Origin of the sequence: Domibacillus sp. A3M-37 (assembly GCF_024213455.1) — a bacterium.
GTDB classification, from domain to species: domain Bacteria; phylum Bacillota; class Bacilli; order Bacillales; family Domibacillaceae; genus Domibacillus; species Domibacillus tundrae.
In genome coordinates this window covers 56,045-168,846 of record NZ_JANAVL010000001.1, presented here as the reverse complement: position 1 = coordinate 168,846, position 112,802 = coordinate 56,045, and the positions used below count along the sequence as shown (strand labels likewise).

Sequence of the window (112,802 nt, the reverse complement as noted above, 5' to 3'; positions counted from 1 at the left end):
GCTCGATTGTGTGCACCTGATTGGCGTATCCGCTGGCGGGACAAGTGCGATCAAGCTGGCTTCGTTATTTCCGGAGAGAATCAAAACACTGACGCTGCAAAGTGCAGTGGTCGGCAGGTGGCTGACAGCAGAACATACAGAATATAAAACTGCGCAGGTAATATTCCGTCCGCCTTTTGAATGGCTAACATGGACTATACTGAAGGTTTTTGGCAATGCCAGTCCGCGCTTATCATTTAAGCCGATGTTTTCCTCTTTAAGCACGCTGTCCTATGACGAGGCAAAGCATTTAATTTGGGAAGAAGATATTGAAGCGATCCGAAAAATGAACAACCGCCAGCGGTCCGGCAAGGGTTTTTTAATGGACCTGGACAATTCAGCCGCTGTAACAGAATCAGATTTGAAGCGCATAAAGTGTCTAACACTGATTCAAGCAAGCATTAACGACCGTTCTGTTTCAAACGCACATGCTTATTTTGCCAACCTTCATATTCCTTCCACTACACTGAAATTTTATAATACATGGGGACACCTAATCTGGCTTGGCGAAGGGTCCACACAAGTTGGCGACGATGTTATCGCTTTTTTACAGGCATATAATGAAAGAGGCAGCTTATGTTGAACGTGAGGGTGAATCTCTTTATTGCTGATCACGAGGTACCGGATTTGCGTGAGAAAATCGGCTGGGACCGCCGCGATCAGGACTACCCTCTTTTATTTGAGCGATGCCATTTTTGGGCGGGGGCCCGGCATGATGATGGCAGGCTTATTGCGTTCGGGTATGTATGCGGCATGGGGCTGCAGCACGGCTACATGGAGGATATTTTGGTTCATCCTGATTTCCAAGGGCAGGGAATGGGCCAAATGCTGGTGAAACGGCTGCTGGAGGAAGCAAGGCAGGCCGGGCTGGAAATCGTCACTCTGACATTTGAAAAAGAAAAAGCAGGCTTTTATGAAAAATGCGGGTTTAAGCTGAGCGGTGGGGGCGTGTGGCAAAAAGAAAAAAGCGAGGGATAAGTATGCAGAAGAATCGGCGGACTGATCAGGACATGATGGATCTTATTTTAAAAACGGCCGAGCTAGATGAACGGATTCGCCTGGTGGGCATGAATGGCTCCCGTGTGAACCGGAACGCGCTCAAAGACGAATTTCAGGATTATGACATTGTATATGCAGTGACGGATCTGGCTTCATTTTTGGCAGAACCGGAATGGATTGATGTGTTTGGGGAACGGATCATCATGCAGACACCGGAAAATATGTCGCTGTTTCCACCACAGCTGGGCGGACGTTTTTCCTATTTAATGCTTTTTACGGAAGGCAGCCGGATTGACTTGACGCTTATACCGCTGTCTGACATTAAGCAATATGCCGAAGAAGATTCATTGACTGCTATTTTGCTGGATAAGGATCAGCGTTTCTCCCACGTAAAGCCGCCTTCAGATCGCGATTACTGGATTCAAAAGCCACCGTCCGCTTTTTTTCAGGACTGCTGCAACGAGTTTTGGTGGATCACGACCTATGTGGCAAAGGGGCTGGCGCGCGGAGAACTATTGTATGCGCAGGAGCACTTAAACCAGAACGCCCGGCCGATGCTTTTGCAAATGCTTCAATGGCGCGCTGGAATCGACACTCAATTTTCGGTCAGTGCCGGTAAAAGCAGCAAGTATTTTAAAAAATATCTTTCGGAACAAGAATGGAATGCGCTGTTAGCCACCTTTGCGTCTGGGGAAAAGGAAGACATATGGCGGGCGCTGTTTGAGATGAGCGATTTGTTCCGGCAGACCGCCATTCGGGTGAGGGACCATTTTCGATTTACGTATCCGCACGAAGACGATCGGCGAGTCACACAGTATTTGCACGATATAAAAGCAAGATCGATTTTTTAATAACGAAAGAATGTATGTTTTGCTTCGCCGTTGTATCGGATTGATTGTTCATCTGGCGCTATTCGGATGAGATAAAGGAGAATGAAGAAATGCGTTTTGGAAAATGGCTTGTTTTGGTGATGTATTTACTCGTTTTAACAAAATTTATTTTGTTTAAACAATACCCATCGCTAAATCTTTGGCAGGTAACAGATAAAAGCCAGCTGGCGCTGCGGTGGGAGTCAGCTAATCTCATTCCATTTCAATCGATCCGCTTGTTTTTAGCGCCATCAAACTTAACGCCATCGATACGGCTTCAAAATTTGGCCGGAAATGTTCTGCTGTTTGTTCCACTCGGACTGTTGCTGCCTTTCTGGTTTCACCGCTGCCGCCGATTTTTTTCTGTGACAGGAGCAGCGGCCGGGCTAAGCCTTTTCTACGAAGTGGTTCAGCTTTTATTCGGCTTCGGCAGCTTTGATGTGGATGATCTGCTCCTTAATACAATAGGCGGCATGATCGGGTACGGGCTGTTTTTTCTTTTTAAAAAAAGAAGGAGGGACCAAACGTGAAAAAAAGGAGAGCGGTTTTGTTTTTGCTTGTTTTTCTGGTAGCATGCCAGTCACCAGAGAGCCAGCTGACCGAAAAAGCACAAATACAGAAGCGACCGCAATCGGAAAACGGCGTGATGGTCACGGCGGAGCAGGAGGTATATAAGACGAAGGCGGACAAAATCATGGTGCTTATTCACAATGACAGCGATGAAGAATTCTCAACAGGGGTCCACCTCTTTTTAGAAAAAAAGGTGTATGATATGTGGCATGAGTTTCCGTATGAACATGACGTGTTTACAGCAGAAGCAATGATTATTATGCCCGGTGAAACATCCGAATTGAGCGTCTCGGTGGACGAGCTGAAATACGACCTGACGCCGGGGGAATACCGGGGAACCATCAATGGCTTAGCCGCACCGTTTCGAGTAGAGGATTGATAAATATTTAGCAGAGAATAGCATCAGGAGGGGTTCGTTTGATTATTCTTGTGATCATCATTTTATTTGTCTTTTTATTTGATTTCGCAAAAATCAGGCAGCAAAATCAAACGATTATTGACCAAAATGAAAAAGTCATTTCTTTATTAGAAGACATCAAAAACAAATAGGACGATCCCGCGGTTCTTTTTTTATTTTTAAAATTCAGGCCTGCTTGAGCCGGTATAATAAAATTTGGGACGGTTTCCTATACGCTAAGGCCGATAAATATTTTTACCGGCTCTAGCACAGGAAATACCGGCCTAAAATAAAAAATACCGCCCCAAGTCAAAGGGATCAGATCCATTCAGGCAGCTAAAAGATTTGATTATCGTTTCTCGATATGCGCGTGATAGAACGCTTTGAACATAGAAAAATGATCCGCAAACCCGACATGAAGGGCAGCGAGCCGATGATTAAGTGCTGAGCGCGAAATCGCATGGTGTTGGAGAAGTTCAATTTGCTCTTCAAGCGTTTGGCGTGAACGTTTCCTCGTCCAGCAATTCAATAATCATCTCGCGTGTATCCCGGACCACTTGATTAAACGGGTACATCCAGCCCAGCCACCACCGCAAGCAGAAAAATCCACCTTTTTCTGCGTTTCATTACGAGCAATCCCAGTTATACCAGGCATTTTCAAATTTTTTCGATTTTAAATCTTCGGGTGAAATAAAGAAGTTGCCGATGCCAGCGTCGCCCCACATAATTTCCCAATCCTGTCCGCTGCCAAAGCATGAATCAAGCTGAAACAATAGAATATCATTTTGTTTGCCCTCCTTTATATATTCACGCGGGTCTGTTTGGGTAAAACTCGGATAGCCGCCAAGCTGCGTGCCGAAACCCAATAACTCTTCATATTTCTCATCGTACGGGTCGAAGTCGTCAAACTCATATTTTCCTGTGCCAAACGTCTGCTCAAATTCAACTGAGTCGGTCAGGAGAATTTGTTTGGTGAGAGAGGGAATCATCGCCACTTCTGTATCTACAATCGGATACTGCTCTTCGTCCGCAAACGGCTCATGCATTGCCAGCTGTTCCTCCCGTGTGTAGCTTTCCACATTAAACGATTCAAAGTAAAGCACCCGATACCCGTCTTTATTATCGTAATCATCAAAATCCGCACCAATTAAGTCATCGTAGTAATCCACATAAAACGCCAATAAACCGTGGGAAGGATACGGATGGAGAGCGGGCATTTCTGCAAAGTTAATTTGCGCGAGCAGTGATAATGGCCTGCCGTCCGGATTAACTGGAAACGCCATGTTTTTCGGAATGTAACCAACGCCGCCTGCTTTTGATGTCATCAGCGGCAGCTCGCCGTCTGGTTGGAGTGAAAATTCAATAATCTCCCTTTGTGTATTTAAAAATGCTTCCTCCCATTGTTTAGGAAGAAGTTCCTTTACTTTTCGCTCAAACTTGTCCATAGCTGCACCTCGATTGATGGTTTATTTCTCAATTAAAAGCATAACAAAAAAAGAGAAAAAACCCAATTATTTCATTGTTTGCTTATTGTTTTGAATAATTTGTTATAAGATCCGACCTTTAAAAAAAGCCGTTTATGAAGCGGGAAATCGGGCTGAAGGCTACCTTTATTTCCTTGTATAAAAAATGGTTGTTTATTCAAAAATAGTATATGATGGACCCATATCAAGGATGGAGAGGAGCTGCCATATGCCGTATTTATTCATCGCGATGATCATTGGAGCGATTTTGTTCTTGATCATCAGAGCGGCGAGAAAAAAATCATTGCCGCAAAACCGCTATACCCCGCATGATGACATTGAGCTCGGCCGTCCGTTTGATTCAAAGCGGGATCATCCGGAATCAGATACAAAACACCACATTCAGTACGAAGAAAAGCGGGATGACTAGCCGGCGAAGGATAGTCAGCCGGCTAAAGCCGAAAACGATCTATGGAAAAGCAGCGATGGCCTGTTTGGTTTATTACCTGGTGCTCGCCCTGCTTTTCTTTCTGAATCCGCTGCTTTTTATGAACCCGTTGATCCTGCCGATAACCGGCGGGGTCGCTTTTTTGGCGATTGTTGCAGGCATCATGGGCAGCTGGAGGGAAGTGGATGACGCCAAAACAGTGCCAATCATCGTGCTTTTCTTTAGTATACCGGTTTTATGCACCACTATTTACCTGCAGGTTTATTGGACGTTTGGCGGTTGAAAACCTGGCAGAAAAGGAGCGTTTTCATGAAGAAATGGCTAATTCTTTTTTCTGCTTTGTTTCTGCTGGCAGGCTGTCAGCTGAGCCCGCCCTCTTTATCAGTGAAAGCAGATGGGAAAGCGTTGGACGTGTATCAGGGAAGCTACTGCTGGCGGGCGTTGGGGAAGGGCGAATGTGCGGACACAGGCGGACCGGTTCATGTAATAGGGGAGGACAAGCCCAAGACGGTGGAAGCAGGAAGTGAAGCGGTTCTTTCTTTTTGGGGAGATCCAGAGACTCTCAATATGTCGCTCGAAGGCAGCAGAGAAACAGTAGCACTGACTTTGGAAAATGGTAAAGCAACCGTAGACCTCCCCGATGAACCGGGCGTTTATCTTTACAGTGTATCAGGACAATGGGAGCAGGGTAGCGCCGGTTATTTTTTTCAAGTGAAGGTAGAATAATGGAGGAGTTAGATGAAAAAATGGGCAATGATGCTGGCGGGGGGAATTATGCTTGCCGGCTGTTCGGAGAAAACGGAGAAACCAGCTTCGCAGAACACGCAGTCAGATGAGTGGGTGGTGTACGGAGATGAATTGTTCAGTGCTGAGGAGCAAAAGCGATTGGGTGCGCATATGGATCTGTTAGGTGGAGATGCGGTTCGAATAAGCGGGCCTGCTGCCGTAACGGCTTCGTACGAACTTTGGCAAAACGGCAAAATCGTCGAGCCCGGTGGTACACTGTCCCCAACGGAGAAAGCGGAAAATATATCGTTCTCAATTCGGCCGAGTGCGAAAGCAAATGATAAAGATACTCTTACCATTTCCTATAACGACGGAAATGCAGTATTTGCGACAGAAATAAGCGCGCTGCCAGTAGAGTCGTTAGCGCATGGCGCGATCGATTTAACAGGAATAGACGGCATGGCGATTGCACCCGGTGAGAAAAAAGCGGTCTGGGGTTATGCCGCAGTAAAAGTGGAAGACGTTTCTCCGGGAAGTGAAAAAGAGCTCAAGCAATCACCCTGGGGGCTGATTGTCTACATCGAAGCAGCCCAATAGAGTCACTTTATGGAAAGGAAGCACTCATTATGAAAAAAATTCGCCGTACTTTATTTCTCTTTACAGCCGGAATTATTGGACTCATAGGTTATGACCAGCTTTATATGAAAAGCCAGAAGCTGCCGGTGGAAATGACGGTTTCGAATAGCCTGGCGCAGGCGGACCAGGACCGGATTTCCGTCAGTCCAAAGGACGCCACGGTAAAACGAGTGTGGTATGAAAGACAGCTTGCTCATGAAGTAACCGTTCATCATACTGAAACCAAATCATTAGGTGAGTTAGTCGTTTACGTGGGGATGGATCGTGAAACAGTGCTTGGACAAAAAAATAACGAATGAGGTTCCTTGAAAGAAGTCCGTTATTGGGCTTCTTTTTTTGTTAGAAAATATGACAATATATTTAAGGGTTTAATGAAGTTTGTGTAAGAAAGTCAATCAATATTGTTATTTTTTCTAAATAGATTCATGTAATTTAGTGATGTTGAACATTGTTTGTCCGAATTAGGCAGATTATGATGTCAATATAAATGACATAAGAAAGGGCAGACACTATCGATTAATTTCTGAATTTTTTGATTTCAAGAAGGAGTGAGGAGATTGAGTGAAAAGCTACGTCAGGCGGTGAGCGGAGAGGCTTTTATAACAGATGAAGCCGTGATTGCCAGGCTGTCGAAAGATTATTACTGGTACTCACCTGTTTTGGAAAAAGAGCTGGCTGGTAAAAGAGCTGATTATGTGATTGTACCGGAGACAGAGGAAGAACTGAGGCGGGCGCTGCAGGCAGCAGCCAGTGAAAAAATCCCGGTAACCATCCGTGGCGGCGGGACGGGCAACTATGGACAGGCTGTACCGATGACCGGTGGACTTGTTGTCGACTTGAGCAGGCTCACTGAAATTCTCGAAATTGGTGATGGATTTGTCCGCGTGCAGGCAGGGGCGCGGTTAAGAGACATCGAAAAAGCGATTCATGAAACCGGTCAGGAGCTGAAGATTTATCCGTCTACATTTGTTAAAGCAACGGTCGGCGGCTTTGTGTCCGGCGGATCGGGTGGAGTCGGTTCGGTAACGTGGGGTAATTTATGGGATGGGAACGTGATCAGCGCCAAAATTATGACAATAGAAGCGTCCATCCGTGAGCTGACGGTGTCCGGAGACGAGCTTCAGCATTACATTCACAGCTACGGCACAATCGGCATTATGACTGAAGTGACGATTCCGATTACGCCGAAATCCCGCTGGGTGCAGCAAATATATGCTTTCACCGATTTTTCAGAAGCCCTTCACTTTTCCCGGGCTGTGGCAGAAGAAGAAAAATGGAAAAAACGGCTCGTTTCTGTGATGGAAGCTCCGATTTCTGATTTTTTTAAACCGTTGAAAAAACACATTGGAGCCTCAGACCGCGCACTGGTTCTGCTGGAAATCGATGAAAGCAATCAAGCTTTACTTGAACAAGAAGCGGACCGCTTTCACGGAAAAGCCATTTACACGATTTCTGCCGATCAGTACCGGAAAGGAATCGGCCTGTCTGACTTCACCTGGAACCATACAACGCTCTGGGCGCTGAAAGCAGATAAGCAATGGACTTATTTACAAAACTTTTTTTCAATCGACAATCTTTACAAGCAGGTGAAAGAAATTAAGAGCCGTTTCGGTGCCGACGTGCTGCTTCACTTTGAGTGGCTACGTGATAAAGGCCGCCTCGTGCCGGCTGCGCTGCCGCTTGTGAAGTTTGAGTCAAAGAAACAACTGGATGAAGTCATCCACTTTTTTAACGAAATTGGCGCTTCCACAAGTGATCCGCACACGTATTTGCTTGGTGCGGGGGGCTGGGATATGCAGATGGACGCCATTGCGCAAAAAAAGAAAGAAAATGACCCGTTTGGTTTGCTGAATCAGGCAAAGATTCCGAACAAAGAACATATTCAAGGTCTTAACGTATAACGAAAATTTCTATACATACGAGAGAAAGAGGAGGATGAACAAATGGAGAAGAGATCATTTTTGAAGTGGAAAGCAGCACGATCAGCGGTGGCGGTTCTGTCACTTGCCGCCCTTACCGCGTGCAGCGGGACAGCATCTGACAATTCATCCAGTGAAGAAGAAGCGGTAGCAGAAAGCACTGAGCTATTCGAAATGAAGCAAATTACCAGCTGGTTTCCGCAGGTGGAAAACGCGGGGCAGTATTACGCACAAATGGAAGGTTTTTATGAGGATGAAGGCATTGATATGACGACGGAACCGGGCGGGCCGCAGGTATCTTCTATTTCGATTGTCTCATCTGGCCAGGCGCAGTTTGGCATGGCGCAGGCGGACCAGGTGCTGTATGCGATTGATGAAGGTATCCCGCTCGTCACAGTTTTTGCCAACTTCCAAACAACACCGCAGGGAATTATGTTTCATAAAGACCAGCCGATCAAAACGTTCGATGATTTAGGAAAAGACTATGAAATTTATTCAGCACCAGGTGCTGGCTACTGGAAATACTTAGTTAATGAATATGATATTGATGAATCTCAGGCACGCAGCTACACCGGAGATAATACGATCTTTATGTCAAACAAAAAGGCAGCATCGCAAATGTACGTTACGTCTGAGCCGTATTATTTGGCACAGGAAGGCGTCGAAACCGGTCATCTCTTAATCGCCGATTCTGGCTATTCACCTTATGGGGACGTATTGTTTACGACAAAAGAGTTTATGGAAGAAAATCCAGAAATGGTGCAGGCGTTTGTGAACGCGACGAAAAAAGGCTGGGAAGCGTACCACGAGGATCCAGCGAAAGTATACGACTACATTAAGGAATTAGATCCGGAAAAAACAGTAGAGCAGATGGAATACGCAACCGGTGAAATGGAAGAACTTGTCTTTGGCGGCGATGCAAAAGAAAGTGGCGTCGGCACGATGACAGAAGAACGCTGGCAGACACTCATTGACCAAGTATACGACCTTGGTTTAATTGAAAACAAAATGGAAACATCGGATGTGTACACGACAGAATTTTTGGAAAAGGCGGAATAAGAAGGAGCGATGCAGATGAATCAGCAAAACGAGAAGGCGTGGCAGGAATTTTTCCTGCCGCGCCTTACCACTACAGACATTCAAAACCTTGATAAAAAAAAGGGAGTCGTCGTGCTGCCGGTCGGCGCTGTAGAACAGCATGGCCCGCATTTGCCGGTATACACGGACACGCTGATTGCAGAAGGCATGCTCAACCGTATATTTGAGCATATCGAACCGGAAGACAATGTGTGGCTGCTGCCCCCTATCCCATATGGAAAAAGCAACGAGCATTTTGGAAAGCCAGGTGTGATGACCCTGTCTGCGCATACGCTCGGTCAGGTCGTTCTCGATATCGGCAAAAGCGTCAAGGCAAGCGGATTCCGCCGCCTCGTCCTTTTCAACACACACGGAGGAAATCTCGATTTGTTAAATATGATGGCCCGCGAAATCCGGATCGAAACGGGCTTAATGGTGTTCCGTATGAATGTGATGGACTTTAAAGGGGAGCTTGAAGATTTGTATTCAAAGGAAGAGCTGCAATACGGCATTCATGGCGGCGATGTGGAGACGTCGATGATTCTCGCCCTTGAAGAAAGCTGGGTGCAGATGGACAAGGCGCCAGTAGAATACTACGCCTATAATCAGCCGGTGGATATAAAAGGCGGTCCCTATGCGGCGTGGCTCATCGATGATTTGTCCGCGTCCGGCATTTCCGGTGAAGCTGCCCTCGCGACAAAAGAAAAAGGAATCCAGACGATCGATCGGCTCAGCCGAAAAATGGCCGGTACGCTTCAGGAGATCAGCTCATTTGAAATGGACTCCTTCCACTCAAAGCCGGTGCCATCAACCACATAAAGGAGGTGCAGGAATGACCCGTGTACTTGAACTGCAGCAGGCATTCGGAGAAGACGTGATCCGGCTGGACGAAGCGTATGTGAAAAAAAGATCGCGTGACTATTACTGGTATTCTCCTATTTTGAAAAAACAGCTGGACGGCTATGCGGGAGACTGTGTGGCGATTCCGCGTGATGAAGAGGAGCTGGCGGCTATTCTTTCGTTTGCGGTCCGCTACCGGATTCCAGTGGTGCCAAAAAGAGGCGGAACCGGCAACTACGGACAGATTATTCCGTTACACGGTGGAATTGTGCTGGATACGACGAAGCTGAATACGGTCAAACGAATCGACGATGGCGCCGGCACATTCGGAGCGGGTATCCCTCTTGGTAAATTGGCGCGTATGTTAAAGGAAAGTGGTAAGGAGCTGCGTTTTTTTCCATCTACGTATATGAAATCAACGCTTGCCGGGTTTATTGCCGGAGGAACGGACGGGGTCGGCTCGATTAAGTACGGCACGCTCTGGGACGAAGGCAATGTGCTTAAGCTGACGATCATGACCATGGAAGAAAAGCCGAGGCGGCTCACTGTCCGCGTCAGCAATCCGCATACGTTCCTGCTTGAAGAAGGCGGGAAGGATGACTGGATTGCTCATATTTGTCAGGCGAAGCGGGAAAATGATCCGTACAGCCTGCTGAATCCAGGCAAGACGAAACGGATGGAGGTGGCGGAGCATGTATGATCTGCTGCTTCGAAATGTACGGCCTGCGTTTTCTGAAAAGATGTATGATATTGCAGTTCAAAACGGACGAATTGCGAAAATCGGCCAGCTGTCCTTTTCTGCAAACCGCGTAATGGAGGGAGGAGGCAAAGCGGTGCTGCCGCCCTACGTCGAGTCGCATATTCATCTCGATACGGCGCTTACAAGCGGGTTGCCGCGATTGAATGAGTCGGGAGAGCTGTTTGAAGGCATTGAGCTCTGGAATGACTACCGGACGCATTACTTAACAAAAGAAGATGTCACGAAACGGGCGCATGCCGTCATTGACGAAATGGTAAAGCATGGTGTCCTGTACATGCGCGGCATGGTCGACGTATCAGATCCTCAGCTGACCGCATTGCATGCACTGCTTGATGTAAAGAGGGCTGTTGCGCCTTTTCTGACGCTTCAGCTGATCGCTTTTCCGCAAAAGGGGATCACGGCAGATAGAGGCGAGCTGCTGCGCCAAGCGATCAAACGCGGTGCAGACGGCATCAGCGCAGTACCGCACCTGGAGCCGACACGTGAAAAAGGAATTGAATCGCTGTATGTATGCTTTGAGCTGGCCAAAGAATACGATAAAGACATCCACATTTTTTGTGATGAAATCGATGACGGCACTTCTCGTTTTGTAGAGATAGTGGCGTCGCTTGCAGCTGAATATGGAATGGGGAACCGTGTCACTGTCAGCCATTTGAACGCGATGGCGTATTATCCGGAAGCATACGTGCGCAAGCTGATCGGTTTGATCGAGGCGTCAGGCATCAACGTAGTGACGTGCCCGCTGATCAGCACAGCTGTTCAAGGGCGGCTCGATGCATGGCCAAAGGGGCGCGGCATCACGCGGGTGAAGGATTTGCATGAAGCGGGAGTAAATGTGGCAGTGGCCCATGATGATTTTTTAAGCCCGTTTTATCCGCTTGGAACCGGCTCGCTTTTATCAGCCGGCCACATGCTGCTTCATCAGGCTCATATGACCGGTGCGCGAGATTTTGATTCGGTGTATGGAATGATGACAGCGAATGGTGCGCGGGTGATGAACATCGAGGGGTATGGCATTCAGGAGGGCCATCGTGCTGACTTTATTCTGGTTTCGGCCGAAAGTGCCCACGACCTGCTTCGGCGCCAGCCCGTCACAGAGCTGGTCGTTTCAAATGGACAAATCGTTTGTGAAACGGTGCCGGCGCAGACAACGTATTTGATTGGACAGACTTGTACATAAGGGGTGAACAGGATGGAGATGACGCTTTTAAATGCCCGTATTCCGATTTGGAATGCGAACTTGTATTACGACATGGCTATACAGGACGGAAAAATTGTGTCGATTGACAGTCACGAACAATTGCAAAGCGGGGGTGAGCCATTTTCGTTTGCAGCGACAGATGAAGAAAGGAAGGGAACGGTCGTAGATGTAGAAGGTGCGATCCTGCTGCCGTCCTTTTCTGACATTCATATGCACCTGGATAAGTCACATTCTCTTCCTTTTGCCCAAAACATCAGCGGGACGCTTCAGGAAGCAATTGAAAGCTATGGCCAGGCTTCCCAGTTCGTCACTGATGAAAATATGAAAGAGAGAATGAGAAAAACGGTGCTGTCAGCGCTTGCGCATGGCACTCGGTCGGTCCGCACACATATTGATTTTCACACCCGTCTGGATGAAGACGTGATGTTTCGAGGAGTTCGAATGGCGCTGGAATTGCGGAAAGAGTTCCAATCGGTTGTGGATATTCAAGTGTTCCCGATGCTGCCGTATTATCCGTACGACGAACAGGATCGCACCCGCATTGAACAGCTCCTCACGATGAACATCGACGGAATTGGCGGTGCTCCGCATATTAGCCCTGATCCTCATGAAGGGGTGCGCGAGCTTTTCCGCTACGCTGTAAAGCACAACCTGCCGCTCGATATTCACACAGACGAAAGTGATGACCCGCAGACAAACACGATTTTAACGATTGTGGACGAAACCATTAAGCACGGCTACGAAGGACGCGTCAACGTCGGTCATTTGTGCTCGCTTGCCGCAATGAATCAGAAGCAGGCTGATGATGTAATCGAGAAAATGAAGCAGGCATCGTTAACAGCTGTCACATTGCCGGCCGCTAATTTGTACTTACAGGGCCGTGGTGATAAAGGGACGGTCCGGCGCGGCGTCACGCGTGTAAAGGAGCTGCGGACAGCGGGTATTCCGGTTGCCACCGCCTCTGATAACGTCTGCGACCCGTTTCATCCATTTGGCCGCGGTGATTTGCTGCAGATTGCTCAAATTACCGGCTACGCGGCACATATGGGTGGAAAGGAAGACGTCATTGACCTGCTTCGAATGATCACAGACGAGCCGGCTGCCATTATCGGGCAAACGAATAAAGGCATTCAAATCGGTCAGGAAGCAAGCTTTGTGCTCATTCAAGCCTATTCAGTAGAAGAGCTTTTCGCCCAGCTGCCGCAAACACGCGCGGTTTATGGAAATGGGCAGTGGCTGTCGAAAATGCGTACGGCTGTATCGTTTAGCCAGACCGCATCGGAGAGCCCGGTGTAAAGAAAGGGGGAATGATTTTTGACGACGATTGCGATTGTCTATTACAGTGCCTATGGACACATTACCGAGCTGAGTGAAGCGGTCGCTGAAGGCATCGGTGCCGTAGACGGAGCCGTGTACAGACGGCTGCGCATTCCTGAATTTTCTGATCCGGCTATTCGGGTTGCGCTTCAAAGACAGAATCAGGCTTCTTCTAAACTGGGCAAACGTTTTGGATTGACAAAGCGGGTGGAAGATTATGAAAAGGTGCAGCAGGAGCAGGCGATGATTCCGGTTGCAACGATGGACGATTTACGTGAGGCGGACGGAATCATCTGGGGATTCCCGACGTATTTAGGGACGATGCCCGGTCAGGTGAAATCGTTTCTGGATCAGGCAGGACAGTTTTGTACGACTGAAAAAGGGCTGTTCTCTTTCATGAAATAAAAACAGCTGAATCCATGAGAGGGGATTCAGCCGGTTGTTTGTCCATAATGCGCACATCTAAAGCCGTCAGAATGTTTTTTCTGCTTGTACAAAAAAACCTCTTCGCCATTCTTCCATTTCAGCCGGCGTCATCGGCTTCCCATAATAATAGCCTTGAATGGCGATGGGGTGATCGGTGGAAATGAGAAATTCAACCTGCTCGGCCGTTTCCACTCCTTCAATGACAATATGCAGATTCAACGACTGGCCGAGTGTGATAATCGCCAGCAGAATGGCCGAGTCTTTTTCAGAATAGGGCACCTGATCGACGAATGACTTATCAATTTTCAGTGTGTTGATCGGTATTTGACGCAAAAAAGATAGAGAAGAGATACCTGTTCCGAAGTCGTCCAGCGCAACGGAAAAGCTCTGCTGCCGGAATAAGTTAATCGCCTGGATGGCGCTTTCTGCCGACTGAACGACGCTTGTTTCGGTCACTTCAAGCTCAAGCTGCTCCGGGTGAATCGAATAGCGTTCGATCACTTTTTTCAGTACATTGTTTAATTTAGAAGACGTAATGTATTCACCGGGAATGTTCACGGCGACCTTTTGATCAGGCAGACCGGACTGTGTCCATTGCTGCAGCTGCCGGGCAGCGCGGTCAATCACCCAGTCGGTCACCTCATCAATTCGGTGGTTTTGCTCCAGAATCGGAATAAACACACCGGGTGACAGCATGCCAAGAGTGGGATGCTTCCAGCGGATGAGTGCTTCAAACCCGTCAAGCTGTCCAGAAGCAGCCAGTATCTTTGGCTGATAGACAAGAAACAGCTCGTCCTCTGCCATCGCGCGACCAAGACTTTGCACCACTTTTTGATCAAAGGAAAAGGTGTGAATGTTCGGATCGTATACAACCACTTCGTTGTCATATCGGGCGAGCGGATGTTCAAGAACAGCCAGTGCATTTGAGTACAGCTGGTGCTGTGTATCAGGTCCTTTTATAGAGGAAACTGCACATACAGAGGTCAGGTAAATCCATTTATCCTCCAGATAAAAAGGTCCTCTCCATTTTTCTGCGATATTTTCCATGATCCGAAGAAAAATTTTCTGATCGACTTCTTCCGCGAGAAAAGCAAACCGGTTTCCTTCAATCCGATACAGCACCATAAAGCTGGCGCGGGCTTTCTGCAGCTCAAGAGCAATCTGTTGAATCAGCATGTCTCCGAAGGTATAGCCGTACCCATTATTAATTTTTTCAAAGCCATGAAAATGCCAGATGGCTAACAGACGGTGGTCTGATTTTTTCATCAATGTCTTTTCAAACTGACGGCGGTTAGGCAGTCGGGTCAGGCCGTCAAAGTAGCTGATTCTGTAGTCAATGTACCGGTCCATCAGGCTGGAGAAAAGAAGCGAGATGAGCAGGAAAAACATTCCGGCTGTGACCGAACCAATCAGCATATTCATATCGGAATGGGCTGCATGTACCGAGATTATGGCAGTGGGAGAAGCAAAAAAGGAAACGGCCGCCATACCAGTGTAATGCATGCTAGAAACCGCCAGTCCCATTAAAAGGGCGGTCAGGATTTTCATAAGCCGTTTTTTCATCAGCTGTTTTAAGCTGGAGAAAATATAAAGGGCCACGAATGAAACAACAATGGCAATGATAACAGATAAAATGAACAAACCAGCGTGATAGGTATAGATAGCATCCATCTCCATCGCTTCCATTCCCATATAATGCATCGCTGCAATGCCAATCCCCATTGCGACTCCTGCCAGAGCGAAGGTCATCAAAGACTGGTTTTGCTTGTTGGCTAAATGAAAAGCGAGAAAAGAAGCCACAATGGCCGGCAAAATAGAAAGAAAGGTCCAGAGGTGGTTATAGCTCATCGAGACAGGCAGCGAAAAAGCATTCATACCGATGAAATGCATCGACCAAATGCCGAATCCCATTGCGAGCGACGCAAGGACGAGCCAGACGGACTGGTGGAAAAAGCCGTTTTTCTGCACACGCTCATTCATTGAAAGAGCTGTATATGAAGCGAGAGAAGCCATTGAGATCGACAAAACGACGATCGGCCACGAATAGTCTCCTGATAATTCACTGTAAGTTTGCGGGATAGAGGGCGAAAACATGTACATTCCTCGTTTCTACAAATATCATAGTGTTTATATCGGCGACTTTAACCCTATTCTTAACAAATGATGAGAGAAAAGGGCGAAAAATGTCGAATGTCTTTACTGACCTATATGCTTGATCTTCACGTTACTGAAAACGGATGTGCCGCCTTCGGAAAACAAGGTTATGCCTTGATCTTCAAGTTCAGGGAACACCAGGTTGGAATGAACCACTTTTCCGTCTCCTATAAACACCTCAACACTTGTTTTGTCCACAAGAATGGTTATATGAACTTTTTTATTGCTGCTGTCAAATGGAGCACGGCTTTCCAGTAAATGACCGGTTTGGTCTGGCTGACCGGTAAAGGACCGGTTCACATAAGAATAGCCTGCCTCTGATAGAATACCGACGTCGACGTGGCGTTCCTGATCAGCAGATTCACGGAGACGGAAGCCGATATTTGTTGCTTCTGACCACGTAATATCTGCTTCGAGCTGATACGAATCACCCGTTGTTTTTAATGTTTCTGCTCCGTTTACTTCGATCTCCTCATAGGTATCGGTGGAATGAACTAATTTATCCAGTGCAGCTACAGGCTGTGCGGCCAAATAATACTGGCCGCGGCTATCGTGCTTCAGCTGAATCTCGCGGACGACCGAATCCATCCCGTTGAAATTCTCTTCCATTGTCGGCGTTTCATGGGCGTAGTCCCAGTTGTTCATCCAGGCAAGCGCGTACCGTTTTTGCTGCTTGTCCTGTTCGGCTCCATCTTCAAATGTCACACCACCGTACCAGTCAAAGCCGTAGTCCAGCCATTCTGGTTCGCTTTGGTCCGGGAAAAATTCTTTTCCATCAAAATCTCCGCTCCAATAAGCATAGGTGTTGGACTTGCCAGCTGCTTTTCCGTTAGCACTCACGCCGAGCATCCATTTGACCGTTCTGTCATCTGCGCGCATGAAAAACAAATCTGGGCATTCGACGAGACCGATGTTTTCAGTTGAAAAGCCGCTCGTATACTGCCAGTCTTTTAAATTGTGGGATTCGTAAAAGCCAATTTTCGTGCCTTCCGCCATAGCCATAACCCACTTATCATGCTGATCATCCCAGATGATTTTCGGATCGCGGAAATCCTTTGTGCCTGGATTCGGGAGGACAGGCTCTTCGCTGTAGGAGGTGAACGTTTTGCCTTCGTCGGTGCTGTACCAGAGAAATTGCTCCTGCTGGCCGCCATTCTTGGAAGGTTGTGTCACAACGGCTATAAAAGCGTTATGACCAAAGCCGGCTGTATTGTTTTCATCAACGACAACAGACCCGGACCATGGATCGCCGTTTTCATTCGTATATTTCGGAATGGCAACGCCTTGATCTTGCCAATTCACTAAATCCGTTGACGTAGCATGGCGCCATTCGGTTCCGTTTCCGTCCGGGTAATCGCCGTTATAAAGATAGTAATAATGATAGACCCCTTTAAAATAAATGGGCTTTTGCGGATCGTTTTTCCAATGGTCTGGTGATGTGAAGTGGTAGGCTGCCCGGTAAGAAGCGTCCTCTTTCTCTTTTGTTAGGGGACGATCCACCCAGGAGACAACGGTGTAAATAAACAGTCCGATGACACCTGCTGCAAAAAGGAGAAGGACATGCCGTTTATGTTTTTTTTTCATCATTTTTCACCGCCTGTATAGAAAAAGAAAATGCCATGTGACTGGCATTTTCCTTTCAATCGTTTATTTGTTTGTAATCTGACCCTGTTCTAAAATGCTGTTTTCCACAACAGATGTTTTAGGACCTTTAATATTCAGCTCAAAGCTTGGGGCAAACGTTGACTTACGGTCTTCAAAGAAGCCTCTGTTTGTCATGTAGCTTGTGACGACAAAGTTATCTGTGTTTTCCTGTGGAATCACATAATGCGCGTATGTCCACGTAATGTCACGAGGATTCAAATCCTGGTGCAGAACGATACCCGTTTTGTTCAACGGCTTGTATGGACCGTCAACGGAATTGGACACGTAGCCGAGCATGTAAATATCTTCGTCATCAATACCGTCAATGGTCATTTTTGAACCGCGAGTGCTCGTGAATAAATAAAATTTACCGTCTTTTTCAAAGATATTCGGGCGTTCAATTTCATCGGTCACGGTATTTGAAACGATCAGCGGCTTCATTTCCTTTTTCATGGTGAAATCGTCATTGATTTCAATGATGCCGATTGCGCCGTTTGCTTTCTCAGCTAAGTCCTTCTTAGGGCTTTGAAGCAGCTTTTGTTTTTCTTCCTGGAAGAATTTTTCGCTGTTTCCATAGTAGGCTTTGTTGTAAAGGGATTCTTCACCCTGGTACCCGTATTCTGTCCCTGTATTTGCTTCAAACACAAGGTACTTGTGGCCGTTGTCTTCTACATAATGCGGGTCACGGAACGTATGGTTATCAGCGAAATCTCCGCTGCCAAACGCCTTGTCAACCGTTTGATACGTCTTGCTGTCCCCGCCTTCATAAATCGACTTGTAATCCTCCACGCCGTCAATGTTCAGCGTATTCTTGTCAGCTTCAGATAAGTTAACCTGCGCTGTTGTCAATGTTTGTTTGCCGTAGTGGCCAGATTCTGGTGTGAAAGGCTCACGGTTTGTATAAAACAAGCGAACTTCGCCATCATCGGTGAACGTGGCAGAACCGGACCATTCCTCCGCTTGATATTTCAAGTACGGATCGTTTGGCTGGAATTTGTTACTGTCTTCAAACACGCGTCCAGCGTTTTTCCAGGCATCCAATGAATTATCGGCGACTTTTTTGTAGAACATGTAAATGAATGTGTCGCTTCCATTTTTAGGATCACCGGCTAATCCGAATACGATGTGGTAGCCGTTGTATTCAGCAACCGTTCCATCCGTGTTTTGCAGTGGCCATGTGTCCCAAACGTCCATCACGATCGTGTTGCCATTCTCGTCTGTTTTTGTCGCTGCCGGAATATTCCGGATGGTGGATTCGTCAAACGCAGGGACAGTGAATTTCGGATCACCGTGCTGGCTGATCATATTCTTCATATCTGAGCGGGTGATTTGCGACAAATCATACGTTTCTTTGTAATCCCGGGCATCTTTTGGAGCGGCAAATGCCTGAGGCGCAATCCCTCCTAATAAAATACTGGCGCCGAGAGTGACGACAGTTGCTTTTGCTGTTAGCTTTTGAACGTTCATTCATCTTCCTCCTGTGCTGTTTTTTAGTGTTCGATATGTAGTACAAGTATTCGATATGTAGTACAAGTAAAAGTATACGGGGGGATTTCTGTTCTGGATATGGCATGAATTGATTGAGATTTCGTCTTATATTGATAAGCAGAGGGAAAAAGGAAGCATAAAAAAAGCCCCGCTAAATGCGGAGCGGAGATGGGAAGATACCGTTTTTTCTGCTGTTTTTCACGTTTCGTTTCTTTGTTCCTGAGATGCCCGTTCCCACGATTGTTGAAATGCCTCGAGCAATTGGTCGCGGGTCAACTGATTACCGATGTACAACTGCATCGCTGTCCCGAATTCTTCCTTGATGCCTGGGGGAAAATGAAACCAGTTTGCGTGCAAGGCGGTGCCTGTTTGATAAGCTTGAATGGTTTCATCCGCAAGCGCTCCTAGGTGATCCGATTCAACATTCTTGAAGGCGGGGATAAATTGAAAGCGATCCGTCATGTATCGCTGTCCTTCTTTCGATGAAACCATCCAGTTTAAAAACTTCTTTGCTTCTTTCTTTTTTGCAGGCGGTGCCTGCTTATTAACGACCCAATAATTCGGTACGCTGACGACCAGTTCACTTTGAAGATGATCATTAAGAGGAATTGGAAGAAAGCCGATGTTCATATTCGGTGATTGCTGATCGATCATGGGCTGGACCCAATTTCCCTGCTGAATCATGGCGGCCTGGCCGGTAGCAAACAATTCCACTTCCATATTGTAATCCGTCGTGAGCGGGTTTTCATTTCCGTATTGAAGTGTCATGTCCAGCAAGTCGATCACATCATTAAATAATGGGTTATGACTGATCGTGTCCGTCTCGTTGTTTAATCGTTGGATAAACGCGTCGGGGTCTTTCTGCTGGGCAAACGCGACATTCATCAAGTGATCGCCGAGCTTCCATTCTTCATAATAGCCGGTCGCAAACGGGGTAATATCCGCCGACTGCAATTTCTCTGCCGCCGCCAGAAGCTCCGTTCGAGTATCAGGGAGGGTCTCAATGCCGGCTTGAGCGAACAGCGCCTTGTTGTAAATAAATCCATAGCCTTCGAGGTTGATCGGCATCCCGTGAAGCTGACCGTTGAACGTCATCGGCTCGAGTGCTTCATCATATGCCTGGTCTACCCAGGGCTGATCGGACAGGTCTTCTAAATAGTTTTCCCATCGCCTGGCAGTTTCATAGCCGCTGTTTGTGAAAATGTCAGGGCCATTGCCAGCGGCTATGTGTGCCTTTAAATCAGCGAGGTCGTCCACTGCTCCACCAACGGTGTGAATGTCAATCGTCACCTGAGGGTTTTCCTCTTCATAAGCGGCCACCATTTCTTCAAAAGACTCAGCAATTTCGATTTTCGGATTTCGAATGGTTAGGTGGATCGGCTGTTCGTCGGGCTCGGTTTGACTGGTTTCCGGCGTTGATTCTGGCTGACAGGCAGATAAGAGAAAAGCGGCCAGTCCGATTGAAAAGATGTGGATGATGTTCGTATTCATTCGTTCACCTCTATCGTGTTTAACGTAAAACAGAAAGTTCATGATCTGCCTACTGGCTGTTCCGGTATTCGAACGGCGTCATGCCCACTACTTTTTTAAATAGCTTGGAGAAGTATTTTTCATCCTGATAGCCGAGCAGCAAGGAGATCGAGTAAATGCTTTTGTCGGTTTCCTTTAACCATTGCTTGGACTGATTGATTCGCCGGTTTGTCACATATTTGGATAATGGCATGCCTGTTTCTTGCTTGAATTTCCTTGAAATATGCTCGCGGCTGAAGAAAAAGCGTCTGGACAGCTTTTCCAGACTCAATTCTTCCATATAATATTGATCGACGTAAGCGACAAGATCTTCCATGCGTCGGGCGGTTTCCAGCTCATCCAGGCGGTGAATGGATCTGAAGTTTTGCTGCTCCATTTCTTGCTGCAAAGACTGAAATGCAGCTGGCAAGTGTTCAAGAGAAGGAAGCGGCTGGCTGACGAGGCGGACAGGCAAATCCACATGATGACTAATCCATTTCTCCACATCCAGCCAGTGACCCTGTATCGTGATCACGAGACAAAGCGTCGCATCCCGCTGAAGCTCAAATGCATGTCCAAGCTTTCGCTCCACCAGTTCATCCGCTAGGGCCTGGATGTAAGGAGCAGGCTGATGCATTTGATAGAAAGACAATAGCGTAACATCGTATACTTCCGTTGCCGGTAAGGCCGATTGAAGGTGCGGTAAATCCGTCATATCACCTGAGCAGACCGCCCAAACCAGCTGGCTCAGCTGCAGCTTTTTCGCCTCTTCATATAATCCAGTTTCTTCATATGATCGTTTTTCCTCTTCGCTTTTCCACTCATCGATGGCTCGTTCAAGCGTTTGATTGAACGCATCAGGCTCTATCGGCTTCAGCAAGTAATCAAAGCTGTTGAATTGAATGGCCTTGCGCATAAACGTGTAATCATCAAATCCGGTAATTAAAATGACCTTGCCTGTATACGAAATCGAATTCAGCCACTCCAAAAGCTCAATGCCGCTCATTTTTGGCATTTTAATGTCTGTAAAAATGATCTCCGGCTTTTCGGTTTCAATGATGTCCTTTGCTTCATCGCCATTTTTTGCTTCGAGTAATTGAATGACGCCGTTCGCTTCCCACTGTCCTACATGGCGGATGACATCGCGTACGTTAAATTCATCATCAGCAATTAACACTTTCATTCTGTTTCCTCCTTGTGCGCTAGCATCGTTTCATCATTCGAAAACGGAGGGGCATCTGGAATGATGATCGAAACTGAAAACCCTTTTCCTTCCCTTGAATGAACGGAAAAAACAGCCGCAGATCCGTAGTGCAATGCCAGACGGTCATGAATATTTTTCAAGCCGATTTGGCTGGAGCCATTGCTTGGTGAATCCGAAATATGGTGTCGCAGCGTTTGGAGCTCGGCGTCTCCAAGGCCCGGACCGTCATTTTCAACGGAAAGGTGAAGGCGTTCTTCATGAATGCTTCCGGTAATGATTAACTGGGCTTCGTAGAATCCTTCTTCATACGTATGCTTGAAAAAGTTTTCAACGAGCGGCTGAAGAATCATGCTTGGAATCTGTGCATCCAAAACGGGCTCACTCATATGAATCGTATGCTTTACCTTGTGCCCGAAACGCTCCATTTGAAGGTTGAGGTAGGCATTAATATAGTTTATTTCCTGTCGAACCGTCACCCATTGGTTCGCCTGCATAGAATAGCGCATCATGCTCGATAAGGACGTCAGCAGCCGGTAAACAGCCGGCGCGTTGGCTCTTAAGGCTACAGCGCCGATTGATTGCAGCGCATTAAATAAGAAATGGGGATTGACCTGGGATTTTAATGCTCTGAATGCATTTTTTCTGTTTTCAATTTCCAGCTTGTATTCACGGTCAATGTGATGGTGAATGCGATTCATCATCGCCTGCATATGGCTTTCCAGGTGACCGATTTCATCATCGCGGCTGCTGGCAAAAGGGATGTCCGTCTGGCCGCCTTCTATCGAGCGCACCTTCCGGCTGAGCAGCTGGATCGGACGAGTGATCCGGTAGGAAATAAGTGTCACCATGACCAGCCCAAGCAAGCCGACAACGAGACCAACCAATATATTGATAAAAGCGGTTTTACGGGCGTCACTGAATAACACATGGCTTGGGATGATTTTCACAACGGTCCATTGATCGAGTGCGCCCGTCAGTTTTTTCGATAACACAATTTCCTCCTCCGAATCTGCATATGAGGATGTGATCCGCTGTTTGAGCTGAGCGTGAATCTGGCTGCCGATAATGGAGGCATCCGTTGCATACATAATCCGGTCATTGGCATCAATCAAAAAAGCAGAAGCGCCCTCCTCCTGAGACAGGCTGTGCATCATTTTCGCGTAAGCATCCAAATCAATATCCATTGTCATGATGCCAAGAAACTCGTTGGACAGAACATCCACGATTTTATGGTGAAACGTCATGACCATCGCGTGGTCGGACTCGGGCAGGATGGCGGCTTGATTGTAATTGACAATTTCGTGAGGCGGCTCAATCACGTACTGTTCGCTCGATTCATAAAGCTGCTTGATCGGTCCCAGCGAGAGCAGGCCGGGCTGCGGCTTGCGTGTGCTGATCATCGCATTGTACACCGTAAAGGCCTCTTGGCCCTGTTCGATATAAAAGCGAAGCTGTCGAATTTCATTTCTTGTTAAATAAAACGTTTCAATGCTTTTTTCCATCGCCATCGAGTCGAAATAAATAGAATCCTCGAACCCGTTCTCAAACATTCGGAATAAATCGGGATTGCGGTATAAGATGTATGGAAGGTTCACGAGATCCTCTGAATACTGCTCCAGCTCATCAGCTGTTCCTTCAAGCTGCTCCCGGCTGTTCTCCAGTTCATTCCGCTCGATGCTAGTTTTGGTGTAGCCGTATATTAAAAAAACAAAAAGAAAATAAGGCAAAATAATAAACAAAAACAATAACATTAACAAGCGGCTTTGAATGCTTTTCATAAAACGAGCCCCTTTGTTTTTAAATATGCTAAAACTATATCAAATAAGCAGGCAGCGTCAATCATGCATAAGTAGCTGAATTAATCGAATAGACAAGGACCCAGAAACGAAAAAGAAGTGAGTCCTTTTTTAGAAATATGCTTTTCTCCGCATTTGAAGCAAGTGCCATTAGACCTTGAGAGCCTACTGCTTTTTCCAATGTCTAGCGAACTATTTACGCAACTGGATGTAAATGCTAAAATCAGCTGAACACATTTTAGAATAGGAGATTCAAACTTGAACAAATACTCTTTTTTTACAGCCGCAACTGCCGCAACTGTCACCGTCGCAAGCTTTTCAGCTCCAGCAAGCGCAGCGTATGAGCATCCGTTTACAGATGTAGGGGACCGGTACGGGGAAGCGGTTGAATTTTTATATATGATTGAAGCCATTAATGGTGTTTCTTCCACAAAATTTGGCACGCAGCAGACGTTAACGCGCGGTGACGCAGCCGTGATTCTGGCGAATATGCTTGGAATGGACACGGAAAGCGCACCCGATGCCGGCTTTACAGATTTAAACAGCCGGGTAAAACCATCTGTTAATGCCTTGGCCGAATATGGCATCGTTTCAGGCGTAACGGCTACTGAATTTAAGCCGGGTCAGCCGCTTAGCCGCGGCGCGATGGCGAAATTTCTCGTGACCGCGTTTGAACTGGAAGAATATGCAGAGGAAACACCGTTTACTGATGTAGGCGGCGTATTTGCACCATATATCGAAGCCCTTTATGGAACAGGCATTACTAATGGTAAAACCGCTACATCATACGGTACAAACCAAAATATTACACGCGGCGAGTTCGCGAACCTGCTGTATGGCACTGTGTTATTTGATATGGAAAACTCGTATTATCCGGTTGCAGTAAAAGCTACTGTTATATCTGCTACATCCACTCAAATTGTGCTGGAAGAAGCGGCACCGGAAGATTATACAGCGAGAGACATCGCAGATATGTTTTTCTTCTCAGTCGACTATAGCGATGGCACGCAATCTGATTTTGATCCAACTTCTTTTACGCTGTCCAAGGACCGCACGACACTCACGATCCGTCATGAAGATTTAACAGGCAAAAAAGGTACAATGCAAATTGACGACTGGGAAACGGTTGTAGAAGCGCCATTTGACTTTACACCAGTTACGACAACATCAAGCGCAAATGTCGATGGTTCTTTTGAACAGCCGGAAGACCTTCCAGCGACAGAAGCAGCGCAATAAGTTTATGAAAGTGCCTCGAGTCATCGAGGCACTTTTTTTATTTTTTCTCAACAAATAGTATAATATACATTATTTACATTGGACGCGAAAAGGAGCTTTGATGATGGACTTTTACGAATCAAAACGAAATTTGCGCTTTTTGGCTGTGTTGTGCGTGGTTCTGATTTTCTTTTTCGGAGGGCTTGCGTATTTGGCTTTTACAGAAGAGAGCTTCTTCATGGCGATGTTTTTCTTTCTGTTTATGCTGCTCATGATTTGGGTGACCAGGCAAAGTGTGAAGAAAGCAATGGGGAACGGTCTATACGTAACGACAACGAGCTTGGATCTCATTCTATACGTGATGCCGGATGAAAAAGTAGACATTCGCTGGGAAGATATTCTTGATTACTTATTTTATGAAATAAAAGGAAATCAGTTTCTTGGGCTCCAGCTGTCAAATGAAGAAGCGTATACAGCGGTGATGTCGCCAAAAATGAAACGGCTGGCCAGTCTGAATGCCAAAATGGGTTACCCGATGTTTAACATTAACTTTCGGCATATTACTGAAAAAAAGCAGCTGATCGAAGAACTAGACCGGCGCAATCCGAATGTCATCATTCATTTTGAAGAGGAGTCGACCTAATGGACATTCGATTGCTTCGTCCGTCTGAAACACCGCCGTATGAGTTGCTGCTGCTCGCCGATCCATCGCGCCACATCGTGGACGATTACCTGAAACGGGGCGAATGCTTTTTAATAGAAGAAAACGATTTGACAATTGGCGTATATGTGCTGTTACCGACCCGGCCGGAAACAGCAGAACTGGTCAATATCGCAGTGATCGAATCCCGTCAAGGAAAAGGATTAGGGAAAAAGCTCATTTCTCATGCCATTGAACAGGCACGGGCCAGCGCTTTTAAAATTTTAGAAGTCGGCACCGGAAACTCCAGTCTCCCGCAGCTCGCTCTTTATCAAAAATGTGGATTTCGGATGACCGGTGTCGACAGCGGCTTTTTTATCCGGCATTACGAAGAAGAAATTTGGGAAAATGGCATTCAGTGCCGGGATATGGTCAGGCTACAGATGGACTTATCATGACACGGTTTTATTATCTTTCTTCGAAGCAGCCTTTAGACACTGGATTCTTTGGCCAAACTCCTGCCAAATCCCGAAAAGCAAATGATGTGTTTTTAACGTTAGAAAAGGTTATAGTTAATTGGTCAATAAAGCAGGGGGAAAAAGAATGAAAAGAAAAAAAGCGACGTCTTTAAAACGAACTGTAATTGGGCTCATTTTTGTGCTCATGATCGGTTTATTTATTGCCGCAAGCTCGTTTATGTACGTAAATATAAAGAAGGCGATTGATGAGACGGTTCGGGAGTCGACGATTTTGCACGCTGAGCGGATTGCGGACAGCATCGATCCGGATGTATACGCAGCTTTTTTGGAAAATCCCGAAAAAAACGATACATATGAACAGCTGCGGGTTCAGTTAAATGAGTACCGCGAAAAAATCGGCGCGATGTACGTGTACACATTGCAGGCTGATGACAACGAATCGCTCGCCATTATTATTGATGGCATGGCATCAACAGAAGATACGGTTGATATCGGAGAGCCGACTACTGCTACAACGTATAAGGACGTTGAGTCGGTTTTAAACGGAACTACCGCGGCAACGGACATTGTCAGTGATCCGGATTACGGCGATTACATGTCCGCCTTTGCGCCGATCAAAGATCAAAACGGCACAATTATTGGTGTACTTGGCGTAGATATGGAAGCAAATTTAGTTAAATCCATCGCGAAAAACGTGTTAAATGAGACCATCCCAGTGTTCGTGATCGGGCTTTTAGCGGTGCTGGCGGCAGTGTTGGCCATCCTGTATGTGTTTTTAACAAAACGGCTGAATCCACTGGCGAAGCTAAACGAAGCGTCGGCGCTCATAACAGAAGGGAAAATTGGCCAGGCGAAGCAGAAAATGAATTCGCTTCGTGTTACCTCAAATGACGAAATTGGGGTGTTAAGCGGGTCAATTGGGAATATGGTTGATACATTAGAAAGTATGCTGCAGGATATTCAAGCCCATTCAGCTGACGTCAAACAGCAAAGTGATGCGCTCAATCAAACGTCCCTTGATATGAAGGAATCCAGCAGCCAAATTGCCGTCACAATGGAAGAAATGGCAACCGCTGTTGAGCAGCAGGCGCAAGCGACCGGGAGCATTTCAGATGAAATGAACCGTTTTTCAACGTTGATTTCCGCTACCGTCCAACAAGGAGACGCGATTTCAGGTTCGTCCAATGTAATGATGAATCGGACGAATAAAGGGGAAGCCCTCATGTCTTCGTCAATTGGTCAAATGGATGAAACATACACGATGGTGCAGCAGTCCGTTCAAAAAGTAAAAGAACTTGAAACGAAAACGAATGAAGTGCACACGCTCGTTTCGTTTATAAGCGGTGTAGCGAACCAAACCAATTTATTGGCACTGAATGCAGCAATCGAAGCGGCACGCGCGGGAGAAGCGGGCAAAGGATTCGCGGTTGTAGCGGATGAAGTCCGCAAGCTTTCCGATCAAGTGTCGAAGTCCGTCCAGGATATTCAGCGTATCGTCCAAAGTGTCAATCACACGACCAATGAAGTGGCTAATTTCCTTGAACAGGGATTGAAGCAAGTGTCAGAAGGTAAAAATAATTTGAGTCAAACAGGTGAAGCATTTCAAGCTATCACCGGTGAAATCCATTCGATGGACAGCTTGATCAAACAAATGCAGGAGCGGCTTCAAGATGTATTAGCCAGACAGGGACAAATGACAAACGATTTATCAGATGTCGCGTCCATTTCCGAGGAAAGCGCGGCCGGCATTGAAGAAGTGACAGCAACGGCAGAGCAAATGACCCATCTGGCGTATACAACGCAGGACCAAGTCGAAAAATTGCATGACATGTCTGCGGAACTTGATCAATTAAACCGGCGATTTACATTTTAAAAAAATGATTTTGTACGCAGTCTTTCCATCGGAAAAATGTACGTAACGGTCGAATAATGTTAAGTGATAGTCGAATTAATTTTATTTCGACCATCACGTTGAGGAATTCAGCCGTTAAGGCTCTTTTTCCGACCATCAAGAAAGAAAAACCCGCTTCCTGTTAGAAAGGAAGCGGGTTTTTTTATTACTTTGTTGCCGCAAAGCGTTCTTGTTCTACTTTCAGCAAGTTATTCACTGCGCTGAACAATGCTTTAATGGAGGAGTTCATAATATCCGGATCGATGCCGCAGCCCCAGTACACGGTGCCGTTGTCGGATGTGATGCTGACGTACGAGACGGCATTGGCTTGTGAACCGATCGACTGGGCATGTTCTTTGTACGTTAAATCTTTATACGAGATGCTAAGCTCCGTTTGAAGCGCATTGTTGATGGCATCCAGGCGGCCATTTCCGGCGCCGTGCCATTTATTCGTGTCACCGTTTATTTTCACTTGAATCGTTGTTGTCGCTGTGTCTTTTCCTTCAAACGTGTAGTCCAACAGCTCAGCCGGCGAGTCGACGTTGACAAACTCTTTCATAAAAATGTCGTGAATTTCGTTTGTCATTAATTCTTTCTGATTGCGGTCCGAGACGTCTTTTACTTTGTAGCCAAGCGTTTCGCGCATTTTCGGCGGAAGCTCGAATCCGTATGCCTGTTCAAGCAAGTAACCGATGCCGCCTTTGCCAGACTGGCTGTTAATGCGGATGACTTCGCCTTCATATTCGCGGCCGATATCTTCCGGGTCCACTGGCAAATACGGAACGGTCCAATGCTTGCGCTCCTCTTGTTCACGCCACTTCATGCCTTTGGCAATCGCATCCTGATGCGAGCCAGAGAAGGCAGTGAAGACAAGCTTTCCTGCATATGGCTGGCGGTCCGGCACCGTCATGCGTGTCACGCGCTCGTACACTTCCTGAATCGCCGGCAGGTTATCCAAGTTCAGCTTCGGATCGACGCCGTGCGTGTACATATTTAATGCCAAAGTGACAATATCAACGTTTCCTGTCCGTTCGCCATTTCCAAACAATGTGCCTTCGACGCGATCCGCGCCGGCTAAGATGCCAAGCTCCGCATCCGCAACGCCTGTGCCGCGGTCATTATGCGGATGAAGCGACAAAATGACGTTTTCACGGTACTTCATGTTTTCGCTCATGAATTCGATCTGGCTTGCATACACGTGCGGCATAGACATCGATACCGTCGCCGGCAAGTTAATAATCACTTTGTTGTCCGCAGTCGGCTGCCACACGTCAAGGACACTGTTGCACACGTCAAGCGCAAATTCAATTTCCGTACCGGTAAAGCTTTCCGGCGAGTATTGGAATTTAAAGTTGCCTTCCACTTCCGCTGCGTATTTATTCAACAATTTTGCGCCGCTGACGGCAATTTCTTTAATTTCTTCTTTCGAGCGTCTGAATACTTGCTCGCGCTGTGCCAAAGACGTGGAGTTGTACAAATGAACGACCGCGTTTTTCGCACCGCGAAGCGATTCGAATGTTTTCTCAATAATGTGCTCGCGTGACTGTGTCAGCACTTGAATCGTCACATCGTCCGGAATCAAATCCTGCTCAATCAACGTGCGAAGAAATGTGTACTCCGTATCGGATGCTGCTGGGAAGCCAACTTCAATTTCTTTAAAACCCACATCGACAAGCACCTGGAAATACTCCAATTTTTCCTGAAGATTCATCGGGATAATGAGCGCCTGATTGCCATCGCGCAAATCAACGCTGCACCATGTCGGCGCTTCGGTAATGGACTCCTTTTGTGTCCATTTCAAGCTCGTTGCCGGCGGCATAAAATAATTACGCGTATATTTACTAACATTTTTCATTACAATCATCCTTTCGTTTTTAAATAAAAATAAAAAACGCCCGTCATCTCTATAAAGAGACGACAGGCGTTAACCTTCCGTGGTACCACTCTTGTTGGCTTATGTGTGCACATAAACCCGCTTGAAAGCTGATTACGGGGCGTCCGTCAAAGCTTACTAATCTTTCAGCTTTGCCGCTCATGGGCGAGTTGGGGAAGCGATTGACTGCCTTTCACCAGCCGGCAGCTCTCTTCGAACAATCACGATTCCTTAATGCTCCCAGTCGAAGCGTTTAAACGTTTAATTTTTACCATCGTATTACCGATTTGCCAGTTTGTCAATGTGAATTGAAGAAATTATGCAAAAATTGCTGAAATATGTACAGACAAAGGGCGTTATTTTGTTCCTTTTAAACATATCCAGTGTTAACGTTGCAGCATCCACACACCGATCCAACTGAGGGCCAATACCCAAATGAATAAAACAACCGCTCCCGCCACCCAGTTTTTCGGCTTCCCATTCTTAATGAGCTCTTCTGCTTTTACTTCACAATCCGCAATAACCGGTTCCGGAATCATTTTTAACGCAAGAAAAATCCCGAGCGGCACTAAAATAAGATCGTCTAAATAGCCAAGGATCGGAATGAAATCCGGAATAAGGTCAATCGGGCTGAACGCATACGCAACGACACAAGCGGTAAACACTTTTGCGTACCACGGCACCCGCTCATCCTGATAGGCAAAATATAAAACAAACAAACGGCGTTTCAACTGCTTCGCCCAATTTTTTAAACGATTCATCGCAAATCTCCTTTTTCAGATACATACAGTATATAGGAAACAGTGAATCAAATAGTATGAACAACTTGGATAAATGAATCATTTCTTAGAAAGGCTTGCTAATTTCTTTCACACCCACTAAAATGGAAAAAACAGAAAATTCAATACGACGATGAAGAAGAGTATGCAGCCGGACCATTGCAGAGAGCGGATGGGTGGTGAAAATCCGTGCGGGACGGCTGCGGAATGGGCTTTGGAGCACCCCGCTGAACGATTAGTAGGCGGTGGCGGAGAGTCTGACCGGTAAAACAGACAAAGGATCGGTGCTATGTTCACCCGTCCGGATAAGCGCGTTCTATGAGGGAACGAACGAAGGTGGCACCACGGGTCTCCCGTCCTTTTTTTAGGATGGGGGACTCTTTTATTTTATTTAAAAAGGGGATAGATGACATGCAAAAAGCGGGATTAGATTTAGAAAGAATCGTTTTTATCGGACGGACATTCGAGGAGTATAGGACGATGTTTTCTCTGTCGGTCGATGAATTAAAAGGGAAAAAGGTATTGGATTGTCCGGCAGGTGCCTGCTCTTTTACAGCGGTTGGTAGGGAAAAGGGACTGGATGTGACGGCTTGTGATATTGCGTATTACCATCCTGGTGAAGCGCTCGCCGAGAAGGGAAAAAAAGATCTAGAACATGCGATGGTAGGTGTTGAAAAAGCAAAAGCACAATATGTATTTGAGTATTTTCATGATGTGGCAGATCTCGCCCAGCACCGGACCCGTGCCTTGACGAACTGTGCGAAGGACATGAAAAAGAATCCGGATCGCTACGTCCCGGTCACCTTGCCGAAGCTGCCCTTTGAGGATGGCCAATTTGATGTGATCCTCTCCGCGCATTTTTTGTTCACATACGGCGGCCGGCTCGACAAACAATTCCATCTCGATACGATCAAAGAACTGCTGCGCGCTGCAAAAGAAGAAATTCGGATTTTTCCGTTGGTTGATTTGTCCGGAAACCGTTATGAGCATTTGGATGAAATTATTGAGAACCTGAAAGAACAAGGTCACCAGGTGGAAGAAATTCGTGTGCCGTACGAATTTCAGCGGAATGCGAATACGATGATGAAGATTCTTAAATAGGCCAGGTAAGGAGAAAAAATGTGGATATCATTGAACAGGTTCGTTCACAAAATCGTCTTTCACCTGGTCCTGTCAAATCTACGCCGTTAACCGGCGGTACGTCAAGCTTGGTGTTTCTGCTTGAAGACAGCACCGGTGCGAAATATGTGCTGAAACAAAATGAGCCGCATGTGATCGAAGCGGAAGCGGATTTTTTTCTGTTACGTGGATGCAGCTCTTTTGCCAAATCTTCTTTACAAAGAACCGTTCAAAATGAACGGCTTTTAAACGGGAACGTATTGATTGGGCTGTATCTTCGCCTGGCGTCCTGCGTGAAACACCATCCGGCTGATTGGACTGAATATGAAAAAGCATGGGTATATTGGAAAGACGTGATCAATCAAAAAAAGTAAAGATCGATAAAGGAGCAATGCGCATGTATTTTGTTGATGACCATCATGCCGTCAATTACAAGTTAACGCAGCTTCAGTGGGAATTCGCCAGCTATGATCCAGAGTATGCCGCGGCCTGCTATATTTTGGCCGTGCCGATGGTTTTCGAAAAAATCGTGCACGACCTTGACACACACGAAAGCCCGGTGGACTGGATCATCAACTGGGAAGAAGGTGATTCGGCATACGACCTGTGCAGCTCGGCGATTCAGCTCGGGCGGCTCGCGCTTCACTTATGGAACGGCTCGGAGTCATTTCATTTACTGCAATGTCTCGAAAGCATGCAGGGGCATCATTACGATGTCGTCAAAACCGCCATGGATGTGCGGATGGGGAGGCTGAGATAAAGATGAGCATTGAAGCAAAACTGAAAAACATGCCGGAGATGGAAACAGACCGTCTTTTATTGAGAAAAATCACACTCGATGATGTAGATGATTTGTTTGAGTTTTCTTCAGATCCGGACGTTTCTGGTTACATGAGATGGGAAACAAATGAGGCAAAAGAGGAGACGATGGCATTTGTCCGGGCAGTGATTCAAGGATATGGAAATGGAACGTCTGGAGACTGGGCCATCGTTCATAAAAAACACAAAAAAGTGATAGGCACATGCGCGTTTGTCAGCTGGTCCAATGAGCATCAAAAAGCGGAAATCGGGTTTATGCTGCACCAAGGTTATTGGGGACAAGGGTTTGCATTAGAAGCAGTCACTACGTTTATTACATACGGATTTGAGGTGCTGAAGCTAAACCGCATTGAAGGTCACTGTGATCCGGAGAATATCGGATCTGAGAAGGTGATGCGAAAAGCCGGCATGACGTTCGAAGGTGTTTTGAGAAAAAATGAGCGGATCAAAGGGGAGTTCAGTGATACAAAAATATTTTCGATTTTAAGGGAGGAATATAGGGGGAATTATTCAAGCTAAACGAAGGAGGACTAATACAAACGTGTTTTTTTGCTTCAGTTGATGGGTGTGGAAACGATCATTAACCTGGGAAAAAGTAAATCGTTTGGCAAAGGATTATTTAAAAATTCTTTTTTAAAAAATGGAAATGAAATGTTTATCATTAATTCCTTCAGGGTATTAGAATGAAGTAACAGTTGAATGCAGGTTTTGGGCAGGATGGCAAAGGTGGCTGTCAGTGTATTTGGCGTAGGTGGGGTCGATACGGGAAATTGGATACTCTTTATGATGGAAATTTTGTCGAGTTTTCTTTCATTCTTTCAGTAAGTTGCCCTTTGGATAAACTGAACTAAGAGGAGGAAAAAGAAAATGGCTTCGTTACAAGAACTTCATACTAGTGCAGCAGACATTCAGGCGATGAATATCCTCACAAAAATGGCAGCGGAAGATGACGCAGTCTACATTTTGGCCCGTGAACGTGACGTAACGAAAGCAGCAGCCGACAAATCCGATGATGAAAAACTAAGAGATCAATATATGTTGTTCAGCAGTTTATTTTAAGAGAGAATACAGGCTGATGTATCAGAAGAAAAAAAGGGATGTCCGAATTTATATCGGACGTCTTTTTTTTGATTTTCGAACCGTTAAGCCGATTTACAAATCTGGTAAAATTGAAAATGAAAAAATCTTATGAAGGAGGAGAACGATAAACATTAGTTGAACAAGTGGTTATGCAGATCGATCAAGTTCATTTTGAAGATGCATCAGTGATGACCGGTTTTGCGTGGCGGTCCGGCTTTAACTTTATTTTGGAGGCTTAACATGACATTAACCATTGGATTTATCGGCTTTGGAAAAAGCACAACTCGTTATCATTTGCCCTATCTGTTGATCCAGGAGAACATCGTCATAAAAACGATCTTTAACCGGAAATGAAAGCCTGACTTGGAAGAGGAGAAAAGCTGGTAAGGGACCGTGAGCTGTTAACGAACATGGAAATTTTGGAGCGGGGTTTTGAAGAATCGGGTCCACAGGCAATGGAACTGAAATGATGTGAACGGGCAATTGAGAGGGGTCCATAAGATGATACTAGAAGCGGTCATGCTGCAGGTAAAATCGGGAATGGAAGCGGAATAAGAGGAGGTGTTTCGGAAAGCGTCGCCGATCATTGCCTCGATAAATGGCTATGTATTACATGAATTGCAGCGCTGCATAGAAGTGCAGGGGAAATATTTGCTGCTCGTGAAATGGGAACGGCTGGAGGATCATACGATTGGGTTTAGGCAGTCGCTGGAATACCTGGAATGGAAGCAGCTGCTTTACCGGTTTTACGATCCATTTCCCGCCGTCGAGCATTTTCAGAAAGTAGGGGTAAGTTTATGAATAAACAATTCCCAATTGGTCCATTTGAATGGACAGATGCGGTGACGGAACGGGTCGCAGCTGAATGGATAAAAGAAATTGAGGAACTGCCCGCATTGCTGCGCCGGACGGTTGAATCGTTGACCAATGAACAGCTTGATACGCCATATCGGAACGGTGGGTGGACGGTGCGTCAACTCGTGCATCACGTGGCGGACAGCCATATGAATGCCTATATCCGCTTTAAGCTGGCACTGACGGAAGAACTGCCCGTTATCAAGCCGTATGACGAAGCCGCCTGGGCGGAACTTCCAGATAGCAGCATGCCGGTCGATGTTTCTCTTGTATTGCTGGAATCGTTGCACAAGCGGTGGACACGCCTTTTGTCTGAATTACAAACAGGCGACTTGGAAAAAACATTCATTCATCCGGACTCAGGAGAAGTGACGGTAGGTGAAAACATTGGAATGTACGCCTGGCACGGCCGCCATCATCTCGCACACATTACGTCATTATGTGATCGAAATGGATGGAAGTAGCCCGGATTTATCAGTCTGAAGCAGCTTATATGGCTGTAGTAAAGCGGAATGAGGTAAAAGAAACGTGCATTCAAAGTAAAACCTGAATGCACGTTTCTTTTATCCCTTTACATCAATTGAGTTTCCGAGCGTCGGATGCGGAGCCTGCAGCATTTGCACCATTTGATTGGCGTTTTGCTGGGCCATGTCCATCGTTTTTTTCGTCAGCGCCAAACCGATATTTTGGCCGAGAGAAGCCTGGCTCATTCCCATTGATAAAGCAGCAATATCCAAAAAAGTCACCTCCTTATTCTCTTATCGGTTCGTTCAATTGAAAGTATAGAAGGTTGGAAGAATAATGTGTTTTCACTCAATTAATCCAGATATTTTTCAATAAACGCCTGTTCTTCTTCAGCGGTCATTATGCCTGTTGCCTCGCCAATTTCGGCTTTTCTTTTTTTGTCTTTATGAGAAAGAAATGAAAAGATATTATCGATATTTGTCGAATGAAAAAATTAGGTTTTTTCTTTTTTCTGTAGCAATATAGAATTATGTTACTTGATGTGTCATTAACAAAGTGAGTTTAGAATAGACTTTGCGCTCTTATGGTGCAACTTATCTATACATCGGAAAGGATATAACTGATAAAAGGGAGCAAACAGAATCTCTTCTGCGAAAATCAGAAAAACTGGCAGTGGTCGGTCATCTGGCTGCTGGAATCGCTTATGAAATCAGAAATCCCCTCACGTCCATCAAAGGATTTATTCAGCTTATTCATGCTGAGACGGATCAGCATAAAGAATTTAAAGAAAAAGGAACAGGACTCGGGCTAATGACCTGCTTAAAGATCATTGAAAATCATAAAGGAGATTTTAAAATTTCGAGTAAAGTAGGCAAAGGCACAACGATCGAGGTTTTGCTGCCTGCCACCACACCATCCAGAAGAAAAAGAGAAAAGCAAATACCCTGGAGTCTAAAATAAGAAGGAGCATTAGACAGTTTTATATAAATTGCATACTTGTATAGGAAAAAGCAAAGTTCATCCAATACTAATAAAAGAGGAAAAAGTGGGTAAAGTATCTGCAGAAATAACTTTAGATATAGACATGCATGAGAGGAGCAGATCATATGGGAAAAATTGAAGTGGGCGACATTTTTACGTTGGTTGATGAAAATGACCAGGAGCAGGAAATTGAAGTATTAGGCACGTTAAGTATTGATGGAACAGACTATGCTGCTGTCGCTTTTACAGAAGAAATCGAGGAAGAATCGGACGTAGAGGTGAATGTCTTCTTTTTAAAAGGTGACAATAATGAGCAATTATCGGTTATTGATGATGATGAAGAGTTCGACAAAGTATCCGCAGCGTTTCAGGATGCCGAAGAAGAGTAAGGGTATGTGTAGAGCCTTTATTTTGTGCAGAGGCTTCAGAGTGTAGATAAAGTCAGAAAGCAGGCTGAAGCCTCTATTTTGTGTAGAGGCTTTTATCTTTTTGACGTGGAAACGATGAAGGGATTGCGAGTCATGCGTGATTTAGTGAAAAAAAGAAAAAGCCAAGTGCGGTACTGTGAAAAATTAAGCAATGGCCAATCCGTGCACGTGTATTTTTGGCGCGAAAAAGAGTTTGTCTCCGGTCAGATGGTATATGTCTGGAATGTAGCTGCAATTATCACCGACTCCAGGAAGAAAGCGAATAACTGGAAAAATCACAACCGGCGAGGCATAAAGGAAAAAGCCACGGGAAAAGCCGGGCTTGAAGGACTAAAGAAAGCACTTGATATCATTCTTGAATTCAAATATCGCTTAAAACCAAATGAATATTTATTTGTTGTTTTTGATGATGAAAAAAGAAAAAAGGCGTATCGATGGCTGGAGCGGTACGGATTTATGGAGTTTCACAAAAATGGAAAACTGATAGCGTACGGCACATTTAACCCATTGCTCGGACAGTGGACACAAAAAGAATAAAATGAAGTGTTTGTCACGAAGCTGAACCGTCTATTATTGCAGGCGGTTTTTTCTTATTTTATTTTTACTTGAATAGTTATAAAGATGCGAGAAGAATGTCCATGCCGTCCTAAGGAAATGCGATTCGTGAGGGGGAAATGAATTGTTGACGCTAATTAAAAATGGTGAAGTATATGCGCCGGCATACAGAGGAAAAAAAGATATACTGCTCGCAGGGGGAAAGATCGTTGAGATGAAAGATGAAATTGATCTTTCAGGAACGTCATTATCCGTACATGAAATCGATGCGGAAGAAAAGCTGATTGTGCCCGGATTTATTGATGCCCATGTTCATTTAATTGGCGGTGGCGGAGAAGGGGGCTTTAAAACCCGGACGCCTGAAATTTCTTTAACGGATGCAACGCTTTCGGGGATTACAACGCTTGTCGGTGTACTGGGCACAGACGGGACAACGAGAAGAATGGAAAGCCTTCTGGCAAAAGCACATGCGCTTGAAGAAGAAGGAGTGACGTGCTTTGTTCATACGGGTTCCTACCAAATACCGGTGAAAACATTGACTGGCTCCATCGAAAGCGACCTGATCTTCATCGATAAAATTATCGGGGTTGGAGAAATCGCCATTTCTGATCATCGTTCTTCTCAGCCGACCTTTAATGAGCTCGTGAAAATAGCGGCAGCTGCACGAAATGGCGGGATGCTGTCAGGAAAAGCCGGGGTGCTGGAAATTCATGTCGGTGACAGTGCAGACAAACTCCGGCTGCTGGAAGAACTGGCGGCCAACACAGATATTCCGATTCGTCATTTTCATCCAACACACATAAACCGAAACAGGGAATTATTTGATGCTGGTATTCAGTACGCATTAAAAGGGGGGTATGTGGACTTCACGACAAGCAGCGCTGACCAGTCTCGGAAGAAGGAGAAGGAAAAAGTAAAGTGCAGTAAAGCGCTTCGTCTCATGCTTGAGAAGAGAGTTTCCATTTCGGCCATTACCTTTTCTTCAGATGGACAGGGAAGCTTGCCGATCTTTCATTCAGACAGGGAGTATGCGGGTCTTCAGGTTGGGAAAGTAAAATCCTTGTATGACGAAGTGAAGGATGCCGTGAAAAACGAGGGGATTCCATTGGAAACAGCATTGCGGGTCATTACCTCTAACCCCGCGGAAATATTGAAATTGCATACGAAAGGAACGATTGAGAAAGAAAAAGATGCAGATTTAGTCCTGCTCGAGAAAGATAGTCTGACGATTCATAGCGTATTGGCGAAAGGACGCCTAATGGTTGAAAATAAACAGCCAATTGTCAAAGGAGCATTTGAATAAACGAACTAAATTCAACAAAAAAGAGCAGACGTTCATATCTGCTCTTTCATCATTATTGCAAAGAAAATACGACCATGATGCGGGATGTTCATTTTCTTAAATACCCTGTATGCCTGCTGCAAGCGCGATGTTATTGGCTGCGGAACTCATCTTCGAAATAAAAGGTTGCTGAGTGTTCTTTTACCGTATAAGAGTACGCCTTCATGGTCTTGACATACTGCCATTTATTTATGGTTACTAATTCATCCGTTTCTTTTATTCTTACTACTTCCCCAGTACGGTACTTGTTTTTTTCTGCCATCTTTACACCTCTTTTTTTCAAAATAAATAAGCATGTTTAACGCTGCTTATTTATCATCTTTTGCTTTTTCTACTATCCGTATGCCAATTAGTAATTGTGTGGTTTGATACTTCAGAAACTCAATATCCTGTAACTTCGGGTCTAAATGTGAAATCTCCACTGTGCTTTCAGGATTTCGCTGTTCGTGGTCTTGTTTAATTTGTTCCATTTTACGATCCAATTCCTTTTGGTTATTGGCGAAAGTAAGTTTAGTCATTGAAGTCATGTGCCAACACTCCCTTTAAAGCGATCTGGTGTGAATAAATTTTTTTGTAACATACGGTGAGGTCATAACCAAGAGAAGGGCTTCTTAGTCAAGATTGAACGCTACTTCATCTCTGCTTTAAAATCGACTTCTTTGCATTCATGCATCAGGTTAGTGGGTATTTTCCATTTTTATACATAAAAAAACACCTTACGGGTAATAAAAGAAAGCAAGCAGGCTGACGGCCAAGACATTAATCATGTAAGGTGTTTTTAAAATAAGACATTTATTCAATCCCTTATCGTTAAGTATACCATAAAATACTCCATCTTCACGAACTGCGATGAAATTCGAAGTCATTTACATAAATGGCCGTTCCCGGGATCTCAATATCATAAGGGTCTTTGTTTTCACGACCGCTGCGATTACCTCCTGAAAAATTTGAATAACAGCTCATTTTCTATGTTCAACGAAATAAAGCAAATAAACAACTATTTTGGAGTGATTCATATGCATTAAAAAAATCGTTCATTTAGAGAATTCTTTTGTTATAATGGGGATTTGATTGTAGGAAAGAAAGAAGGAAAGAAGGCCATGCGACGCAACAACAAGAAACAGCTGTGCCCTTTAGAGCATTCATTTCTAGATTCTGTTTTAAATAAGGGGCTAATTATAGTTACATCGAACGAACAGGGGAAAGAGTGCGAATTTGATTTCCGTTTTCCACTTGCATTAAAACGAGAAAAGACCAGCTATTCTGATCGAACAAAAGAGCGGATTCACGATCACGTGAGCTTAACCGTTAAAACGCTCATTGATACAACGGTAATGCCTGTTGAAAGGAAAAATAATTAAGCTGGAAGGTAATGACGTTTTTGCTAGTCTCCTGCGTGGAGCAGAGCAATTAAAAAAATAGCGGAACCGGCTTACAGCTCGTTATTCCGCTACTTTTTCCAAATTTCCGTTTCGCTCCATTCTGAATTTTACAGAAGCAGGTACTTCCTCTGAAAAAACGACTAATTTCCGGGCACGCTCCATAATCTGCATGAGAGATTCATAATCCTCCTGCATCGACGTATAGCCTTCTTTTAAGTGATGAAGTTCTTTTTTCACGGCTTCAAGTTCACGTTGCAGCCGGCTGTTTTCTGCCTGTAAAGACGCGGCATTCTCCGCTGGTGCAATGGTTGTTAAGTATTGAATAACATCTGACATTGTTATATCATTCTCTGACTCTTTAGGAATGAAAAAAGGTAATTTGTTTGCCGTTTTCTTGCCGACTTGCCTGCTTTCTATGCGATTCCGCTGTTTTCTTTCTTTTTTAGCCATTTCCATGTCTGGAATATAATATTGGCGGACGACCGCATTCCAACGAAATCCGCAGGCAGCCGCAGTACGGTTTAATATCTCCCCCACTTCCTCAAATGCTTTCAATTGGGTACTTCCTACTTTGACATGTTTTAGTACGGCAGTGGCGAGAAGGAGATCATTTTCTTTTGACCAAGCATCCTGACGAATATTCAACATGTTTCACTCCCATCCATTTTTCATTGATATAGTAAAATCTAAATTACTCGCGCTAGATATAAAGAGTCTTTCTATTTTAATGTTAGTTTATTCACATCTATATAGATTTATGCTTTTAAAAATCATTGTGTTTTTTGAATGGCCTGCTTTGGCGTATGTTCCGGGTTGTTGATTGCAAAAGCGTTTTATAGGTTATAATAATTGAATTGACAGGGGAAAAGAGGAGAGTATAGATGAATTTGTTTTTGAATTTTTCTACTTACATTTATGAAAATATGGAGTCCTTAGCTATTGAAGTAGTTGAAGGTGTCTTGCACAGAATGAAATTAGATATTCCTGAATGGGAGAAAGAACAAGCGATTAACATGTATGTGGAGCTTTTACGATTTTTGGGGGAATCGTTTGGGAATGAGGGAAAGGAATCAGTTCCTGAATTCTTTATCGATTGGAGTAAAAAAAATGCGGCCATGCAAATATCTTCAAGAGGGAAAATGTCAGAAATCGCCGTTCGTTATCCGCCAACAAGAGATGTTTTTACGGAAATCGTAACGGAAATCAGTATAGAGCTTGGTTTGTCTGTAAAGGAAAATGCACTCATTATAAAACGCATAAACAAATTGTTAGACATTAGCTTAAATGAAACGATTTTCGCTTTCGAGCAGCTTTTTGAGGAAGCCAGGGAAGAAACCCAAAAAGAGCTGGCAGCATTATCAGCGCCTATTATACCTGTTAAAGACGGCATCGTCATTCTGCCCTTGATTGGTGATATCGATACCTACCGGGCAAATTATATTATGGAGCATGTGGTGCCGAAAATAGCAGATATGAATATAAATTATGTGATTGCAGACTTTTCAGGTATTTATACGATTAATGTAGACATTGCCGAATACCTTCATCAAATAGGGAGCATGTTTCAATTAATGGGTATTCATGTACTGACTACAGGTTTGCGGCCTGAACTCGCCCAAATTGTCGTTAATAGCCATATTAATATCTCTGCTATCGATACATTTGCTAATGTAAAGAAAGCGTTAGAAAGTGTAAAGTAACACCGGACATGATGCAGCGGCTAATTGAAGTTCCACTTTATTCAAGAAGAAGCTGGCTCAAGTTATAGATTGAGCCGGTTCTTTTTACATGAGTTTGATAGACTGAATACACATAAGGTTCCTTTGGTTCAGCAATGATTTTCCACGAGGTGATTTTCAGTATGGGCATCTCAGATCCATCATATTAAAGCCGAAATCGGAACATCAAGGCAAAGGAATTGTCACTGTTGAAAAGAAAAGCATCAGATGGTATCAGCTGATGGAGGCAGGGAACAGCACCACTTACAAAAAAAGAAACTGCTTAAGTGGTTTTCTGACCACATCCAGCCAAATGAGTACATTGCACAGCCTTTTCTTTCTTGCCGGCTCAATACCGGCCATGTGTATGATTTGCGCCTGCATGTTCAAAAGAACGGGATGGGGGAATGGGTGATCACGTCTATTTATCCGCGAATAGGCCCGATCGGGAGCATTACGTCCAACATGGGCAGCGGTGGATACACGGGGTACATGGATGATATTTTTAAAAAGGAATTTCCAGATTCCTGACGTGAGATGCAGGCGGAGGTTGAGCGGTTTGTCATTGACTTCTCTACTCATTTCGAGTCTTTATATCATGATGTTTTATTTGATGAATTAGGGATTGATGTAGGCATTGATGAGAATCAAAAATTATGGTTATTTGTAGTGAACTGGAGACCCGGTGATTTTTAATTGTGAATTGGATGTGGTCCGAAATACAATCCTGTATGCAAAATATTTGGCTGAACGAAAAAAGTGAAAATTATTCGGTCGTCAGGGGTGGTATGAAAATAAATACGTCGATTCTTTTTATGCAGGCCATTCGTTCGCCATCCCGTATAACAGGCTATTCATAATCAAGACCATTTGACGTTCGCAAAAGGGGGATTTTGGCCTTTGCGAATTTTTTTGTTTAAACGCGACGATTCATTGTTTCGCTTTGGAAAGCGTCAAAGAGAATGGAGCGGCACATTCATTGGCTATAAAAAAGCGGCCTGCCCGTTTGCGCATGCCGTTTCGATCTATCATATAGGATTATTTCGCTTTTTTCAGCATAAGCACGTCTGCTCTTGTTTCAAGCAGTTCATCAGACAGGATGGTCATTTTAGCATTGACTTTATCGAGCTTTTGTTCCAGTTTATCCATGCGGCTTGTCAGCCGTGATTCGGTTTCTGTTATTTGTTCTGACAGCCCCGCCACCTGTTTAGACAAATCCAAAATTGCCTGTAAGATTACCTTTTGATCGACTTCGCTCACGTTATTTCCTCATTTCTGCTGAGTGTTTCACAAGGCCGGTTTCTTTATCAACCTATTCATTTTACCATGTTCCGATCTATTTTAATAGAATCGAAAAGATAGGTTTTTTACCAATAATTCGAAAAAGTAGCTCGATTTTCATTAAGGCTGTGTTCTAAATGAAACTACTCTCATGGAAACAGCTGAATTAAAAAGAGGAAAGGAAGAATATTAAAAAGACAGAAATGAATATATATTTTCTTCATAAAAAAAACTGCGCCCCAATTGTTATAGTGTGGTTAACAATTGGAATGCAGTTCAAAATGGGCAGTTGTTTTTAGTCGCGAGGTAATTTGTTTTCCAAATCCTGGACTCTTTTTTCTAATTTCTTTACTTTTGACTGTGCATCAAATACAAATGTTAACGCAACTAACGCAAACACAAAACCGGTTACTTCCATTTGCTGCACCACCTTTAGGTATACATTACGAATGAAAATTGAAACTGTTTCACATTATTGGTTTTCTTTATGAAGCCAACTAAGCAATGTTATGAGCTGCCTGTTTAACAAATCACGTTCATTAGGACTTGTGGCATTTGCGCTAAAACCGGCTGCTGTCAGCCCTGCCCGCAGCCGCTCCAGCTTTTTTTGATCACGATCGAATAAAGTGCGTGTTTTTTGGAGAAAAAAATCATCATAATAAAACAAAATAATGGAATGAAGCACATTAACAAACCGTCCGTCGAAACGGCCGGCTTGTTAATGTGCTTTTTCTAAAGCGAGCTTGATCCCAAAAGCGATGAGAACCCTGCCTGTTATGCCTTCCATAATCGTCTGGGTTTTTGGCTTGTTCATAAACGCGCGAATGTGATCAAGCAAATAAATATAAAATAAAAACCAAAAAGCAGTCAAAAGAATGTAAGTGATACCCATTGTCAAAAACGGAAAAAACGTGGCAGTGCCGGCATCAACGAACTGCGGCAGGAATGTTAAGAAAAAAACCGCCACTTTCGGATTAAGCAGATTTGTTAAAAATCCCTGCTTAAAAAAAGAAGTTCCTTTTGCCGCATGAACCTCCTCAGTATCAGCGCAATCGTCTTTGTGCTTGTTACGAAGCGCCCATAATGTTTTTACGCCGAGATACATTAAATACACAGCGCCTGCATATTTGAAAATAGAAAAAACGAAAGCCGATTTTACGATAATGGCGGACAAGCCGACTACCGCTGCCAATGTGTGAATAAGCAGCGCGCAGCATGTCCCAATGACCGTTTTTAAACCGCCTGTCCGCCCTGATGTCAGCGTATTTTTCGTGGCGATCGCCGTATCCGGACCAGGCAAAATAATTAACAATACACACATGACCAAAAATAAATAAAAGTTTTCCATTTTTTCACGTCCTTTCAAATTAATGTACCATATCCTTTCAAACGTGCAAGGCTCTTTTTGGGAAACATTGTATTGTATAATGAGAAAAGAAAGCAGGTGAAGGGATGCCGACGATTCAGCACGAAATTCAAATTGACGCGCCCATCCACGCTTGTTTTGATCTAGCGCGAAACGTGGAGGCACATGTCCGGTCTACCGCACAGACAAAAGAGCGGGCTGTCGGCGGTGTGACGTCAGGTTTACTGAAAGCAGGCGATACGGTCACATGGGAAGCAGTCCATTTCGGTATCCGGCAGCGGCCGACCGCAAGAATTACGGAGATGAACCCGCCGTCTGAATTTACCGATGTGATGGTGAAAGGCGCGTTTCAGTCGTTTACGCATCACCACAAATTTTTCCGAAATGGCGAGGGAACGGTGATGAAAGATAACTTTCAGTACAAAAGCCCCCTCGGTCTTGCCGGGAAAATCGCTGACCGGCTGTTTTTAGAAAAATATATGCGGAACTTTATTGTAACCCGTGCGCGCGAGCTGAAACAGATGGCTGAACAGAATTTAAGCGGCTGAATGAAGACGGAATTTTGTGGAAGGAGAACAAGGATGAGGACGATTTCACTTATCAGGCATGGCAAATCTACTTATGGAATACGCGGAAGAGCATCATGCTGTCGTATTGATTGGACACGTTTTTTTTAATCAGCTGCTGGCAGAGGAACTAAGAAAAAAAGACTGGGCAGGATGAAAAAAACAAACATAAAACATTGGTATAGCACGACCTATTCATTTGGTTAAGGGAAAGGAGAAAGGTTTTGATAAAAGCGATTATTTTTGATTTTGATGGGCTAATTGTTGACACGGAGACGGTTTGGTATGAGGCTTATAAAGAAACGATGGGTTTTTATCAGGCTGATTTGCCGCTTGAACGGTTTGTTCACTGCATCGGGACAGATGATATGCTGCTTCATGCATTTTTCAGAGAACAGCTGGGGGAAAGATGTAACATTGACGAAATAGAAGCCAGGGCAAAATCTTTACACAAAGGAAAGATGAAAACTCCTCAGGCACGTGAAGGGGTGAGAGAGTATTTAGAAGAATCTAGAAATATGGGATATAAAATTGCACTTGCGTCCAGTTCCACAAGGGAGTGGGTCACCCATTATTTACATGAACTCAAACTGCTGCACTATTTTAACGTAATGATCACGCAAGACGATGTTCAAAAAGTAAAACCGGCCCCCGACCTGTATTTAAAAGCAATCGAGGCCTTACATATCCATTCTTCAGAAGCAGTCGCTTTCGAAGATTCCTTAAATGGATGTCAAGCAGCCGTAACGGCCGGATTAAAGTGCGTGATTGTGCCCAATCCGGTAACGGAATCTCTGCCCTTTGAAAAACATTCACTGCGCCTTGCATCCATGGCGGAAAAAAGGTTAATGGATGTCATAGAACTGATTAAGCCATCCTAAATAACGCGCCATCACAGCAGCAGCCAGGAGTCGGGAGTACGTAGCCCGCACATGATAACGATCGATCAGCTGAAGTGCGAAATCGGCCCAAAAGCGACCAATTTGCTTTTAACCATTATGAAAAGCGGTTCGCTCTTTTGTCATGAAGGGTGAACTCATTATTCGTGAATTGTGCGGGTTTCATGAGAAAAGAACGACTGTTTAAAACGATAGAAGGTGTTTAACCTCGTTCTATTCTGGTAATAGGAAATGGATGAAAAAAACAAAAAGGAGACGATATATAATGACGAAAAATGTGCAAATCGGCAAAACAGATCTTCATGTGAATCCTATCGGCTTTGGAGCGAACGCAGTAGGAGGTCATAACTTATATCCGAATTTAGATGAAGAAGCGGGCCGTGAAATGGTCCGGACGGCGCTTGATCACGGCGTGAATTTTCTTGATACGGCATTTATTTACGGTCCAAAGCGCTCAGAAGAATTAATTGGCGAAGTGCTGAAGGAACGCGGAAACCGTTCAGAAACGGTCATTGCAACGAAAGCAGCTCATGTTTTAACAGATGGAGGCGAGAAATTCGACAATTCACCGGCCTTTTTGAAAAAGGCGGTAGAGGAGGCGCTTGGCCGTCTTCAAACCGACTACATCGACTTATTTTACATTCATTTTCCGGACGAGCAGACACCGAAAGATGAAGCAGTGGGCGCATTAAAAGAGATGAAAGATGCCGGCAAAATCCGCCACATCGGCGTCTCAAACTTTTCGCTCGAGCAGCTGAAAGAAGCAAATAAAGACGGACATGTTGACGTGTTCCAAGGTGAATACAATCTGCTTGCGCGCGATGCGGAAAAAGAATTGTTTCCATATTTAGTGGAACAAAATATTTCGTTCGTGCCCTACTTCCCGCTCGCATCTGGTTTACTGACAGGCAAATACGACAAAAATGCAACGTTTGATGACTTGCGTAACGGTTTGTCTTATTTTCAAAAAGACGTGTTTGCGTCAAATTTGGATAAAGTGGAGCAAATCCGCCCGATTGCAGAGTCAAAGGGAGTCGAGCTTGCACATATCGTGCTCGCCTGGTATTTAACACGCGACGCGATCGATGTGATCATTCCGGGAGCGAAACGGTCCGACCAAGTGCTGAATAACTTGAAAACGCTCGATGTCAAACTCTCGGAAGACGAAATCAATCAAATTGACCGGATTTTTCAGCCTTAATGATTCGTTAGGGAAAAAAGATACATTTGTTTATAAACATAAAAAAGGAGGTGTCTCAGTTTGTTTTGAGACATCTCCTTTAATGTTAGCACATCAATAACCGGATAAAACTCTTTTTGCGTCAATAATAAGTTCAGCAATTGTTTCATATGGCTGATCAAGTTGAAGCAGCCGGCGAATCGTTTGGCGTGCCACCGGGGAAAGAACAAGTTCTTCTTCCCAGCTTTTTTCTTTTTTTGACGCAGGTTCAAACGTGGAATACAAGAGGAACAGCGCAAAATGGCCGAGCGCGAAAAAGTCGCTTCTGACAGACAGCTCCCGAAACAGCGGATGCTCTTTTTTTTGTTTGCGGGGTGAAGAGGCGATCTTGCTGTCCAGTAACCGGGCCAAGCCGAAATCAATCACATACACGGAAGCGCCGTCCCATAAAATATTCGGGATGCGCAAATCGCGGTGGATAATGCCTTGCTTATGGAAGTATTGAATCACATTGATGACATCGAGCAAAATCAAAAATGTTTCTTTTTCGGTGTATACCTTGTTTTTGTTGAAAATCAACTCTTCAAAATTGGGCGCGTCGATGAAGTCCATGACAAGAAACGGAACGCCGTCTTCCTCAAACGCAGCCACAAACTGAGGGATAGAAGGATGTTGGAATTGCTGCAAAAAGTCCGCTTCCTGCCAGAAATATTGGACTTCTTCTGACTTGTGCCGTTTTCGTTTTCGCAGCTGCTTTACGACCACAGTCCTGCCTGTTTGAAGATCTTTCGCTTTATACGTGAGACCGTAGCTTCCTTTGCCGATCAAGCTGTTTAGCTTAAAGCGGCCGCGGACCAGAGTATCTGGCTTCAGCGGTCGTTCAAATAGTGTGGAGAAAATAGTGCGCACTTTCGTTAGCTGCTGTAAGAACTGTAAGAAGATCCGCGTTTTTTCTTATAGTAATGATGCCCGTGATTCGACGAGTGGTGGGACTGCTTTCTATACCGGTGATCACTGCTGGAATAACGGCGGCCATGAGAAGACTTTTGGTTTAGTAATTGTTTAAGGAGTTTCTTTAACATAAGATCCCTGCTTTCCTTTTTTTCTTATTTACGAATCAAAATGGAAATTGGTTTCATTTTAATTTAAAATCGCCATGTTTACTAGCTGGACCATAATTGATGGGAATGCACTTTTAGGTATTTAACAATATGGATATGCTTAAATAAGTGAAAGAAGACGGTACAGTTGTCTAACTTTATTTTGCTGAGCGGTATGGCGAAGGAAAGGTGGAATTTGAACTGGATGATTGCGTCGTGACTCCGAGATTGAACGCACATGTGAAGGACATAAAAAGAAGCCGTTTTTCACAACAGCTTCTTTTGTTTTGGCAAGAGCGCATCCATGTTTATTCTATACCGTGAGATGTATTTTAATCGTGTGAATATCCAAATATTATTATACGAATTCACTGAAGAAGCAGCAATAAAATTCCAAAATAATAAATTTAAATACGTTCAGCAGAAAGACGAGGTCGATTGCTGGGCGATTTTGGCGAAATCCGCTATACTGGTCATACTGTGATACAAAAGGAGGCTTTTGTTTAAATGGCTTCTTTGGTTTTGGGAGAAAGAGAGGGGTGTATAGTTTGGATGTAAGACGCAGCAGCAAGCGGACCCAAATGGCCATGCTTCTCGGGGCGCTTGGCGCAATGGGGCCTTTTACGATTGATATGTATTTGCCGTCGTTTCCGACCATTGCGGATGACTACAGCACGACGGCATCGTTCGTGCAAATCAGTTTGACCGCCTGTTTAATCGGCCTGGCACTTGGACAAATTATCATTGGTCCAATGAGCGATGTGCGGGGGCGGAAAAAACCGCTTACTTTTTTCTTGTTTTTATACTTTATCGCATCCCTTTTATGCGCTTTTGCGCCATCGATTTACTGGTTTATTGCGGCGCGCGTGATGCAGGGATTTTCAGCAGCCGGTGGACTTGTCATTTCACGCGCAGTCGTTCGGGATATGTACAGCGGCCGGGAACTGACGAAGTTTTTCGCCTTGCTTATGCTCGTCAACAATTTAGGCCCGATTTTAGCGCCGATCATTGGCGGCGGTGTGCTGGCATTTACCGACTGGTCCGGTGTCTTTCTTGTATTAAGTGCCGTTGGCATTATACTAATGCTTGTCGTGATATGGAAATTGGATGAAACGCTTCCGGTGGAAAAGCGCCAGCCAAGCAGCATTACACAGACGTTCAGAAGCTTCGGTTCCCTTCTTGGCAATCGCGAGTTTATGGGCTATGCGCTGGCACAGGGCATAATGGTCGGCGGCATTTTTGCTTATGTATCCGGCATCCCTTTTGTCTATCAAAATATATATGGCGTGTCGCCGCAAGTATTCAGCTTTTTATTTGGCCTGAACGGAATTGGCATTATGATCAGCACGCAAATTGTGGGCCGGTTTTCGGACAATATTCCGACGGAGCGTTTTTTGCGGATCGGCTTGTTTATGTCTGCCGCTGCCGGGACGGTCTTGCTTGCCATGATTTTGATTCACGGCCCGCTTTACTCGATTGCGATCCCGCTCTTCTTTTTCGTTTCGTCCATCGGTATTATCGGAACCTCGGCATTCTCGCTCGCGATGGAAACGCAAGGCCACATTGCGGGCAGCGCTTCAGCATTGCTCGGCTTGCTTCCATTTGCGCTAGGCGCCATGACGTCGCCGCTTGTGGGCATTGCCGGAGAAAACACAGCCGTTCCAATGGGTTTGACGATCTTTGGGGCCAGCATGCTGGCAATGGTCGCGTATTTCGGGCTTGCCCGCAGTGCGAAAAGAAGCACACAACCTTAATCGGTCGTGTGCTTTTTTATATTTTGAGGTAGAGGCAGACAGCAACCCCCGAAATAAGGCTGGTAGATAACGGACAATGACCGGAAAGCCAGCCGAACAATTCTTCCTTAAAAGAATTGCATGCCGGTCCGAATTAAGAGGATAATGAGAACAGAAATCCCGCTGCGAGCGGATAGGAAGGATGGGTCAAATGTTAGCAGTCATTCAAAAAGGAAAATCAGGATATGTGGCGCGATTTGAGCGTCAGATGAATCATCCGGTAGAAAAGGTATGGGCGATGCTGACGGAGAATGAAAAACTGGCTTTATGGTTTTCAGAGCTTCGCGTTGAGAATTTATGTGAAGGCGGCACGATGGCATTTGATATGCGGGATGGGACATTTGGAAAATTCCCGATTACGGATTTTCAGGACCAATCTGTTCTTGCGTATACGTGGGGAGAAGACCATGTCCGGTTTGAACTGCATGACGCGGTCAATGGATGCCGGCTTGTTCTGGCCGAAACGATACAAAAGATTAACGATCATACAGCAAAAGATTTAGCTGGATGGCATGTATGTCTGAATGTGATCGAAGCCTTATTAGACGGAAGAACGGTTGTCTCAAGGCAAGACGACTGGAAAAACTGGTATAAAAAATATATGGCTGCGGTCAAAGAAGCTGCGAGATAGAAGGGAGAAAATATAGAGACTTTGATGAAAAATAAATCTTCCTATATATAAGCGAAGCAGCCCATTCAAAGCTGGGCTTTTTTTTTTTGAAAAAACTACCTTTTAGAATGAAACTTCTATTCTTACTATCACGTAGAGTTAGGTGATCTATATTTTGCCATGAAAGGAAGTTGAGCTTTTATATGGGAAATGCAGTCATTTTTCTTATTTTCGTTCTTATTTTAGCGGCGGCAGGAGCGGCACTTTGGTACTTTTTCATGAAAGTGCGTTACCGGACCGCGAAATCAAATGAAGCGCTCGTCATTACGGGACCAAAGCTTGGTGATACCGAAAAAGAAACGAATATTTTTACCGATGATGAAGGACGTTCGATGAAAATTATCCGCGGCGGCGGATATCGTCTCCGTATGTTCCAGACGTCAACACCGGTCAATTTAACATCCTTTCAGCTGAAATTAACGACACCGCGCGTCTACACAAATGGCGGCGTACCGATCGTTGCGGATGCTGTTGCGATGGTGAAAGTAGCCGACACCCTAAAAGGGATTGCCAACTACGCCGAGCAGTTTTTGGGCAAAAAACAGGAGGAAATTGAAGTGGAAATCACGGAAGTCCTTGGAAGCAATCTGCGGGCGATTTTATCTAAAATGACGGTGGAAGAAATTAATGGCGACCGGGAAGGCTTTAACAAGCAGGTTACCGAAATTGCCCAAAAGCAGCTCGATGAAATGGGTTTTAAAATTACGTCACTCGGACTGACCGATCTGCGTGATTCAGATGCGAAAAACGGCTACCTCGACAACCTCGGGCGCCCACGGATTGCGGAAGTGCGCAAGCAGGCGGAAATCGCCGAAGCGGACAGCGAACGGGAAACACGTATTCATAAAGCGAAAACAGACCAGGAAGCGCGTGAAGAAGAATACAAGCGTGAAATTGCCACCGCCGAATCGAAAAAAGCAAAGGATTTAAAAGACGCGGCAATTAAAGAAGAAACCGAACGGGCACGGGCAAAATCCGAGCAGTCCTACGAGCTTGAAAGAGCAAAGCTTGCCAAAGAAGTAAAAGAAGCGGAGCTCATTTTAGTCAGCCGTGAAAAAGAGGAACAGCTTCGTATTCACCAGCTTGAGCGCGAGCGGCTTGTGACACTCGAAGCGGAAGAAACGAAAATCCGGAAAGCAAAAGCGGACGCTGATTTCTATGAAACAACGAAAAGGGCGGAAGCAGAAGCACAAAAAGCCCAAATCGACGGAGCAGCAAAAGCGAGAATTGTCCGTGAAGCGGGTCTGGCCGAAGCAGAAGTCGTCCTAAAAAAGGGAGAAGCGGAAGCGAAAGCCCGCCAGTTGCTTGCAGAAGCGATTGAAGAACACGGTGATGTCATCATTACGGAAAAAATCATTGAAATGTTGCCGCTGCTCGCAGAAAAAATCGCACAGCCGTTGAACAATGTCGACTCAATTAAAATCATCCAAACAGGCAGCGAGTCCGGCATTCCGTCCGTCAGTAAAGGTGTTACCGACACAATGCTTGGTATTCAGGATCCATTAAAGGAGTTAACAGGAATTGATGTAGCGAGCCTTCTAAAGGATTTTGCCTCTAAAGGAAAACGAGTTGAAACCGCCCCTGCTCCGATTAATCAAATGACTGAAACAATAAAGGAAGAAAATAAATAAAAAACAGCTCTCTGCCGAATCGGTAAGGGAGCTGTTTTAATCTTTTATTTCAAATGGCGCAGCGAGCTGAAATTCATCTGAATGGACTCCTGCGCCCTTTTCATTAATGGAGAATTCGCTGAATGATTTAACGATCCGGTAGCTGCCGCTAGAAAGTAGTCCTTCCAATCGGCCGAGATCGACAGTTTCCACCGTCTGTTTGCGAGGTGAGGCTAAAAGGCCAATGTCTTCAAAGATATTCATGTTTTCTTTAAACGGAACCATATACCATGTTTTTCCAATTTTCTGCTCGATCAGGAAAGAGCGTCCGTATGTAAATTCAGCGTTGCGCCCATTTTGAATGACAAGCGTAAGCCCGTTGCCCGACACATTTTTCACCGTCATCGAGAGTCCATTTTGTTCATTCGACAGGTCTTGAATCGGGGCGGTTTGCTCTTCCGGTGATTTGGGAGCCGGCTCCTCTGATTGGCAGCCTGATAACAGCAGCAGGGAGGCAGCTAATTGAACAATCCCTTTTCTCATGATTCTTTTGTGAGCTGAATGTTAAGGGTAAAATGAACGTCATCGCCGGCCAGCGCTCCCTGTATACTTTCGCCGTCCGCCAGCCCATAATCGCTTCGCTTCACTGTGCCGTTTCCCTTGAAGCTGCTTTTTTCAGGATTATCTGGATTTTCTGCTTCACCTTTAAAGGTGGCATAAAAGGACTCGGTCCGGGTTATGCCGTGAAGGGAAAATTCCCCAATCAATTCGTATTGATGTTCCTCATGCTCCAGAATATTGTTAGCGATAAAGCGCATATCCGGAAATTTTTTAACATCAAAGAATTCTTCGCTTACCAAAAGGGCATCCCGTTTTTTGTCACCTGTATCAATACTGTTCAGATCAACCATGAAAGCAATATTCGCTGTGACGAGGCTGCCGGGGTCTGACTCTACAACAGCTTCATATGAATGAAAGGAGCCTTTCACTTGATTGGCGTCAAAAATGATGCTGCTTTGCGACTCATCTACTGTCCATTTGATTTTATCCATTTTCGCTTCCCCCTTCGTTTTCTCTTTTTTATTGTTTCCCTTCATTAGAATGAACAAAACAACAAATCAGCGCTAGTTTAAACGGACATACTAGTCAAAAGGGGGTGAAGGATTGGATAAGGAAAAGAATTATCAAGAAATGACGAACGTGCAGGATCAGCAGACCATTATACCGGAAGAATTTCCGGAAGGGTCCTACGGGGCAGCGATAGGGGAAGAGGCAAAGGTGGAAAACAAAAGCACACCGTGGAAAAAGAATCAGCGAACAGCAAGTGCATTTACGTATGAATTCAGGCGGCAGCACGAAAATGTGCCGAGGCAATATCCAGGCGCGCACCCTACGCACGATGAATGAAATGGCTTCTTAATTCTTAAAACACCAGCTATCTGTAACGGCTTGAGCAGGTACAAATAAATTCACGGCGGTTTCCTATGCTTTATGGGCCGAAAAAAGTTTCACCGCCTTAAGAAGAGTAAAGGCCGGTCCCAAATGAAAAGCAGCACCCCTAAGCGGTGAGGTTATTCCATTTTGGAACAGCCTTACCGCTTTATGTCTAACTGAGAATGATTCTTATTATTTTCGTTACTACTATAAGTTATCACTAATGGTTAGCATAAACAAAACCAACTTGACTTGTAGGAATAATAAGTCTACGATAAATGTATTATTATAGCGTTAAAAGAATTTCCTATATTATGTGAGGTGGATCGTGTTGCAATTTCAAGTAACGAACAGTCCGTTTAATGAGGAGCAGGCAGAACTCCTGAATCGTCTTCTGCCAACGTTAACCGAATCGCAAAAGGTATGGTTAGGCGGGTATTTAGCAGCTTCTCCATCTGCTGCTGTTTCAGCAGTGCCAGCAGCACCAGCTGCAACGGAGACAGCGAGCGCAGACGTTCAGGCACCGCAAGCTCCAGTCGTGTCGAAAGATGTCACCATTTTGTATGGTTCTCAAACCGGTAACGCACAGCGTCTATCTCAAAAAGCCGGCAAGACCCTTGAATCAAATGGTTTTAATGTCACTGTTTCGGCGATGAGCGACTTTAAGCCGAACAATTTGAAAAAAGTGCAAAACTTGCTGATCGTGGTAAGCACGCACGGAGAAGGCGATCCGCCGGATAACGCGATCACGTTCCATGAGTTTCTTCATGGCAAGCGCGCGCCAAAACTGGACGACACCCGCTTTTCTGTACTTTCTCTTGGCGACAGCTCGTATGAATTTTTCTGCCAGACAGGAAAAGAATTTGACCAGCGTCTTGAAGAGCTGGGCGGCGAACGTATTGCACCGCGCGTGGACTGTGACCTTGACTTTGACGAGCCGGCAGCAGAATGGCTTGACAATGTTGTAAACGGATTGTCCGCTGCATCAGGAACAGGAACGTCTTCATCGGCTTCCGCCGCATCAGAAGCAACAGCAGTTGAATCTGAGTATTCAAGAACAAATCCGTTTCACGCGGAAGTACTTGAAAGTATGAACTTAAACGGACGCGGTTCAAACAAAGAAACGCGCCACCTTGAAATCTCACTTGAAGGCTCCGGCCTCATATATAAACCGGGTGACAGCCTCGGCATTTATCCACAAAACGATCCGTTGCTTGTCGATGAACTCATTCAGGCGCTCGGCTGGAACGCGGACGAGACGATTACTATTAATAAACAAGGCGATGTCCGTTCATTACGTGACGCGTTTTTGTCTCATTATGAAATTACCGTTTTAACAAAACCGTTATTAGAAAAAATCGCCCAATTAACAGGTGTTGACGAGCTGCACGATTTAATTGGCAGCAGCGAGCAAGTGAAAGCGTATATAAACGGCCGCGATCTGCTTGATGTTGTCCAGCAATTTGGCCCGTTCGGCGTCTCACCTCAGGCTTTTGCGGATGTACTTCGCAAAATGCCGGCGCGTCTTTATTCGATTGCGAGCAGCTTAGAAGCAAATCCGGATGAAGTACATGTCACAATTGGTGCGGTTCGCTACAATGCAAACGGCCGTGACCGGAATGGTGTCTGCTCAATTCTTTGCGCAGAGCGGCTGGAGCCGGGGGATACATTGCCGGTTTATATTCAGCATAATGACAACTTCAAGCTGCCGGAAAATCCTGAAACGCCTGTAATTATGATTGGACCTGGCACAGGAGTAGCACCGTTCCGTTCGTTTATGCAGGAGCGTGAAGAATCAGGTGCAGCCGGTCCCACGTGGATGTTCTTCGGTGACCAGCATTTTGTCACAGACTTCTTGTATCAAACCGAATGGCAAAAATGGCTGAAAGACGGCGTGTTAACAAAAATGGATGTGGCGTTCTCACGTGACACGGCCCAAAAAGTGTACGTGCAGCATCGCATGCAGGAAAGCAGCAAAGAATTATTCCAATGGCTCCAAGAAGGCGCAGCGGTTTACGTATGCGGCGACGAGAAAAACATGGCGCACGACGTTCATCATACATTGATCGATATTATTGAAAAAGCAGGCAGCATGAGCCGCGAGCAGGCGGAGCAATATGTAGCCGACATGCAGCAGCAAAAACGCTATCAGCGCGACGTATATTAAGTTTTTGATTGAAAGGGGACAAGCACAATGAGCAAAACGGTGAATGAACTGTTAACAGCACCCGCCGGCGCACCGAGTGACGTAGAAGAAATTAAAGAGAGAAGCAACTACTTGCGCGGCACGCTTGCAGAAGTGATGAAAGACCGGATTTCAGCAGGTATTCCAGATGACGATAATCGCCTCATGAAGCACCATGGCAGCTATTTGCAGGATGACCGTGACCTGCGTACAGAGCGCCAAAAGCAAAAATTGGAGCCGGCGTATCAATTTATGCTGCGCGTCCGCCTGCCGGGCGGCGTCGCAACACCGAATCAATGGCTGATGATGGATGAGCTTGCGCATAAATATGGAAATGGCACGTTAAAATTAACAACACGTGAAACGTTCCAAATTCACGGTATTTTAAAATGGAACATGAAACAAACGATTCAAGACATCCATTCGACGATGATGGACACGATTGCAGCATGTGGAGACGTAAACCGGAATGTTATGGCTACATCGAATCCATATCAGTCAGAAATTCATACAGAAGTACATGCACTGGCGCAAAAGCTAAGTGATGACCTGCTGCCGAAATCACGTGCCTATCATGAAATTTGGCTTGGAGAAGAAAAGGTAGCTGGCACGCCGCAAACGGAAGAAGTGGAACCAATGTATGGTCCGCTTTACTTGCCGCGTAAGTTTAAAATCGGGATTGCTGTACCACCGTCTAACGATATCGACGTATTCTCGCAGGATCTTGGTTTTATTGCCATCATTGAAAACAACCAGCTGGCTGGCTTTAACGTGACCATCGGCGGCGGTATGGGAATGTCACATGGTGACACGCAAACGTACCCGCAGCTTGGAAAAGTGATCGGATTTGTAACACCAGATAAAGTTGTCGACCTGGCAGAAAAAGTCATTACGATTCAGCGTGATTACGGAAACCGTTCTGTTCGTAAATATGCCCGTTTTAAATACACAGTTGACCGTCTTGGCCTTGAAAATGTAAAAACTGAGCTCGAGCGCCGTCTTGGCTGGACGCTGTCTGAAGCGCGTGACTTCCGCTTCGATCACAATGGCGACCGATATGGCTGGCAAAAAGGCTTCAAAGGCAAATGGCATTTCACGATGTTTGTTGAAGGCGGCCGGATTGTTGACTATGCGGACTACAAGCTTATGACAGGCATTCGCGAAATTGCAAAAGTGCATAAAGGCGATTTCCGCCTGACAGCGAATCAAAACTTGATCATCGGCAATGTGTCTGTTCAAAGCAAGAAAAGAATCGATGCCCTTATTGATCAGTACGGCTTAACAGAAGGACGGCACCACTCGGCAATTCGCCGCAGCGCGCTTGCGTGTGTAGCGTTTCCGACGTGCGGTCTCGCCATGGCAGAAGCAGAACGCTACTTGCCGACGTTGATGGACAAAATCGACATGATTATCGACGAAAATGGTCTTCGTGATAAAGAAATTACGATTCGTATGACTGGCTGCCCGAATGGCTGTGCACGCCATGCTCTTGGCGAAATCGGCTTTATCGGCAAAGCGGTCGGCAAATACAATATGTATTTGGGCGCTGCGCATGACGGCAGTCGCTTAAGCAAAATGCACCGTGAAAATATCGGTGAAGAAGAAATTTTAAGCGAATTACGTATTGTTTTGTCACGCTACGCAAAAGAGCGTCAGGAAGGCGAGCACTTTGGTGATTTCGTTATTCGTGCCGGCATTATCGAAGCGACAACAGATGGAACAAATTTCCATAACTAATAAAGATGTATAAGAGACAGGAATCCAATCCTGTCTCTTTTTTTGTTTAGTCTAAAAAGAGATTTTTACACATACGGATGGTAAAACACAAAGAATCAGGCGGCAGAAAGGAGAGAATAAATGGAGAAAAAAACGGTCGTTGGAGTAAAGTATGGGGACGTGACAGGAGACAGAGTGCCGGATATTGTCTATCTTACGGCCGTTCAAACGCCTAACAGTCCTTTTTTGCAGCAGATTACACTTGTTGTACAGTGCAGACGGACCGCTCAATCTTTCCGGATTCCACTGCGGGAAAATGCAGGATACCATCCCACCGTTTTTCTTGGGGATATGACGGGGAATAAGGTGAAAGATATTTTGGTCGTCATCAGTGCTGGTGGAAGTGGCGGGACCATTTATGCATATGTTTTTTCGTTTCTAAATGGGCGATTTGCGCAAATTTTCGATGTGAATACGTTTAATGAAAAAGGGCAATACGATGTTCAGTATCAAAATAATTACAAGGCACAGGTAACGAGTAAGGAGCCGGATAAACGGTACATACTGGATCTCACGACGAAGGGAAAGGAGTATTTAACCGAAATTTACAATTCGGATGGCACGTTGAAAAAGCCGATTCAAGGCTGGCTTTCGCCTCTGTCGGGGTTATATCCGATTGATTTTGAACGTGATGGCGTTTATGAGCTGGATGCTTATCAAGGTATTGCGGGTCGTTACAATGCTGACCGGCTTGGTTATATGGAAAATGTGCTGAAATGGAATGGACGTACATTTGAGTCAGGCCGCCAATATGTAACAATCTTCGGCGAGGAACGGTAAGCGGCTGAGAAAATAAAACGCGCACCCGAAAATAAAGCGGCAAAAACCATTGTGGTTTCTCGTTTCAATTTTATGGGGTGCGCCTTTTAAGCAAACAGATAAGATGGATTAACGGCTAAGCTCCTGCTGAGCGAGGCGGACTAACCGCTTCGTTATTTCACCGCCGGTTGAGCCATTTGCCCGCGAAGCCGTGCCTGCACCGAGTGTTACGCCAAATTCGCTGGCAATTTCGTATTTAAATTGTTCTAATGCTTGTTCTGCACCAGGCACTAGAAGCTGACGACGATTATTGCTTGCCATGTTTTTTCACCACCTTTTTTGTTTGTTCATACTATTTGTTTTAAGCAGGTCAAACATGCAGGGAAACCGATAGCAAATGATATCGCTTTTGGAAAGATTCCACTTATGCATGACAGTGGAGAGTACGGTGATACTAAGGTTAAAATAAGATGTTTTGGAAGGTCTTGCTAAGGGTAAATGCTAAAGGCAGATCTATAATCAAAGGAGCGATTTTCATGCATCATGGATATCCAAAAGTGGGCGAGTCAATCCAAGCATTTATTAATGTGTGCGGGCAGCCATCACCTGATTCAACAAATAACATGATTTTATTTGACATTCCCGGCATTAATGCTAAATTGACATGCTGGATTGACGAAGAAAAGAACGTACATAAGCTGTCAAGCTCGATGCCGATGGGGGCACAAGCGGCGGTAGAATTGGCAAAGCGATTTTTGCCAGCTGATGCAGTACCAGCCGAAACCCATCTTGACACTGACTCTGCTAAATTAAACGCAACGGTTCAAACGTATGAACTGGAACAGAACCGGCAAAAAAAACAGGCGGTTATTACCGCCGATGAAACAGGTGCTTTTACCGTTTCCATTCAAGACTAAACGCTTCGGGCCCTGGATGCCCCAAGCGTTTTCTTTTATGCGTGAAAAAGAGTTCGGTATAATGAGAAAAAAGGGGCCTGTGAAATGAAGACAATAGCTGACTTTGAAGTGGAATGGCAGGCACGTATCCCGAACATCCAAACAGCTACATTAGGCATGGGCTGCTTTTGGAGCCCGGATGCCCGGTTTGGCGCCATGCCGGGCGTTATTCGAACTCGGGTTGGCTTTGCGGGAGGCACGACACATGAGCCGGTCTATCGGCAAATGGGCGATCATACAGAAACTGTGCAGATCGACTTTGATCCGTCGCTTCTTTCATTTGAAGATATTATCCGGACGTTTTGGGCATATCATACGTCGACGCATCGTGTAACTTATAGAGAACGCCAGTACATGTCCATTCTGTTTTATCATGACCAACAGCAAAAACAGACGATTGATAAGGTGAAAAAAGAACTGGAATTGGAAAGGAAGGAAACGATTGAAACGGAGATTCAGCCGTTTACAGCATTCATACTGGCAGAAGACCGTCATCAAAAGTATCATTTGAAACGGTTTAAGCAAGCAGCGGGTATGCTGAAAACATCTTTTCCGTCTGAAGCGTCTTTCATGAATTCTACGTTAATTGCTCGGTTAAATGGATTTGTAAAGGAATTTGGTACACTTCAAAATATTCATCAAGAAATAAAATTATGGAATATACCCGATTCTTCCCGGCATATACTACTTGATATGATGCAAAAGATCCGTTGGTGAAACGAGAAATAACGCTGTTCTCCCACTCTCGGACAAGGTAGAATGAACAAGACTGCTATTTTACCTCAAGGACGGGAATGGACATGGACAAATTAAAAGTACAAAAAGAATTGGGAAGTTTTGTAGGTCGTCTTCTCCGGGAGCAATTTGGAAGAGGACCGGAGACGATATTTGCGACAATATCGGGTTCTGTGGTCACTATTTATTTCACGAAGTTTTTATCTCCATTAGAAAAAACACTTTTGCAAAAAGAGGAAAGTTTATATGTGCAGAAAACGAGAGATCTGCTGATGGAGACATTGATTGATGAAATAAATGAACACATTCATCTCAACGCAGGCATTCAAGTAAATGAATTTTATTATGATTGGAATTTAGAAAAACAATCGGGGATGTTTGTCGCGATTGGGAATGAAGCAATGGGGCATGAGTCTTATCCAGCTCAATCTGAAGTGGAAAAAGAAGTGAAACGGCTTACCAAAGAAGCGGAAAAGCAGCCGGACGTGGTTTTTTCTTATTGGCTTAATGATCGGACGATTCTTATAATCAGGGAAGGTCTTTTAGTTAACATTGAAAAAGAATTAAATCGGCTTGGCTTTCAAGAAACGTTAAAATTAGCGAAACGTAATCTAGAGCGCCGGCTTATTGAAGAGCATAAATCAGCTTTTGAAAAACAATTAAACGCCCAGCTTGTCGATTTTTTCGTTGATTGGGATTTTGATCAAGATAAAAGTACCATTTTATTCATATTAAAACCAAAAGAATAGCGGCAGCAATAAGCCAGGCATGGAACTGGATATAAGCCAAAAAGAAAAGGCGGACGGCCTTTCTTTTTGGCTTTTTTATTTTTAGGATAAGGGGGTTTTGGATATGGGGGAAAACATAATGAACGTAACGAAAAAACTTGTGGAAGCATCGGGTCATATCGCCTACTGCTTTCATGATTTGGATACATATATTACAAACGCAGCTGCGTTTGTAATAGCAGGTGTAGAAAAAGGTGAGCATGTTTTGGTAGTGGAAAATAATAAAATTACACCGATGATTCATAAAAAATTATGCGCAGTGTTAACCGATGAGCAGCGGTCATTGGTTCTTATGGAAGACAATTTTATGTTTTATTTTTTGCATCAAACGTTTAATCCAGTTCGAATTTATGACCACTTCGTCAAATTGACAGCACCTTATTTAATAGATGGAAGTAACGGCGTCCGCACATGGGGGCATGTACAGTGGGCAACAGATGAAAACATACAGGCAGTCGGGCAATATGAAAAAGAATTAAATCGCCAATTGGCTAATCATCCGATTACGGCCGTCTGTGCCTACGATGAGAAACAAGTAACACCTGAATTAAAATCCATGCTGATTGAAACGCGCGAATATATGATGACCGATTTTGATTGGGAGAAAAACTAATATATGTAAGTTCTTATTACATCAAATGAAACTTATTATCTAAATGTATAGAAAACGGTGTATAATCAAAGTGACAAAAGAAAAGCACGATTAATAGTTAATTTATACTAAAGCACCAAGCAACGTGGAAAAAAAGGGGAAGCTCTCTAATGAATACAATCAATAAAGAAAGCCGGCAAATAAAAGAAACCCGAATTAATTTCGGGCAAATTGTCCCTTATTTCCAGCCGATCATCGGAGCGGATCAGCAGCAGGTATGGGGGGTACGAGGTGCTTGGACGTATTCATTCTGCTGGCGGCATTCAGTCACTGGGTCCTTTTTTCAATGATCCTTCTGCAGATCCTGCTTTGCAGCGGCAAGTTGACCGGCACGTCCGGGATTTAGCGCTTAAAAAGTTTGCGGAAGAACAAACGGACGGCCACCTTTTTATCAATGTGAATCCGGACTGGCTGTGTATGGACTGGCGCGAGGGAGACAAAGATTGGGTCTCACAGCATGGCATTGACCCAGAAAGAATTGTGCTCGAAGTAACCGAATTTTTATTTTCGATGAAAGAAAAAGAAATGCTCAGCATGCTGAATTATTATAAAAATCTCGGCTGCAAAATTGCCATCGACGACGTCGGCAAAGGATTCAGCAACCTGGACCGGATTGCTTCGTTTCAGCCGGATATCATTAAGGTGGACATTCATTTATTGAAAAACAGCACACAGTCCCAATCGTTTATGGACGTGCTGTATTCATTGTCGGTGCTCGCAAGACGAAAGGGCGCGTCGCTGTTATTCGAAGGCATGGAAACAGAAGACGAATGGCAAAATGCGTGGAAAAATGGTGGCCGTTTTTATCAAGGCTACTTGTTCGCGTATCCAGCCCCGCATTTTGGGCAAATCGGTGCGCCTGTGCAGGCAAAATTAAGCCGGTTGATTGATCAGCTTGTTGAAGGTGAGCTGGCAGCGTGGGACCGTCAATTTGAGCTTGAACAGCTGTTAAATAAAAAAACGATCCATATTTTAGAAGCTTTTCCATACTTAGCGGATCCAGCCGCTTATTTAACGGAATTAACAATGGATGTAAAAGAGTATTGTTACCGCGTATACATTTGTGATGATAAAGGCAATCAAAAAACGGCGAATTATATGATGACCGATGGAAGCTGGAAAAAACAGGTGGAATACAACGGTAAAAATTGGAGCTGGCGGCCGTATTTTTTGCATAACATCGCCAAAATGAAGGTCGATAAAAAGGGCATTTTATCTGAAGCATATCGGGATTTAGAGACGGACGTGCGAATCCGTACATTTTCGTATCCAATTCAGAGCGGCTATTTGTTTATTGACTTAACGATTGATTAAAAAACACGCGCTGCCATTAAGCAGAACGTGTTTTTTTTGATTCTATTGCCGCGCCGATCGCTTTAATGGCTTCGTATTCATCGATGCCTTTTGCTGTTAATGTCATTTCAGCTTTTGTAGAGCCAAGCGAAAGGATGCCAAGGATCGACTTTACGTTGACTTTGCGGTGCTGATATTCAAGATGAATATCAGATACATATTGGCTGGCTAAATGAACGAGCGGTGTGGCTGTTTCCGGCATGAAGCCGCTTATATAAACGGTTTTAACAAACATGGTCTTCAAACCTTTCGTTTTAAAATGACAATATTCATTATACCCAGTCCTGTAAAAAAAAGAACCTTTTGAACCGGTAATTTTAAAAATAGAGACGTCTATCTTTTCTTTATATAGGGTATTAGTATCACAATGTTTAGAAAGAAATGAGGATGAAGAACAAGATGAAGAAGTTGCTGCTGTCAGCTGTGGGGCTGTCTCTTTGCCTAAACCCGTTTTCGGTATTGGCAAATGAGTCAGGGACCCCGGTTAAGGATCAAGATGTGATTGTCATTTCATTTGACGGAATGCGCCACGATTTGACGAAAAGTTATATGGAGTCAGGAAGTATGCCAAACATGCGCGAGCTGACGGATAAAGGGGTTTGGGCGGAACGGCCGAAAACGATTATGCCTTCCTTAACAGCACCATCTCACGCTGCAATGTCAACCGGCGCGACACCGAATAAAACCGGCATTGTCAGCAATCAATTTCACGATCCTGATAAGGAATTTAACAATAAAGACGATGCTTTTCACACAACGATCAACGTGTCACCCATTTGGAGCGAAGCAAGCCGCCAAGGCAAAACAACCGCAACGGTTGCGTTTCCAGGTGCGAACCCCTATACAAAAAATCAGGCAGCGGACTATTCCGTCTTTTATGGTGATACATGGGCAACAAGCAGCTTAGAGCAGCTTTCATTCGAGGAAGCATCAAACTGGATTGGCATCCCAAAAAGCTTTAGCGCTTTGAAAGAAGCTATCTTGCCGTTGAAGCTGAAAAATGCAAAAAACCGGACGCTGTATGTCCTCGCTGCCGATACCACGGACGATCAAAAAACGAACTATGACCAATTTATCCTCTCTGAAAACAAGCAAGTGGACGAATGGGATGGCAGGGCGAAAAGCAATGAATGGGGGGCGGTTCCACTGACGATAGACGGTGGAGAACAAGCAGGCTTTTCATTTAAAGTCAAACGAGAAACGACGGATTTGACAGAGCCTGTTCCCTTCTTCAAAACAGCGGTTACCTCCGGCTTATTGAGCGGACCGGACGGTTTTGAACAAGCGATTACCGATCAATTTGGCTTTTTTCCAGTTGAATCAGAAGATGAGGCATTTGAGAAAAAATGGATTACCCGCCGTGAATATGAAGAAATCAACGCCCGTTTCGTTACATGGATTACAGATGTTTCACTTTATATAAAAGAAACGTACGAACCGGATGCGCTCTTTTTTTACGGACCGCAAATTGACCACGAGGAGCATCATTATACATTGACCGACCCGCGCCAGCCCGGCTATACGAAGAACAAGGCGGACCTTTATGAAAGCTATGTGAAATGGGCGTATAAACTGGCTGATGATACTGCCGGCAAAACGATGAGCGCCATGGATGAAAATGACCATCTCTTCATTGTATCCGATCATGGCATGGAAGCAGCCCATACAATGCTCCAGCCGAACGCTGTATTAAAAAAAGCAGGACTCCTTACGATTGATCAAGACGGCAAAATCGATTTTTCCAAAACGAAAGTGTACGCCGTGCCAAGTGGATCAGCCGCGCATGTCTACATTAACGCCAAATCAACCGGAAAAAATGGCATTGTGGCGGATAATGAAGTGGAATCCGTCCAGCAACAGGCAATCAACGCATTCAAGCAGGTCGAAGTAAAGCTGAAGAACCAGGACGCCATGCTCGAACTTGCAATGGAAGCGGTTTTGTCCGAAAAAGAAGATGAATGGCTGTCAAAGCTTCCCGAAGCGGACATGAAAGATGTTTGGCAGGCGGGTATCAACAGGACCATTCATCCATATGAAAGGATCATTTCGTCACCTGATTCTGAAGAGAAGCCGCTGGGCCATGCCCATTCCGGTGACATTTTGCTTATTGGTGCGCCCGGGTATATGATGGCGAATGGAACAGACAAAACGAGCAAGTCTGCAGCCCAGCTTGGTACACATGGCGGCGATTCGGCCAAGCAAGACTTGCGCCCAGTGTTTACAGCCATTGGTTCTTCTTTTAAAGAAGGGGAAACAGTTGGGAAAATATCTACACTCGATCTTGCACCAACGATCTATGATTTGCTTGGTATTAAAGCACCAGCGTTCATAGAAGGTGAAATAAAAACCAATTTATGGAAATGGAAAAAAGAGAAGGCTGCTTATTAATAAGCAGTCTTTTTTTATTGAAAATGTATTGACACTCAAAATAGAAAAGTGTTATTATAATAAATTTGAATAAAATATTATAGTGTGTTATCTTTAAAATAGGAACAATCCATGGAGGTGGATCATTTGTTTGAAATTGGCGACAAGATTGTATATCCGATGCATGGTGCAGGCGTAATCAATGCCATTGAGGAAAAAGAGATTCTAGGGAAAACGCAGCAATATTTCATTATGGCTTTTCCAGTAAAAAAATTGCAGCTAATGATTCCAATAGCGAAAATGGATAAATCAGGGATGCGGCTTGTACTGAATATGACCGCTATTGAAAAAGTAATGGACATGTTTCAGCAGGGAGAAATCGATCGGTCATTGACATACAAACAAAGATACAAGATCAACACCGACAAAATGAAAACCGGGATGACAAGAGACGGAGCTGAAGTCATCCGCGATTTAATGATGGTTAAAAAAGAAAAAGCATTAAACTCAAATGAAAAAACGATGCTTCGAGATGCTATGCAATTTCTCGTCAGCGAGCTCAAACTAAGCAATAGCATGACGGAACCTCAGGCGGCTGACTTATTAAATGACCGGCTTAACTGGGAAAAGAATGCCGGTTAAACAAATGCCATGATGAAAAAAGCTGAGAAGTTTTTTTTTATTTGAAAAAAACAGAAAACTCAAGAAGGAAAAATCAAAAAATATTTCTTTTCCAAGAAATTACATGTCAAAAGTCTTGAATGAAAGAAGATTGATAGTTGCAATGACCTATTCTCTTCCTCCATAATAAAGAAAGAATGTACCTTATAGAATGTGGAGGATCACTATGTTTCCTTTCCTTAAAGATAAAAAAGAAAAAGAATTTAAAGCCGTAATACAGTTTCCAGAAAAATCCGCCATTGCCGCTTCCGCAGACGACGGTTTAGCGCCACGCCTTTACTATATGGGTTATACGCAGGAGCAGGTGGACATGCTTCGGAAAATAGCACCGGTTATGAATGAAATCTTGGACGACGTGCTTGAAACGGTGTTGGATCATTTGGTAAAAAGCCCGGAAATGGCGCAAATTGCGCAGGATCATTCCAGCAGAGAAAGACTAAAAAAAGTATTCGCTGACTATTTCCGCAGCTTGCTGACAGGAAAAATGGATGAATCGTTTTTACAGATGCGCCAGCGTATGGGGCAGACTCATAATCGGTATTCTGTCCCGGTTACTTGGTTTGTAGCATCCTATTCTGCTTTTAACACACTCATTATTCCAAAAGTCGTTGAGCATTTTCAAGACGACCCTGAACAACTTTCAAAAGCTATTCAGGCGATTACGCATGCCATGAACCTGGATGCACAAATGGTGATTGATCAATATATGAACGTCCGGCTTCAAGAATTACAACGGGCAAACGAAGCCAAAAGCACCCTTCAGCAGGAAATCGTCTCTGTCAGTCAGGAAGTCGCTGCATCCGTTGAGCAGACAGAAGCGGCTATTTCAGATACGAGTTCGAGAGCAACGCAAATTTTGCAGGAAACCGGCCAAACCGAAAAAAGTAGTAAAAATCTGGTCGGCTTAACCGTCCAAAATGAAGAACAAATGCAAGAAATGGAAGGACAGTTTAAACAGTCGACCCAAAAAGTCAGCGCATCTTTAGCCGGAATCAGTGAACTGAAACATACTTCAGAAGAAATTATCAGCATTACAAAAGGCATTGAAGACATCGCGGATCAGACAAATTTACTTGCTTTGAATGCATCAATTGAAGCGGCACGCGCCGGGGAGCATGGCAAAGGGTTCTCGGTCGTTGCCAGTGAAGTACGGAAGCTCGCCGAACATTCCAAGGTGATGAGCAACAGCATCAATACATTAATCGGTCAAAACAATACGAACATCAGCCGGCTTGTCGGCCAGATGGAAGAAGTAAATCAGTCAAATGAGCAGTCACAATTGAAACTGCAGCAAGTTAAAGGCGGACTTTCTACTGTTAAAATGGAAATGGAAAACTATTTGACGATGTTTGGACGAAATAAAGAAGATCTTGATCAAATTGTCCTGTCTATTCAGGAAATTAGCCAAACGACAGAAGGACTGTCGAAACTGACAACCAATCTGCTCGAAAAAGCGGAACAAACGATGTAATCCACAAAAGAGTGTTTGAGAGTCTATCGACGGACTTCCGGATACTCTTTTTTTGTACAGTTAATGGAGTCATTGATTAATAGAACGAGTGAAACTATAATGGGAATAAGTGTTTGTGACGACATATGTGCTTCCGTGGATTGCGCTGTACTGGCTGGTCCGGCTTGCGAAAGCAATTGAGAAGGGAAGAGTTTAACATGACGATTCAATATTGTTTTGATACGGGCATTACAGCTGAAAAGTTATCCAAGGTGTTCCAATCATCCGGCATTCGCCGCCCCGCAGACGATCTGCCGCGACTGCAAAAAATGATTGATCATGCCGATTTGATTGCGGAGGCGTGGAAAGAAGACGAGCTTATCGGTGTAGCGCGTGTGGTGACCGATTTTTCCTATTGTGCGTATATATCGGATCTTGCAGTGAAAAAAGAGATGCAGGGACTCGGAATTGGCGCAGCGCTGCTTGAACGTGTGAAAGGCACGCTTGGTGACGAGGTGACGCTTGTTTTGCTGTCAGCACCGAATGCGATGGATTTTTATCCGAAGCAAGGGTATGAAAAAGCGGACAACGCATTTCGGATTATGCGGAAGAAGTAATCTAATTGGAAAAAGGGGAATTTGACATGACACATTTTTTGTTTAATCAATTAGCGTTTGTCCGCGGCCAGGCGTTAAAAGCGGCGAAAGACATTAGCGAAGAAACCTCGTTAATTGTACCGAATCGGTTTAACAACAATATTAAATGGAACCTTGGACACATTTATCTCGTGCAGGAGCGGTTTGCGTTTTATTTTATCGGAGAAGAAATGGTGCTGCCGGATTCTTTTCATGACTGGTTCGGCCGCGGAACAAAACCGGCAGACTGGCAGGGAGAGGTGCCAAAAACCGATGAATTGCGGGCGCTTTTAGAGCAGCAGACAGAGCGAATTGAGCGGCAGGTCGGACACCGTATGTCAGAATCCACAGCCGAGCCGTTCGTGACATCAGCAGGCATGAAGCTGTCAACCGTTGAAGAATTTTTAACATTCAGCCTGTATCATGAGGGGCTTCATACCGAAACGATTAAATCCATTAAACGGTTTTTATAAAGCCAAAAAGCGGGTTTCCTATGAGAAACACGCTTTCTTCTACCCGTTAAAATTCCTGTATCATCAGGATGCTGATCAAAAAAGAAAGGACAAGGAAAAACGCCAGAACTGCACCGAGCAGCGTTTCATTGTGACCATCTTTGCCGGCCTGCACCTTTTTCAGCAATGAGGCAGCCGTTAGAAAAAACAGGACGGCTAGAATGGACGGGACTAAAAAAACAGAGGCAATCATTTAAAAACCTCTTTCTTATTGTAGTTTTAATTCCATTATTTGTTTGATATCATTGTAGCACGAATTATTTATCGGACAGGGGGGGCAGTCGATGATTCAGCTTGCTTATTTCACAGGTGATGATTTTGCGCAGTTAATGCAATGGATTCCGACTGAGGCATTTATGATTCAGTGGGCTGGTACCGGCTTTACATTCCCGCTTCATGTTCATCAGCTGGAAAACTATATAAAGGAAGCAAATCATTCAGGTGCGGATACGTTTGTTTACAAAGCGATTCATCAAGAAACCGGGCGTGTTATTGGTCATATTTCCTTAAAAATCGACCGGCGCAATGAGTCGGCGCGAATCGGGAAAGTGCTGATCGGTGATGAATCGATACGTGGGGAGGGAATGGGATTACACGTTATTGAAGCAGCAGTGGACATGGTCTTCAGCACATTCAAGCTGCACCGTGTCAGCCTCGGTGTATTTGATTTCAACCGTGCGGCGCTTGCTTGTTATGAAAAAGCGGGATTTCAAAAAGATGGCCTGCTGCGTGATGCCCGCAAAGCAGGGAACGAATTTTGGAACCTATGGGAAATGAGTTTACTTGAAGAAGAGTGGAGAAAACGGTCTTCGTGAGACCGCATGAACAACGTTTGAAAAGAATGGACGTTATATACATGTGTTTCATTAACCAATTTTCTGTCATTAAGTAATCCTGAATTTAGAAAAACGAGTTGATCGCGTGTATCCAGCAACGGCTGTAACCGCTTTTTTATTTGGAAGCACGCCGAACAGAATAATGGATAACAATGAAGGGATGATTAAATGAGGTGAAAGCAAAACGCAAGAAACGGGTCTTGATTTTCGTTTTATTCTTACTTCTGCTGATTCCGTTTTCATACGTTCAAAACAATGTCTTGACGGTTACGGAAATCCAGGTTGAATCACGAGAGATTCCACTCGGGTTCGATGGATATCGGATTGTCCAGCTGTCGGACCTTCACAGTAAACTATTCGGAGACAATCAACAGGTGCTGGTGGAAAAAGTAAAAGCGCAGCGTCCGGATGTCATCTTTTTCACAGGAGACTTAATTGACCTTCGGCGGGGTAACGAACAAGCCGGATATAAACTGATGGAAGAAATGGTTAAACTCGCTCCGGTTTATTTTGTAACAGGCAACCATGAGTGGCAGGTATTTACGGAAAAAGAAAAAAGACTGCGAAAAATGAGTGTAAATGTTTTGCGAAATGAGCGTGTGAATCTTCAGCGTGAAGGAGACACCATTCATTTGATCGGCATTGATGATCCGTTAATAACTGAAACAGAAGAAGCGCTCAAGAAGTCGGCGCAGACAGGGGAAAAGCTGGATCGATACACGATTTTGCTTTCGCACCGCCCCGAGTTGTTTTATGACTATGTGGAAGCTGGCATGGATTTAACATTTACCGGCCACGCGCACGGCGGACAAATCCGCATTCCATTCGTTGGCGGATTGTTTGCGCCGGGGCAGGGGTTTTTCCCGAAATATACCGCTGGTGCGCATACGATGGGCTCGTCGACGATGATCGTTAACCGCGGTCTCGGCAACAGTATGGCCCCGCAGCGTATCTTTAACCGGCCGGAAATTGTCGTAACAGAGTTGAAAAAAACACGCTAAAAAAAGCGGTCTGCTTGTGCAGCCGCTCCTTCTTATTTATTTCGAAACGCCATGCGCCCATTTAGTATTTGGTTCGGGCTTTTTAGCTGAAACATGCCTGCTTCTTGTGAATAGTCGATCTTCACTTCTTCGTCATAAAAAACCATTTTGGGTTTTTCTACTAAAATCGGCATGTCATTTGTTTGAAGCAGCACATCGTGATCGGCATCCGCCTCGTCCACGTACCAAAGAGTCGGGATGCCGTTCAGCACGCAGCCGTTCCCTTCCGTGTCCCACTTCAGTTTTAAAATGCCGTCTTCGCGATTTTTTAGCGCATGTATTTTTTCGGAGGCTGCTGGTGTAATCGTAATCTCCATCATATACCCGTCCTTTTTCTTTTCAGTATAGCATACAGCATGTCAGCCGTCTTTTTTTGGTTACTCGATTATCGTTCACATAAAAAGGGAAAGCGGTATAATAAGGAAAGAGGCGTGAGATAGGGGATGATGATATGGATCGAAAAGATCGGGCACTTTATGAAGAAATCAATGAAAAAGCAACAGATATAAGCAAAAAATGGTTTGATACTCGTCAAAAAATGGACGGATCCGTTTATGCGAAAAATGCCGATACAGCCATTGAAAAACAGCTGAGGGAACAGCACCTTTTTACAATTCAGACAATTGCGAGCGGATTTCTTCCAGATCAAGAATTGTTTGACGAAAACCTGTCTCAGTGGACAAAAATTGTGGTCCAAAGCCGGCTTGAATGGGATACGCCCCTTTACGAAGTAATTGCCGCAATTAATAAAACGAGAAACCTTATTTGGGATTTTATTGCAGATTACAGTCTGGTCCGCGAAGAAATTGAAAAAAAGGATGTATTACGCTGGAGTGCGATCTATCATCCGATTTTGGATATGCTCATTAGCGAATTTTCCACACAGTATTACCGGCTGACCCGCAGTCGATTAAAAGGGCAGGAAAGGCTGATTGAAGAAATAGACTCGCCCGTTATTCCCGTATCAAAAGGAATTGCCGTATTGCCATTAATCGGTATAATGGATGAAAGGCGTGCGGCGTCCTTATTTGAGTCCGTTCCGGTAAAATGTGTCCAAAAGCACATAACGCATCTTGTGATGGACCTTTCCGGCCTGAACAACATCGACACCTTTGTGGCCAATCAGTTGTTTCAATTAACACAATCACTTCAGCTGCTTGGAGTGGAAACCGTTCTTTCCGGCATTCGTCCGGAAGTCGCGCAGACCGCTATTCACTTAGGTTTAAACTTCAGCCAGATCAAAACGTTCCACGGCCTGCCTCAAGCGCTGGTTCATTTAGGATTTGGAAAATAAATAAGAAAGAGCAGTTCAGTTTTCGGTGCACCCCGGTTTTTGAACATCGAAACGGTTAATATCCTTCTTTGATTTATGCCAACCATCTTGTTCACACCAGTCATTATCGGATTATCTATTTAGTATGGAAAAAGTTTAATAATCGCAATAAAGCCCGGATCACATAATGATCCGGGCTTTTCATTTTCGTTATTCTGTTTCTTCTTCCGTTTCTGTATCTTCCATTTCTGTGTCTTCTGTTTCCGTTTCTTCCATGTCAGTGCCGGTATCTGTTTCTTCTTCCTCAGCGCCACAGCCCGCCAAAACACCAAGTGTCAAAAACGCAGCCATCCCGCCAGTAACGAATTTTTTCTTTAAAATAGAATCCAAACCGAAAACCTCCTCAGAAAATGTAAGATGAAAAGCACTATTCCATTTCCCGAATTCAAGAAGGGTAAACGAATTTTCGCTATATTTACATATTCTTTACATTACATTAAAAACAAACAAAAAAGGGGGCGTTCCGGATGGGCATTCGGAACGCCAAACAATGCACGATGAATCGGTGGGGTAAAGCTAAAGTGATAATGATTATCATTACCGGTTACAACTATTATCTTATCCGCTTCTTCCAATTTTGTCAATAAGTAATTGAAAATGATTTTCAAGTAATTTAGAAAGAAAAAGAAAAACAGGCGCTTTCTTTTCTAGATAAGTTTGTTTCTTCATTAAAAGGAGACGTGGCTGAAAAAGCAAAACTGAATTTATCAACCTATGCAGAACAGCTGAAAGAGGAATGGATGAATAAAAAGTAATGCCAATATGAGCAATCATTGAAACAAAATGTTACTTCATTCGTATAAAAGAGGAGCGAATGGAGTGGATGATTGATGAAAAAAGAAATAAAAGAACCGGAACAGTGTATTTCCTCACGTGCAGTGGCCATGTGGCGGATGAGCCGGATGATTGGCCACGTTATTGCGCTGCTTATTTTGGCAGCGCTGATCGGAATGGATATAGCGTTTCATTGGTGGAACTGGATCGGCTGGGTGCTGTATGGACTGGTTGGGCTCACGGTTTTATCCGGTATTTATTCGATTGGTGTGGAACCGGCCATTTTACAGAGCACGTGGCGCTACGATGTAAGCGAAGAGTACATACAGCTGAAGCATGGAGCGCTGACACACGTTCACGTGCTTGTTCCAATGACAAAAGTGGAATATGTCACGACTAATCAAGGGCCGATTATGCGGAAGTATGGATTATACAATATTCAAATTGGCACGATGGCGTCGTCTCATCATATTCCGGCTGTGCCGGAATCAGAAGCGCTTGCTTTGCGGGAACAAATTGCCCGGCTTGCGCAAGTAAAGGATGGCGAATAGGATGAAAAAGCGTCTTCATCCCATTCGAATTCTTTTCTCAATGTCCTATATGGTGAAAAATTTATTTTTCCCCGCCATCTTTTTATTTGTTTTTCATTCGGCTGCTGAAGCGAAGTGGGTCGTTTGGGGCCGATATGGTTTTTTCATTTTTATCCTGTTCAGCATGATTGGAGCGGTTTTAACGTGGTGGACGTTCCGGTATGAATTTCGTGAGCAGACGCTTCACGTTCACAATGGCGTTTTCGTGAAGTCAGAACGGCACGTGCCGCTTGAACGCATTCAAAACGCTCACCGGCACACATCCTTTTTTCACAAGCTGTTTCGTATGACATCTTTATCGCTTGAAACAGGCGGGGACGAAGCATCTGTAAAACTTGATATGATCCTGTTAAGAGAAGCAGATGGCATTGAACAAATGCTGAACGAGGAAATGGAAGAAGATACACGAACGGTTCATTTTAGCGTGACCAGCCGTGAGCTTTTCAAAGCATCGTTTACTTCGTTTAGTTTTTTTGCGATTATTCCGATTCTCGCTTCCGTTTATTTCACAATTGATGAATTCTTTAAGCTGGGTGGATTGACACACGAAGTGGCTGATTATGTGATGGATGCGCTTTGGCTGCTCGTTCCGATTATTTTCGCTTTTTTTGTATTCGGTGCGGCGGCTGGCATCATTACGACTTATTTACGCTATGGGAACTTTAAAATTATGTCGGATGAGGAACGGATTTACTTGAAAAAAGGTGTGTTGAACGAAACGCTTTTTACGATTACAAAAGAAAAAGTGCAAGCGGTAAAATGGAAACAATCGCTGTTAAAACGATGGTTTGGACTGGTCGAGGTGGAGCTGATCAGTGCCGGAAACACAGGAGAAGAAGAGCTTGAGACGAATTCACTGTTTCCATTTTTACCAGTGGGGGAAGCAGCGCGTATCGTAGAAGAACTGCTTCCGGAATATAAAATAGAAATGGAGATGGAAAAGCTTCCACGCGAGGCACTTTGGATTAAGCTCATGCGGCCAAGTTATCTATGGATGATTGCTACAATTATATTGCTTTGGTGGCAGCCGGCTTATTGGTACGGTTCGCCGATATTGCTTATGCTGCTGCTGTTTGGCAGATGGCTCGAGTTTAAGCAGGTCCGCTATTTAATCAATGGCTCATTCCTACAGATGAAATCCGGGGTTCTTTTAACCGAATTGCTCATTACGACACGTGAGAAAATTCAGGAAATTGAATTGAAAGAGAGCATATTGCAGCGAAAGTGGAAGGTGGCAACGATTCAGATTGTCAATCGCTCGAAACCGGTTGATTATACGACATTGAAAGACGTACCTTTTCAAACGGCAATTCAGTTTTACCAATGGTATGCGAAGCGCAAATGAAAATCCGCCTCCGGAAAAACCAGGGCGGATTTTTTTTAACGGACAGCTGCTGTTGTTAAGCCGTTTTTCGCTGTCATTAAACGGGCAAGATAAGCGATCACAATGACCGCATAAATAATCAGCCATACGTTGATTGTTCCGTGGATAATCGCCATGCCGAGGAATCCGGCAGCAAGCAAATAATATGTCATTGGCAGGAGGACACGGCGGATGAGCGCACCTTCTTTACCGATTAGTCCGACTGTCGCGGAAGCTGCGACAACATTATGCACGCAAATCATATTACCGGCCGCACCGCCGACAGCTTGAAGCGCCACAACAATGCCGGACTGCTGCACATCAAGACCGATATTGCCGGCCGCTCCAAATTGGAACAACGAAAACATCATGTTGCTGAATGTGTTGCTTCCGGCGATAAAAGCGCCAAGTGCGCCAACGGCAGGTGCCGCGATCGGCCAGAAATCACCGGCAACAATAGATACACTTTCCGCCAAAATAAGCGGCATGTTTTGCCCAGCTAAATACTCTGTTGCTGCATTAACTTTATCCGCCGCAAGCGACGTGTTCAAGAAAATTTTGATCATCGGGACGGCGAAAATAAGGGCGACTCCGGCTGAAACAGCCGTTTTAAATGAATTTTTCCACGCGGCTGTGTACGTTTTTGTGTTCATCTTATGAAGGAAAAAGGTCAAAACAGACACAACGATAAAAACAAAGCCCGGCAAAAAAAGCGGCGTTGACGTTGTTGTAATGCCAGAGCCGAATGTATTTTCGAACACGAGAGCAGGCGCTTTTAAAGCCGCCGTTAAAGGCTCGACTGTACGCGATGCAACAAGCAGCCCGGCAACCAAAATGTACGGAAGCCACGACATGCCCATTGAGATTGACCGCTGTGATCCTTCTTCGCGTTCCGGCTCATGATTCAGCTTGCCGAACCAGTCTTCCTCCCAATGGCTTCTTGGCGCAAAATCAAATACTTCATCCTTTGGCATAAACAAGCCTTTCTTCGCAGCTGGAACAACGATCAACAACGCAACAAGCGCACCGAGCAGCGAAGGAAATTCCGGACCAAGAAGCACGCCGATGATGTAGTAAGGAAGAGTAAAGGAAATTCCGGCAAATAGGGCGAATTTCCATACTTTCAATCCTTCACGGAATGATTTATTTGGTCCAAAGAAACGAGTCAGTGTTGCTACGACAAATAACGGAATTAACATTCCAACAATCGCATGAATCATTGCCACATTAGACGTTATGTACATTAAATACTCTGCATAGTTCATTCCTGTTCCTTGCAGAGATGAAAGAACAAGCGGCTGATCCGTCAATCCTGTATTGACACCAATTTGAATGGGTGTTCCAACTGCACCGAATGAAACCGGGGTACTTTGAATGATCAAAGCTACCATAACAGCTGCCATCGCCGGGAAACCGATGGCAACAAGAAGTGGTGCAGCAACAGCAGCAGGTGTCCCGTATCCAGCGGCACCTTCGATAAATGCACCGAACAGCCAGGCGATAATAATTGCCTGAATGCGGCGGTCTGGTGAAATGCTGGTGAAACCGCGGCGAATCGTATTAATGGCACCGCTTTCTTTTACGGTGTTTAATAAAAGAACAGCACCAAAAACGATAAAGATAACTTCCAAAGCAGTAATGACGCCATTAAAGGCAGCACCTGCAACAACATTGCCGTCCGTCCCCCAAACGAATAAGGCAAGGGCGGCTGTAACAACTAACGCAACAGGCATTGCGCGGCTTGCCGGCCAGTTTAAAATAACTAGAAAAAACATAATGGTTAGTATGGGCACAATCGAAATAAGTGATAATGCAAGCAAGCTCATTCTTTTTTCCCTCCCCAAGTAAGCGATTTCAATTATAAATTGATTAGGTCATCAGATGACCTGTTTTGATTATACGGGTAACGTTTTCAAAAAATCAATAAAAATTTTTCTTTGTTGTGTATATAATAGACGAGAGGTGAGGTCGACGTTGAAATATAAACAAATTAAACCGAAAAAAATATATGAAGAAGTAGCGGACACGCTGCTTGATTCGATTCGCTCTGGTGAACTACAGCCGGGTGAAAAGCTTGATTCTGTTCAGCAGCTGGCTGAAAGCTTTCAAGTGGGGCGGTCTGCGATTCGGGAAGCACTCACATCACTTCGAGCGATGGGGCTTATTGAAATGCGGCAGGGAGAAGGCACGTACGTAAAAGCATTTGAACCTGGAGGGATTGCCTTTCCGCTGCAACGTGCTCTTTTAATGAATCAGGCAGATCTGCAAAACTTGATGGAAGTACGCAAAATTTTAGAAACAGGCATTGCTGTTTCGGCTGCAAGACGTCGTACAGATGAAGATATTGCGGCGATGAATGAAGCTCTTTCCGACATGGTCGCTTATTCGGGCGATCCAGAAAAAGGAGAAAAAGCGGATTTGGCCTTTCATTTAGCGATTGCCTCATCAGCCGGAAACGATTTACTGCTCAGCTTGATGAATCATGTATCCGATATGACCGCCGAATCAATGCGGGAAACGCGGCGCATTTGTTTATACGAAGCGAGTGCCACAGTTGAACAGTTAAATCAGCAGCACGATGCTATTTTCAAAGCGATTCATGCAGGTAATCCGGAAGAAGCCCGTACAGCCATGGCCGCTCACTTGGACTATGTCGAAAACGTGTTGCGAGACTATATGAAAATGAATTGACATCGCACTATTTTGAGTGATTTCGCACAAAATTCATCAAAATCGCACCATTTCATCTGCTTTCGCACCACTTATGAAAAAATTGCTCGTTACCCAGGTAACATCGCACCATTTTAGGAAAAAGCCGCACATAAGCCGGCTTTTTTTGTATGCAAGAAAACCATTGGAAAATGAAAGCGTTTGTTGTATCATAAAAAGAAATCATATTATACAGGTCATCAGATGACCTTACTTTTGGGGTGAGCAACGTGAAGGTTACGCTTTTTATCACATGTATCGTCGATATGTTTCAAGCGGATGTGGGCAAAGCAACAGTAGAAGTGCTTGAACGGCTCGGCTGTGACATTGAGTTTCCAATGGGGCAGGTGTGCTGCGGCCAGCCGGCATATAACTCGGGCTATGTAGAAGATTCAAAAGACGCGATGAAAAAAATGATTGCAACATTTGAAAACGCGGAAGTCGTTGTGACGCCTTCTGGTTCATGTGCAACGATGTTCAAGGAATACCAGTACATTTTTCATGATGACCCGGTTTGGCATCCGCGTGCGGAAAGATTGGCCGCGAAAACATATGAGCTGACTGAATTTATTGTCGACGTGCTGAAAGTGAAAAATGTCGGGGCGAAGCTGAACGGTGTGGCAACCTATCATCCATCGTGCCACATGACACGCCTTCTTGGTGTAAAAGACGCACCGATGACATTGCTTCAAAACGTTGAGGGGCTTCAGTTTGTTCCTCTGCCAAATGCGCATAACTGCTGTGGCTTTGGCGGCACGTTTTCTGTAAAAATGGGCAATATTTCCGAGCAGATGGTTGACGAAAAAGTAGATTCAGCAGAACAAACAAAAGCAGACTTCTTAATTGGCGCGGATGGAGGCTGCTTAATGAACATCGGCGGCCGAATTGAACGAAGAGAAAAACCAATCCGCGTCATGCACATCGCGGAAGTGTTAAACAGCCGGTGAGGGGGATAACAACATGGCAATGAAAATCGGTGAAGGCAAATTTAAAGACAACGTCAATAAAAATATGGAAGATACGTTTATGCGCGGCGCGGTGGCCGGCGCACAGGAACGGCTCCGCACACGCCGGCTCGATGCAGCGGAAGAACTCGGCAACTGGGAAGAGTGGCGGTCGCATGGAGAAGAAATCCGCAAGCACGTGTTAGATAACCTGGACTACTATTTGCATGAGCTGACCGAAAATATTCAAAAGCGCGGCGGGCACGTGTTTTTTGCTGAAACGGCTGATGAAGCGAATTCGTATATTCGGGAAGTCGTCAACGGGAAAAATGGCAAAAAAGTGGTCAAAGCTAAATCCATGGTCACAGAAGAAATCGGCTTAAATCAAATTTTGGAAGATGAAGGGTGCGAAGTGATCGAAACGGATCTCGGCGAGTACATTTTACAGCTTGATGAGCATGATCCACCGTCTCACATCGTCACGCCGGCGCTTCATAAAAACAAAGAACAAATTCGCGACGTGTTTGCCCAAAAGCTTGATTACAAGCTCACATCAAAACCGGAAGAACTGGCGCTTCATGCTCGTAAAAAGCTGCGCCAGGAATTTTTAACAGCGGACATCGGCATCACCGGCTGCAACTTTGCGATCGCGGAGTCCGGATCTGTGGGACTTGTGACAAACGAAGGAAACGCGGGTCTTGTATCAGACATGCCGAAAACGCAAATTACGGTAATGGGCATGGAGCGGATCGTGCCGACATTTGAAGAATTCGACGTGCTTGTGAGCCTGCTGACACGCAGTGCAGTCGGTCAGAAATTAACAAGCTACATCACAGCCCTGACAGGCCCTCGCGAGGAAGGGGACGCTGATGGACCGGAAGAATTCCACCTTGTCATCGTGGATAACGGACGTTCGAAAATTTTAGGAACGGAATTTCAGTCGGTGCTGCAGTGTATTCGCTGTGCGGCGTGCATTAATGTCTGCCCGGTGTACCGTCATATTGGCGGCCACTCTTACAACTCGATTTATCCAGGACCAATTGGCGCTGTGCTCACACCACTTCTCGGGGGCTACGATGACTTTAAGGATTTGCCTTACGCATCAACGCTTTGTGCCGCTTGTACGGATGCCTGTCCGGTGAAAATTCCACTGCATGAGCTGCTGCATAAGCATCGGCAAGTTATCGTCGAGCGGGAAGGGCGCGCTCCGATTTCAGAAAAACTGGCGATGAAAGCATTCGGGCTTGGCGCAGCATCTAATCCGATGTATGCGGCCGGCTCTAAGATGGCCTCTGCGATGATGAAGCCGTTTACGAAAAACGACCGTATTTCAAATGGGCCTGGACCGCTGAAAGCGTGGACGGAAATCCGCGAATTTCCAGCGCCGAACAAAGAACGGTTCCGTGACTGGTTTAAAGAACATGAAAAAGGAGGCGGGGAAAAATGATCCACCACCGTGATTCTTTTTTAAATAACGTGGCCGCTCAGCTCGGCCGCAGCCGCAATACAAGCGTGAAGCCGGAGCGAAACTGGCAATTCCGTCCGCAGGATAAAACACTTGCGGACAAGTCACCAGACGAACTGATGAACGTGTTTCGCGACCAATGCCAGCTTATTCATACAGAACTTATTGAAACGACCGGCGAAAAATTAGCAGACGTACTGGAAGCGACGGTTAATTTATATGGCGGTGGCCCGGTCTCCATTTGGCAGGATCCGCGCTTTGCTGAGTTTGGTCTTGGCGGATTGATCAACGAAACGTGGCCGGCACGCAACGTTGAAGTAAACGAATGGGATGCTGCCCGTGGCAAGGAAAATGTGGCGGAAGCGGAACGGGCGAATATCGGCATTACGTTCAGTGACATGACACTTGCGGAATCCGGCACAGTCGTTTTATTTTCCGGTGCAGGAAAAGGCCGTTCTGTCAGCTTGCTGCCGCATAAGTATATTGCGATTATCCCGAAAAGCACGATTGTCCCGCGCATGACGCAGGCGGCGCAGGAAATTTCCCGCCGCGTTCAGGCAGGGGAAACCATTCCTTCGTGCATTAATTTCATCACAGGTCCAAGCAACTCCGCCGACATCGAAATGAACCTCGTGGTTGGCGTGCATGGACCTGTGAAGGCCGCTTATATCGTGGTGGAAGATTGCTAGGAAAAAGAAACGTCACAGCTATTCACGCTGTGGCGTTTTTTTTTGTGGAAATTCCGTTTTACGATCATATTGAAAACGATTACAATGAAAGAAATTTTAGATCGGATGAACTGTTAGACCGGATAAATACGTATGTGGAAATACGATTACATGGTAACCAAGAGCTGTTTTTAAGCCGGAATAATGATTTTTGGGCCGGAATCCATGGCGCCAAGGGCGGAAAAACATTTTTCCGGCCCAGGAGCACGGGAATCCGGCCCTCTTTTTTATATTTCAGCCCAAGCTGCAGAAGTTTATGCGGTAATGCCGTTAATAAACTGCTCGATCATCATCGAACACGCCCCAAGTGCCGGCGCATTCTTTCCAAGCGTTGAAGGTAGGAAGGCGCATTCTGTATCGAAGCGGACATTCATGCGGGATGACAGTGTGTTTTTCAACGCGTTCAGCACAAATGGATTGGATTCAATCAGCGGATTGCGTAAAATGACGGCTTCCGGATCAAATGTATTGGCAATATTAACGAGTCCGATGCCTAAATAATGACCAAAGTTTTCAAGCGCTCGGAACAGCTCAACATCATTTTTCTGAAGGCGGGAGGCGATTTCATCATCATTCCACTCTCCGGGCAATGACTGGCGGAACGCTTTTTCCGAAGCATACAGCTCCCAGCAGCCGCGATTTCCGCAATTGCATTTTGGCCCATTAAAATCAATGGTCATGTGACCCATCTCACCGGAAAAACCGTGGACGCCGCGGTACAGTTCATTGCCAAGGACGAGTCCGACGCCGATGCCTGTGCTGACACTGATATAAATAAAATCATCATATGCTTTTGCTGCTCCATATATATTTTCGCCATACGCGCCGGCGTTTGCCTCATTTTCAATCGTGACCGGTACGTTGAATGTACTTTCGACTATTTTTTTTAATTCAACGCCATTCCAGTGTGTATTTGGCGTTAAGACAATTTGTTCTTCACGGTTCACAAGCCCGGGCACACAAATACCAATGCCGATGAGGCCATATGGAGAAGCGGGCATTGTGTCGATCATCTGTTGATTCGTTGTTAAAAGAAGAGCGATTGTTTCGTCCGGCGAAGATTGTTTTAAATCGAAATAACGTTCGGTTACAATCGATCCATCCAAATCGGTTAAAAGAACGGTCATATCATCCACACCAATGTCGACGCCGATGGCATAACCCGCTTGTTTATTAAACATAAGCATAACAGGACGGCGCCCGCCGCTTGACTGGCCCTGCCCGATTTCGAAAATGAATTTCTCATCGACCATTTCTTGAATTTGAGCGGACACGGTAGACTTATTTAAGCCGGTCGTTTTTGATAAATTCGCGCGTGAAATAGGAGAATGATGAATAACCTCCTGTAAAAGCCGCCGCTTATTCATTTTTTTCACTAAGTTTTGATCTGCAATCATTATATTTGCCACTCGCTTTGTTGTTTATTTAAATAAAGTTCTCTTTTATTATAACGAAAAGCTTGAAAAATGAAAGCGTATTCTGCTAAGATACTAATTAAGTTAGTTTAACCAAACAACAAACATAAAAAGGGAGGCATTACTATGTATTTTGAAAACGTAAATAAAGTTCAATTTGAAGGAGCCCATTCTAAAAACCCATTCTCATTTAAGCATTATAATTCGAAAGAAGTCATTGGCGGCAAAACGATGGAAGAACAGCTTCGTTTTTCAATCGCCTATTGGCACACATTCACAGCGAACGGCAGCGATCCATTCGGTGCCGGCACGATGCAGCGCCCATGGAATAAATATTCCGCTATGGATCTCGCCAAAGCGCGTGTTGAGGCGTCATTTGAATTATATGAAAAACTAGGTGCACCTTATTTCGCATTTCATGATCGCGACATCGCACCTGAAGGCAGTAATTTAAAAGAAACAAATGAAAATCTTGATGTTATTGTATCGATGATTCAAGATTATATGAAAACGAGCAATGTGAAGCTTCTTTGGAACACAGCCAACATGTTTACGAATCCACGCTTCGTTCACGGGGCGGCAACAAGCAGCAATGCGGATGTTTTCGCTTATGCGGCGGCGCAAGTGAAAAAGGGATTGGAAACAGCGAAGCTTCTTGGTGCGGAAAACTATGTGTTCTGGGGCGGCCGTGAAGGGTACGACACATTATTAAATACGGACTTGAAACTCGAGCTTGATAACTTGGCGCGCTTCCTGCATATGGCGGTCGATTATGCAAAAGAAATCGGCTACGACGGCCAATTTTTAATTGAGCCGAAGCCAAAAGAGCCGACAACGCACCAATACGATACCGATGCGGCAACAACATTGTCTTTCCTTCGCCAATATGGACTCGACAGCCATTTTAAATTAAATCTGGAAGCGAATCACGCAACGCTTGCCGGTCATACATTTGAGCATGAGCTTCGCACAGCGCGCATTAATGGCATGCTTGGTTCGGTTGATGCGAACCAGGGTGACCCGCTTATTGGCTGGGATACAGATGAATTTCCAACCGATCTTTATTCCACTACACTTGCGATGTACGAAATTTTGCAAAATGGCGGGCTTGGCAAGGGCGGCTTGAACTTTGATGCGAAGGTGCGCCGTGCTTCCTTTGAAGCAGATGACTTGTTCTTGTCGCACATTGCCGGCATGGATGCATTCGCCATTGGTTTAAAAACAGCGCATCGATTAATTGAAGACAAAGCATTTGAAAACGCGATTGCCGACCGTTACAGCAGCTACACAACAGGCATTGGCCTTGAGGTCGTGGAAGGGCGCGCTGATTTCCATTCGCTTGAAAAATATGCACTCGAAAACAGCCAGATTCAAAATCGTTCAGGACGGCAGGAAAACTTAAAAGCGATCCTGAACCAGTATTTGCTGGGGAACTAAAATAAAAAAATAAAAGCGGACCGGAAAATCACCTAAGAGCTGGGGGAATCCGGTCCCTTTTTCAAAGGAGCGGAAAAAATGAAATACGTAATCGGGATTGACCTCGGTACTAGTGCGGTGAAGACAATTTTAGTAAATTCGGCAGGTGACATTTGCGCGGAAGCATCAAAAAGCTATCCGCTTTTTCATGAACGGGCAGGCTGGAGTGAGCAAAATCCGGATGATTGGGTAACGGGAACGATTGAGGCTCTGCAGGAGATGATGAAGCAGGCGAACGTACCGGCGGAAGACATTATGGGTATCAGTTATTCCGGCCAAATGCATGGGCTTGTACTCCTTGATGGGCAGCATCAAGTTCTTCGAAAAGCAATTTTATGGAATGATACACGGACAACGAAACAATGCGAAGAGATCACCGAAACGCTTGGTCAAAAGATGCTGGCTATTACAAGAAACCGGGTACTGGAAGGATTTACGCTTCCAAAAATCCGCTGGGTGCAGGAACACGAGCCGGAACTGTTCCAAAAAGCGGCCCTCTTCTTGCTGCCAAAAGATTACGTGCGCCTGAAAATGACCGGGAACGCTCATATGGATTACTCGGATGCGGCTGGGACGCTTTTATTGGATGTCATGAATAAGGAGTGGAGTAAAACGATTTGTGAAGCATTTCATATTCCCTTTTCTCTTTGTCCGCCACTTGTCGACTCAACCGAGCGAACGGGTACACTTCTTCCGTTTATTGCGGAACAAACCGGGCTGCGCGCAGAAACGCCTGTTTTTGCGGGCGGCGCGGACAACGCGTGTGGAGCAATTGGCGCCGGTATTTTAAGCGCGGGGAAAACGATGTGCAGCATCGGCACATCAGGGGTCATTTTAGCGCATGAGGACGATTCTGCCCGTGATTTTGAAGGGAAGGTTCACTTTTTTAACCACGGTAAAAAGAACGCGTTTTATACAATGGGTGTGACGCTTTCCGCCGGTCATAGCCTGCAATGGTTTAAAGACACTTTTGCGAAAGATGAGTCGTTTGATGAGATGCTGGCAGGGGTTGGAGACATTCCGCCGGGCGCTGGCGGGCTCCTGTATACTCCTTATTTAGTCGGTGAACGGACGCCTCATCCGGATTCAGTCATCCGGGCAAGTTTCATTGGCATTGACAGTGCCCATACGAGAGCCCACTTTGCAAGAGCCGTCATGGAAGGTATTACGTTCTCTTTACAGGAATCTATTGAAATGTTCCGCAATGAAGGAAAAGTGGTCGACGCGGTGATTTCAATCGGCGGCGGGGCGAAAAATGATGTATGGCTGCAAATGCAGGCGGATATTTTCGATGCCAAAGTTGTGAAGCTGCAAAACGAACAAGGGCCGGCGATGGGTGCTGCGATGATTGCGGCGGCTGGAAGCGGAATGTTTGACTCTCTCGAACAGTGCGCAGATGTATTCATTAAAGAAGAACAGACGTTTAAGCCAGATTCGGAACGGGCAAAGCAATATCAATCACTGTTTTCTATTTATCAGAGAGTATATGATCAAACAAAGGCAATTAACGAACAACTGCGGTCATTTCGCGCGTAAAGGAGTTTTTTTATGATTCAGCACGTACTATTTGATGGCATTGAGGCGATTCAAGCGTCTAACGATCATCTTCAACTGCTTCTCATCCCGTCGTTCGGCAGCAACGTCATTTCGTTGGTTGATTTGAAAACAGGACAGGAATTGCTCGTTAAACCGGATTCTTTTGCGGCGTTAAAAGAGAGTCCAATTTTGCACGGCATTCCGGTTTTATTTCCGCCGAATCGAATCGAAGGCGGGACGTTTACGTTTAATAATGTCATCCATGAGTTTCCGATCAATGAAATAGGCAAACATCATATTCACGGCTTTGTGTATGATCAGCCGTGGGACGTAACAGCGCAAAAAGAAGAAGATGGAATCATCACGATTGAAACAGCGATTGGGCTACATGAACCGGAGATTTATAAAGATGTGTTGATTCATTTAACGTACGAACTGAGTGGACAGGTGCTGCGCCAGAAAGCCATTGTAAAAAACAATGGCAGCGAGTCTTTTCCATGGGGCATCGGCTACCATACTGTTTTTCGATTTGATGAAGCAGTTTCTACATTTTCTTTAACGAACAAAAGCCAGTGGACGTTAAGCGAAGAAGCGATTCCGACGGGGGAACAAGTACCGGGGGAGCCGTTTCACAATAAAAATATACAGGGTGTGCCGCTCGATGATGCATTTGCTGCTGTTGAACAAGGAAATGAAGCAGTTTTGACTAACAATGAAACGGGCCAAATGATTAAGTACCAGACCGATTCTTCGTTTAAGCATTGGGTCGTCTATAACGGAAACGGACATGAAGGCTTTCTTTGCCCCGAGCCGTACACGTGCATAACGAACGCATTCAACATGGATCTGCCGCATGAAACGACCGGACTGCGTGTTTTACAGCCGGGTGAAGAAGACCGTGTAACAGCCCAAATAGAGATAGCACATCCGCAGTGATCTTACTGCGGATTTTTTGGTACAATGAGGAAAAGAGCTGAAAGAAGAGGATGAAATGAAAAAATCACTCATCGAAACGCTTTTAAATGGAACGCCGCCGGATGATTACTTACAGAGAGAAGCGGAGGAGCTGAGCTGCGTGGAGACTGATCCTGACCCGCCAATCGTTCAAGCGGCAAAAGAATGGCTCGCGCCAGAACTCAAGGTGCTGCTCATAACGACGGGATTGACGGTCGGCATGATGGGCATCGGATATGTGCTGATCTTTTAAGGGGATTGAAAAATGAAATGGAATTACTTTTTTATGCTGGCGACAGTGTTCGTCGGCTTTCTTATTTTTGGCTTTTCGGAAAATGTAAAAGGACCGGCAATGCCGCGTATTCAAGCAGATTTTGAGCTCGATGCCTTTCAGGTTGGCACACTTCTTTCATTTAATTCGATCGCCTATTTGCTTGCGTGTACGTTTACCGCTTACTTAACAAGAAGATTTGGCATCAAAGTGGTGAGTGTGGCATCGTTCGGATTTATGACTTTATCTGGTATATTCATTTATTTTTCTACTACATACACCGGCCTTGCCGGGGCCTATTTTTTTATGTACGTCGGAAATGGCATGCTTGAAATTGTGTTAGCGATTTTAAGCGCGCGCCTATTCGTGAAAAATACCGGGACGATGATGAACCTGGCGCATTTTTTCTATGGGCTCAGCTCGATTGTCGCGCCCATACTGGCCTCTGGTTTAATGAATGTGACAATGGGCGGAGTGCTGCTGGATTGGCGCGGCATGTATTTGATCGTGATGCTGCTTTCGCTTATTCCGATGATTCCAGCTTTCGCAAGCCGGTTCCCGGCAGATGATTTTCAAGCAGAAAATCGGCTGCCAATGCAAACGCTGATGCGGGATCCGGTTATTTGGCTGATCGTCCTTATTTTATCGTTTGGCGTCGTATCGGAAATGTCTGTCGGCGGATGGCTCGTCAACTTTTTAGAAAAAGCGTACGGCTGGAGTAACGCGGATGCGTCCAAGATGCTGTCGATTTTCTTTTTGTTTTTTACCTTTTCACGATTGTTTTTAGGACCGATTACAGATCGGATTGGCTTTACAGTATCGCTCATTTTATTTGGAGGCTTATCCGCATTGTTAACTTTTATTGGGCTTGTGATCGGCGAGCCCGGTGCGATTTTGCTGGCAGCGGCCGGAATCGGTATTGCACCTGTTTATCCGACCGTCATGGCGATGATTGCCCGCCGGTATCGTGAAAACAGCGACACCGCAATTACGTTTGTTGTCACGATAATGGGCATCGGCACAGTAGCCGGTAATTTTATCATTGGCGCGATTATCACCGGCATCAACCGAATCGTTGCCGAACAGGCAGGAGCAGAAATGGGTGTGGTGCGTGGTATGCAGGCGGGCTACGCATTTATTGGTATTTGTGCGCTTTTTTGTGCACTGTTCAGCTTCATTTTGTATGTTTATTTGTGTAAACAAAAGGAAGTTATATAAAAGACGGTTTTTGCAGTAAAGGAGAGGGAGCGAATGAAAGAATCAATAGTATCTTTAACACGAAAATTGGTTGAATTCCGAACGGTGGAAAAAGACCGGATTAACGCGGCCGCCGAATATTGTTCGGAATGGCTGGCAGCGAATGGTGTTCATGCGAGAGTCATTGACAATGAAGGGTTGAAAAGTGTCGTTGCCATCATCGGCAAAGAAGGGCCGACGATTATTTTAAATGGCCATTTAGACGTTGTACCGGCAGGACCGGATCAATTTATTCCATACGTCGCAGATGGAAAGCTTTACGGACGCGGGAGTTTTGACATGCTTGGTTCGATAGCGGTGATGATGCATGTGATGGCTGAGCTCGTTCAAGAAGAGCTGCCGTGCAAGGTGATGCTCGCTCTTGTGCCGGATGAAGAAAAAGGCGGGCAAAAAGGAACAAAGTATTTAGTAGAACATGGGTTAATTGGCGATGTCGTCATTTGCGGCGAAACGACAAACCTGGATATTGCTGTACAGGCGAAAGGTTTATTGCAGCTGGAAATAGAAATTGAAGGTGTCTCCGCTCACGGCAGCCGGCCGTGGCTTGGCGATAATGCGATTTTAAACGCCGTCGAGACGTATAAGAAGATTGAAGCACTGCCTATTTTTAATGTAAGTACGCCTTATTTCGAGCATCCGTCGCTTAATCTTGCCCGGATCCAAGCCGGCCAGGCCATTAATCAAGTACCTGACCGCTGTATTATGGACCTTGACATTCGCTATTTGCCGGGGCAGAATCCGTCCGTTCTGCTCAGTGAAATAAAAGGGGTGGTAAATGGGACGATTCGGGTGCTGAGTGAAGGGGAGCCTGTGCAAACAAACCCAGATCATCCATTAATCGTCCGGCTCCAAAAAGCGGCCGAGCGTATATGCGAACGAAACATTCAGCTGTTTGGCCAGCATGGGACAGCCGATACACGTTTTTATGCGGCACGCGGCATTCCGGCGGTCGAATTTGGTCCATGCGGCGCCAATCATCATGGGAAGAATGAATATGTTGATACAGCTTCACTGGTTACTTATAAAGAAGTACTAACCGAATACATTTGCGGGTTTTAAGTGAAAAAGCGGTCACCATGGTAAAAGGTGACCGCTTTTTTTATAAAATCGGTGATAATAGGCGGGCGAGTGATTCACCAATTCGCTTTAGAAACGTCCGGTGCTCATAGCGTTCACGGCTGACCGGCACTGAATCGGCAAAATCATGAAGAAAATCAATTTCAATTTTTTCCACAGCGGGTGTCCGGTTATATAAAAATGTCATAAGTTCATGATTCAGGCGAAAACTGCGGACATCGAAGTTTGCGGTGCCGACAATGGCATGCACATTATCGATTAACAATACCTTCGCATGAATAAACGAATCATCACGGTAAGCAAATACTTTTACACCTGCGCTAAGTAAATCTTTAAAATAAGAATTTGTTCCGTAAAACGAGACAGCACGGTCACCTTTACCCGGCACAATCACACGCACGTCTTTTCCACTGCGGGCTGCAACCCGGATGGCGGCGAGTGCTTCATCATCCGGCACAAAATAAGGAGAGGTGATCCAAATCGATTTTTCCGCTGACTGAATCATTTCCATCATCGCATCGCGCACGTCGCGTTCTTCATTATAGGGTCCGCCGTAAACTGTCTGCACCATTTGATCCGCTTCATGCACTTTTGAAGGAAAATACACTTCAAATCGAAATGGCTCTTTTAATTCATCCAACAGCGATGACTTGGCACTCGTCGCATGGATCCAGTCGGTAATAAAGGATTCTTGCAGTTGGCGGACAGCGGGTCCTTCCATCCGGATGTGGGTGTCACGCCACACTTCGAATTGAGGCGTATTACTGCGGTATTCTTCGCCAACATTTAATCCGCCTGTAAAACCGGTGTGTCCGTCGACGATAACCATTTTCCGGTGGTTTCGCAAATTGGCGGTGCGCGTCAGCCAGGGCGACACGATGGAATCAAACGCACGCGCTTCGCCGCCCGCATCTCTGAGCGGTTTTAAAAACGATTTCGGCAGACCGGACGAACCGAGTCCGTCAAACAAAAAGCGTACGTGCACATTTGCCTCTGCCCGTTCAATGAGCGCATCACGTATTTGCATAGAGATTTCATCAGCCCTGAAAATATAATATTGAATATGAATATGGTGTTCAGCGTGGCGAATCGCATCCAACAAGGCGGGGAACGTCTCATCCCCATTTGTTAGTATATCTACTTTATTGCCGGCGAGTGCTTCAAAACCGGTCATATTCCGGATGTTTTTCGCCTCTGGAAGCTGTTCTGAAATGTCCCACTCTTTCCCAAGATGGCGCATCGTTGTAATAAATTTGACCGTTTCTGAAATGACATTCTTCGGGATCATCCGTCTTCTCGGATCACGTCCGAACACCGCGTACACGACAGCACCGGCAAGTGGAAAAGCAAGAACGAGTGCACTCCACGCTATTTTTGAATTCGTGCCCCGTGAATCAAACAGAAGGAGACTCAGCACGACAAACACCGAAATTCCACCAGCTAAATACGTAAACGCAACCGACAATTCGTTCGAATAAAAACGGATTGAAAAATAAACAAGACCAACACATGCAGCTAGGACAACTAATTGCACAATCTTTTCTCTCATGGCTGACACATCCTTTCACAAGGCCTGTCTCCATTGCATGAAGGCAATAAAGAACAAGCAATTCATCAACTTTCCACTAGTTTACCCGAAAATTTCCCTCATGTGACAGTTGAAATTTAAAAAAAGGTAGGGTATAGTGAAAATATAATAAATGAATGAGCATTCATTCAAGAGGGGGACACGAACGTGGTTCAGCACATCCATAAAGCGGCCGTGATCGGATCTGGTGTCATGGGGTCTGGCATTGCAGCGCACCTGGCCAATATAGGCATTCCATCCGTTTTGCTCGATATCGTATCGGATAAAGAAGAAAATCGCAATCATCTTTCTGAAAGCGCTATCCAGAAGTTGTTTAAGCAAAAGCCCGCACCGCTCGCCTCTAAACAAAATGAGGCGCTCATTACGGCAGGCAATCTTGAAGATGATTTGGATAAATTAGCGGAAGCAGACTGGATTATCGAAGTCATAGTTGAACGGCTTGACGTGAAAAAATCGATTTTTGAGCTTGTAGATGCCCACCGTAAAAAAGGCAGCATCGTTTCATCAAACACATCTGGAATCTCAATAAACGCCATGAAAGAAGGACGGAGCGATGACTTTAAAAAACATTTTCTCGGCACCCACTTTTTCAACCCGCCGCGTTATTTGAAACTGCTTGAAGTCATTCCAACAGACGAAACGGACCCAAATGTTACGGCTTACATGAAATCATTTGGTGAAAACGTGCTCGGTAAAGGGGTTGTCCTGGCGAAAGACACACCGAATTTTATTGCCAACCGGATCGGGACATACGGCTTATTGAAAACAATGCATGTGATGAATGAAATGAATTTATCACCGGGTGAAGTGGATTCTGTCACCGGTCCTCTGATTGGGCGGCCGAAAAGTGCCACATTCCGAACGCTGGATGTTGTTGGCTTGGATACATTTATTCACGTGGCGAAAAATGTGTATGACCAGACAACAGGTGCCGAACAAGCTGTTTTTGATGTGCCGGATGTGCTCATTCGCATGCGGGAAAATGGCTGGATCGGGGCAAAAGCCGGGCAGGGATTTTTCAAAAAAGAAGGAAAAGCCATTTTAGAACTGGATTCTCAGACAATGGAATACGGTGAACGCAAGAGAATGAAAGCGGCTTCAATCGAATTAGCAAAGCAGCAAAAAGGAGCATCTAAATGGAAAACACTTGTTTATGCGAAAGACGAAGCGGGACAGTTTCTTTGGAATATGCTTGCGCCAATGCTTCTTTATTCGGCTCAGCTTACTGGTGAAATCGCGGACGACATTGTGTCGATTGACCAAGCAATGAAATGGGGCTTCGGCTGGAACGATGGTCCCTTTGAAATATGGGATAAAATCGGTTTGAAAGAATCCGTTGAGAAAATGGAAGCAGAAGGGCAGACGATTCCGGAATGGGTGAAAGAACTAGACGGTCCTTTTTATCAGAACAGCCAGTATTACGATCCTGCATCGAAATCGTATAAACCGATGCCGCAAGATGAAAAATCGATATATTTGCGAAAAGGAACAACTATCATCAAAGAAAACAGCGGCGCGCGTCTGCACGATATCGGGGACGGGGTGGCACTGCTCCAATTTACTTCGCCAAACAACGCGATCGGCATGGATATTATTCAAATGATCAATGCCTCTATAGACGAAGTGGAGAAAAATTACAAAGCGCTCGTCATTGGCAATCAAGGGAAAAACTTCTGTGTCGGCGCGAATTTAGCGATGATTTTAATGACGGCACAGGATGATGACATGTGGGAAATTGATATGACCGTAAAGCACTTTCAGCAGGCGATGATGAAGATTAAATACAGCTCAAAGCCGGTGGTTGCAGCACCCTTTGGAATGACGCTCGGCGGCGGAACAGAAGTATGCCTGCCGGCCGCACACATTCAAGCAGCGCATGAAACGTATATGGGGCTTGTTGAAGTCGGCGTGGGTCTTATTCCTGGAGGTGGCGGCAACAAGGAGCTTTATATTCGCCATTTAAACCAAATGGCAGAGGGTGTGGACTATGATTTGCAGGCGGTTGCCAATAAAGTATTCGAAACGATTGCGATGGCGAACGTTTCCACATCTGCTGCGGAAGCGCGGGACAATCACTTTTTATATCACTCAGATGGCATTAGCGTCAATCAAGATCACCTTTTATACGACGCTAAAAAAGCCGCTCTTCATTTGGCGGATAGAGGCTATACGGCACCAGCCAGAAAAAAAATACCGGTCACTGGGGAAACCGGTTATGCGACATTGCTCTTAGGTGCCCAGTCGATGCATGCATCCGGTTTTATTTCCGACCATGATTTGACGATTGCCAAAAAACTCGCCTGGGTTATTGCGGGCGGCAACGTACCATTTGGAACGAACGTTGATGAAGAATACTTGTTAGAGCTTGAACGGGAAGCATTTTTGCAGCTTGCCGCAATGCCGAGAACACAGCAGCGCATGCAGCATATGCTCGTTAAAGGAAAACCACTTCGTAATTAAAGGGGAGAAATAAAATGAAAGAAGCGGTTATTGTCTCAGGAGCGCGGACACCGGTCGGCCGGGCCAAAAAAGGAACACTTCGTTATACACGTCCAGACGATCTAGGTGCACTGGTCGTGAAAGAAACGCTCAAGCGGGCAGGAAATTACGATGGAGAAATTGATGATTTGATTATTGGCTGTGCGATGCCGGAAGCGGAGCAGGGATTAAATGTAGCACGGAACATTGGCGCACTCGCCGGGCTGTCACATGATGTGCCGGCTATTACAGTCAACCGCTACTGTTCATCCGGTCTTCAGTCGATCGCGTATGCAGCAGAGCGGATCATGCTCGGTCATGCAAGCACAATCATTGCCGGCGGAACGGAATCGATGAGCTTAGTGCCGATGATGGGCCATGTCGCCCGGCCAAACGTCAAAATCGCAGAAGAAATGCCGGGCTATTACATGTCGATGGGCCATACAGCAGAAGAAGTCGCTAAAAAATACGGCATTTCTCGAGCAGATCAGGATGCTTTTGCCGTCTTGAGCCATGAAAAAGCCGGCCGCGCGATTGCGGAAGGAAAGTTTGTGGATGAAATTGTGCCGGTGGATGTCACGTTCCGTCAAGTGGGCACTGATCATAAAATACATGAAGAACATGTGACGTTTTCGATGGATGAAGGGGTTCGCCACGGAACATCAATGGGAGGACTGGCAAAGCTGCGTCCTGCATTTTCGGTTACAGGATCGGTTACGGCAGGGAATGCATCTCAAACGTCTGACGGAGCAGCAGCAGTCATGGTGATGGAGCGGGAGCAGGCAGAATCACTCGGATTAAAGCCAATCGCCAAGTTTCGCTCATTTGCGGTCGGAGGGGTTCCGCCGGAAATTATGGGCGTTGGGCCGGTTGTCGCCGTGCCAAAAGCGCTCAAGCTTGCCGGTCTTGAGTTGTCGGATATTAATTTGTTTGAGCTGAACGAAGCATTCGCTTCCCAGTCGATTCAAGTCATTCGAGAACTTGGGCTTGATGAAGACAAAGTGAATGTGAATGGCGGCGCAATTGCACTCGGTCATCCGCTCGGCTGCACTGGAACGAAGCTGACGCTCACGCTGTTGCATGAATTAAAGCGCCGTAATCAGCAGTTCGGCGTTGTTACAATGTGTATTGGAGGCGGAATGGGAGCCGCCGGGGTATTTGAACTGATCAACTAATAAAAGGGGGAAATAATCATGGCAGCAAAAGGTGGTTCATTTTTAATAGAAGAAGTCGAAGCAAATGCGATATTTACACCGGAAGATTTTTCAGATGAGCAAAAAATGATTGCAAAAACAACGGAAGAATACGTGATGGGCAGCGTGATGCCGGAAGTACCGTACCTTGAAAAGCATGAATTTGACCGATCGGTGAAATTGTTGCAGGAAGCAGGAGAACTCGGGCTGCTTGCAGCGGATGTACCCGAAGAATATGGCGGGCTCAACCTTGACAAAGTCAGCTCTGCGCTCATTGCGGAAAAGATGGCAGTGGCAGGTGGGTTTTCAATTTCACATGGCGCACACGTCGGGATTGGGTCACTTCCGATTGTGTTATTTGGCAATGAAAAGCAAAAAGAAACATACTTACCGGATCTCGCTGACGGCACCCGCTTTGCGGCCTATGCGTTAACAGAGCCGGGTTCCGGTTCAGATGCACTCGGCGCGAAAACGACCGCACGTTTAAATGAAGCGGGCACGCATTACGTGTTAAATGGTGAAAAACAGTGGATCACTAACTCCGCTTTTGCAGACGTTTTTACCGTTTACGCAAAAATTGATGGCGAGCAGTTTTCTGCATTTATCGTCGAAAAAGGCTATCCAGGCGTATCAACTGGTGCGGAAGAAGAGAAAATGGGCATTAAAAGCTCTTCAACCCGTACATTAATTTTGTCCGATGCCGAAGTACCGGTTGAAAATCTGCTCGGTGAAGCAGGACGGGGGCACGTCATCGCCTTTAATATTTTAAATATCGGCCGCTACAAGCTGGGCGTCGGCACCGTCGGCAGCGCCAAGCGGGCACTCGACATTTCACTTAAATATGCGGCCGAGCGTAAGCAGTTTAAAACATCGATTGCCAATTTTAATTTGATCAAAGAAAAATTCGGCACGATGTCATCTAAACTATACGCGGCGGAAAGTGCCATTTACCGGACTGTCGGCTATTTTGAAGAGCGGATGAGCGCGCTGTCTGAAGAGGAACAAAAAGATGGCAAAGCCATTGCGGCGTCCATTGCCGAGTATGCAATTGAATGCTCGCTAGGCAAGTTTTTTGGCTCGGAAGTACTCGATTACATTGTCGATGAAGGCGTCCAAATTCATGGAGGCTACGGCTTCATGGAAGAGTATGAAATCGCCCGTATGTACCGCGATTCCCGCATTAACCGGATTTTCGAAGGAACAAATGAAATTAACCGGCTGCTCGTACCGGGCACATTTGTGAAAAAGGCATTTAAAGGTGAACTACAGTTATTTGAAAAAGCAAAAGAACTGCAGGGCGAGCTCATGACGCTTATGCCGGAAGAACCCGGCGGAGAGCTGCTGGCACAGGAAAAAATGCTCGTGAAAAACGCGAAAAAAATTGCGCTTCTCGCCGCTGGGCTTGCGGTGCAGAAATACGGCAAAGGGTTAGAAGCAGAACAGGAAGTACTTGCCAACATCGCTGATCTCGTTAACCTCGTCTATGCGATGGAATCAGCGGTGCTGCGAACAGAAAAAGCTATCGCGGTGTCCGGCGAAGAGAAAAACAAACAAAAAGTACTGTACACACAAATTTTCTGCCAGGAAGCATTCAACGAAATCGAAGTGCATGCGAAAGAAACGCTCGTTGCCATTGAATCCGGTGACAGTCTGCGCATGATGATGTCTGTACTGCGAAAGCTCGGCCGCCATACGCCGATCAACGTTATCGCGAAAAAACGTGAAGCAGCGGATCGTCTAAATGAATCATTGAAATACGTCGTTTAACGAGCGGGCGAGGCTGTCCCATAAATCAGATACATCTGGTTTTTGGGGACAGCTTTTTATTATTCACTCTTTCTCGTTAACGCCGGAATAGAAGGGTTAACGCCGGAATAAGAAGAATAAAGCCGGAATACTAGGCGTTAACGCCGGAAAATTGGTTTTTTCGGCGTTAGTACCTATCTTTTCGGCGCAATCAGAACTATATCGGCGTTCACTCATACTAGGCCAGCATACCGAATGGATAATAAACTTTTGGGACATCCCCGTTTTGAGCGTGAGCAAATCGTATTTAAAAAAGGATTTTTTGCAATCATGTCGAAATGGATGTCATGAGGTGAGAAATAATGAAATTTTACTGGTATCCGAAATGCGGGACGTGCCGTAATGCTAAAAAGTGGCTGGATGAGCATAATGTATCGTATGAAGCCATTCATATTGTAGAGGCACCGCCATCAAAAGCGGAACTAAAGGAAGCATATGAAAAAAGTGGACTTCCGCTGAAAAAGTTTTTTAACACAAGCGGACAGAAATACCGTGAGCTTGGATTGAAAGATAAAGTAGCAACAGCTTCAGACGATGAGCTGCTCGACATTCTTTCCACGGATGGAATGCTGATCAAGCGGCCGCTTGCAATTGAAGGCGAAACGGTGACCGTCGGCTTTAAAGAAGAAGATTATAAGCAAAAGTGGCAGTGATTTTCTTGCTTTCCGCTCAAATAATCAGTAAAGTGTAAAGTGTAATTATTCTAATCTGGAGGTACATACACATGAACTTGCCTAAAGAGCTGCGTTATTCTGAAGAACATGAATGGGTAAAACAAGAAGACGGGAAAGTGCGCATCGGCATTACGGATTTTGCCCAATCGGAACTCGGCGATATCGTATTTGTTGAGCTTCCATCTGTCGGTGACACATTAACAGCAGACGAGCCATTCGGCAGCGTTGAATCGGTTAAAACTGTTTCTGAATTGTATGCACCTGTCAGCGGCACGGTTGTTGAAATTAACGAAGAGTTAGATGACAGCCCTGAATTCGTCAACGAATCACCATATGAAAAAGCATGGATGGTCGTTGTAGAGCCGTCTGATGCTGCGCAAATTGATGGATTAATGACAGCAGAGCAATATGAAGAAATGACAAAAGAAGATTAAAACCGGGACCGGCACTTTGCCGGTCTTTTTACTTTGCATTTTTTGTGAAAACACGTAACAATAGAGATTATAACGTGCAGCGAGGTGATTGGTGATGATGGTGGAAAAAACAATTATCGTCGAAGGGTCATCTGATCGAAAACGGGTGGCTGAAATTGTCAAAGAGCCAGTGGACATCATTTGTACGAATGGCACGATTGGCGTCTCGCGCCTTGATGAACTGGTGGATGAATTGTTTGAGCGCGACGTTTACATCTTGGTTGATGCCGATTCGTCAGGTGAAAAACTGCGCCGCCAGTTTAAGCGCGAACTTCCTCACGCCCGTCATCTCTATATCGACCGAGGCTATAAAGAAGTTGCTTCGGCACCGCATCGTTACTTGGCTTCTATTTTAATGAGTGCCAACATCGATGTGCGCGGTGAGTTTTTGCAGAAAGAAGGGATTTAGCAGTAAATGGAAACGATTAAATCGATACAAGCGTTTATTACAAAACCGAAAGCCGCTCTTTATTTGTATACGCCCATGTGCGGCACGTGCCAGGTGGCGGGGAAAATGCTTGATGTGGTGGAAGCGATGAATGTAAATGTTCCGCTCGAACGCATCAATTTAAATTATCAAGAAGGTTTGGCACGGCAATTTGAAGTTGAAAGCGTACCATGTTTACTTTTACTCGAAAAAGGGAAGCTTAAAAAGAAAATTTACGCTTTTCAGTCAGTTCCTTATATATATGAAGAAATACGTTCGCTTTTATAGATCCGTCGAATTTTGTCGGAATTTAAAATTGGGTTGTTGACACAATCATTGTGACGGTGGTAAAATCCAATTCATAATTAAAGAGACTCTTATCAAGAGCGGCAGAGGGAATGTGCCCGATGAAGCCCGGCAACCGTCTTTTAAAGAAAAGGTGCCAAATCACACGAAGCAGTATGCTTCGGAAGATGAGAGAAAGGAAATTTAAACACAAAGCCTTTCTGTCATTATGGGCAGACAGGCTTTTTTTGTGGAAAGGAAGTGATCCCGTGATATTTATTGAGCAAGCAAAAAAGATCTTTCAAACGAAAAATGGTCCTGTGAAGGCTGTTGACAACATAAATCTTTCCGTTCAGGAAGGTGAAATTTTCGGCATGATCGGCTACAGCGGCGCTGGGAAAAGTACACTCATCCGTATGCTGAATGGACTTGAAACCCCAACAGAAGGGTCTGTAACCGTAGCAGGGCGGACAATCTCTACGATTAAAGGATCGGAACTTCGAAAAGCGCGGCAGGAAATCGGCATGATTTTTCAGCACTTTAACTTGCTTTGGTCACGCACAATACGTGAAAATATCGCATTTCCGCTTGAGATTGCCGGCGTGGCAAAAGCAGAACGGAACAAGCGCGTTGACGAATTGATAGACCTCGTAGGTTTGGATGGACGGGGTGATTCCTATCCGGCGCAGCTTTCAGGCGGTCAAAAGCAGCGTGTCGGCATTGCCCGCGCGCTCGCGAACAACCCGAAAGTGCTTCTTTGCGATGAAGCAACGTCCGCCCTTGACCCGCAGACGACGGATTCCATTTTAGAGCTTCTCGTTGATATCAACCAACGTCTTGGCTTAACAATTGTATTGATTACACACGAAATGCACGTAATCCGAAAAATTTGCCACCGGGTTGCGGTCATGGAAGAAGGCAAAATTGTCGAGCTCGGCCCGGTTCTCGATGTGTTCCGCCGGCCGGAGCAGCCGATCACAAAGCGGTTTGTTCAACAGGTGACCGAACCGGAAGAATCAAAAGAAACGATTCAGCATTTGCTGGCGGAGCATCCGAACGGAAAAATTGTTAAATTAACATTTGTCGGGGTGTCAGCCGAGCAGCCGGTTGTGACCGAACTGATCCGGTCGTTTAACGTCGGTGTAAACATTTTGCAGGGGAAAATTTCACAAACGCAAAACGGTGCATACGGTACATTATTTGTTCAAGTAACGGGCGATCAAACTGAAGTTGCTAAAGCAGTAGCGTTTTTAGATGCCCAGCAAGTCGATTCGGAGGTGATTACATATGACTGAGCAGTGGTTTCCGAATGTCGACTGGGAGAAAATGTGGGAAGCAACGTATGAAACGCTCTATATGACGAGCATTTCAGTTGTCATTACGTTTATTCTCGGCATGCTTCTTGGCCTCTTATTGTTTTTAACATCAAAAGGGCAGCTATGGGAAAACAAAGCGGTTTACAGCGTGACAGCAGTCATTGTGAACGTTTTCCGCTCGATTCCATTTATTATTTTAATCGTCCTGCTGATTCCATTTACAAAAGCGATTTTGGATACGATCATTGGCGAAAACGCAGCGTTGCCTGCGCTTATCATTGGAGCAGCACCGTTTTACGCGCGGATGGTGGAAATTGCGCTGCGTGAGATTGATAAAGGCGTTATTGAAGCAGCACGGGCAATGGGAGCGTCCACATGGACAATCATCCGAAAAGTCCTTATACCGGAGTCACTGCCGGCCCTCGTTTCCGGGTTGACCGTGACAGCCATTGCTCTTGTTGGATACACGGCGATGGCCGGTGTGATCGGTGCAGGCGGTCTTGGGAATCTTGCCTTTTTAGACGGTTTCCAGCGCAGCCGCAATGATGTAACCATCATGGCTACCATTGTGATTTTAGTAATCGTGTTTATTATTCAGTTTATCGGCGATACGGCAGTCCGTAAGCTTGATAAACGTTAATAAAATAAATTCATTTTTAGGAGGAATTCAGTATGAAAAAATGGCTTTTAGGCTTTTTAACAGCCGCCATTGTGCTTATTCTCGCGGCGTGCGGCGGCGGGGATGAAGCGTCAGATACAGGGTCAAATTCAGGTTCTTCAGAAGAAGACAAAACAATCGTTGTCGGGGCGTCCAATACACCGCATGCCGTGATTTTAGAAGAAGCAAAACCGCTTTTGGAAGAAAAGGGCTATGAGTTGCAAATCGAAACGTTCCAGGACTACGTTTTGCCAAACACAGCGCTTGAAGAAGAAGATTTGGATGCAAACTATTTCCAGCATCTTCCGTACCTTGAACTTCAGGAAAAAGAGCAAGGGTATGACTTTGAAAGTGCCGGTGCAATTCATATTGAGCCAATGGCTGTTTATTCAAAAAAATACAAAAGCTTGGATGAACTTCCTGACGGCGCAACGATTATTTTAAGCAACTCGGTTGCAGAGCATGGCCGTATCTTGATGATTTTAGAAGCGGAAGGCTTAATTAAAATTAAAGATGGCATTGATAAAACACAAGCTGCTCTTGACGATATTGCCGAAAATCCAAAAAACATCAAGTTTGACTATGATTACGAGCCGGCACTATTGACGCAAATTTATAATAATGATGAAGGCGATGCAGTCGTGATCAACTCGAACTATGCGATTGACGCCGGTATCAGCCCGACGGAAGATTCCATCGCGCTTGAAGGTACAGATTCACCATACGCAAACTTAATTGTAACGCGTGCAGGCGATGAAGATTCCGAAAAAATAAAGGCACTGGTTGAAGTGCTAAAATCAAAAGAAATTCAAGACTTTATTACAGAAGAATGGAACGGAGCAGTTGTTCCTGTAACAGAATAAATATACAAAGTGCCCGGTACTTTACCGGGCGTTTTCTTTTTATGCATTTTTCGGATAATTGCGAATTTAAGAGGATAAGGTTTATATTCTGAGATACGGGTATTATATGAGAGTATACCAGAGCTCACGCCATGTGAGCGGGAGAGAGGATGCCAGACAGCCTTTGCATCTCCCGGCTGAACCTTGTTATGATTATAGCGGAAGTTCCAGTTTCCAAAAAAAAACGAAAAGGATTGATTCCCCATTAGTAACTCACTTAATATGAAGCACACAGAAGGTATGGAAAAAGCGATGCACGCCAATTATGGTGTCGGCTATGCAGAGTACAGCCAGAAGCATGAAGTGAGAATGGAAGTTGAGCAGCGGCGCGAAGAGGACTATCAAAAGTCAATGCGCATGGTTGCTGATATGAACCGTAATTTTACGAACCACCTTTAATAATTGAAGAACAAATGCGTTGCAACATCATGCCGCAGCGCATTTGTGATCCACATCCTGTGGACCCGAGAAAAACCGGCCGAAAAGCTGGTTTTTCTTTGTTTATTTGAGAATACTTAATATAACTGATTTCCATGGTTGAATATAAATTCTATTTGTTATAAGATTGTAATGAGAATAAACTGAGAATAGACATAATCGGTCGTCTCAACCGATGAATACGGAGGGTAAAACATGCCACAATCAACGTTAACAGTCAAAGATCTTCACGTCTCAATCGACGGGAAAGAAATTTTAAAAGGGGTCAACCTTGAAATTAAAGGCGGCGAGTTCCATGCGATCATGGGCCCGAACGGAACAGGTAAATCAACCCTTTCTGCCGCGATTATGGGTCACCCTAAATATGAAGTTACACAAGGAACAATCACGCTTGATGGTGAAGACGTTCTTGGTATGGAAGTAGATGAACGCGCACGTGCCGGTCTTTTCCTTGCGATGCAATACCCAAGTGAAATTACAGGCGTAACAAACGCCGAGTTCCTTCGTTCCGCTGTGAATGCCCGCCGCGAAGAAGGTGATGAAATTTCATTGATGAAATTTATCCGCCAGATGGACGGAAATATGGACCTTCTTGAGATGGATCAAGATATGTCACAGCGTTACTTAAATGAAGGTTTCTCTGGCGGTGAGAAAAAGCGCAATGAAATTCTTCAATTGATGACGATTGAACCAAAAATCGCCATTCTTGATGAAATTGACTCCGGTCTTGATATTGATGCATTGAAAGTCGTATCAAAAGGCATCAACAAAATGCGCGGAGAAGATTTCGGCTGCCTGATGATTACACATTACCAGCGTCTCTTGAACTACATCACGCCTGACTATGTTCATGTTATGATGCAGGGCAAAATTGTTAAATCCGGTGGTGCAGAACTTGCAGAGCGCCTTGAAGCAGAAGGCTACGACTGGATTAAGCAGGAACTTGGCATCGAAGACGAAACGGTACAGTAATCGAGGAGGAGCAAATATGACTGAAACACTATGGACAGTTGACGAATCAGGAATCCGTGATTTTTCAGCTGCAAACAACGAACCTGAATGGCTGTTAAACGTGCGTCTTGATGCGTTTAAGAAAGCAGAAGACCTGCCTCTTCCGAAGCCAGACAAAACAAAAATTGATAAATGGAACTTTACGGAGTTCGGTACACATGCCGTCAAAAGCGCACCGTTTAACTCGTTTTCAGAGCTTCCAGAAGCAGCACAGGCTGTTGTAGGGCAAGAAAACGCGATGCAAAACGTATATGTGCAGCGCAACGGTGTACCATCCATTTTAAATATTTCAAATGAACTAAAAGAAGCAGGTGTTATTTTCACTGATTTTGCAACTGCTGCAAAAGAACACAGCGATCTTCTTCAAAAATATTTCATGACACAGGTAGTCAAAGCGGATGAGCATAAATTAACAGCTCTTCACGCAGCACTTGTAAATGGGGGCGTGTTTTTATACGTACCTAAAAATGTGGAAATTAAAGAACCGGTTCAGGCTGTGTTCATTCATGACAATCAAGATGCGGCGATTTTTAACCACGTCATTGTAGTGACTGAGGCGAACAGCTCAGTCACATATGTAGAAAATTACATTTCGACAGTGGAAACAAAGCAAGGTGTTGCGAACATCGTAACAGAAGTCATCGCTGGTAATAACTCACAAGTGTCGTATGGAGCGGTTGATACACTTACAGAAAACGTCACAACTTATGTAAATCGCCGTGGTGTTACGGCGCCGAACGCACGAATCGAATGGTCGCTGGGCATTATGAATGATGGCAATACGATTTCGGAAAACGTTACGAATCTGATTGGCGATGGTTCGTTTGCAGACACGAAAATGGTGGTTGTTGGACGAGGCAGCCAGTCGATGAACTTCACAACGAAAGTCGTTCATTTCGGCAAGCATACAGAAGGCTACATTTTAAAGCATGGTGTAATGAAAGACGCAGCAAAAGCGATCTTTAATGGCATCGGTAAAATCGAACATGGTGCGGCTAAATCAAATGCCGTGCAAGAATCACGCATTTTAATGCTCAGCGAAAAAGCGCGTGGTGATGCGAATCCGATTCTGTTAATTGATGAAGATGACGTTACAGCCGGACACGCAGCATCTGTCGGCCGTGTTGATCCGCTTCAGCTTTATTACCTGATGAGCCGCGGTATTGAGAAGCGGGAAGCAGAACGTCTTGTTATTCATGGTTTCTTGGCACCAGTTGTGAATAAACTTCCAATTAAGAACGTGAAAAAACAGCTAAAAGGTGTCATTGAAAGGAAAGTCCGCCAATGAACGCAGCAGAATTGAGAAAGCATTTTCCGATTCTTGATCAAGAAGTGAACGGCTATCCACTCGTTTATCTTGACAGCGCGGCAACATCCCAAAAGCCGGTTCAAGTCATTGAAGCAGTGAATGACTATTACCGTCATTCCAATTCAAATGTCCATAGAGGTGTTCACACGCTTGGCAACCGCGCAACCGACTTATATGAAGGTGCCCGTGATAAAGTGCGCAAATTCATTAACGCGGCTTCAACAAAAGAAATTGTTTTTCTTCGCGGGACGACTACAGCGTTAAATCTTGTTGCCCAAAGCTACGGCCGGGCTAATGTTAAAGAAGGCGACGAAATTGTCATCACGACAATGGAGCACCATTCGAATATTATTCCGTGGCAGCAGCTGGCAAAGGTCACAGGCGCCACTTTAAAATACATTCCTTTACAGGAAGACGGCACAATTTCATTAGAGGATGTACGTAATACCATTACGCCGAACACAAAAATTGTTTCAGTAATGATGGTATCGAATGTGCTTGGAACGATCAATCCGATTGAAGAGATTACAAAAATTGCGCATGAAAATGGTGCTGTCATGGTCGTTGACGGGGCCCAGGCCGCTCCGCATTTAGCGATTGATGTACAAAAGCTAAACTGCGACTTCTTCGCTTTTTCGGGGCACAAAATGTGTGGACCGACTGGAATCGGAGCATTGTACGGGAGACAGGCTCTTCTAGAGGAAATGGAGCCGATTGAGTTTGGCGGCGAAATGATTGACTTTGTTGGTTTATATGAATCAACGTGGAAAGAGCTCCCATGGAAGTTTGAAGGCGGCACCCCTATTATTGCCGGTGCGGTAGGTTTAGGCGCGGCGATTGATTTTCTAAGCGAAATCGGTCTTGATAATATTGAACAGCACGAACATAAGCTGGCTTCTTACGCTATGGATACCCTGTCTGATATTCCAGGTATTGTCATATTCGGCCCGCAAAGAGGAAAAGAACGGGCAAGTGTGGTAACATTCAACTTAGATGATGTTCATCCACATGACGTAGCAACTGTTCTGGATGCAGAAGGAATCGCTGTCCGTGCCGGCCACCACTGTGCACAGCCATTAATGAAATGGTGCCAGGTGTCGGCAACAGCACGTGCAAGCTTTTATTTATATAACACGGAAGAAGATATCGACAGACTTGCCGCCAGCTTGTTAAAAACGAAGGAGTATTTCTCAGATGTCTTTTAATAATTTAGATCAGTTGTATCGCCAGGTGATTATGGATCATTACAAAAAACCGCGCAATAAAGGGGCCATTGAGGACGGCAGCGTAACCGTCGATATGAATAACCCGACGTGCGGCGACCGTATCCACTTGACGATGAATGTAGAAGATGGGATTGTCACTGATGCAAAATTTGATGGAGAAGGCTGTTCTATTTCGATGTCATCCGCTTCAATGATGACCCAGGCGATCAAAGGAAAAGATATTGATCACGCTCTAAAGCTGTCCAGTGTCTTTTCTGATATGATGCTTGGTAACGACTATCCAGATGACTTAGACCTTGGCGATATTGAAGCGCTGCAGGGCGTTGCAAAATTTCCGGCTCGCATTAAATGTGCAACATTGTCATGGAAAGCGATGGAAAAAGGACTGCAGAACGAGAAATAAACTAACAGGAGGAATGCAACATGGCAAAAAAAGCCCCTGAAATTGGCGATTACAAATATGGCTTTCATGACCGCGATGTATCGATTTTTCGTTCAGAACGCGGGTTAACGCCTGAAATCGTTAAAGAAATTTCAAAACTGAAAGAAGAACCACAATGGATGCTCGACTTCCGCTTGAAATCATTGGATCATTTTTATAAAATGCCGATGCCGCAATGGGGAGGCGATATGTCTTCTTTAAACTTCGATGAAATTACGTATTACGTAAAGCCATCTGAAAAATCAGAGCGGTCATGGGATGAAGTGCCGGAAGAAATCAAGCAGACGTTTGACAAGCTAGGCATTCCGGAAGCAGAACAAAAATATTTGGCAGGTGTTTCCGCTCAGTACGAATCGGAAGTTGTGTACCACAACATGAAAGAAGAGTTGGAAGACCAAGGAATTGTCTTTAAAGACACAGGTTCTGCTTTAAAAGAAAATGAAGATATTTTCCGCAAATACTGGGCAACGATCATTCCACCGACAGACAATAAATTTGCTGCGTTGAATTCAGCTGTTTGGTCCGGCGGCTCGTTCATTTATGTACCGCCTGGCATCAAAGTGGATACACCGCTTCAAGCATATTTCCGCATTAACTCGGAAAACATGGGTCAGTTCGAACGGACACTGATCATCGTTGATAAAGGAGCAAGCGTGCATTACGTTGAAGGGTGTACAGCGCCGGTTTATACGACGAACTCGCTTCACTCGGCAGTCGTTGAAATTGCCATTGAAGAAGGCGGATACTGCCGCTATACAACGATTCAAAACTGGGCGAATAACGTGTTCAACCTTGTAACGAAACGTGCAGTTTGTGAAGCAAACGCAACGATGGAATGGATTGATGGCAATATTGGTTCAAAATTAACGATGAAATATCCAGCTGTTATTTTGAAAGGCGAAGGTGCACGCGGCCTCACACTTTCCATTGCGCTTGCCGGTAAAGGACAGCATCAGGATGCCGGTGCAAAAATGATTCACCTTGCACCAAATACTTCATCAACGATCGTATCAAAATCAATCTCGAAACAGGGTGGAAAAGTAACCTACCGCGGCCAGGTCCATTTCGGACGTAAAGCAACCGGTGCCCGCTCAAACATCGAGTGCGACACGTTGATTATGGATAACAAATCAACATCTGATACAATTCCATACAATGAAATCTTAAACGATAACATTTCCCTTGAGCACGAAGCAAAAGTGTCGAAAGTATCCGAAGAGCAATTATTTTACTTGATGAGCCGTGGTCTTTCTCAAGAAGAAGCAACGGAAATGATCGTTATGGGCTTCATCGAGCCATTTACAAAAGAATTGCCGATGGAATACGCGGTTGAAATGAACCGTCTCATCAAATTTGAGATGGAAGGCAGTATTGGTTAAGAAATATATCAAAGCCTGCAGGGACCAGCCCTGCAGGCTTTTTTTATCATGAGCAGACTTTCCATCAAAACAAACACATCGGCAAGGTGTCAAAGATTCACACAGTCTAAATAAATATGCTACACTCGTATTACGAGGTGATTCGGATGATTTATACAGGTGTAACTGGGTGGGGAGACCACGATACGCTGTATACGCAGGGAGTGGCTTCCCGTGATAAATTAACGGAATATGCAGCGCATTTTCCAACCGTGGAAGTGGACTCAAGTTTTTATGCGGTGCAGCCTGAGCGGAATATGCGCAAATGGACAGATGAGACGCCAGATGGGTTTCGCTTTGTTGTTAAAGCGTATCAGGGAATGACAGGACATGAACGCGGCGAGATTCCTTTTGAGTCGAAAGAAGAGATGTTTCAAGCGTTTAACTTATCGCTGACGCCCATGGTAGAAGCCGGGAAGCTTGCGATGGTCCTGTTCCAGTTTCCACCGTGGTTTGACTGCACGCGTGAAAATGTAACGTATATTCGATATTGCAGGGAAAACATGGGGCCGGTTCCGCTGGCAATTGAATTTCGTAACCAAACATGGTATAAAGCGAAATTTTTTGATAAAACGATTTCGTTTTTAGAACAGGAAAATTGGATTCACACTGTATGTGATGAACCGCAGGCGGGGGACGGATCGATTCCGATTGTTCTTCAAGCAACAAATAAGGAAAAAACATTAATCCGCCTGCACGGGCGCAACCGGGCAGGCTGGCGGAAAAATGGCCAGAAAAATTGGCGTGAAGTTCGTTACTTGTACCGATACAATGAACATGAGCTGCGTCAATGGGTTGATTTTACAAATGAAATCCATAAGCAGTCAAAAGACGTATATATACTATTTAATAACAATTCCGGTGGCGACGCGGCAGATAATGCGAAGCAATATTTGGATTTGGCTGGAGTTCAGTATGAAAATTTGGCTTCGCGCCAGCTTGATTTATTTTAGGAGGCTTTGTCACGATGGAATGGGTTATGCTGCTTGGCATCGGTCTTTTGGCGGCGGCAATCGGCGCACTTGTCGGCCTTGGAGGCGGTATTATTATCGTGCCGGCATTGCTTTTTTTAGGCGGCACGGTACTGCTTAATCCTGTTTCTCCGCAAGTCGCGGTCGGTACATCCTCGGTCATTTTGATTGTGACCGGCTTGTCGTCGACGCTTGCATATATGAAGCAAAAAAAGGTCGACTATAAACTAGGTTTTATTTTGTTTATCGGCAGCGCGCCCGGCAGCATTCTGGGCGCTTGGGCAAATAAAGGACTGAGTATCGATCAGTTCAGTTTGTATTTTGGGTTGTTTATGGTGTTTATGTCGTTTGTCTTAATGCTGAAAAACCGAGCGAAGCCGGTGTTCGGATCACGTGGCATTACACGGACGTTTACGGACAATGAAGGTGCGCATACATATTCAATCGAACCGATTACGGGCACGATCGCTTCCTTCATTGTCGGATTTTTCGGGGGACTGTTCGGTATTGGCGGCGGCTCGCTGATGGTGCCGGCCATGATTATGCTGTTTGCTGTTCCGCCCCACGTTGCAGTCGCAACGTCGATGCTGCTTATTTTTTTATCAGCCTGTGTGTCAAGTGTGACGCATGTAGCACTTGGAAATGTGGACTGGATTTATGCGGCTGCGCTCGTGCCGGGCGCCTGGTTCGGGGCAAAGCTCGGCGCGTGGCTGAATGCACAGATCGCTTCAAAAACGGTTGTGCTGCTGCTCCGTCTCGTTTTGATTTTGGTCGGTGTCCGCCTAATATGGCAGGGCATTCATTAAAGGTGGAGTGAACATGAAAAAAACGATACATATTTATCATACAAATGATTTGCACAGCCATTTTGAAAATTGGCCAAGAATTGCACATTTTTTAAAAGAGCGCCGTAGTCTCCATGAAGAAGCGGGAGAATACTCGTTTGCTTTTGATATTGGGGATCACGTGGACCGGGCTCATCCTCTTACCGAAGGAACACTCGGCTCTTTTAATATCGAACTGCTGAACGAATCTCGCTTTGACGCAGTCGCGATCGGAAACAATGAAGGGATCACCATGCCGAAAGAAGCGCTAAACCGGCTGTATGACCATGCCTCGTTTCCGGTTATTTGCGCTAATTTGTTTGAAAAAAACGGTGAAACCCGTCCGGACTGGGTTGTGCCGCATGCTTTTTTTCAAGCGGGCGGCACAACGATTGCTGTCACGTCCGCAACGGCCCAGTATACTGCTTTTTACGAGCTGCTGGACTGGAGTGTGACGCTTCCGGTAGACGAGCTGAAAAAGCAAATTTCCATGCTGAAAAAACGGGCAGATATTGTCATCGTGCTATCGCATCTTGGCATGTACGATGACGAAAAGCTTGCCGAAGAAACAGAAGCGGATGTAATCCTCGGCGGACATACCCACCACGTTTTTCATGAAGGGAAAATGGTCAATGGAACGCTGCTGGCAGCCGCGGGAAAATATGGCTACTTTGCCGGCCATGTGGAAATTGATCTCGATGCAGATAGTGATCAAATTGTGGCGAAGCGGGCGCGTGTATTTGAAACGAACCGGTCGTTGAAGGCGCCTCTTGATGAGCAGGAGCAAAAAGCGATGTTTGAGAGTCAAGGTAAAAAAGTGCTGTCAATTCCAGTTGTGCAGCTTGAAAGGGAGCTTTCAAGCGACTGGTTTGAGTCATCGCCACTGCCCCAAATGCTGACAGAAGCGCTGACTGAATGGTGCCAGGCGGACTGTTCGTTTCTTAACGCAGGTGTTGTGCTTGGAGATTTGCCGGCAGGAGAGGTGACGAAGTATGATCTTCATAAACTGCTCCCTCACCCTATTAATCCTTGCTTAATTGAATTAACGGGTGCTGAGCTTTCGGAAGTGCTGCGCCAGACACGTGATGAAAAATGGCCACATCTGCAAATTAAAGGGCTTGGTTTCCGTGGCAGTGTCATGGGGCAGTTTGTATATGACCGAATTGAAATGGAAGGACCACGATTTTTCATTAATGGGCAGCCAATTGATATGAAACAAACATATAAGCTTGCTACTCTTGATATGTTCACGTATGGTCATTATTTTGTGGAGCTTCATAGGGCACCTAGGAAAACATATTTTATGCCGGAGTTTTTACGGGACATATTAGAATGGAAATTGTTGAAGTTATGATGCCTCTTCCCGCATACAATGCGGAAAGGGGGTTTTTTTGTGAGGCGGAAAAAATGGCACAGCAAGTCGCAATTGTCTATGCGCCATCGTCTTATGATGGCTTTCCTTCTATTTATTATCGGCCTTGTATTTATTTTCTGGCTCATTAACCGGAATCTTCAGCCAGTTCTTTTAAATTATGCAGATGCACAGACAGAAAAAATTGCGTCGATGGTGCTCCAAGAAGCAATCAGTAAAGAAATTACAGAAAATCTTGATATAAAAGATATTATGATTACAGATGAAAGAGAAGGTGGCTCAACCAACTTCAACACACAAGTGATCAATAAAGTGCTCGCTGAAGTAACTATTCTTGCGGAGGAAAATTTAGATCGAGCAGAGGCAGGGGATTTGAAAGAGCTAGAGAAAATGACAGGCGTTGATATTGATGCGAAACGGACGGCGCAAGGAGATGGAATTGCCTACACGATTCCACTTGGACAGATCACAAACAACGCGCTGCTTGGCAACATCGGACCGCGAATACCAATTCGATTTCATGCAATCGGGGACGTGACATCTAATGTGAAAACGAAAGTGGAAGCGTTCGGCATCAATTCAGCTTATGTTGAAGTATACATCGAACTTGAAGTCAATGTGCAAGTCATTGTGCCGTTTGCATCTGATATGAAGGTGGTCAAGCAAACCTTGCCAGTAGCGATGGGGCTCGTACATGGCAGTGTGCCAAACTATTACAACCCGGATTCCATTGGAGTGCCGGCAAAATAAAAAGTGAGTAGAAAATGTTCGTGTTTTTTGGTAAGATGGTAGCCATAATATAGCACAATAGCAATGAAGAAAGTCCGTTATTACTTTTTTAGTGCAATTATTTGGAGGAGAGACAATTTTGGAAAATACGATTTTTTCACTGTTACCACCGGTTTTGGCCATTGTAATGGTGATTTTAACACGTCGTGTGCTTTTATCCCTTGGCGTGGGTATAGTGACAGCTGCATTGCTGCTGGCGGATTTTAGTATCGGCGGGACCCTTTCAATCATTTGGGGTGCGCTGTCCGCTAACGTATACACGATGACAGATGGTGCATTTGAATGGAACATGTGGAATTTATACATTATTTTCTTTTTGCTTATTTTGGGTATCATTACGGCGTTTATTACCATTTCAGGCGGCAGCCGTGCGTTTGGCGAATGGGCCGTTATACGTGTGAAGTCACGCACAGGCGCGCAAATTATGGCTGCCTTGCTTGGCATTCTTATTTTTATTGATGACTACTTCAATGCGCTCGCTGTAGGGCAGGTTTCACGTCCGATTACCGACCGGCATCGCATTTCACGGGCGAAACTAGCATATATTATTGACTCAACGTCTGCACCAGTCTGTGTAGTTGCGCCGGTATCAAGCTGGGGCGCTTACATTATCGGGCTGATCGGCACGATTTTGGCCGCCCATCAAGTCACGGATGTGACCGCTTTTTCAGCTTTCATTCAAATGATCCCAATGAATTATTACGTCTGGTCTGCATTGGGAATGGTATTTGTAGTAGCGTTGTTGAACCGTGATTTTGGTGCGATGAAAAAGCATGAAGAGCATGCGGTTCAAACAGGAGAAGTCGTGTTTGCCGATCGCGAAATTCCCGGCGAACTTAAAGAAGACCTACCGGTTAGTGATCGCGGAACAGTCGGCGGGCTTGTATGGCCTATTGTAGCGCTCATTATTGGAACAGTCGCAGCCATGGTGTACACAGGTTATCAGGCAGCGGGTGCGGGTGCTGGTATTATGGCAATCTTTGAAAACACAGATGTTGCTAAGTCATTGTTCTGGGGCGGGCTGATTGGCTTCGTTGTGTCGATTATCGTATTTGCGCGCCAGGCGTCTATTTTTCCTGAAGGTGCGGGTTCTGTGTTTGGAAAAGGTGTGCTCGAAGGCTTGAAATCAATGCTTCCGGCTGTGTACATTTTGTTTTTAGCGTGGACGATCGTCGCCCTAATTGGCGAGCTTGGCACGGGTACATATTTAGCCGGCCTCGTTGAACAATCGAATATGAATATTGGCTTCTTACCGGCTATCCTGTTTATCGTTGCCGGCATCATGGCATTTTCAACAGGCACAAGCTGGGGTTCATTCGGTATTTTGCTTCCGATTGCCGGTGAAATTGCCGCGGCAACCGATATTGCGCTGCTCCTTCCCGCTCTTGCTTCTGTTCTTGCCGGTGCTGTGTTTGGAGATCATTGCTCGCCGATTTCCGACACAACGATTCTTTCGTCAACGGGTGCTGGCAGCAATCATATGGACCACGTAATGACTCAAATTCCATATGCGCTCGTTTCTGCGATTTGTGCGACAGCAGGTTACCTTGTTCTCGGTTTCACTGACAGCACATGGGCAGGTCTGATCGTAACGATTATTCTTTTAGGTGCAGTGGCACTTTTATTAAAACGTCAAAAAACAAGCCTGTCTGGTTAAACAGACAGGCTTGTTCTGTTTTATACAGCTCTGTATATATTATTCTCAAAAAATAATAAAAAAGATATTTACGAATATTTCAAAGAAGATTATAATAAAGAGGGTCTTCAGAAATTATCTGAAAATACAAAAAATTGGCCCATTCGTGCATTTTAAGGAGGTCCATATATATGGAACAAAATCGTCCACAGTGGGGATCCCGCGCTGGCTTCATTATGGCAGCAGTCGGATCAGCAGTAGGACTTGGAAACATTTGGCGTTTCCCGGCAGTTGCGTATGAAAATGGCGGGGGTGCCTTTTTCTTGCCTTACCTGTTTGCTTTATTGACAGCAGGAATCCCGCTTCTCATCATGGAATTCACGATGGGACATAAGTATCGCGGTTCAGCACCGCTGACAATGGCGCGGATGAACAAAAAAGCAGAGTGGCTTGGCTGGTGGCAGCTGGCGATTTCATTTGTCATTGCTACGTATTATGCTGTCATCGTGGCATGGGCAACATCTTATGCATTTTTCTCATTCAAGCTGACATGGGGAGATAAGCCGCAGGACTTCTTGCTGGGAGATTACCTGCAAGTCGTTGAAGCAGGACAATTTGGCGGTTTTGCAAATGGTGTACTTTTACCGCTTTTAGTTGTCTGGATTGTGACACTTGGCATTATGTTTTCTGGTGTTAAAAAAGGAATTGAAGCAGCAAACAAAGTGATGCTTCCTCTTCTTGTCGTTTTGTTTTTTATTGTCGTTGTACGAGCAGTAACACTTCCAGGAGCTATTGAAGGTCTCGATGCTTTCTTCCAGCCGGACTGGTCAAAAATTACGGATGGTAAAGTATGGATTGCGGCATATGGCCAAATTTTCTTTAGCTTATCCGTTGGTTTTGCCATTATGATCACTTATTCCAGTTATTTACCGAAAAAAGCAGATATCACAAATAATGCGTTCATTACAGCATTCTCAAATTCATCATTTGAACTATTAGCCGGGTTTGGTGTTTTCGCCGCACTTGGTTTTATGGCGCAGCAGCAGGGTGTTCCGGTAAACGAAGTGGTATCCAGCGGTGTTATTCTAGCTTTTGCTGTGTTCCCGCAAATTATTAATGAATTCCCGGTTGCTAATGGATTTTTCGGTTTCTTGTTTTTCATTTCGTTAACACTTGCAGGACTTACATCACTCATTTCAATTACTGAAACGTTCGTTGCAGGGCTGCAAGAAAAATTCAATATTTCCCGCACGAAATCTGTTGTGTTTGGCGGAGGCTTGTCAGCTATTCTTTCACTCGTATTTGCAACAAAAGGCGGCTTGAATTTCCTTGATGTGACAGATAATTTCATCAACCAATTTGGCATTGTATTTGCTGGGCTTGTCGAGGTTATTCTTGTCGCATGGGTGTTTAAAGAATTAGATTCATTGAAGCAGCATGCCGATTCTGTTTCTGATATTAAACTGGGTGCATGGTGGAAAATTTGCTTGAGCGTTGTCACACCTATCGTTCTGTTCTTCATGATGTTTGACAACATCCGTCAAAACATTGCGGCACCGTATGGAGGCTATCCGGTATCATTTGTATTGACATATGGATGGCTTGTCGCTGCGCTTGCGTTAATAGTCGGGGTTTTACTCATGTTCATTAAGCCGTGGAGCGGCAATAAGGGGGAACTATAAATGAGCACTAGTGCTGTTGTTATGATGGTCGTTGGCGTTCTTATTATCTGGGGCGGTATGGGTGCAAGCATTGCCTTCGCCGTTAAAAAAGCAAAAGAAGCAAAGCGTGCATAAATAATGCAAGCCGGGTTTGCCAATAGGCAGCCCGGCTTTTCTTTATAAAACAGCAACTAGTCTTAAATAACCCAGAAGTAAATCATGCATTTGTTCAATCTACGGCTAAAAATATAGTATTTTTTAACTGTATTTCTAAAAGTAACTATTT

Annotated in this window: 122 protein-coding genes, 2 pseudogenes, 1 riboswitch and 2 other annotated features (1 of these 127 cut by a window edge); of the genes and pseudogenes, 95 read left to right on the top strand and 29 right to left on the bottom strand. The window is 45.1% G+C overall.

Annotation, left to right across the window (positions count from 1 at the left end; all coding sequences use genetic code 11):
• The 6 genes from NLX67_RS00925 to NLX67_RS22685 form a co-directional block, all read left to right on the top strand.
• Positions 1-622: the 3' portion of an alpha/beta hydrolase gene (locus NLX67_RS00925; RefSeq protein WP_375143335.1), read on the top strand. It extends 248 nt beyond the left edge of the window; 622 of the gene's 870 nt are visible here — the last part of the coding sequence; its start codon lies beyond the left edge, outside the window; the stop codon is at positions 620-622.
• Positions 616-1,017, top strand: a complete 402-nt coding sequence (locus NLX67_RS00920; protein WP_254310012.1) for a GNAT family N-acetyltransferase — start codon at positions 616-618, stop codon at positions 1,015-1,017. The genes NLX67_RS00925 and NLX67_RS00920 overlap by 7 nt, the downstream gene beginning before the upstream one ends.
• A gap of 2 nt (positions 1,018-1,019) precedes the next feature.
• Positions 1,020-1,889 carry an aminoglycoside 6-adenylyltransferase gene (locus NLX67_RS00915; RefSeq protein ID WP_254310011.1) on the top strand — a complete coding sequence of 290 codons (870 nt, stop codon included), beginning with the start codon at positions 1,020-1,022 and terminating at the stop codon, positions 1,887-1,889.
• Between the two features lie 89 nt (positions 1,890-1,978).
• Positions 1,979-2,437 (top strand): VanZ family protein, encoded by a 459-nt coding sequence (locus NLX67_RS00910; RefSeq protein ID WP_254310010.1) that lies wholly within the window; start codon positions 1,979-1,981, stop codon positions 2,435-2,437.
• A complete protein-coding gene (locus NLX67_RS00905) occupies positions 2,434-2,856 on the top strand; it encodes an immunoglobulin-like domain-containing protein (RefSeq protein ID WP_254310009.1) in 423 nt (140 codons plus the stop codon). Before NLX67_RS00910 ends, NLX67_RS00905 begins: the two co-directional genes overlap by 4 nt.
• Positions 2,857-2,894: 38 nt before the next feature.
• Positions 2,895-3,026 (top strand): hypothetical protein, encoded by a 132-nt coding sequence (locus NLX67_RS22685; protein WP_256519490.1) that lies wholly within the window; start codon positions 2,895-2,897, stop codon positions 3,024-3,026.
• A 474-nt stretch (positions 3,027-3,500) separates the two neighbouring features.
• On the opposite strand, the gene NLX67_RS00900 is transcribed toward NLX67_RS22685, so the two are convergent.
• Positions 3,501-4,319: a YwqG family protein gene (locus NLX67_RS00900; protein WP_254310008.1), complete on the bottom strand. Its 819-nt coding sequence runs from the start codon at positions 4,317-4,319 to the stop codon at positions 3,501-3,503.
• A 247-nt stretch (positions 4,320-4,566) separates the two neighbouring features.
• On the opposite strand from NLX67_RS00900, the gene NLX67_RS00895 reads away from it, so the two are divergent.
• From NLX67_RS00895 to NLX67_RS00840, 12 genes are all read left to right on the top strand, one after another.
• On the top strand, positions 4,567-4,767 hold the full coding sequence (locus NLX67_RS00895) for a hypothetical protein (RefSeq protein ID WP_254310007.1): 201 nt from the start codon (positions 4,567-4,569) through the stop codon (positions 4,765-4,767).
• On the top strand, positions 4,760-5,068 hold the full coding sequence (locus NLX67_RS00890; RefSeq protein ID WP_254310006.1) for a hypothetical protein: 309 nt from the start codon (positions 4,760-4,762) through the stop codon (positions 5,066-5,068). Before NLX67_RS00895 ends, NLX67_RS00890 begins: the two co-directional genes overlap by 8 nt.
• 26 nt (positions 5,069-5,094) lie before the next feature.
• Positions 5,095-5,511, top strand: coding sequence for a lipoprotein (locus tag NLX67_RS00885; RefSeq protein WP_254310005.1), 417 nt, complete (start codon positions 5,095-5,097; stop codon positions 5,509-5,511).
• Positions 5,512-5,523: 12 nt separating this feature from the next.
• A complete protein-coding gene (locus NLX67_RS00880) occupies positions 5,524-6,108 on the top strand; it encodes a hypothetical protein (RefSeq protein ID WP_254310004.1) in 585 nt (194 codons plus the stop codon).
• Positions 6,109-6,137: 29 nt separating this feature from the next.
• Positions 6,138-6,446, top strand: coding sequence for a hypothetical protein (locus tag NLX67_RS00875; RefSeq protein ID WP_254310003.1), 309 nt, complete (start codon positions 6,138-6,140; stop codon positions 6,444-6,446).
• A 258-nt stretch (positions 6,447-6,704) separates the two neighbouring features.
• Positions 6,705-8,048: an FAD-binding oxidoreductase gene (locus NLX67_RS00870; protein ID WP_254310002.1), complete on the top strand. Its 1,344-nt coding sequence runs from the start codon at positions 6,705-6,707 to the stop codon at positions 8,046-8,048.
• 42 nt (positions 8,049-8,090) lie between these two features.
• Positions 8,091-9,125 (top strand): ABC transporter substrate-binding protein, encoded by a 1,035-nt coding sequence (locus tag NLX67_RS00865; RefSeq protein ID WP_254310001.1) that lies wholly within the window; start codon positions 8,091-8,093, stop codon positions 9,123-9,125.
• Between the two features lie 15 nt (positions 9,126-9,140).
• Entirely contained in the window at positions 9,141-9,962 is an 822-nt protein-coding gene (locus NLX67_RS00860; protein WP_254310000.1) for a creatininase family protein, read from the top strand.
• A gap of 13 nt (positions 9,963-9,975) precedes the next feature.
• Positions 9,976-10,683 (top strand): FAD-binding oxidoreductase, encoded by a 708-nt coding sequence (locus NLX67_RS00855; RefSeq protein WP_254309999.1) that lies wholly within the window; start codon positions 9,976-9,978, stop codon positions 10,681-10,683.
• The gene (locus NLX67_RS00850) at positions 10,676-11,923 is read left to right on the top strand and encodes an amidohydrolase family protein (RefSeq protein ID WP_254309998.1); all 1,248 of its coding nucleotides are present in this window, start codon (positions 10,676-10,678) and stop codon (positions 11,921-11,923) included. Before NLX67_RS00855 ends, NLX67_RS00850 begins: the two co-directional genes overlap by 8 nt.
• A 12-nt stretch (positions 11,924-11,935) precedes the next feature.
• Positions 11,936-13,240, top strand: coding sequence for an amidohydrolase family protein (locus NLX67_RS00845; protein ID WP_254309997.1), 1,305 nt, complete (start codon positions 11,936-11,938; stop codon positions 13,238-13,240).
• 18 nt (positions 13,241-13,258) lie between these two features.
• Positions 13,259-13,666: an NAD(P)H-dependent oxidoreductase gene (locus NLX67_RS00840; RefSeq protein WP_254309996.1), complete on the top strand. Its 408-nt coding sequence runs from the start codon at positions 13,259-13,261 to the stop codon at positions 13,664-13,666.
• 66 nt (positions 13,667-13,732) lie between these two features.
• On the opposite strand, the gene NLX67_RS00835 is transcribed toward NLX67_RS00840, so the two are convergent.
• From NLX67_RS00835 to NLX67_RS00810, 6 genes are all read right to left on the bottom strand, one after another.
• Complete coding sequence (locus tag NLX67_RS00835; RefSeq protein WP_254309995.1) at positions 13,733-15,781, bottom strand: bifunctional diguanylate cyclase/phosphodiesterase; 2,049 nt, start codon at positions 15,779-15,781, stop codon at positions 13,733-13,735.
• Between the two features lie 102 nt (positions 15,782-15,883).
• Positions 15,884-17,425: a glycoside hydrolase family 32 protein gene (locus tag NLX67_RS00830; protein ID WP_375143343.1), complete on the bottom strand. Its 1,542-nt coding sequence runs from the start codon at positions 17,423-17,425 to the stop codon at positions 15,884-15,886.
• Between the two features lie 63 nt (positions 17,426-17,488).
• Positions 17,489-18,952 carry a glycoside hydrolase family 68 protein gene (locus NLX67_RS00825; protein WP_254309994.1) on the bottom strand — a complete coding sequence of 488 codons (1,464 nt, stop codon included), beginning with the start codon at positions 18,950-18,952 and terminating at the stop codon, positions 17,489-17,491.
• 219 nt (positions 18,953-19,171) lie between these two features.
• A complete protein-coding gene (locus tag NLX67_RS00820; protein WP_254309993.1) occupies positions 19,172-20,464 on the bottom strand; it encodes an ABC transporter substrate-binding protein in 1,293 nt (430 codons plus the stop codon).
• A gap of 49 nt (positions 20,465-20,513) precedes the next feature.
• A complete protein-coding gene (locus tag NLX67_RS00815; protein WP_254309992.1) occupies positions 20,514-21,665 on the bottom strand; it encodes a response regulator transcription factor in 1,152 nt (383 codons plus the stop codon).
• Complete coding sequence (locus NLX67_RS00810; RefSeq protein WP_254309991.1) at positions 21,662-23,464, bottom strand: cache domain-containing sensor histidine kinase; 1,803 nt, start codon at positions 23,462-23,464, stop codon at positions 21,662-21,664. The genes NLX67_RS00815 and NLX67_RS00810 overlap by 4 nt, the downstream gene beginning before the upstream one ends.
• Before the next feature lie 276 nt (positions 23,465-23,740).
• Between NLX67_RS00810 and NLX67_RS00805 the strand changes: the two genes are divergently transcribed.
• The 4 genes from NLX67_RS00805 (at position 23,741) to NLX67_RS00790 (ending at position 27,689) form a co-directional block, all read left to right on the top strand.
• The gene (locus NLX67_RS00805; protein WP_254309990.1) at positions 23,741-24,718 is read left to right on the top strand and encodes an S-layer homology domain-containing protein; all 978 of its coding nucleotides are present in this window, start codon (positions 23,741-23,743) and stop codon (positions 24,716-24,718) included.
• Positions 24,719-24,818: 100 nt separating this feature from the next.
• Positions 24,819-25,340: an STM3941 family protein gene (locus NLX67_RS00800; RefSeq protein ID WP_254309989.1), complete on the top strand. Its 522-nt coding sequence runs from the start codon at positions 24,819-24,821 to the stop codon at positions 25,338-25,340.
• Positions 25,340-25,795, top strand: coding sequence for a GNAT family N-acetyltransferase (locus tag NLX67_RS00795; protein ID WP_254309988.1), 456 nt, complete (start codon positions 25,340-25,342; stop codon positions 25,793-25,795). The genes NLX67_RS00800 and NLX67_RS00795 overlap by 1 nt, the downstream gene beginning before the upstream one ends.
• A gap of 145 nt (positions 25,796-25,940) precedes the next feature.
• Complete coding sequence (locus NLX67_RS00790; protein ID WP_254309987.1) at positions 25,941-27,689, top strand: methyl-accepting chemotaxis protein; 1,749 nt, start codon at positions 25,941-25,943, stop codon at positions 27,687-27,689.
• 184 nt (positions 27,690-27,873) lie between these two features.
• On the opposite strand, the gene NLX67_RS00785 is transcribed toward NLX67_RS00790, so the two are convergent.
• On the bottom strand, positions 27,874-29,562 hold the full coding sequence (locus NLX67_RS00785) for a 2-isopropylmalate synthase (RefSeq protein WP_254309986.1): 1,689 nt from the start codon (positions 29,560-29,562) through the stop codon (positions 27,874-27,876).
• A 52-nt stretch (positions 29,563-29,614) separates the two neighbouring features.
• Positions 29,615-29,837 (bottom strand) — a binding site (T-box leader).
• Between the two features lie 129 nt (positions 29,838-29,966).
• The gene (locus NLX67_RS00780; protein WP_254309985.1) at positions 29,967-30,341 is read right to left on the bottom strand and encodes a YkvA family protein; all 375 of its coding nucleotides are present in this window, start codon (positions 30,339-30,341) and stop codon (positions 29,967-29,969) included.
• 139 nt (positions 30,342-30,480) lie between these two features.
• Positions 30,481-30,723: a binding site (T-box leader), on the top strand.
• A gap of 47 nt (positions 30,724-30,770) precedes the next feature.
• Between NLX67_RS00780 and NLX67_RS00775 the strand changes: the two genes are divergently transcribed.
• The 7 genes from NLX67_RS00775 (at position 30,771) to NLX67_RS00740 (ending at position 34,696) form a co-directional block, all read left to right on the top strand.
• Positions 30,771-31,460 carry a class I SAM-dependent methyltransferase gene (locus tag NLX67_RS00775; RefSeq protein ID WP_254309984.1) on the top strand — a complete coding sequence of 230 codons (690 nt, stop codon included), beginning with the start codon at positions 30,771-30,773 and terminating at the stop codon, positions 31,458-31,460.
• Between the two features lie 20 nt (positions 31,461-31,480).
• The gene (locus NLX67_RS00770) at positions 31,481-31,852 is read left to right on the top strand and encodes a hypothetical protein (RefSeq protein ID WP_046178369.1); all 372 of its coding nucleotides are present in this window, start codon (positions 31,481-31,483) and stop codon (positions 31,850-31,852) included.
• A complete protein-coding gene (locus tag NLX67_RS00765) occupies positions 31,822-32,238 on the top strand; it encodes a DUF2538 family protein (RefSeq protein ID WP_172645523.1) in 417 nt (138 codons plus the stop codon). The genes NLX67_RS00770 and NLX67_RS00765 overlap by 31 nt, the downstream gene beginning before the upstream one ends.
• A 2-nt stretch (positions 32,239-32,240) precedes the next feature.
• Positions 32,241-32,816 (top strand): GNAT family N-acetyltransferase, encoded by a 576-nt coding sequence (locus tag NLX67_RS00760; RefSeq protein WP_046178371.1) that lies wholly within the window; start codon positions 32,241-32,243, stop codon positions 32,814-32,816.
• A gap of 348 nt (positions 32,817-33,164) precedes the next feature.
• The gene (locus NLX67_RS00755) at positions 33,165-33,356 is read left to right on the top strand and encodes a hypothetical protein (RefSeq protein ID WP_254309983.1); all 192 of its coding nucleotides are present in this window, start codon (positions 33,165-33,167) and stop codon (positions 33,354-33,356) included.
• A 582-nt stretch (positions 33,357-33,938) separates the two neighbouring features.
• Complete coding sequence (locus NLX67_RS00745) at positions 33,939-34,178, top strand: antibiotic biosynthesis monooxygenase family protein (RefSeq protein ID WP_254309982.1); 240 nt, start codon at positions 33,939-33,941, stop codon at positions 34,176-34,178.
• Positions 34,175-34,696, top strand: coding sequence for a YfiT family bacillithiol transferase (locus tag NLX67_RS00740; protein ID WP_254309981.1), 522 nt, complete (start codon positions 34,175-34,177; stop codon positions 34,694-34,696). Before NLX67_RS00745 ends, NLX67_RS00740 begins: the two co-directional genes overlap by 4 nt.
• Positions 34,697-34,795: 99 nt before the next feature.
• Here the strand turns inward: NLX67_RS00740 and NLX67_RS00735 are convergent, their stop codons facing one another.
• Positions 34,796-34,969 carry a YjfB family protein gene (locus tag NLX67_RS00735; protein WP_082091426.1) on the bottom strand — a complete coding sequence of 58 codons (174 nt, stop codon included), beginning with the start codon at positions 34,967-34,969 and terminating at the stop codon, positions 34,796-34,798.
• Positions 34,970-35,294: 325 nt separating this feature from the next.
• On the opposite strand from NLX67_RS00735, the pseudogene NLX67_RS00730 reads away from it, so the two are divergent.
• The 4 genes and pseudogenes from NLX67_RS00730 to iadA form a co-directional block, all read left to right on the top strand.
• Positions 35,295-35,657: pseudogene (locus tag NLX67_RS00730) on the top strand (ATP-binding protein); the annotation flags it as partial.
• 146 nt (positions 35,658-35,803) lie between these two features.
• A complete protein-coding gene (locus tag NLX67_RS00725) occupies positions 35,804-36,067 on the top strand; it encodes a DUF1292 domain-containing protein (protein WP_046178376.1) in 264 nt (87 codons plus the stop codon).
• A 114-nt stretch (positions 36,068-36,181) separates the two neighbouring features.
• Complete coding sequence (locus NLX67_RS00720) at positions 36,182-36,643, top strand: hypothetical protein (protein ID WP_254309980.1); 462 nt, start codon at positions 36,182-36,184, stop codon at positions 36,641-36,643.
• A gap of 142 nt (positions 36,644-36,785) precedes the next feature.
• Positions 36,786-37,964, top strand: a complete 1,179-nt coding sequence (iadA, locus tag NLX67_RS00715; RefSeq protein WP_254309979.1) for a beta-aspartyl-peptidase — start codon at positions 36,786-36,788, stop codon at positions 37,962-37,964.
• Positions 37,965-38,094: 130 nt separating this feature from the next.
• Here iadA and NLX67_RS00710 read toward each other — a convergent pair whose 3' ends face one another.
• Positions 38,095-38,265: a hypothetical protein gene (locus tag NLX67_RS00710; RefSeq protein WP_172645525.1), complete on the bottom strand. Its 171-nt coding sequence runs from the start codon at positions 38,263-38,265 to the stop codon at positions 38,095-38,097.
• Between the two features lie 46 nt (positions 38,266-38,311).
• Positions 38,312-38,530: a hypothetical protein gene (locus tag NLX67_RS00705; RefSeq protein WP_254309978.1), complete on the bottom strand. Its 219-nt coding sequence runs from the start codon at positions 38,528-38,530 to the stop codon at positions 38,312-38,314.
• 573 nt (positions 38,531-39,103) lie between these two features.
• On the opposite strand from NLX67_RS00705, the gene NLX67_RS00700 reads away from it, so the two are divergent.
• The gene (locus NLX67_RS00700; protein WP_254309977.1) at positions 39,104-39,364 is read left to right on the top strand and encodes a hypothetical protein; all 261 of its coding nucleotides are present in this window, start codon (positions 39,104-39,106) and stop codon (positions 39,362-39,364) included.
• A gap of 81 nt (positions 39,365-39,445) precedes the next feature.
• Here the strand turns inward: NLX67_RS00700 and NLX67_RS00695 are convergent, their stop codons facing one another.
• Entirely contained in the window at positions 39,446-40,030 is a 585-nt protein-coding gene (locus tag NLX67_RS00695; RefSeq protein WP_305882018.1) for an RsfA family transcriptional regulator, read from the bottom strand.
• Positions 40,031-40,266: 236 nt separating this feature from the next.
• Here NLX67_RS00695 and NLX67_RS00690 point away from each other — a divergent pair, with 236 nt between their 5' ends.
• Both NLX67_RS00690 and NLX67_RS23145 read left to right on the top strand, forming a co-directional pair.
• Positions 40,267-41,085 (top strand): STAS domain-containing protein, encoded by an 819-nt coding sequence (locus NLX67_RS00690; protein WP_254309975.1) that lies wholly within the window; start codon positions 40,267-40,269, stop codon positions 41,083-41,085.
• Positions 41,086-41,331: 246 nt separating this feature from the next.
• A pseudogene (locus NLX67_RS23145) lies at positions 41,332-41,799 on the top strand (YheC/YheD family protein).
• Between the two features lie 342 nt (positions 41,800-42,141).
• Here NLX67_RS23145 and NLX67_RS00680 read toward each other — a convergent pair.
• From NLX67_RS00680 to NLX67_RS00670, 4 genes are all read right to left on the bottom strand, one after another.
• Positions 42,142-42,363: a hypothetical protein gene (locus NLX67_RS00680; protein ID WP_046178384.1), complete on the bottom strand. Its 222-nt coding sequence runs from the start codon at positions 42,361-42,363 to the stop codon at positions 42,142-42,144.
• 316 nt (positions 42,364-42,679) lie between these two features.
• On the bottom strand, positions 42,680-42,802 hold the full coding sequence (locus NLX67_RS22680) for a hypothetical protein (RefSeq protein ID WP_256519484.1): 123 nt from the start codon (positions 42,800-42,802) through the stop codon (positions 42,680-42,682).
• Positions 42,803-42,856: 54 nt separating this feature from the next.
• Positions 42,857-43,069 (bottom strand): hypothetical protein, encoded by a 213-nt coding sequence (locus tag NLX67_RS00675; protein WP_254309973.1) that lies wholly within the window; start codon positions 43,067-43,069, stop codon positions 42,857-42,859.
• Between the two features lie 33 nt (positions 43,070-43,102).
• On the bottom strand, positions 43,103-43,732 hold the full coding sequence (locus NLX67_RS00670; RefSeq protein ID WP_254309972.1) for a LysE family translocator: 630 nt from the start codon (positions 43,730-43,732) through the stop codon (positions 43,103-43,105).
• 104 nt (positions 43,733-43,836) lie between these two features.
• Between NLX67_RS00670 and NLX67_RS00665 the strand changes: the two genes are divergently transcribed.
• The 3 genes from NLX67_RS00665 to NLX67_RS00655 all read left to right on the top strand — a co-directional run bounded on the left by NLX67_RS00665 (position 43,837) and on the right by NLX67_RS00655 (position 46,416).
• Complete coding sequence (locus NLX67_RS00665) at positions 43,837-44,298, top strand: SRPBCC family protein (RefSeq protein WP_254309971.1); 462 nt, start codon at positions 43,837-43,839, stop codon at positions 44,296-44,298.
• A gap of 245 nt (positions 44,299-44,543) precedes the next feature.
• A complete protein-coding gene (locus tag NLX67_RS00660; protein WP_254310473.1) occupies positions 44,544-45,197 on the top strand; it encodes an HAD family hydrolase in 654 nt (217 codons plus the stop codon).
• A gap of 283 nt (positions 45,198-45,480) precedes the next feature.
• Positions 45,481-46,416, top strand: coding sequence for an aldo/keto reductase (locus NLX67_RS00655; RefSeq protein ID WP_254309970.1), 936 nt, complete (start codon positions 45,481-45,483; stop codon positions 46,414-46,416).
• 93 nt (positions 46,417-46,509) lie between these two features.
• On the opposite strand, the gene NLX67_RS00650 is transcribed toward NLX67_RS00655, so the two are convergent.
• A complete protein-coding gene (locus tag NLX67_RS00650; protein ID WP_254309969.1) occupies positions 46,510-47,304 on the bottom strand; it encodes a serine/threonine protein kinase in 795 nt (264 codons plus the stop codon).
• A gap of 5 nt (positions 47,305-47,309) precedes the next feature.
• Positions 47,310-47,477: a hypothetical protein gene (locus NLX67_RS00645; RefSeq protein ID WP_254309968.1), complete on the bottom strand. Its 168-nt coding sequence runs from the start codon at positions 47,475-47,477 to the stop codon at positions 47,310-47,312.
• A 566-nt stretch (positions 47,478-48,043) separates the two neighbouring features.
• Between NLX67_RS00645 and NLX67_RS00640 the strand changes: the two genes are divergently transcribed.
• From NLX67_RS00640 to NLX67_RS00630, 3 genes are all read left to right on the top strand, one after another.
• Positions 48,044-49,249: a Bcr/CflA family multidrug efflux MFS transporter gene (locus NLX67_RS00640; RefSeq protein ID WP_082091430.1), complete on the top strand. Its 1,206-nt coding sequence runs from the start codon at positions 48,044-48,046 to the stop codon at positions 49,247-49,249.
• Positions 49,250-49,430: 181 nt separating this feature from the next.
• Positions 49,431-49,919 (top strand): SRPBCC family protein, encoded by a 489-nt coding sequence (locus NLX67_RS00635; protein ID WP_375143334.1) that lies wholly within the window; start codon positions 49,431-49,433, stop codon positions 49,917-49,919.
• A 182-nt stretch (positions 49,920-50,101) separates the two neighbouring features.
• Complete coding sequence (locus tag NLX67_RS00630) at positions 50,102-51,589, top strand: flotillin family protein (protein ID WP_254309967.1); 1,488 nt, start codon at positions 50,102-50,104, stop codon at positions 51,587-51,589.
• Positions 51,590-51,625: 36 nt separating this feature from the next.
• On the opposite strand, the gene NLX67_RS00625 is transcribed toward NLX67_RS00630, so the two are convergent.
• Positions 51,626-52,111: an immunoglobulin-like domain-containing protein gene (locus NLX67_RS00625; RefSeq protein ID WP_254309966.1), complete on the bottom strand. Its 486-nt coding sequence runs from the start codon at positions 52,109-52,111 to the stop codon at positions 51,626-51,628.
• On the bottom strand, positions 52,108-52,620 hold the full coding sequence (locus NLX67_RS00620; protein ID WP_254309965.1) for a YceI family protein: 513 nt from the start codon (positions 52,618-52,620) through the stop codon (positions 52,108-52,110). Before NLX67_RS00620 ends, NLX67_RS00625 begins: the two co-directional genes overlap by 4 nt.
• A 112-nt stretch (positions 52,621-52,732) precedes the next feature.
• On the opposite strand from NLX67_RS00620, the gene NLX67_RS00615 reads away from it, so the two are divergent.
• The 4 genes from NLX67_RS00615 (at position 52,733) to NLX67_RS00600 (ending at position 57,743) form a co-directional block, all read left to right on the top strand.
• Positions 52,733-52,975 (top strand): hypothetical protein, encoded by a 243-nt coding sequence (locus tag NLX67_RS00615; RefSeq protein ID WP_046178399.1) that lies wholly within the window; start codon positions 52,733-52,735, stop codon positions 52,973-52,975.
• A gap of 358 nt (positions 52,976-53,333) precedes the next feature.
• Positions 53,334-55,169: an assimilatory sulfite reductase (NADPH) flavoprotein subunit gene (locus NLX67_RS00610; protein ID WP_254309964.1), complete on the top strand. Its 1,836-nt coding sequence runs from the start codon at positions 53,334-53,336 to the stop codon at positions 55,167-55,169.
• Positions 55,170-55,196: 27 nt separating this feature from the next.
• Positions 55,197-56,924 (top strand): assimilatory sulfite reductase (NADPH) hemoprotein subunit, encoded by a 1,728-nt coding sequence (gene cysI / locus NLX67_RS00605; protein WP_254309963.1) that lies wholly within the window; start codon positions 55,197-55,199, stop codon positions 56,922-56,924.
• Between the two features lie 120 nt (positions 56,925-57,044).
• Positions 57,045-57,743 carry a hypothetical protein gene (locus NLX67_RS00600; RefSeq protein WP_254309962.1) on the top strand — a complete coding sequence of 233 codons (699 nt, stop codon included), beginning with the start codon at positions 57,045-57,047 and terminating at the stop codon, positions 57,741-57,743.
• A gap of 108 nt (positions 57,744-57,851) precedes the next feature.
• Here NLX67_RS00600 and NLX67_RS00595 read toward each other — a convergent pair whose 3' ends face one another.
• The gene (locus NLX67_RS00595; protein ID WP_046178402.1) at positions 57,852-58,043 is read right to left on the bottom strand and encodes an alpha/beta-type small acid-soluble spore protein; all 192 of its coding nucleotides are present in this window, start codon (positions 58,041-58,043) and stop codon (positions 57,852-57,854) included.
• Positions 58,044-58,258: 215 nt separating this feature from the next.
• On the opposite strand from NLX67_RS00595, the gene NLX67_RS00590 reads away from it, so the two are divergent.
• From NLX67_RS00590 to NLX67_RS00565, 6 genes are all read left to right on the top strand, one after another.
• Entirely contained in the window at positions 58,259-58,639 is a 381-nt protein-coding gene (locus tag NLX67_RS00590) for a hypothetical protein (protein ID WP_254309961.1), read from the top strand.
• A gap of 84 nt (positions 58,640-58,723) precedes the next feature.
• Positions 58,724-59,395 carry a peptide-methionine (S)-S-oxide reductase MsrA gene (locus tag NLX67_RS00585; protein ID WP_254309960.1) on the top strand — a complete coding sequence of 224 codons (672 nt, stop codon included), beginning with the start codon at positions 58,724-58,726 and terminating at the stop codon, positions 59,393-59,395.
• An 83-nt stretch (positions 59,396-59,478) separates the two neighbouring features.
• On the top strand, positions 59,479-60,162 hold the full coding sequence (locus NLX67_RS00580) for a Na-translocating system protein MpsC family protein (RefSeq protein WP_254309959.1): 684 nt from the start codon (positions 59,479-59,481) through the stop codon (positions 60,160-60,162).
• 103 nt (positions 60,163-60,265) lie between these two features.
• On the top strand, positions 60,266-60,814 hold the full coding sequence (locus NLX67_RS00575; protein ID WP_254309958.1) for an MEDS domain-containing protein: 549 nt from the start codon (positions 60,266-60,268) through the stop codon (positions 60,812-60,814).
• 149 nt (positions 60,815-60,963) lie between these two features.
• Positions 60,964-61,143, top strand: coding sequence for a hypothetical protein (locus NLX67_RS00570; protein WP_254309957.1), 180 nt, complete (start codon positions 60,964-60,966; stop codon positions 61,141-61,143).
• Positions 61,085-62,167, top strand: a complete 1,083-nt coding sequence (locus NLX67_RS00565) for an EAL domain-containing protein (protein WP_254309956.1) — start codon at positions 61,085-61,087, stop codon at positions 62,165-62,167. Before NLX67_RS00570 ends, NLX67_RS00565 begins: the two co-directional genes overlap by 59 nt.
• 16 nt (positions 62,168-62,183) lie before the next feature.
• On the opposite strand, the gene NLX67_RS00560 is transcribed toward NLX67_RS00565, so the two are convergent.
• The gene (locus NLX67_RS00560) at positions 62,184-62,441 is read right to left on the bottom strand and encodes an HPr family phosphocarrier protein (protein ID WP_254309955.1); all 258 of its coding nucleotides are present in this window, start codon (positions 62,439-62,441) and stop codon (positions 62,184-62,186) included.
• Between the two features lie 164 nt (positions 62,442-62,605).
• On the opposite strand from NLX67_RS00560, the gene NLX67_RS00555 reads away from it, so the two are divergent.
• The 5 genes from NLX67_RS00555 (at position 62,606) to NLX67_RS00535 (ending at position 67,812) form a co-directional block, all read left to right on the top strand.
• Entirely contained in the window at positions 62,606-64,594 is a 1,989-nt protein-coding gene (locus NLX67_RS00555) for an alkaline phosphatase family protein (protein WP_254309954.1), read from the top strand.
• A 111-nt stretch (positions 64,595-64,705) separates the two neighbouring features.
• Positions 64,706-65,215 carry a CarD family transcriptional regulator gene (locus tag NLX67_RS00550; protein ID WP_254309953.1) on the top strand — a complete coding sequence of 170 codons (510 nt, stop codon included), beginning with the start codon at positions 64,706-64,708 and terminating at the stop codon, positions 65,213-65,215.
• A 205-nt stretch (positions 65,216-65,420) separates the two neighbouring features.
• Positions 65,421-66,725: a globin-coupled sensor protein gene (locus NLX67_RS00545; protein ID WP_254309952.1), complete on the top strand. Its 1,305-nt coding sequence runs from the start codon at positions 65,421-65,423 to the stop codon at positions 66,723-66,725.
• Between the two features lie 197 nt (positions 66,726-66,922).
• Positions 66,923-67,321, top strand: coding sequence for a GNAT family N-acetyltransferase (locus NLX67_RS00540; RefSeq protein WP_254309951.1), 399 nt, complete (start codon positions 66,923-66,925; stop codon positions 67,319-67,321).
• A gap of 26 nt (positions 67,322-67,347) precedes the next feature.
• Positions 67,348-67,812: a DinB family protein gene (locus NLX67_RS00535; RefSeq protein ID WP_254309950.1), complete on the top strand. Its 465-nt coding sequence runs from the start codon at positions 67,348-67,350 to the stop codon at positions 67,810-67,812.
• A gap of 46 nt (positions 67,813-67,858) precedes the next feature.
• Here NLX67_RS00535 and NLX67_RS00530 read toward each other — a convergent pair whose 3' ends face one another.
• Positions 67,859-68,044: a hypothetical protein gene (locus NLX67_RS00530; RefSeq protein ID WP_046178410.1), complete on the bottom strand. Its 186-nt coding sequence runs from the start codon at positions 68,042-68,044 to the stop codon at positions 67,859-67,861.
• 91 nt (positions 68,045-68,135) lie between these two features.
• On the opposite strand from NLX67_RS00530, the gene NLX67_RS00525 reads away from it, so the two are divergent.
• On the top strand, positions 68,136-68,666 hold the full coding sequence (locus NLX67_RS00525) for a GNAT family N-acetyltransferase (RefSeq protein ID WP_254309949.1): 531 nt from the start codon (positions 68,136-68,138) through the stop codon (positions 68,664-68,666).
• Between the two features lie 194 nt (positions 68,667-68,860).
• Positions 68,861-69,688, top strand: a complete 828-nt coding sequence (locus NLX67_RS00520; RefSeq protein WP_254309948.1) for a metallophosphoesterase — start codon at positions 68,861-68,863, stop codon at positions 69,686-69,688.
• 32 nt (positions 69,689-69,720) lie between these two features.
• Here NLX67_RS00520 and NLX67_RS00515 read toward each other — a convergent pair whose 3' ends face one another.
• Positions 69,721-70,047: an iron-sulfur cluster biosynthesis family protein gene (locus tag NLX67_RS00515; protein ID WP_309143098.1), complete on the bottom strand. Its 327-nt coding sequence runs from the start codon at positions 70,045-70,047 to the stop codon at positions 69,721-69,723.
• Positions 70,048-70,178: 131 nt separating this feature from the next.
• On the opposite strand from NLX67_RS00515, the gene NLX67_RS00510 reads away from it, so the two are divergent.
• Positions 70,179-71,021, top strand: coding sequence for an STAS domain-containing protein (locus NLX67_RS00510; protein ID WP_254309947.1), 843 nt, complete (start codon positions 70,179-70,181; stop codon positions 71,019-71,021).
• Between the two features lie 189 nt (positions 71,022-71,210).
• Here the strand turns inward: NLX67_RS00510 and NLX67_RS00505 are convergent, their stop codons facing one another.
• Complete coding sequence (locus tag NLX67_RS00505; protein WP_254309946.1) at positions 71,211-71,390, bottom strand: hypothetical protein; 180 nt, start codon at positions 71,388-71,390, stop codon at positions 71,211-71,213.
• Positions 71,391-71,890: 500 nt separating this feature from the next.
• On the opposite strand from NLX67_RS00505, the gene NLX67_RS00500 reads away from it, so the two are divergent.
• The gene (locus tag NLX67_RS00500) at positions 71,891-72,385 is read left to right on the top strand and encodes a PH domain-containing protein (protein WP_254309945.1); all 495 of its coding nucleotides are present in this window, start codon (positions 71,891-71,893) and stop codon (positions 72,383-72,385) included.
• Between the two features lies 1 nt (position 72,386).
• The gene (locus NLX67_RS00495) at positions 72,387-73,769 is read left to right on the top strand and encodes a PH domain-containing protein (protein WP_254309944.1); all 1,383 of its coding nucleotides are present in this window, start codon (positions 72,387-72,389) and stop codon (positions 73,767-73,769) included.
• 35 nt (positions 73,770-73,804) lie between these two features.
• On the opposite strand, the gene NLX67_RS00490 is transcribed toward NLX67_RS00495, so the two are convergent.
• Positions 73,805-75,613 carry an L-lactate permease gene (locus NLX67_RS00490; protein WP_254309943.1) on the bottom strand — a complete coding sequence of 603 codons (1,809 nt, stop codon included), beginning with the start codon at positions 75,611-75,613 and terminating at the stop codon, positions 73,805-73,807.
• A gap of 148 nt (positions 75,614-75,761) precedes the next feature.
• On the opposite strand from NLX67_RS00490, the gene NLX67_RS00485 reads away from it, so the two are divergent.
• The 4 genes from NLX67_RS00485 to NLX67_RS00470 all read left to right on the top strand — a co-directional run bounded on the left by NLX67_RS00485 (position 75,762) and on the right by NLX67_RS00470 (position 79,594).
• Positions 75,762-76,478 carry a FadR/GntR family transcriptional regulator gene (locus tag NLX67_RS00485; protein ID WP_256519478.1) on the top strand — a complete coding sequence of 239 codons (717 nt, stop codon included), beginning with the start codon at positions 75,762-75,764 and terminating at the stop codon, positions 76,476-76,478.
• Positions 76,479-76,726: 248 nt separating this feature from the next.
• Complete coding sequence (locus tag NLX67_RS00480; protein WP_254309942.1) at positions 76,727-77,443, top strand: (Fe-S)-binding protein; 717 nt, start codon at positions 76,727-76,729, stop codon at positions 77,441-77,443.
• A 13-nt stretch (positions 77,444-77,456) separates the two neighbouring features.
• Positions 77,457-78,887: a LutB/LldF family L-lactate oxidation iron-sulfur protein gene (locus tag NLX67_RS00475; RefSeq protein ID WP_254309941.1), complete on the top strand. Its 1,431-nt coding sequence runs from the start codon at positions 77,457-77,459 to the stop codon at positions 78,885-78,887.
• A complete protein-coding gene (locus tag NLX67_RS00470) occupies positions 78,884-79,594 on the top strand; it encodes a LutC/YkgG family protein (RefSeq protein WP_254309940.1) in 711 nt (236 codons plus the stop codon). Before NLX67_RS00475 ends, NLX67_RS00470 begins: the two co-directional genes overlap by 4 nt.
• 293 nt (positions 79,595-79,887) lie before the next feature.
• On the opposite strand, the gene NLX67_RS00465 is transcribed toward NLX67_RS00470, so the two are convergent.
• Positions 79,888-81,033, bottom strand: coding sequence for an ROK family protein (locus NLX67_RS00465; protein WP_254310470.1), 1,146 nt, complete (start codon positions 81,031-81,033; stop codon positions 79,888-79,890).
• Between the two features lie 141 nt (positions 81,034-81,174).
• Between NLX67_RS00465 and xylA the strand changes: the two genes are divergently transcribed.
• The 6 genes from xylA (at position 81,175) to NLX67_RS00435 (ending at position 87,601) form a co-directional block, all read left to right on the top strand.
• Positions 81,175-82,485: a xylose isomerase gene (gene xylA, locus NLX67_RS00460; protein ID WP_254309939.1), complete on the top strand. Its 1,311-nt coding sequence runs from the start codon at positions 81,175-81,177 to the stop codon at positions 82,483-82,485.
• A 78-nt stretch (positions 82,486-82,563) separates the two neighbouring features.
• Entirely contained in the window at positions 82,564-84,060 is a 1,497-nt protein-coding gene (gene xylB / locus NLX67_RS00455; RefSeq protein WP_254309938.1) for a xylulokinase, read from the top strand.
• A gap of 12 nt (positions 84,061-84,072) precedes the next feature.
• On the top strand, positions 84,073-84,996 hold the full coding sequence (locus NLX67_RS00450; RefSeq protein ID WP_254309937.1) for an aldose 1-epimerase: 924 nt from the start codon (positions 84,073-84,075) through the stop codon (positions 84,994-84,996).
• A 55-nt stretch (positions 84,997-85,051) separates the two neighbouring features.
• On the top strand, positions 85,052-85,267 hold the full coding sequence (locus NLX67_RS00445) for a hypothetical protein (protein WP_254309936.1): 216 nt from the start codon (positions 85,052-85,054) through the stop codon (positions 85,265-85,267).
• Positions 85,268-85,279: 12 nt separating this feature from the next.
• Positions 85,280-86,503, top strand: coding sequence for an MFS transporter (locus tag NLX67_RS00440; protein ID WP_254309935.1), 1,224 nt, complete (start codon positions 85,280-85,282; stop codon positions 86,501-86,503).
• Positions 86,504-86,536: 33 nt separating this feature from the next.
• Positions 86,537-87,601 carry a M20 family metallopeptidase gene (locus NLX67_RS00435; protein ID WP_046178434.1) on the top strand — a complete coding sequence of 355 codons (1,065 nt, stop codon included), beginning with the start codon at positions 86,537-86,539 and terminating at the stop codon, positions 87,599-87,601.
• Between the two features lie 40 nt (positions 87,602-87,641).
• Here the strand turns inward: NLX67_RS00435 and cls are convergent, their stop codons facing one another.
• Entirely contained in the window at positions 87,642-89,168 is a 1,527-nt protein-coding gene (gene cls, locus NLX67_RS00430) for a cardiolipin synthase (RefSeq protein WP_254309934.1), read from the bottom strand.
• Positions 89,169-89,399: 231 nt separating this feature from the next.
• Here cls and NLX67_RS00425 point away from each other — a divergent pair, with 231 nt between their 5' ends.
• The 23 genes from NLX67_RS00425 (at position 89,400) to NLX67_RS00315 (ending at position 112,651) form a co-directional block, all read left to right on the top strand.
• Positions 89,400-91,667, top strand: coding sequence for a 3-hydroxyacyl-CoA dehydrogenase/enoyl-CoA hydratase family protein (locus tag NLX67_RS00425; RefSeq protein ID WP_254310469.1), 2,268 nt, complete (start codon positions 89,400-89,402; stop codon positions 91,665-91,667).
• A 14-nt stretch (positions 91,668-91,681) separates the two neighbouring features.
• Positions 91,682-92,860, top strand: coding sequence for an acetyl-CoA C-acetyltransferase (locus tag NLX67_RS00420; protein WP_046178436.1), 1,179 nt, complete (start codon positions 91,682-91,684; stop codon positions 92,858-92,860).
• Positions 92,861-92,878: 18 nt separating this feature from the next.
• The gene (locus tag NLX67_RS00415) at positions 92,879-94,645 is read left to right on the top strand and encodes an acyl-CoA dehydrogenase family protein (protein ID WP_254309933.1); all 1,767 of its coding nucleotides are present in this window, start codon (positions 92,879-92,881) and stop codon (positions 94,643-94,645) included.
• Between the two features lie 341 nt (positions 94,646-94,986).
• On the top strand, positions 94,987-95,337 hold the full coding sequence (locus NLX67_RS00410) for an arsenate reductase family protein (protein WP_254309932.1): 351 nt from the start codon (positions 94,987-94,989) through the stop codon (positions 95,335-95,337).
• A gap of 71 nt (positions 95,338-95,408) precedes the next feature.
• A complete protein-coding gene (gene gcvH / locus NLX67_RS00405) occupies positions 95,409-95,792 on the top strand; it encodes a glycine cleavage system protein GcvH (protein ID WP_046178439.1) in 384 nt (127 codons plus the stop codon).
• Between the two features lie 94 nt (positions 95,793-95,886).
• Positions 95,887-96,240 (top strand): TOPRIM domain-containing protein, encoded by a 354-nt coding sequence (locus NLX67_RS00400; protein ID WP_046178440.1) that lies wholly within the window; start codon positions 95,887-95,889, stop codon positions 96,238-96,240.
• 6 nt (positions 96,241-96,246) lie between these two features.
• Positions 96,247-96,546, top strand: coding sequence for a thioredoxin family protein (locus NLX67_RS00395; protein WP_046178441.1), 300 nt, complete (start codon positions 96,247-96,249; stop codon positions 96,544-96,546).
• Positions 96,547-96,632: 86 nt separating this feature from the next.
• Positions 96,633-96,738, top strand: a riboswitch (SAM riboswitch).
• A 74-nt stretch (positions 96,739-96,812) separates the two neighbouring features.
• On the top strand, positions 96,813-97,838 hold the full coding sequence (locus NLX67_RS00390) for a methionine ABC transporter ATP-binding protein (RefSeq protein WP_254309931.1): 1,026 nt from the start codon (positions 96,813-96,815) through the stop codon (positions 97,836-97,838).
• Positions 97,831-98,499 (top strand): methionine ABC transporter permease, encoded by a 669-nt coding sequence (locus NLX67_RS00385; protein WP_254309930.1) that lies wholly within the window; start codon positions 97,831-97,833, stop codon positions 98,497-98,499. Before NLX67_RS00390 ends, NLX67_RS00385 begins: the two co-directional genes overlap by 8 nt.
• 32 nt (positions 98,500-98,531) lie before the next feature.
• Positions 98,532-99,380: a MetQ/NlpA family ABC transporter substrate-binding protein gene (locus tag NLX67_RS00380; protein ID WP_254309929.1), complete on the top strand. Its 849-nt coding sequence runs from the start codon at positions 98,532-98,534 to the stop codon at positions 99,378-99,380.
• Positions 99,381-99,641: 261 nt separating this feature from the next.
• A complete protein-coding gene (locus NLX67_RS00375) occupies positions 99,642-99,818 on the top strand; it encodes a YuzK family famiily protein (protein ID WP_172645528.1) in 177 nt (58 codons plus the stop codon).
• A gap of 234 nt (positions 99,819-100,052) precedes the next feature.
• Entirely contained in the window at positions 100,053-100,829 is a 777-nt protein-coding gene (gene sufC, locus NLX67_RS00370) for a Fe-S cluster assembly ATPase SufC (protein WP_046178444.1), read from the top strand.
• A gap of 16 nt (positions 100,830-100,845) precedes the next feature.
• Positions 100,846-102,156, top strand: a complete 1,311-nt coding sequence (sufD, locus tag NLX67_RS00365; protein ID WP_254309928.1) for a Fe-S cluster assembly protein SufD — start codon at positions 100,846-100,848, stop codon at positions 102,154-102,156.
• Positions 102,153-103,382, top strand: coding sequence for a cysteine desulfurase (locus NLX67_RS00360; protein ID WP_046178446.1), 1,230 nt, complete (start codon positions 102,153-102,155; stop codon positions 103,380-103,382). The genes sufD and NLX67_RS00360 overlap by 4 nt, the downstream gene beginning before the upstream one ends.
• The gene (sufU, locus tag NLX67_RS00355; RefSeq protein ID WP_046178447.1) at positions 103,372-103,806 is read left to right on the top strand and encodes a Fe-S cluster assembly sulfur transfer protein SufU; all 435 of its coding nucleotides are present in this window, start codon (positions 103,372-103,374) and stop codon (positions 103,804-103,806) included. The genes NLX67_RS00360 and sufU overlap by 11 nt, the downstream gene beginning before the upstream one ends.
• Before the next feature lie 20 nt (positions 103,807-103,826).
• Positions 103,827-105,224, top strand: a complete 1,398-nt coding sequence (gene sufB, locus NLX67_RS00350) for a Fe-S cluster assembly protein SufB (RefSeq protein WP_046178448.1) — start codon at positions 103,827-103,829, stop codon at positions 105,222-105,224.
• Positions 105,225-105,370: 146 nt separating this feature from the next.
• Positions 105,371-106,216, top strand: coding sequence for a DUF72 domain-containing protein (locus tag NLX67_RS00345; protein WP_254309927.1), 846 nt, complete (start codon positions 105,371-105,373; stop codon positions 106,214-106,216).
• A 14-nt stretch (positions 106,217-106,230) separates the two neighbouring features.
• Positions 106,231-107,040, top strand: a complete 810-nt coding sequence (locus NLX67_RS00340) for a sulfite exporter TauE/SafE family protein (protein WP_254309926.1) — start codon at positions 106,231-106,233, stop codon at positions 107,038-107,040.
• A 13-nt stretch (positions 107,041-107,053) separates the two neighbouring features.
• A complete protein-coding gene (locus tag NLX67_RS00335; RefSeq protein ID WP_046178450.1) occupies positions 107,054-108,412 on the top strand; it encodes a bifunctional metallophosphatase/5'-nucleotidase in 1,359 nt (452 codons plus the stop codon).
• A 39-nt stretch (positions 108,413-108,451) separates the two neighbouring features.
• Positions 108,452-109,180, top strand: a complete 729-nt coding sequence (yunB, locus tag NLX67_RS00330; RefSeq protein ID WP_254309925.1) for a sporulation protein YunB — start codon at positions 108,452-108,454, stop codon at positions 109,178-109,180.
• Positions 109,181-109,298: 118 nt separating this feature from the next.
• Entirely contained in the window at positions 109,299-110,876 is a 1,578-nt protein-coding gene (locus tag NLX67_RS00325; RefSeq protein WP_254309924.1) for a Na+/H+ antiporter NhaC family protein, read from the top strand.
• A 170-nt stretch (positions 110,877-111,046) separates the two neighbouring features.
• Positions 111,047-112,537, top strand: a complete 1,491-nt coding sequence (locus tag NLX67_RS00320; protein WP_254309923.1) for a sodium-dependent transporter — start codon at positions 111,047-111,049, stop codon at positions 112,535-112,537.
• Positions 112,538-112,651 (top strand): methionine/alanine import family NSS transporter small subunit, encoded by a 114-nt coding sequence (locus tag NLX67_RS00315; protein WP_083255969.1) that lies wholly within the window; start codon positions 112,538-112,540, stop codon positions 112,649-112,651.
• The last annotated feature ends 151 nt before the right edge of the window (positions 112,652-112,802 follow it).

Excerpts from the sequence above, each read along its gene's own strand:
- NLX67_RS00600 (WP_254309962.1), top strand. The coding sequence starts at position 57,045 with ATGGAGAAAAAAACGGTCGTTGGAGTAAAGTATGGGGACGTGACAGGA.
- NLX67_RS00855 (WP_254309999.1), top strand. The coding sequence starts at position 9,976 with ATGACCCGTGTACTTGAACTGCAGCAGGCATTCGGAGAAGACGTGATC.
- xylA (WP_254309939.1), top strand. The coding sequence starts at position 81,175 with ATGTATTTTGAAAACGTAAATAAAGTTCAATTTGAAGGAGCCCATTCT.
- sufB (WP_046178448.1), top strand. The coding sequence starts at position 103,827 with ATGGCAAAAAAAGCCCCTGAAATTGGCGATTACAAATATGGCTTTCAT.
- NLX67_RS00830 (WP_375143343.1), bottom strand. The coding sequence starts at position 17,425 with ATGAAAAAAAAACATAAACGGCATGTCCTTCTCCTTTTTGCAGCAGGT.
- NLX67_RS00490 (WP_254309943.1), bottom strand. The coding sequence starts at position 75,613 with ATGAGCTTGCTTGCATTATCACTTATTTCGATTGTGCCCATACTAACC.
- NLX67_RS00700 (WP_254309977.1), top strand. The coding sequence starts at position 39,104 with ATGCGACGCAACAACAAGAAACAGCTGTGCCCTTTAGAGCATTCATTT.
- NLX67_RS00860 (WP_254310000.1), top strand. The coding sequence starts at position 9,141 with ATGAATCAGCAAAACGAGAAGGCGTGGCAGGAATTTTTCCTGCCGCGC.
- NLX67_RS00420 (WP_046178436.1), top strand. The coding sequence starts at position 91,682 with ATGAAAGAAGCGGTTATTGTCTCAGGAGCGCGGACACCGGTCGGCCGG.
- NLX67_RS00410 (WP_254309932.1), top strand. The coding sequence starts at position 94,987 with ATGAAATTTTACTGGTATCCGAAATGCGGGACGTGCCGTAATGCTAAA.
- NLX67_RS00515 (WP_309143098.1), bottom strand. The coding sequence starts at position 70,047 with ATGATGGAGATTACGATTACACCAGCAGCCTCCGAAAAAATACATGCG.
- NLX67_RS00550 (WP_254309953.1), top strand. The coding sequence starts at position 64,706 with ATGGAGGTGGATCATTTGTTTGAAATTGGCGACAAGATTGTATATCCG.
- NLX67_RS00475 (WP_254309941.1), top strand. The coding sequence starts at position 77,457 with ATGGCAATGAAAATCGGTGAAGGCAAATTTAAAGACAACGTCAATAAA.
- NLX67_RS00335 (WP_046178450.1), top strand. The coding sequence starts at position 107,054 with ATGAAAAAAACGATACATATTTATCATACAAATGATTTGCACAGCCAT.
- NLX67_RS00530 (WP_046178410.1), bottom strand. The coding sequence starts at position 68,044 with ATGATTGCCTCTGTTTTTTTAGTCCCGTCCATTCTAGCCGTCCTGTTT.
- NLX67_RS00380 (WP_254309929.1), top strand. The coding sequence starts at position 98,532 with ATGAAAAAATGGCTTTTAGGCTTTTTAACAGCCGCCATTGTGCTTATT.
- NLX67_RS00690 (WP_254309975.1), top strand. The coding sequence starts at position 40,267 with ATGAATTTGTTTTTGAATTTTTCTACTTACATTTATGAAAATATGGAG.
- NLX67_RS00710 (WP_172645525.1), bottom strand. The coding sequence starts at position 38,265 with ATGGCAGAAAAAAACAAGTACCGTACTGGGGAAGTAGTAAGAATAAAA.
- NLX67_RS00880 (WP_254310004.1), top strand. The coding sequence starts at position 5,524 with ATGAAAAAATGGGCAATGATGCTGGCGGGGGGAATTATGCTTGCCGGC.
- NLX67_RS00385 (WP_254309930.1), top strand. The coding sequence starts at position 97,831 with ATGACTGAGCAGTGGTTTCCGAATGTCGACTGGGAGAAAATGTGGGAA.
- sufC (WP_046178444.1), top strand. The coding sequence starts at position 100,053 with ATGCCACAATCAACGTTAACAGTCAAAGATCTTCACGTCTCAATCGAC.
- gcvH (WP_046178439.1), top strand. The coding sequence starts at position 95,409 with ATGAACTTGCCTAAAGAGCTGCGTTATTCTGAAGAACATGAATGGGTA.
- NLX67_RS00540 (WP_254309951.1), top strand. The coding sequence starts at position 66,923 with ATGACGATTCAATATTGTTTTGATACGGGCATTACAGCTGAAAAGTTA.
- NLX67_RS00345 (WP_254309927.1), top strand. The coding sequence starts at position 105,371 with ATGATTTATACAGGTGTAACTGGGTGGGGAGACCACGATACGCTGTAT.
- NLX67_RS00865 (WP_254310001.1), top strand. The coding sequence starts at position 8,091 with ATGGAGAAGAGATCATTTTTGAAGTGGAAAGCAGCACGATCAGCGGTG.
- NLX67_RS00315 (WP_083255969.1), top strand. The coding sequence starts at position 112,538 with ATGAGCACTAGTGCTGTTGTTATGATGGTCGTTGGCGTTCTTATTATC.
- NLX67_RS00470 (WP_254309940.1), top strand. The coding sequence starts at position 78,884 with ATGATCCACCACCGTGATTCTTTTTTAAATAACGTGGCCGCTCAGCTC.
- NLX67_RS00655 (WP_254309970.1), top strand. The coding sequence starts at position 45,481 with ATGACGAAAAATGTGCAAATCGGCAAAACAGATCTTCATGTGAATCCT.
- NLX67_RS00850 (WP_254309998.1), top strand. The coding sequence starts at position 10,676 with ATGTATGATCTGCTGCTTCGAAATGTACGGCCTGCGTTTTCTGAAAAG.
- NLX67_RS00555 (WP_254309954.1), top strand. The coding sequence starts at position 62,606 with ATGAAGAAGTTGCTGCTGTCAGCTGTGGGGCTGTCTCTTTGCCTAAAC.
- NLX67_RS00535 (WP_254309950.1), top strand. The coding sequence starts at position 67,348 with ATGACACATTTTTTGTTTAATCAATTAGCGTTTGTCCGCGGCCAGGCG.
- NLX67_RS00415 (WP_254309933.1), top strand. The coding sequence starts at position 92,879 with ATGGCAGCAAAAGGTGGTTCATTTTTAATAGAAGAAGTCGAAGCAAAT.
- NLX67_RS00510 (WP_254309947.1), top strand. The coding sequence starts at position 70,179 with ATGGATCGAAAAGATCGGGCACTTTATGAAGAAATCAATGAAAAAGCA.
- NLX67_RS00780 (WP_254309985.1), bottom strand. The coding sequence starts at position 30,341 with ATGAATCGTTTAAAAAATTGGGCGAAGCAGTTGAAACGCCGTTTGTTT.
- NLX67_RS00580 (WP_254309959.1), top strand. The coding sequence starts at position 59,479 with ATGGACAAATTAAAAGTACAAAAAGAATTGGGAAGTTTTGTAGGTCGT.
- NLX67_RS00890 (WP_254310006.1), top strand. The coding sequence starts at position 4,760 with ATGACTAGCCGGCGAAGGATAGTCAGCCGGCTAAAGCCGAAAACGATC.
- NLX67_RS00670 (WP_254309972.1), bottom strand. The coding sequence starts at position 43,732 with ATGGAAAACTTTTATTTATTTTTGGTCATGTGTGTATTGTTAATTATT.
- NLX67_RS00795 (WP_254309988.1), top strand. The coding sequence starts at position 25,340 with ATGGACATTCGATTGCTTCGTCCGTCTGAAACACCGCCGTATGAGTTG.
- NLX67_RS00820 (WP_254309993.1), bottom strand. The coding sequence starts at position 20,464 with ATGAATACGAACATCATCCACATCTTTTCAATCGGACTGGCCGCTTTT.
- NLX67_RS00760 (WP_046178371.1), top strand. The coding sequence starts at position 32,241 with ATGAGCATTGAAGCAAAACTGAAAAACATGCCGGAGATGGAAACAGAC.
- NLX67_RS00625 (WP_254309966.1), bottom strand. The coding sequence starts at position 52,111 with ATGAGAAAAGGGATTGTTCAATTAGCTGCCTCCCTGCTGCTGTTATCA.
- NLX67_RS00440 (WP_254309935.1), top strand. The coding sequence starts at position 85,280 with ATGAAATGGAATTACTTTTTTATGCTGGCGACAGTGTTCGTCGGCTTT.
- NLX67_RS00320 (WP_254309923.1), top strand. The coding sequence starts at position 111,047 with ATGGAACAAAATCGTCCACAGTGGGGATCCCGCGCTGGCTTCATTATG.
- cysI (WP_254309963.1), top strand. The coding sequence starts at position 55,197 with ATGAGCAAAACGGTGAATGAACTGTTAACAGCACCCGCCGGCGCACCG.
- NLX67_RS00920 (WP_254310012.1), top strand. The coding sequence starts at position 616 with ATGTTGAACGTGAGGGTGAATCTCTTTATTGCTGATCACGAGGTACCG.
- NLX67_RS00620 (WP_254309965.1), bottom strand. The coding sequence starts at position 52,620 with ATGGATAAAATCAAATGGACAGTAGATGAGTCGCAAAGCAGCATCATT.
- NLX67_RS00340 (WP_254309926.1), top strand. The coding sequence starts at position 106,231 with ATGGAATGGGTTATGCTGCTTGGCATCGGTCTTTTGGCGGCGGCAATC.
- NLX67_RS00435 (WP_046178434.1), top strand. The coding sequence starts at position 86,537 with ATGAAAGAATCAATAGTATCTTTAACACGAAAATTGGTTGAATTCCGA.
- NLX67_RS00665 (WP_254309971.1), top strand. The coding sequence starts at position 43,837 with ATGCCGACGATTCAGCACGAAATTCAAATTGACGCGCCCATCCACGCT.
- NLX67_RS00395 (WP_046178441.1), top strand. The coding sequence starts at position 96,247 with ATGGAAACGATTAAATCGATACAAGCGTTTATTACAAAACCGAAAGCC.
- NLX67_RS00915 (WP_254310011.1), top strand. The coding sequence starts at position 1,020 with ATGCAGAAGAATCGGCGGACTGATCAGGACATGATGGATCTTATTTTA.
- NLX67_RS00570 (WP_254309957.1), top strand. The coding sequence starts at position 60,964 with ATGAATACAATCAATAAAGAAAGCCGGCAAATAAAAGAAACCCGAATT.
- NLX67_RS00800 (WP_254309989.1), top strand. The coding sequence starts at position 24,819 with ATGATGGACTTTTACGAATCAAAACGAAATTTGCGCTTTTTGGCTGTG.
- NLX67_RS00810 (WP_254309991.1), bottom strand. The coding sequence starts at position 23,464 with ATGAAAAGCATTCAAAGCCGCTTGTTAATGTTATTGTTTTTGTTTATT.
- NLX67_RS00740 (WP_254309981.1), top strand. The coding sequence starts at position 34,175 with ATGAATAAACAATTCCCAATTGGTCCATTTGAATGGACAGATGCGGTG.
- sufD (WP_254309928.1), top strand. The coding sequence starts at position 100,846 with ATGACTGAAACACTATGGACAGTTGACGAATCAGGAATCCGTGATTTT.
- NLX67_RS00560 (WP_254309955.1), bottom strand. The coding sequence starts at position 62,441 with ATGTTTGTTAAAACCGTTTATATAAGCGGCTTCATGCCGGAAACAGCC.
- NLX67_RS00835 (WP_254309995.1), bottom strand. The coding sequence starts at position 15,781 with ATGTTTTCGCCCTCTATCCCGCAAACTTACAGTGAATTATCAGGAGAC.
- NLX67_RS00705 (WP_254309978.1), bottom strand. The coding sequence starts at position 38,530 with ATGACTTCAATGACTAAACTTACTTTCGCCAATAACCAAAAGGAATTG.
- NLX67_RS00910 (WP_254310010.1), top strand. The coding sequence starts at position 1,979 with ATGCGTTTTGGAAAATGGCTTGTTTTGGTGATGTATTTACTCGTTTTA.
- NLX67_RS00775 (WP_254309984.1), top strand. The coding sequence starts at position 30,771 with ATGCAAAAAGCGGGATTAGATTTAGAAAGAATCGTTTTTATCGGACGG.
- NLX67_RS00725 (WP_046178376.1), top strand. The coding sequence starts at position 35,804 with ATGGGAAAAATTGAAGTGGGCGACATTTTTACGTTGGTTGATGAAAAT.
- NLX67_RS00875 (WP_254310003.1), top strand. The coding sequence starts at position 6,138 with ATGAAAAAAATTCGCCGTACTTTATTTCTCTTTACAGCCGGAATTATT.
- NLX67_RS00645 (WP_254309968.1), bottom strand. The coding sequence starts at position 47,477 with ATGTTAAAGAAACTCCTTAAACAATTACTAAACCAAAAGTCTTCTCAT.
- NLX67_RS00495 (WP_254309944.1), top strand. The coding sequence starts at position 72,387 with ATGAAAAAGCGTCTTCATCCCATTCGAATTCTTTTCTCAATGTCCTAT.
- NLX67_RS00545 (WP_254309952.1), top strand. The coding sequence starts at position 65,421 with ATGTTTCCTTTCCTTAAAGATAAAAAAGAAAAAGAATTTAAAGCCGTA.
- NLX67_RS00630 (WP_254309967.1), top strand. The coding sequence starts at position 50,102 with ATGGGAAATGCAGTCATTTTTCTTATTTTCGTTCTTATTTTAGCGGCG.
- NLX67_RS00815 (WP_254309992.1), bottom strand. The coding sequence starts at position 21,665 with ATGAAAGTGTTAATTGCTGATGATGAATTTAACGTACGCGATGTCATC.
- NLX67_RS00790 (WP_254309987.1), top strand. The coding sequence starts at position 25,941 with ATGAAAAGAAAAAAAGCGACGTCTTTAAAACGAACTGTAATTGGGCTC.
- NLX67_RS00595 (WP_046178402.1), bottom strand. The coding sequence starts at position 58,043 with ATGGCAAGCAATAATCGTCGTCAGCTTCTAGTGCCTGGTGCAGAACAA.
- NLX67_RS00500 (WP_254309945.1), top strand. The coding sequence starts at position 71,891 with ATGAAAAAAGAAATAAAAGAACCGGAACAGTGTATTTCCTCACGTGCA.
- NLX67_RS00450 (WP_254309937.1), top strand. The coding sequence starts at position 84,073 with ATGATTCAGCACGTACTATTTGATGGCATTGAGGCGATTCAAGCGTCT.
- NLX67_RS00400 (WP_046178440.1), top strand. The coding sequence starts at position 95,887 with ATGATGGTGGAAAAAACAATTATCGTCGAAGGGTCATCTGATCGAAAA.
- NLX67_RS00635 (WP_375143334.1), top strand. The coding sequence starts at position 49,431 with ATGGGTCAAATGTTAGCAGTCATTCAAAAAGGAAAATCAGGATATGTG.
- NLX67_RS22680 (WP_256519484.1), bottom strand. The coding sequence starts at position 42,802 with ATGGAAGTAACCGGTTTTGTGTTTGCGTTAGTTGCGTTAACATTTGTA.
- NLX67_RS00525 (WP_254309949.1), top strand. The coding sequence starts at position 68,136 with ATGATTCAGCTTGCTTATTTCACAGGTGATGATTTTGCGCAGTTAATG.
- NLX67_RS00825 (WP_254309994.1), bottom strand. The coding sequence starts at position 18,952 with ATGAACGTTCAAAAGCTAACAGCAAAAGCAACTGTCGTCACTCTCGGC.
- NLX67_RS00720 (WP_254309980.1), top strand. The coding sequence starts at position 36,182 with ATGAAGGGATTGCGAGTCATGCGTGATTTAGTGAAAAAAAGAAAAAGC.
- NLX67_RS00445 (WP_254309936.1), top strand. The coding sequence starts at position 85,052 with ATGAAAAAATCACTCATCGAAACGCTTTTAAATGGAACGCCGCCGGAT.
- NLX67_RS00575 (WP_254309958.1), top strand. The coding sequence starts at position 60,266 with ATGGGGGAAAACATAATGAACGTAACGAAAAAACTTGTGGAAGCATCG.
- NLX67_RS00375 (WP_172645528.1), top strand. The coding sequence starts at position 99,642 with ATGAAGCACACAGAAGGTATGGAAAAAGCGATGCACGCCAATTATGGT.
- xylB (WP_254309938.1), top strand. The coding sequence starts at position 82,564 with ATGAAATACGTAATCGGGATTGACCTCGGTACTAGTGCGGTGAAGACA.
- NLX67_RS00585 (WP_254309960.1), top strand. The coding sequence starts at position 58,724 with ATGAAGACAATAGCTGACTTTGAAGTGGAATGGCAGGCACGTATCCCG.
- cls (WP_254309934.1), bottom strand. The coding sequence starts at position 89,168 with ATGAGAGAAAAGATTGTGCAATTAGTTGTCCTAGCTGCATGTGTTGGT.
- NLX67_RS00885 (WP_254310005.1), top strand. The coding sequence starts at position 5,095 with ATGAAGAAATGGCTAATTCTTTTTTCTGCTTTGTTTCTGCTGGCAGGC.
- NLX67_RS00845 (WP_254309997.1), top strand. The coding sequence starts at position 11,936 with ATGGAGATGACGCTTTTAAATGCCCGTATTCCGATTTGGAATGCGAAC.
- NLX67_RS00755 (WP_254309983.1), top strand. The coding sequence starts at position 33,165 with ATGGCTTCGTTACAAGAACTTCATACTAGTGCAGCAGACATTCAGGCG.
- NLX67_RS00590 (WP_254309961.1), top strand. The coding sequence starts at position 58,259 with ATGCATCATGGATATCCAAAAGTGGGCGAGTCAATCCAAGCATTTATT.
- NLX67_RS00425 (WP_254310469.1), top strand. The coding sequence starts at position 89,400 with ATGGGGTCTGGCATTGCAGCGCACCTGGCCAATATAGGCATTCCATCC.
- NLX67_RS00360 (WP_046178446.1), top strand. The coding sequence starts at position 102,153 with ATGAACGCAGCAGAATTGAGAAAGCATTTTCCGATTCTTGATCAAGAA.
- sufU (WP_046178447.1), top strand. The coding sequence starts at position 103,372 with ATGTCTTTTAATAATTTAGATCAGTTGTATCGCCAGGTGATTATGGAT.
- NLX67_RS00900 (WP_254310008.1), bottom strand. The coding sequence starts at position 4,319 with ATGGACAAGTTTGAGCGAAAAGTAAAGGAACTTCTTCCTAAACAATGG.
- NLX67_RS00895 (WP_254310007.1), top strand. The coding sequence starts at position 4,567 with ATGCCGTATTTATTCATCGCGATGATCATTGGAGCGATTTTGTTCTTG.
- NLX67_RS00785 (WP_254309986.1), bottom strand. The coding sequence starts at position 29,562 with ATGAAAAATGTTAGTAAATATACGCGTAATTATTTTATGCCGCCGGCA.